General features: G+C 69.7%; 109 protein-coding genes, 4 tRNA genes and 2 pseudogenes (1 of these 115 cut by a window edge). 23 read left to right on the top strand and 92 right to left on the bottom strand.

Annotation, left to right across the window (positions count from 1 at the left end; all coding sequences use genetic code 11):
* The 38 genes from rplE to AB0B14_RS06680 all read right to left on the bottom strand — a co-directional run.
* Nucleotides 1-447, bottom strand: partial view of a 50S ribosomal protein L5 gene (gene rplE, locus AB0B14_RS06865; protein ID WP_357080811.1) — the 5' portion only. 120 nt of this gene lie to the left of the window's left edge; 447 of the gene's 567 nt are visible here — the first part of the coding sequence; the start codon lies at nt 445-447; its stop codon lies off the left edge, out of view.
* Nucleotides 447-767 (bottom strand): 50S ribosomal protein L24, encoded by a 321-nt coding sequence (gene rplX, locus AB0B14_RS06860; protein WP_172899047.1) that lies wholly within the window; start codon nt 765-767, stop codon nt 447-449. The genes rplE and rplX overlap by 1 nt, the downstream gene beginning before the upstream one ends.
* The gene (gene rplN, locus AB0B14_RS06855) at nt 764-1,132 is read right to left on the bottom strand and encodes a 50S ribosomal protein L14 (protein WP_007465279.1); all 369 of its coding nucleotides are present in this window, start codon (nt 1,130-1,132) and stop codon (nt 764-766) included. Before rplN ends, rplX begins: the two co-directional genes overlap by 4 nt.
* Before the next feature lie 97 nt (nt 1,133-1,229).
* Nucleotides 1,230-1,508, bottom strand: coding sequence for a 30S ribosomal protein S17 (rpsQ, locus tag AB0B14_RS06850; RefSeq protein ID WP_030489590.1), 279 nt, complete (start codon nt 1,506-1,508; stop codon nt 1,230-1,232).
* A complete protein-coding gene (rpmC, locus tag AB0B14_RS06845; RefSeq protein ID WP_007465283.1) occupies nt 1,505-1,741 on the bottom strand; it encodes a 50S ribosomal protein L29 in 237 nt (78 codons plus the stop codon). The genes rpsQ and rpmC overlap by 4 nt, the downstream gene beginning before the upstream one ends.
* Nucleotides 1,741-2,166 carry a 50S ribosomal protein L16 gene (gene rplP / locus AB0B14_RS06840; RefSeq protein ID WP_053653940.1) on the bottom strand — a complete coding sequence of 142 codons (426 nt, stop codon included), beginning with the start codon at nt 2,164-2,166 and terminating at the stop codon, nt 1,741-1,743. Before rplP ends, rpmC begins: the two co-directional genes overlap by 1 nt.
* Before the next feature lie 3 nt (nt 2,167-2,169).
* Nucleotides 2,170-3,039, bottom strand: coding sequence for a 30S ribosomal protein S3 (gene rpsC / locus AB0B14_RS06835; protein ID WP_007465294.1), 870 nt, complete (start codon nt 3,037-3,039; stop codon nt 2,170-2,172).
* Nucleotides 3,039-3,497 (bottom strand): 50S ribosomal protein L22, encoded by a 459-nt coding sequence (gene rplV / locus AB0B14_RS06830; protein WP_007465297.1) that lies wholly within the window; start codon nt 3,495-3,497, stop codon nt 3,039-3,041. The genes rpsC and rplV overlap by 1 nt, the downstream gene beginning before the upstream one ends.
* Before the next feature lie 41 nt (nt 3,498-3,538).
* A complete protein-coding gene (gene rpsS / locus AB0B14_RS06825) occupies nt 3,539-3,820 on the bottom strand; it encodes a 30S ribosomal protein S19 (RefSeq protein WP_007465299.1) in 282 nt (93 codons plus the stop codon).
* Nucleotides 3,821-3,832: 12 nt separating this feature from the next.
* Nucleotides 3,833-4,672, bottom strand: coding sequence for a 50S ribosomal protein L2 (gene rplB / locus AB0B14_RS06820; RefSeq protein ID WP_110563095.1), 840 nt, complete (start codon nt 4,670-4,672; stop codon nt 3,833-3,835).
* A gap of 12 nt (nt 4,673-4,684) precedes the next feature.
* A complete protein-coding gene (rplW, locus tag AB0B14_RS06815; protein ID WP_007465304.1) occupies nt 4,685-4,987 on the bottom strand; it encodes a 50S ribosomal protein L23 in 303 nt (100 codons plus the stop codon).
* Nucleotides 4,984-5,634, bottom strand: coding sequence for a 50S ribosomal protein L4 (gene rplD / locus AB0B14_RS06810; RefSeq protein WP_110563096.1), 651 nt, complete (start codon nt 5,632-5,634; stop codon nt 4,984-4,986). Before rplD ends, rplW begins: the two co-directional genes overlap by 4 nt.
* Nucleotides 5,631-6,296: a 50S ribosomal protein L3 gene (gene rplC / locus AB0B14_RS06805; protein WP_357080820.1), complete on the bottom strand. Its 666-nt coding sequence runs from the start codon at nt 6,294-6,296 to the stop codon at nt 5,631-5,633. Before rplC ends, rplD begins: the two co-directional genes overlap by 4 nt.
* 11 nt (nt 6,297-6,307) lie before the next feature.
* Nucleotides 6,308-6,616, bottom strand: coding sequence for a 30S ribosomal protein S10 (rpsJ, locus tag AB0B14_RS06800; protein WP_007073037.1), 309 nt, complete (start codon nt 6,614-6,616; stop codon nt 6,308-6,310).
* 350 nt (nt 6,617-6,966) lie between these two features.
* On the bottom strand, nt 6,967-8,160 hold the full coding sequence (gene tuf / locus AB0B14_RS06795; protein WP_110563098.1) for an elongation factor Tu: 1,194 nt from the start codon (nt 8,158-8,160) through the stop codon (nt 6,967-6,969).
* Between the two features lie 212 nt (nt 8,161-8,372).
* The gene (gene fusA / locus AB0B14_RS06790; protein WP_357080824.1) at nt 8,373-10,469 is read right to left on the bottom strand and encodes an elongation factor G; all 2,097 of its coding nucleotides are present in this window, start codon (nt 10,467-10,469) and stop codon (nt 8,373-8,375) included.
* A 74-nt stretch (nt 10,470-10,543) separates the two neighbouring features.
* On the bottom strand, nt 10,544-11,014 hold the full coding sequence (gene rpsG / locus AB0B14_RS06785) for a 30S ribosomal protein S7 (protein ID WP_030489583.1): 471 nt from the start codon (nt 11,012-11,014) through the stop codon (nt 10,544-10,546).
* Between the two features lies 1 nt (nt 11,015).
* On the bottom strand, nt 11,016-11,390 hold the full coding sequence (gene rpsL / locus AB0B14_RS06780; protein WP_007465318.1) for a 30S ribosomal protein S12: 375 nt from the start codon (nt 11,388-11,390) through the stop codon (nt 11,016-11,018).
* Nucleotides 11,391-11,887: 497 nt separating this feature from the next.
* Nucleotides 11,888-12,259: a hypothetical protein gene (locus AB0B14_RS06775; protein WP_357080834.1), complete on the bottom strand. Its 372-nt coding sequence runs from the start codon at nt 12,257-12,259 to the stop codon at nt 11,888-11,890.
* A 651-nt stretch (nt 12,260-12,910) separates the two neighbouring features.
* Nucleotides 12,911-13,279, bottom strand: a complete 369-nt coding sequence (locus tag AB0B14_RS06770; protein WP_357080828.1) for a hypothetical protein — start codon at nt 13,277-13,279, stop codon at nt 12,911-12,913.
* Nucleotides 13,280-13,373: 94 nt separating this feature from the next.
* Nucleotides 13,374-17,261, bottom strand: a complete 3,888-nt coding sequence (locus AB0B14_RS06765) for a DNA-directed RNA polymerase subunit beta' (protein ID WP_357080831.1) — start codon at nt 17,259-17,261, stop codon at nt 13,374-13,376.
* Between the two features lie 80 nt (nt 17,262-17,341).
* Nucleotides 17,342-20,773, bottom strand: coding sequence for a DNA-directed RNA polymerase subunit beta (locus tag AB0B14_RS06760; protein ID WP_357079484.1), 3,432 nt, complete (start codon nt 20,771-20,773; stop codon nt 17,342-17,344).
* Nucleotides 20,774-21,343: 570 nt separating this feature from the next.
* The gene (gene rplL / locus AB0B14_RS06755; RefSeq protein ID WP_357079481.1) at nt 21,344-21,730 is read right to left on the bottom strand and encodes a 50S ribosomal protein L7/L12; all 387 of its coding nucleotides are present in this window, start codon (nt 21,728-21,730) and stop codon (nt 21,344-21,346) included.
* A gap of 54 nt (nt 21,731-21,784) precedes the next feature.
* The gene (gene rplJ, locus AB0B14_RS06750) at nt 21,785-22,330 is read right to left on the bottom strand and encodes a 50S ribosomal protein L10 (RefSeq protein WP_357079478.1); all 546 of its coding nucleotides are present in this window, start codon (nt 22,328-22,330) and stop codon (nt 21,785-21,787) included.
* Nucleotides 22,331-22,671: 341 nt separating this feature from the next.
* Complete coding sequence (locus AB0B14_RS06745; RefSeq protein WP_357079475.1) at nt 22,672-23,361, bottom strand: hypothetical protein; 690 nt, start codon at nt 23,359-23,361, stop codon at nt 22,672-22,674.
* Entirely contained in the window at nt 23,358-24,251 is an 894-nt protein-coding gene (locus AB0B14_RS06740; RefSeq protein ID WP_357521748.1) for an ATP-binding cassette domain-containing protein, read from the bottom strand. The genes AB0B14_RS06745 and AB0B14_RS06740 overlap by 4 nt, the downstream gene beginning before the upstream one ends.
* Nucleotides 24,252-24,333: 82 nt before the next feature.
* Nucleotides 24,334-25,050 carry a 50S ribosomal protein L1 gene (gene rplA, locus AB0B14_RS06735; protein ID WP_357079469.1) on the bottom strand — a complete coding sequence of 239 codons (717 nt, stop codon included), beginning with the start codon at nt 25,048-25,050 and terminating at the stop codon, nt 24,334-24,336.
* 78 nt (nt 25,051-25,128) lie between these two features.
* Nucleotides 25,129-25,560, bottom strand: a complete 432-nt coding sequence (rplK, locus tag AB0B14_RS06730) for a 50S ribosomal protein L11 (protein ID WP_357079466.1) — start codon at nt 25,558-25,560, stop codon at nt 25,129-25,131.
* A gap of 309 nt (nt 25,561-25,869) precedes the next feature.
* A complete protein-coding gene (nusG, locus tag AB0B14_RS06725; protein ID WP_184178745.1) occupies nt 25,870-26,592 on the bottom strand; it encodes a transcription termination/antitermination protein NusG in 723 nt (240 codons plus the stop codon).
* A 39-nt stretch (nt 26,593-26,631) separates the two neighbouring features.
* Nucleotides 26,632-27,024, bottom strand: coding sequence for a preprotein translocase subunit SecE (gene secE / locus AB0B14_RS06720; protein WP_357079460.1), 393 nt, complete (start codon nt 27,022-27,024; stop codon nt 26,632-26,634).
* A gap of 214 nt (nt 27,025-27,238) precedes the next feature.
* Nucleotides 27,239-27,311: transfer RNA gene (locus AB0B14_RS06715), tRNA-Trp, on the bottom strand.
* A 129-nt stretch (nt 27,312-27,440) separates the two neighbouring features.
* Nucleotides 27,441-27,833, bottom strand: a complete 393-nt coding sequence (locus tag AB0B14_RS06710) for a MaoC family dehydratase (protein WP_357079457.1) — start codon at nt 27,831-27,833, stop codon at nt 27,441-27,443.
* Nucleotide 27,834: 1 nt separating this feature from the next.
* Nucleotides 27,835-28,281 carry a MaoC family dehydratase N-terminal domain-containing protein gene (locus tag AB0B14_RS06705; protein ID WP_357079454.1) on the bottom strand — a complete coding sequence of 149 codons (447 nt, stop codon included), beginning with the start codon at nt 28,279-28,281 and terminating at the stop codon, nt 27,835-27,837.
* A 125-nt stretch (nt 28,282-28,406) separates the two neighbouring features.
* The gene (rpmG, locus tag AB0B14_RS06700; RefSeq protein WP_007073056.1) at nt 28,407-28,574 is read right to left on the bottom strand and encodes a 50S ribosomal protein L33; all 168 of its coding nucleotides are present in this window, start codon (nt 28,572-28,574) and stop codon (nt 28,407-28,409) included.
* Nucleotides 28,575-28,708: 134 nt separating this feature from the next.
* Nucleotides 28,709-28,781: transfer RNA gene (locus AB0B14_RS06695), tRNA-Met, on the bottom strand.
* A 24-nt stretch (nt 28,782-28,805) separates the two neighbouring features.
* Nucleotides 28,806-28,878, bottom strand: a tRNA-Thr gene (locus AB0B14_RS06690).
* 93 nt (nt 28,879-28,971) lie between these two features.
* On the bottom strand, nt 28,972-31,497 hold the full coding sequence (locus AB0B14_RS06685; RefSeq protein ID WP_357079451.1) for a bifunctional diguanylate cyclase/phosphodiesterase: 2,526 nt from the start codon (nt 31,495-31,497) through the stop codon (nt 28,972-28,974).
* A gap of 639 nt (nt 31,498-32,136) precedes the next feature.
* Complete coding sequence (locus tag AB0B14_RS06680; RefSeq protein WP_357079448.1) at nt 32,137-33,327, bottom strand: epoxide hydrolase; 1,191 nt, start codon at nt 33,325-33,327, stop codon at nt 32,137-32,139.
* Between the two features lie 261 nt (nt 33,328-33,588).
* Here AB0B14_RS06680 and AB0B14_RS06675 point away from each other — a divergent pair, with 261 nt between their 5' ends.
* Nucleotides 33,589-34,149, top strand: a complete 561-nt coding sequence (locus tag AB0B14_RS06675; protein ID WP_357079444.1) for a hypothetical protein — start codon at nt 33,589-33,591, stop codon at nt 34,147-34,149.
* On the opposite strand, the gene AB0B14_RS06670 is transcribed toward AB0B14_RS06675, so the two are convergent.
* From AB0B14_RS06670 to AB0B14_RS06640, 7 genes are all read right to left on the bottom strand, one after another.
* Entirely contained in the window at nt 34,133-35,566 is a 1,434-nt protein-coding gene (locus AB0B14_RS06670; RefSeq protein WP_357521746.1) for a hypothetical protein, read from the bottom strand. The genes AB0B14_RS06675 and AB0B14_RS06670 overlap by 17 nt on opposite strands.
* Nucleotides 35,567-35,722: 156 nt before the next feature.
* Nucleotides 35,723-36,019, bottom strand: coding sequence for a hypothetical protein (locus tag AB0B14_RS06665; protein ID WP_357521744.1), 297 nt, complete (start codon nt 36,017-36,019; stop codon nt 35,723-35,725).
* Between the two features lie 65 nt (nt 36,020-36,084).
* Nucleotides 36,085-36,534, bottom strand: coding sequence for a hypothetical protein (locus tag AB0B14_RS06660; protein ID WP_357079435.1), 450 nt, complete (start codon nt 36,532-36,534; stop codon nt 36,085-36,087).
* 1,003 nt (nt 36,535-37,537) lie between these two features.
* A complete protein-coding gene (locus AB0B14_RS06655; RefSeq protein ID WP_357521743.1) occupies nt 37,538-38,260 on the bottom strand; it encodes a hypothetical protein in 723 nt (240 codons plus the stop codon).
* Nucleotides 38,261-38,340: 80 nt separating this feature from the next.
* Nucleotides 38,341-39,777, bottom strand: a complete 1,437-nt coding sequence (locus AB0B14_RS06650; RefSeq protein ID WP_357521741.1) for a tyrosine-type recombinase/integrase — start codon at nt 39,775-39,777, stop codon at nt 38,341-38,343.
* Complete coding sequence (locus AB0B14_RS06645; RefSeq protein ID WP_030329852.1) at nt 39,774-39,959, bottom strand: helix-turn-helix domain-containing protein; 186 nt, start codon at nt 39,957-39,959, stop codon at nt 39,774-39,776. Before AB0B14_RS06645 ends, AB0B14_RS06650 begins: the two co-directional genes overlap by 4 nt.
* The gene (locus AB0B14_RS06640; RefSeq protein WP_357521739.1) at nt 39,956-41,710 is read right to left on the bottom strand and encodes a replication initiator; all 1,755 of its coding nucleotides are present in this window, start codon (nt 41,708-41,710) and stop codon (nt 39,956-39,958) included. Before AB0B14_RS06640 ends, AB0B14_RS06645 begins: the two co-directional genes overlap by 4 nt.
* Nucleotides 41,711-41,805: 95 nt before the next feature.
* Between AB0B14_RS06640 and AB0B14_RS06635 the strand changes: the two genes are divergently transcribed.
* Nucleotides 41,806-42,159 carry a hypothetical protein gene (locus AB0B14_RS06635; protein WP_357521737.1) on the top strand — a complete coding sequence of 118 codons (354 nt, stop codon included), beginning with the start codon at nt 41,806-41,808 and terminating at the stop codon, nt 42,157-42,159.
* Nucleotides 42,160-42,185: 26 nt separating this feature from the next.
* Here the strand turns inward: AB0B14_RS06635 and AB0B14_RS06630 are convergent, their stop codons facing one another.
* The 5 genes from AB0B14_RS06630 to AB0B14_RS06610 all read right to left on the bottom strand — a co-directional run bounded on the left by AB0B14_RS06630 (nt 42,186) and on the right by AB0B14_RS06610 (nt 45,346).
* Nucleotides 42,186-42,728 (bottom strand): DUF2637 domain-containing protein, encoded by a 543-nt coding sequence (locus AB0B14_RS06630; protein WP_357521736.1) that lies wholly within the window; start codon nt 42,726-42,728, stop codon nt 42,186-42,188.
* Entirely contained in the window at nt 42,725-42,913 is a 189-nt protein-coding gene (locus tag AB0B14_RS06625) for a hypothetical protein (RefSeq protein ID WP_357521734.1), read from the bottom strand. Before AB0B14_RS06625 ends, AB0B14_RS06630 begins: the two co-directional genes overlap by 4 nt.
* A 3-nt stretch (nt 42,914-42,916) precedes the next feature.
* The gene (locus AB0B14_RS06620; protein WP_357521732.1) at nt 42,917-43,183 is read right to left on the bottom strand and encodes a hypothetical protein; all 267 of its coding nucleotides are present in this window, start codon (nt 43,181-43,183) and stop codon (nt 42,917-42,919) included.
* Entirely contained in the window at nt 43,180-44,775 is a 1,596-nt protein-coding gene (locus AB0B14_RS06615) for an FtsK/SpoIIIE domain-containing protein (RefSeq protein WP_357521911.1), read from the bottom strand. Before AB0B14_RS06615 ends, AB0B14_RS06620 begins: the two co-directional genes overlap by 4 nt.
* 175 nt (nt 44,776-44,950) lie before the next feature.
* Nucleotides 44,951-45,346 (bottom strand): transcriptional regulator, encoded by a 396-nt coding sequence (locus tag AB0B14_RS06610; protein ID WP_091402451.1) that lies wholly within the window; start codon nt 45,344-45,346, stop codon nt 44,951-44,953.
* Between the two features lie 259 nt (nt 45,347-45,605).
* On the opposite strand from AB0B14_RS06610, the gene AB0B14_RS06605 reads away from it, so the two are divergent.
* Together AB0B14_RS06605 and AB0B14_RS06600 are read left to right on the top strand one after the other, a co-directional pair.
* On the top strand, nt 45,606-46,271 hold the full coding sequence (locus AB0B14_RS06605) for a hypothetical protein (protein WP_357521730.1): 666 nt from the start codon (nt 45,606-45,608) through the stop codon (nt 46,269-46,271).
* A 1,049-nt stretch (nt 46,272-47,320) separates the two neighbouring features.
* Entirely contained in the window at nt 47,321-47,764 is a 444-nt protein-coding gene (locus AB0B14_RS06600) for a hypothetical protein (RefSeq protein WP_357521728.1), read from the top strand.
* Here the strand turns inward: AB0B14_RS06600 and AB0B14_RS06595 are convergent.
* The 5 genes from AB0B14_RS06595 to AB0B14_RS06575 form a co-directional block, all read right to left on the bottom strand.
* The gene (locus AB0B14_RS06595) at nt 47,754-48,530 is read right to left on the bottom strand and encodes a glycosyltransferase (RefSeq protein WP_357521726.1); all 777 of its coding nucleotides are present in this window, start codon (nt 48,528-48,530) and stop codon (nt 47,754-47,756) included. The two genes, AB0B14_RS06600 and AB0B14_RS06595, sit on opposite strands and share 11 nt — an antisense overlap.
* Complete coding sequence (locus tag AB0B14_RS06590; protein ID WP_357521724.1) at nt 48,518-49,339, bottom strand: GntR family transcriptional regulator; 822 nt, start codon at nt 49,337-49,339, stop codon at nt 48,518-48,520. Before AB0B14_RS06590 ends, AB0B14_RS06595 begins: the two co-directional genes overlap by 13 nt.
* Nucleotides 49,340-49,488: 149 nt before the next feature.
* Nucleotides 49,489-49,734, bottom strand: coding sequence for a precorrin-4 C11-methyltransferase (locus tag AB0B14_RS06585; RefSeq protein ID WP_357521722.1), 246 nt, complete (start codon nt 49,732-49,734; stop codon nt 49,489-49,491).
* A 91-nt stretch (nt 49,735-49,825) separates the two neighbouring features.
* Nucleotides 49,826-50,161, bottom strand: a complete 336-nt coding sequence (locus AB0B14_RS06580) for a hypothetical protein (protein ID WP_357521720.1) — start codon at nt 50,159-50,161, stop codon at nt 49,826-49,828.
* A gap of 75 nt (nt 50,162-50,236) precedes the next feature.
* Nucleotides 50,237-50,362 (bottom strand): hypothetical protein, encoded by a 126-nt coding sequence (locus AB0B14_RS06575; protein ID WP_357521718.1) that lies wholly within the window; start codon nt 50,360-50,362, stop codon nt 50,237-50,239.
* A 351-nt stretch (nt 50,363-50,713) separates the two neighbouring features.
* Between AB0B14_RS06575 and AB0B14_RS06570 the strand changes: the two genes are divergently transcribed.
* From AB0B14_RS06570 to AB0B14_RS06560, 3 genes are all read left to right on the top strand, one after another.
* A complete protein-coding gene (locus AB0B14_RS06570) occupies nt 50,714-51,118 on the top strand; it encodes a GntR family transcriptional regulator (RefSeq protein WP_357521717.1) in 405 nt (134 codons plus the stop codon).
* Nucleotides 51,119-51,329: 211 nt separating this feature from the next.
* Nucleotides 51,330-52,652, top strand: a complete 1,323-nt coding sequence (locus AB0B14_RS06565; protein ID WP_357521715.1) for a serine/threonine-protein kinase — start codon at nt 51,330-51,332, stop codon at nt 52,650-52,652.
* Between the two features lie 83 nt (nt 52,653-52,735).
* Nucleotides 52,736-54,067 carry a DNA methyltransferase gene (locus AB0B14_RS06560; RefSeq protein ID WP_357521713.1) on the top strand — a complete coding sequence of 444 codons (1,332 nt, stop codon included), beginning with the start codon at nt 52,736-52,738 and terminating at the stop codon, nt 54,065-54,067.
* Here the strand turns inward: AB0B14_RS06560 and AB0B14_RS06555 are convergent.
* From AB0B14_RS06555 to AB0B14_RS06540, 4 genes are all read right to left on the bottom strand, one after another.
* Entirely contained in the window at nt 54,064-55,080 is a 1,017-nt protein-coding gene (locus AB0B14_RS06555) for a hypothetical protein (RefSeq protein WP_357521711.1), read from the bottom strand. The genes AB0B14_RS06560 and AB0B14_RS06555 overlap by 4 nt on opposite strands.
* A complete protein-coding gene (locus AB0B14_RS06550) occupies nt 55,077-57,455 on the bottom strand; it encodes a hypothetical protein (RefSeq protein ID WP_357521709.1) in 2,379 nt (792 codons plus the stop codon). The genes AB0B14_RS06555 and AB0B14_RS06550 overlap by 4 nt, the downstream gene beginning before the upstream one ends.
* Entirely contained in the window at nt 57,439-57,672 is a 234-nt protein-coding gene (locus tag AB0B14_RS06545) for a hypothetical protein (RefSeq protein WP_357521707.1), read from the bottom strand. Before AB0B14_RS06545 ends, AB0B14_RS06550 begins: the two co-directional genes overlap by 17 nt.
* A 620-nt stretch (nt 57,673-58,292) precedes the next feature.
* Nucleotides 58,293-58,376 (bottom strand) — tRNA-Tyr (locus tag AB0B14_RS06540).
* A gap of 147 nt (nt 58,377-58,523) precedes the next feature.
* On the opposite strand from AB0B14_RS06540, the gene AB0B14_RS06535 reads away from it, so the two are divergent.
* A complete protein-coding gene (locus AB0B14_RS06535; RefSeq protein ID WP_357079380.1) occupies nt 58,524-59,018 on the top strand; it encodes a YajQ family cyclic di-GMP-binding protein in 495 nt (164 codons plus the stop codon).
* A gap of 180 nt (nt 59,019-59,198) precedes the next feature.
* On the opposite strand, the gene AB0B14_RS06530 is transcribed toward AB0B14_RS06535, so the two are convergent.
* The 8 genes from AB0B14_RS06530 to AB0B14_RS06495 all read right to left on the bottom strand — a co-directional run bounded on the left by AB0B14_RS06530 (nt 59,199) and on the right by AB0B14_RS06495 (nt 68,352).
* A complete protein-coding gene (locus AB0B14_RS06530; RefSeq protein WP_357521705.1) occupies nt 59,199-60,458 on the bottom strand; it encodes an MFS transporter in 1,260 nt (419 codons plus the stop codon).
* A gap of 119 nt (nt 60,459-60,577) precedes the next feature.
* Nucleotides 60,578-61,453, bottom strand: coding sequence for a zinc metalloprotease HtpX (gene htpX / locus AB0B14_RS06525; protein ID WP_357079374.1), 876 nt, complete (start codon nt 61,451-61,453; stop codon nt 60,578-60,580).
* 111 nt (nt 61,454-61,564) lie between these two features.
* Complete coding sequence (locus AB0B14_RS06520; RefSeq protein ID WP_357521703.1) at nt 61,565-63,067, bottom strand: proton-conducting transporter membrane subunit; 1,503 nt, start codon at nt 63,065-63,067, stop codon at nt 61,565-61,567.
* Between the two features lie 55 nt (nt 63,068-63,122).
* Entirely contained in the window at nt 63,123-64,631 is a 1,509-nt protein-coding gene (locus tag AB0B14_RS06515; protein ID WP_357521701.1) for an NADH-quinone oxidoreductase subunit M, read from the bottom strand.
* A 173-nt stretch (nt 64,632-64,804) separates the two neighbouring features.
* Nucleotides 64,805-66,736 carry an NADH-quinone oxidoreductase subunit L gene (locus AB0B14_RS06510; RefSeq protein ID WP_357079365.1) on the bottom strand — a complete coding sequence of 644 codons (1,932 nt, stop codon included), beginning with the start codon at nt 66,734-66,736 and terminating at the stop codon, nt 64,805-64,807.
* A complete protein-coding gene (nuoK, locus tag AB0B14_RS06505) occupies nt 66,733-67,095 on the bottom strand; it encodes an NADH-quinone oxidoreductase subunit NuoK (protein ID WP_357079362.1) in 363 nt (120 codons plus the stop codon). The genes AB0B14_RS06510 and nuoK overlap by 4 nt, the downstream gene beginning before the upstream one ends.
* On the bottom strand, nt 67,092-67,655 hold the full coding sequence (locus AB0B14_RS06500; protein WP_357079359.1) for an NADH-quinone oxidoreductase subunit J: 564 nt from the start codon (nt 67,653-67,655) through the stop codon (nt 67,092-67,094). The genes nuoK and AB0B14_RS06500 overlap by 4 nt, the downstream gene beginning before the upstream one ends.
* A 79-nt stretch (nt 67,656-67,734) precedes the next feature.
* Nucleotides 67,735-68,352 carry an NADH-quinone oxidoreductase subunit I gene (locus AB0B14_RS06495; RefSeq protein ID WP_357079356.1) on the bottom strand — a complete coding sequence of 206 codons (618 nt, stop codon included), beginning with the start codon at nt 68,350-68,352 and terminating at the stop codon, nt 67,735-67,737.
* A gap of 95 nt (nt 68,353-68,447) precedes the next feature.
* Here AB0B14_RS06495 and AB0B14_RS06490 point away from each other — a divergent pair, with 95 nt between their 5' ends.
* Entirely contained in the window at nt 68,448-69,023 is a 576-nt protein-coding gene (locus AB0B14_RS06490; RefSeq protein WP_357079354.1) for a Uma2 family endonuclease, read from the top strand.
* On the opposite strand, the gene AB0B14_RS06485 is transcribed toward AB0B14_RS06490, so the two are convergent.
* On the bottom strand, nt 69,004-69,429 hold the full coding sequence (locus tag AB0B14_RS06485; protein WP_357079350.1) for an ester cyclase: 426 nt from the start codon (nt 69,427-69,429) through the stop codon (nt 69,004-69,006). The genes AB0B14_RS06490 and AB0B14_RS06485 overlap by 20 nt on opposite strands.
* A 79-nt stretch (nt 69,430-69,508) precedes the next feature.
* Between AB0B14_RS06485 and AB0B14_RS06480 the strand changes: the two genes are divergently transcribed.
* Nucleotides 69,509-70,528, top strand: coding sequence for a glutathione S-transferase C-terminal domain-containing protein (locus AB0B14_RS06480; RefSeq protein WP_357079347.1), 1,020 nt, complete (start codon nt 69,509-69,511; stop codon nt 70,526-70,528).
* 145 nt (nt 70,529-70,673) lie between these two features.
* Here the strand turns inward: AB0B14_RS06480 and AB0B14_RS06475 are convergent, their stop codons facing one another.
* Nucleotides 70,674-71,636 (bottom strand): complex I subunit 1 family protein, encoded by a 963-nt coding sequence (locus tag AB0B14_RS06475; RefSeq protein ID WP_357079344.1) that lies wholly within the window; start codon nt 71,634-71,636, stop codon nt 70,674-70,676.
* A 392-nt stretch (nt 71,637-72,028) separates the two neighbouring features.
* Nucleotides 72,029-72,595: pseudogene (locus AB0B14_RS06470) on the bottom strand (NADH-quinone oxidoreductase subunit C); the annotation flags it as partial.
* Between the two features lie 149 nt (nt 72,596-72,744).
* Between AB0B14_RS06470 and AB0B14_RS06465 the strand changes: the two are divergent.
* Nucleotides 72,745-73,791: a glucose 1-dehydrogenase gene (locus tag AB0B14_RS06465; RefSeq protein WP_357079341.1), complete on the top strand. Its 1,047-nt coding sequence runs from the start codon at nt 72,745-72,747 to the stop codon at nt 73,789-73,791.
* A 16-nt stretch (nt 73,792-73,807) separates the two neighbouring features.
* Here AB0B14_RS06465 and AB0B14_RS06460 read toward each other — a convergent pair whose 3' ends face one another.
* Entirely contained in the window at nt 73,808-75,124 is a 1,317-nt protein-coding gene (locus AB0B14_RS06460; RefSeq protein WP_357079339.1) for a DUF2252 domain-containing protein, read from the bottom strand.
* Between the two features lie 314 nt (nt 75,125-75,438).
* Nucleotides 75,439-76,020: an NADH-quinone oxidoreductase subunit B family protein gene (locus AB0B14_RS06455; protein WP_357079336.1), complete on the bottom strand. Its 582-nt coding sequence runs from the start codon at nt 76,018-76,020 to the stop codon at nt 75,439-75,441.
* A gap of 220 nt (nt 76,021-76,240) precedes the next feature.
* On the opposite strand from AB0B14_RS06455, the gene AB0B14_RS06450 reads away from it, so the two are divergent.
* Both AB0B14_RS06450 and AB0B14_RS06445 read left to right on the top strand, forming a co-directional pair.
* A complete protein-coding gene (locus AB0B14_RS06450) occupies nt 76,241-76,777 on the top strand; it encodes a SigE family RNA polymerase sigma factor (protein WP_357521909.1) in 537 nt (178 codons plus the stop codon).
* Nucleotides 76,770-77,978, top strand: a complete 1,209-nt coding sequence (locus tag AB0B14_RS06445) for a hypothetical protein (protein WP_357521699.1) — start codon at nt 76,770-76,772, stop codon at nt 77,976-77,978. Before AB0B14_RS06450 ends, AB0B14_RS06445 begins: the two co-directional genes overlap by 8 nt.
* Before the next feature lie 54 nt (nt 77,979-78,032).
* Here the strand turns inward: AB0B14_RS06445 and AB0B14_RS06440 are convergent, their stop codons facing one another.
* Both AB0B14_RS06440 and AB0B14_RS06435 read right to left on the bottom strand, forming a co-directional pair.
* Nucleotides 78,033-79,505 carry an aminotransferase class V-fold PLP-dependent enzyme gene (locus AB0B14_RS06440; RefSeq protein WP_357521697.1) on the bottom strand — a complete coding sequence of 491 codons (1,473 nt, stop codon included), beginning with the start codon at nt 79,503-79,505 and terminating at the stop codon, nt 78,033-78,035.
* A 27-nt stretch (nt 79,506-79,532) separates the two neighbouring features.
* Nucleotides 79,533-80,924: an MFS transporter gene (locus AB0B14_RS06435; RefSeq protein WP_357521695.1), complete on the bottom strand. Its 1,392-nt coding sequence runs from the start codon at nt 80,922-80,924 to the stop codon at nt 79,533-79,535.
* A gap of 184 nt (nt 80,925-81,108) precedes the next feature.
* Between AB0B14_RS06435 and AB0B14_RS06430 the strand changes: the two genes are divergently transcribed.
* Both AB0B14_RS06430 and AB0B14_RS06425 read left to right on the top strand, forming a co-directional pair.
* Nucleotides 81,109-81,672, top strand: coding sequence for a SigE family RNA polymerase sigma factor (locus AB0B14_RS06430; protein ID WP_357079324.1), 564 nt, complete (start codon nt 81,109-81,111; stop codon nt 81,670-81,672).
* Entirely contained in the window at nt 81,665-82,885 is a 1,221-nt protein-coding gene (locus tag AB0B14_RS06425) for a hypothetical protein (protein WP_357521693.1), read from the top strand. Before AB0B14_RS06430 ends, AB0B14_RS06425 begins: the two co-directional genes overlap by 8 nt.
* Before the next feature lie 123 nt (nt 82,886-83,008).
* On the opposite strand, the gene AB0B14_RS06420 is transcribed toward AB0B14_RS06425, so the two are convergent.
* Entirely contained in the window at nt 83,009-83,323 is a 315-nt protein-coding gene (locus AB0B14_RS06420; RefSeq protein ID WP_357521691.1) for an MGMT family protein, read from the bottom strand.
* A 61-nt stretch (nt 83,324-83,384) separates the two neighbouring features.
* Here AB0B14_RS06420 and proB point away from each other — a divergent pair, with 61 nt between their 5' ends.
* Together proB and AB0B14_RS06410 are read left to right on the top strand one after the other, a co-directional pair.
* Nucleotides 83,385-84,494, top strand: coding sequence for a glutamate 5-kinase (proB, locus tag AB0B14_RS06415; protein ID WP_357079316.1), 1,110 nt, complete (start codon nt 83,385-83,387; stop codon nt 84,492-84,494).
* Between the two features lie 90 nt (nt 84,495-84,584).
* Entirely contained in the window at nt 84,585-85,826 is a 1,242-nt protein-coding gene (locus tag AB0B14_RS06410) for a glutamate-5-semialdehyde dehydrogenase (protein WP_357521689.1), read from the top strand.
* 20 nt (nt 85,827-85,846) lie between these two features.
* On the opposite strand, the gene AB0B14_RS06405 is transcribed toward AB0B14_RS06410, so the two are convergent.
* From AB0B14_RS06405 to AB0B14_RS06380, 6 genes and pseudogenes are all read right to left on the bottom strand, one after another.
* Nucleotides 85,847-86,674 carry a prenyltransferase/squalene oxidase repeat-containing protein gene (locus AB0B14_RS06405; RefSeq protein WP_357521907.1) on the bottom strand — a complete coding sequence of 276 codons (828 nt, stop codon included), beginning with the start codon at nt 86,672-86,674 and terminating at the stop codon, nt 85,847-85,849.
* A 214-nt stretch (nt 86,675-86,888) separates the two neighbouring features.
* A pseudogene (gene moeZ / locus AB0B14_RS06400) lies at nt 86,889-88,137 on the bottom strand (adenylyltransferase/sulfurtransferase MoeZ).
* 55 nt (nt 88,138-88,192) lie between these two features.
* The gene (locus AB0B14_RS06395; RefSeq protein ID WP_357079308.1) at nt 88,193-88,933 is read right to left on the bottom strand and encodes a DUF3152 domain-containing protein; all 741 of its coding nucleotides are present in this window, start codon (nt 88,931-88,933) and stop codon (nt 88,193-88,195) included.
* Nucleotides 88,934-89,109: 176 nt separating this feature from the next.
* On the bottom strand, nt 89,110-89,961 hold the full coding sequence (locus tag AB0B14_RS06390) for a DUF3152 domain-containing protein (RefSeq protein WP_357521687.1): 852 nt from the start codon (nt 89,959-89,961) through the stop codon (nt 89,110-89,112).
* 5 nt (nt 89,962-89,966) lie between these two features.
* Complete coding sequence (locus AB0B14_RS06385; RefSeq protein WP_357079302.1) at nt 89,967-90,941, bottom strand: alpha/beta hydrolase; 975 nt, start codon at nt 90,939-90,941, stop codon at nt 89,967-89,969.
* Between the two features lie 23 nt (nt 90,942-90,964).
* Nucleotides 90,965-94,654 (bottom strand): hypothetical protein, encoded by a 3,690-nt coding sequence (locus AB0B14_RS06380; protein ID WP_357521685.1) that lies wholly within the window; start codon nt 94,652-94,654, stop codon nt 90,965-90,967.
* A gap of 149 nt (nt 94,655-94,803) precedes the next feature.
* Here AB0B14_RS06380 and AB0B14_RS06375 point away from each other — a divergent pair, with 149 nt between their 5' ends.
* The 4 genes from AB0B14_RS06375 (at nt 94,804) to AB0B14_RS06360 (ending at nt 99,064) form a co-directional block, all read left to right on the top strand.
* On the top strand, nt 94,804-95,442 hold the full coding sequence (locus tag AB0B14_RS06375) for a TetR/AcrR family transcriptional regulator (protein WP_030489514.1): 639 nt from the start codon (nt 94,804-94,806) through the stop codon (nt 95,440-95,442).
* 64 nt (nt 95,443-95,506) lie between these two features.
* Nucleotides 95,507-95,734: a DUF3107 domain-containing protein gene (locus AB0B14_RS06370; protein ID WP_357079299.1), complete on the top strand. Its 228-nt coding sequence runs from the start codon at nt 95,507-95,509 to the stop codon at nt 95,732-95,734.
* Between the two features lie 365 nt (nt 95,735-96,099).
* The gene (locus tag AB0B14_RS06365; protein WP_357079296.1) at nt 96,100-97,800 is read left to right on the top strand and encodes a DEAD/DEAH box helicase; all 1,701 of its coding nucleotides are present in this window, start codon (nt 96,100-96,102) and stop codon (nt 97,798-97,800) included.
* An 88-nt stretch (nt 97,801-97,888) separates the two neighbouring features.
* Nucleotides 97,889-99,064, top strand: coding sequence for an SAM-dependent methyltransferase (locus AB0B14_RS06360; RefSeq protein WP_357521682.1), 1,176 nt, complete (start codon nt 97,889-97,891; stop codon nt 99,062-99,064).
* Between the two features lie 8 nt (nt 99,065-99,072).
* Here the strand turns inward: AB0B14_RS06360 and AB0B14_RS06355 are convergent, their stop codons facing one another.
* Nucleotides 99,073-99,525 carry a hypothetical protein gene (locus AB0B14_RS06355; RefSeq protein ID WP_357079290.1) on the bottom strand — a complete coding sequence of 151 codons (453 nt, stop codon included), beginning with the start codon at nt 99,523-99,525 and terminating at the stop codon, nt 99,073-99,075.
* A 250-nt stretch (nt 99,526-99,775) separates the two neighbouring features.
* Here AB0B14_RS06355 and AB0B14_RS06350 point away from each other — a divergent pair, with 250 nt between their 5' ends.
* Nucleotides 99,776-100,192 (top strand): helix-turn-helix domain-containing protein, encoded by a 417-nt coding sequence (locus tag AB0B14_RS06350; protein ID WP_357079287.1) that lies wholly within the window; start codon nt 99,776-99,778, stop codon nt 100,190-100,192.
* Nucleotides 100,193-100,340: 148 nt separating this feature from the next.
* Here AB0B14_RS06350 and AB0B14_RS06345 read toward each other — a convergent pair whose 3' ends face one another.
* The 3 genes from AB0B14_RS06345 to AB0B14_RS06335 all read right to left on the bottom strand — a co-directional run bounded on the left by AB0B14_RS06345 (nt 100,341) and on the right by AB0B14_RS06335 (nt 105,656).
* Complete coding sequence (locus AB0B14_RS06345) at nt 100,341-101,447, bottom strand: hypothetical protein (protein ID WP_357521680.1); 1,107 nt, start codon at nt 101,445-101,447, stop codon at nt 100,341-100,343.
* Between the two features lie 291 nt (nt 101,448-101,738).
* Nucleotides 101,739-103,868, bottom strand: a complete 2,130-nt coding sequence (locus AB0B14_RS06340) for a DEAD/DEAH box helicase (protein ID WP_357521678.1) — start codon at nt 103,866-103,868, stop codon at nt 101,739-101,741.
* Between the two features lie 39 nt (nt 103,869-103,907).
* Nucleotides 103,908-105,656: an AfsR/SARP family transcriptional regulator gene (locus tag AB0B14_RS06335; RefSeq protein WP_357068419.1), complete on the bottom strand. Its 1,749-nt coding sequence runs from the start codon at nt 105,654-105,656 to the stop codon at nt 103,908-103,910.
* Nucleotides 105,657-105,798: 142 nt separating this feature from the next.
* Between AB0B14_RS06335 and AB0B14_RS06330 the strand changes: the two genes are divergently transcribed.
* Complete coding sequence (locus AB0B14_RS06330) at nt 105,799-106,620, top strand: hypothetical protein (RefSeq protein WP_357068417.1); 822 nt, start codon at nt 105,799-105,801, stop codon at nt 106,618-106,620.
* Nucleotides 106,621-106,682: 62 nt separating this feature from the next.
* On the opposite strand, the gene AB0B14_RS06325 is transcribed toward AB0B14_RS06330, so the two are convergent.
* The 7 genes from AB0B14_RS06325 to AB0B14_RS06295 form a co-directional block, all read right to left on the bottom strand.
* Complete coding sequence (locus AB0B14_RS06325; protein ID WP_357521675.1) at nt 106,683-107,429, bottom strand: SDR family oxidoreductase; 747 nt, start codon at nt 107,427-107,429, stop codon at nt 106,683-106,685.
* 121 nt (nt 107,430-107,550) lie between these two features.
* The gene (locus AB0B14_RS06320) at nt 107,551-108,651 is read right to left on the bottom strand and encodes a branched-chain amino acid ABC transporter permease (protein WP_357521673.1); all 1,101 of its coding nucleotides are present in this window, start codon (nt 108,649-108,651) and stop codon (nt 107,551-107,553) included.
* Nucleotides 108,648-109,538 carry a branched-chain amino acid ABC transporter permease gene (locus tag AB0B14_RS06315; RefSeq protein ID WP_357521671.1) on the bottom strand — a complete coding sequence of 297 codons (891 nt, stop codon included), beginning with the start codon at nt 109,536-109,538 and terminating at the stop codon, nt 108,648-108,650. The genes AB0B14_RS06320 and AB0B14_RS06315 overlap by 4 nt, the downstream gene beginning before the upstream one ends.
* Nucleotides 109,538-110,263: an ABC transporter ATP-binding protein gene (locus AB0B14_RS06310; RefSeq protein ID WP_357521669.1), complete on the bottom strand. Its 726-nt coding sequence runs from the start codon at nt 110,261-110,263 to the stop codon at nt 109,538-109,540. Before AB0B14_RS06310 ends, AB0B14_RS06315 begins: the two co-directional genes overlap by 1 nt.
* Nucleotides 110,263-111,006: an ABC transporter ATP-binding protein gene (locus AB0B14_RS06305; RefSeq protein ID WP_357068407.1), complete on the bottom strand. Its 744-nt coding sequence runs from the start codon at nt 111,004-111,006 to the stop codon at nt 110,263-110,265. The genes AB0B14_RS06310 and AB0B14_RS06305 overlap by 1 nt, the downstream gene beginning before the upstream one ends.
* Before the next feature lie 3 nt (nt 111,007-111,009).
* Nucleotides 111,010-112,209: a substrate-binding domain-containing protein gene (locus AB0B14_RS06300; RefSeq protein ID WP_357068405.1), complete on the bottom strand. Its 1,200-nt coding sequence runs from the start codon at nt 112,207-112,209 to the stop codon at nt 111,010-111,012.
* 216 nt (nt 112,210-112,425) lie between these two features.
* On the bottom strand, nt 112,426-112,593 hold the full coding sequence (locus tag AB0B14_RS06295) for a hypothetical protein (protein ID WP_357521667.1): 168 nt from the start codon (nt 112,591-112,593) through the stop codon (nt 112,426-112,428).
* Nucleotides 112,594-112,804: the final 211 nt, after the last annotated feature.

Below are 112,804 nucleotides of genomic sequence, written 5' to 3'. Positions count from 1 at the left end.
GATCTCGTGGAACACCGACTGCTCGGTCAGACCGAACGTGTAGTTGCCGTGCCCGTCCAGCTTGCGCCCGTCCAGACCGCGGAAGTCGCGGATACGCGGCAGCGAGATGGACAGCAGCCGGTCCAGGAACTCCCACATCCGGTCGCCGCGAAGGGTCACCTTCGCACCGATCGGCATGCCCTCGCGGAGCTTGAACTGCGCGATGGACTTGGTCGCCCGCCGCACCTGCGGCTTCTGGCCGGTGATCGTGGCGAGGTCGCGGACCGCGCCGTCGATCAGCTTGGCGTCGCGAGCAGCCTCGCCGACACCCATGTTGACGACGATCTTGACCAGCCGCGGCACCTGCATGGGGTTGCCGTAGCTGCCCTGCTCGCGCAGCTGGGCCACGATCTCGTTGCGGTACCGCTCCTTGAGGCGCGGCAGGGTCTTTTCGGTAGCCGTGGTCATCACAGGTCCTTACCGGTGCTACGCGCGATGCGGACCTTCTGGCCGTTGTCGTCGATCCGGTAACCGACGCGGGTCGGCTTGCCGTCGGAGTCCAGGACCTGCACGTTCGAGACGTGGATCGGGGCCTCCTGAGTGACGATGCCGCCGGTCTTGGCGCCACGCTGGGTGGTGCTGATGCGGGTGTGCTTCTTGACCCGGTTCACGCCCTCGACCAGGACCTTGTCCTGCCGCGGGTAGGCCTGAATGACCTTGCCCTTGGCACCCTTGTCCTTGCCGGCGATGACGACGACCGTGTCGCCCTTCTTGACCTTCACGGTCACAACACCTCCGGCGCGAGGGAAATAATCTTCATGAACCGCTTGTCCCGCAGTTCCCGGCCCACCGGGCCGAAGATACGGGTACCACGCGGGTCCCCACCGTCCTTGATGATGACGGCGGCGTTCTCGTCGAAGCGGATGTACGAGCCGTCCGGCCGACGCCTCTCCTTGGCCGTGCGAACGACGACAGCCTTGACGACGTCGCCCTTCTTCACACCGGCACCCGGGATGGCGTCCTTGACCGTGGCCACGATGACGTCGCCGATGCTCGCGTAGCGCCGACCCGAGCCACCGAGAACCCGGATGCACAGGATCTCCCGGGCACCCGTGTTGTCGGCGACGCGCAGTCGCGACTCCTGCTGAATCACGTCTATCTCCTATGTCTGCCGGTTCTCCGGCCGCCGTAGCGGCCGGAGCCTGGCGGAACCTACGCCCGACGCAACGCCGGGCGAGCTCGAGCCTTCGCTACTTGGCCTTTTCCAGGATCTCCACGATCCGCCAACGCTTGGTGGCGCTCAGCGGCCGGGTCTCCATGATGAGAACCCGGTCACCGGTGCCAGCGGCGTTCTGCTCGTCGTGCACCTTCAGCTTGGCCGTACGGCGCATGATCTTGCCGTACAGCGCGTGCCGAACCCGGTCCTCGACCTCGACGACGACGGTCTTGTCCATCTTGTCGCTGATCACCAGGCCCTCGCGGACCTTGCGGCGCGACCGCGCGGCGGCGGTGGCGGTCTCTTCGGTCATGATGCAGTCACCTCAGTCGGCGCGGCCGAGAGCCCCAGCTCGCGCTCACGCATGATCGTGTAGATCCGGGCGATCTCCCGACGGATGACCTGCAACCGCCGGTTGTTGTCCAGCTGCCCGGTTGCGGCCTGCACGCGGAGGTTGAACAGCTCCGCCTTGGCCTCCCGCAGCTTCGTGACCAGCTCCTCTTCGGAGAGCTCACGCAGCTCGGTCGCCTTAACGCCCGCTGCCATCAGGATTCACCCACTTCGCGCGTAACAATGCGGCACTTCATCGGGAGCTTGTGGATCGCGCGACGCATGGCCTCTCGCGCGGTCTGCTCGTTGGGGAAGGACATCTCGAAGAGAACCCGCCCCGGCTTGACGTTGGCGACCCACCACTCGGGCGAACCCTTACCGGAACCCATCCGGGTCTCGGCAGGCTTCTTGGTGAGGGCCTGGTCCGGGAAGATCGTGATCCAGACCTTGCCACCACGCTTGATGTGGCGAGTCATCGCGATACGTGCCGACTCGATCTGCCGGTTCGTCACGTACGCCGGCTCGAGAGCCTGGATCCCGAACTCGCCGAACACCACCCGGTTACCACCCTTGGACGCGCCACTGCGGTCCGGGTGGTGCGGCTTGCGGAAGCCCTTCGGGGGCTTGCGCGGCATCAGCATCTGTCAGCCCTCCTGCTGCGTTTCTGCCGGAGCAGCCGCGGCCGCGACAGCTGCGCTGTCGACCGGCTCGCCGCTCGGCGTCTCGGCCTGCTGCGCGATGGTGGTCGCAGCAGCCCGTCCGGCCTCGGTGCCACCGGCCGTGGTGCCGGACGAACCCGACCGGCCACGACGCGGACGCTCGGGACGGTCGCCACGCTCACCACGACGCGGGCGGGACGGACCGGCCTCGGCCGGAGCCTCCCGGCCCGGGACGGCGTCGCCCTTGTAGATCCAGACCTTCACACCGATCCGGCCGAACGTGGTACGGGCCTCGAAGAAGCCGTACTCGATGTTGGCCCGCAGCGTGTGCAGCGGAACCCGGCCCTCACGGTAGAACTCGGTCCGGCTCATCTCGGCGCCGCCGAGGCGACCCGAGACCTGAACCCGGATGCCCTTGCAGACCGGGTTCTTCATCGCCGACTGCATGGCCTTGCGCATCGCCCGACGGAAGCTGACCCGGCTGGACAGCTGCTCGGCCACGCCCTGCGCGACGAGCTGAGCGTCCGACTCGGGGTTCTTCACCTCGATGATGTTCAGCTGAACCTGCTTGCCGGTGAGCTTCTCGAGCTCACCGCGGATCCGGTCGGCCTCCGCACCCTTACGGCCGATGACGATGCCCGGCCGGGCGGTGTGGATGTCGACCCGGACCCGGTCGCGGGTGCGCTCGATGTCGACCTTGGAAATCCCGGCACGCTCGAGGCCCTTGGACATCATGCGGCGGATCTTGACATCCTCGCCGATGTAGTCCTTGTAGAGCTTGTCCGCGAACCAGCGGGACTTCCAGTCGGTCGAGATGCCGAGCCGGAACCCAGTGGGGTGAACCTTCTGACCCATTACTCGGCGTCCTCCGTCTTGCTCTGCGCTTCGGCCGGTGCGGCCTCCGTGGCCGGGGCGGCCTTCTTCGCCGCGGCCTTCCTCGGCGCTGCCGGCGCGACCGCTTCGACCGCCACGGTGATGTGGCAGGTGCGCTTGCGGATTCGGTACGCCCGACCCTGCGCCCGCGGCTGGAACCGCTTCATCGTCGGGCCCTCGTCCACGAAGGCCTCGCTGACGAGCAGCGCGTCGGGGTCCAGCCGCTCGTTGTTCTCCGCGTTGGCGATCGCGCTAGCGAGCACCTTGTACACCTGCTCGCTCGCAGCCTGCGGCGCGAACTGCAGCACCGTTAGCGCCTCCTTCGCGGGCAGGCCGCGGACGAGGTTGACCACCCGGCGCGCCTTCATCGGCGAGATGCGCACGTGCCGCGCAACCGCCCGCGCGCCCGGAAGCACCGGAGCGTCGCCCTTTCCTGGCATCGCTGTAACCCCTTGTTCCCTCTATCCGTATGCCCGCGGCGTCAGCGCCGACGGCTCTTCCGGTCGTCCTTCTCGTGACCCTTGAAAGTGCGGGTCAGCGCGAACTCGCCGAGCTTGTGCCCGACCATCGCCTCGGTCACGAACACCGGGACGTGCTTGCGTCCGTCGTGCACGGCGATCGTGTGCCCCAACATCTCGGGGATGATCGTCGAGCGCCGCGACCAGGTCTTGATCACGTTCTTGGAGCCCTTGTCGTTCTGTACTTCCACCTTCTTGAGCAGGTGGTCGTCGACGAACGGGCCCTTCTTCAGGCTGCGAGGCATGTCTTATCTCCCTCAGCCGCGCTTACGCGTGGCGTAGCGACGGCGGACGATCAGCCGGTCACTCGGCTGGCCCTTACGGCGGGTGCGGCCCTCGGGCTTACCCTGCGGGTTGACCGGGTGGCGACCACCGGAGGTCTTACCCTCACCACCACCGTGCGGGTGGTCGACCGGGTTCATGGCGACACCACGGACGGTCGGGCGCTTGCCCTTCCACCGCATCCGGCCGGCCTTGCCCCAGTTGATGTTCGACTGGTCGGCGTTGCCGATCTCGCCGACGCTGGCGCGGCAGCGCACGTCCACCCGCCGGATCTCGCCGGACGGCATACGCAGGGTCGCGTACGCGCCCTCGCGGCCGAGCAGCTGGATGCCGACACCGGCGGAACGGGCCAGCTTGGCCCCGCCACCCGGACGCAGCTCCACGTTGTGGATCGTGGTACCGACCGGGATGTTGCGCAGCGGCAGGTTGTTACCCGGCTTGATGTCGGCGCCCGGACCGGACTCGACGCGGTCGCCCTGCTTCAGGTCCTTCGGCGCGATGATGTACCGCTTCTCGCCGTCGGCGTAGTGCAGCAGCGCGATGCGCGCCGTGCGGTTGGGGTCGTACTCGATGTGAGCGACCTTCGCCGGCACGCCGTCCTTGTCGACCCGCTTGAAGTCGATCAGACGGTACTGGCGCTTGTGACCGCCGCCGTGGTGCCGCGTGGTGATCCGGCCGTGGGCGTTACGCCCGCCCTTCTTCGGCAGCGGAACCAGCAGCGACTTCTCCGGCGTGGACCGGGTGATCTCGGCGAAGTCAGCGACACTCGAGCCACGTCGGCCCGGCGTCGTCGGCTTGTACTTACGGATAGCCATTGTCTACACCCCTCAGCTGACCGGGCCGCCGAAGGCCTCGATGCGGTCACCGTCAGCCAGCTTCACGATCGCCCGCTTGGTCGCCTTGCGCTGACCGAAGCCGGTCTTGGTGCGCTTGCGCTTACCCTGGCGGTTGAGCGTGTTGACCGTCAGGACGCGGACGTTGAAGATCTGCTGGATAGCGATCTTGATCTCGGTCTTGTTCGCGTCCGGGTGCACCAGGAAGGTGTACCAGTTCCGGTTCAGCTCGCTGTAGCTCTTCTCCGAGACGACCGGCGCCACGATGATGTCGCGCGGGTCGGCGATCGTGCTCACTTGCCACCCTCCTCGGTGGTCTCGGCGGGCACGCCCAGGAACTCGTCCAGGGCGTCCTTGGTGAAGACCACGTCGTCGGCCACCAGCACGTCGTACGTGTTCAGCTGGCCGGACTCGATCAGGTGCACGCGCGGCTCGTTGCGCAGCGACACCCAGTTCAGCTCGTCGGTGCTGCTCAGCACGACCAGGACCCGACGGGCCTCGGTGAGCTTGGTCAGCGTGGCCAGGGCCGCCTTGGTCGACGGCTTCTCGCCCGAGACGAACGCCTCGACGACGTGCACCTGCCCGGCGCGGGCCCGGTCGGAGAGGGCACCCCGCAGAGCGGCGGCCTTCATCTTCTTCGGGGTCCGCTGGCTGTAGTCGCGCGGCACGGGACCGTGCACGACGCCACCGCCGGCGAACTGCGGCGCGCGGATCGAGCCCTGCCGGGCGCGACCGGTGCCCTTCTGCTTGTACGGCTTCTTGCCGCCACCAGCGACCTCGGCGCGGGTCTTGGTCTTGTGCGTGCCCTGTCGGGCCGCCGCGAGCTGGGCCACCACGACCTGGTGCATCAGCGCGACGTTGGCCTGCACGTCGAAGATGTCCGCCGGCAGCTCGACGGAGCTGCTGGTGGTGCCTTCGACGGTGCGCACGTCAACGGTGGTCACTTGGCCGCACCGCCCTTCTTCACCTTGATCTTGGCCGCGGTACGGACCAGAACCAGCGCGCCCTTGGGGCCAGGAATGGCACCCCGGACGAGCAGGAGGTTGTTCTCCGTGTCGACCGCCTGGACGGTCAGGTTCTGCACGGTGTAGCGAACGCCACCCATCCGGCCGGCCATCCGGGTGCCCTTGAAGACACGACCGGGAGTGGCGCAGGCGCCGATGGAACCGGGCGAGCGGTGCTTGCGCTCGACACCGTGGCTGCTGCCCAGACCGTGGAAGCCGTGCCGCTTCATGGCGCCGGCGAAGCCCTTGCCCTTGGTCTTGCCGGTCACGTCGATGGTGAGGCCGGCCGGGAACTCCTCGACAGTGACTTCCTGCCCGAGCGAGTATTCCCCCGCGTCCGTGGTGCGCAGCTCGACGATGTGCCGGCGCGGCGCCACGTCCGCCTTGGCGTAGTGCCCGCTGATCGGCTTCTTGACCTTGCGCGGGTCGATGGTGCCGTAGGCCAGCTGGACCGCGGAGTAACCGTCCTTCTCGGCGCTACGAACCTGGCTGATGACGCACGGGCCGGCCTCGACCACGGTCACGGGAACAACCTTGTTGTTGTCCCAGACCTGGGTCATGCCGAGCTTGGCGCCCAGGATCCCCTTGACTTGCCTGTCCATTTGTCCGGTCCCTACAGCTTGATCTCGATGTCGACGCCAGCCGGCAGGTCGAGGCGCATGAGCGAGTCGACCGTCTTCGGGGTCGGGTCGATGATGTCGATCAGCCGCTTGTGCGTGCGCATCTCGAAGTGCTCGCGCGAGTCCTTGTACTTGTGCGGCGAGCGGATAACGCAGAAACGGTTGATCTCCGTGGGCAGCGGCACCGGGCCCGCGACCTGCGCCCCGGTGCGCGTCACCGTCTCGACGATCTTCCGAGCCGAGGAGTCGACGACCTCGTGGTCATAGGCCTTGAGCCGGATGCGGATCTTCTGTCCCGCCATGGTGGCTTCTGTTCCTTCTCTCGATGCCGCTGTGTTGCGGGCGCCTGTACCGGCTGGCACAGGCCCACTTCGCCGACCCCCGCGGTCGGGCGTGTCGCGCCCTCGGGCCGGGCTCCGCCCCGTGGTTCCGGAGTGGTGCTGACCGCGCGGTGGGTCAAGGCGCCGATCGCATTACCGCGACCTGAACGCCGTGCGAGGGTGGTTGGCGACTGGGCCGCCAACCACCCTACGCTCGACTGCCTCGCCACCCGGAGGTTCAGCGAAAGCCGAACACAGGCGACGAACTGTCGTTACGCAACCTGACTAGTATGCCGCACGACCGGCGGCGGGTCTAATCGGGGTTACCTAGTTCACTTGATGATCTTGGTGACGAACCCGGCGCCGACGGTGCGGCCACCCTCGCGGATCGCGAACTTGAGGTTCTCCTCCATGGCGATGGGCTGGATCAGCTTCACCGACATGGTGGTGTTGTCACCCGGCATGACCATCTCGGTGCCCTCGGGGAGGGTGACGACACCGGTGACGTCCGTGGTCCGGAAGTAGAACTGCGGGCGGTAGTTCTGGAAGAACGGGGTGTGCCGGCCGCCCTCCTCCTTGGAGAGGATGTAGACCGTCGCCTCGAACTCCGTGTGCGGGGTGTTCGAGCCCGGCTTCACGACGACCATGCCGCGCTCGACCTCGTCGCGCTTGGTGCCACGCAGCAGCAGGCCGACGTTCTCGCCTGCGCGAGCGTCGTCCAGGGTCTTCCGGAACATCTCGATCGCGGTGACCTTGGTCTTGAAGCTCTTCTCCTTGATACCGACGAGCTCGACATCCTCGTTCGGCAGGAGAACGCCACGCTCCACGCGACCGGTGACGACGGTGCCACGACCGGTGATCGTGAAGACGTCCTCAACCGGCATCAGGAACGGCATGTCGACCTCGCGCTCCGGCTGCGGGATCGAGGTGTCGACAGCGGTCATCAGGTCCAGCAGCTTGCCGGTCCACTCGGGGTCACCCTCGAGGGCCTTCAGCGCCGAAACCCGAACGACCGGCAGGTCGTCACCCGGGTACTCCTGCGAGGAGAGCAGCTCGCGGACCTCGAGCTCGACGAGCTCCAGGAGTTCCTCGTCGTCGACCATGTCGCTCTTGTTGAGCGCCACGACGATGTACGGCACACCGACCTGACGGGCCAGCAGCACGTGCTCGCGGGTCTGCGGCATCGGGCCGTCGGTCGCCGCGACCACCAGGATCGCGCCGTCCATCTGCGCGGCACCGGTGATCATGTTCTTGATGTAGTCCGCGTGGCCGGGGCAGTCGACGTGCGCGTAGTGCCGCGCCTCGGTCTGGTACTCGACGTGCGCGATCGAGATCGTGATGCCGCGGGCCTTCTCCTCCGGCGCCTTGTCGATCTCGTCGAACGGCGTGTAGGGGTTCAGGTCCGGGAACTGGTCGTGCAGGACCTTGGTGATGGCCGCCGTCAGCGTCGTCTTACCGTGGTCGATGTGACCAATGGTGCCGATGTTGACGTGCGGCTTAGTCCGCTCGAACTTAGCCTTCGCCACTGGTGTCCTCCTGTGGACTTCTTGGTTCGTACGCCCGGCGCGCCGGTCGGCGCTTAGGACTCTGTCGACAGCCTTTCCGGCCTGACGGCCGGGAAGCCATTGTGGGTTCTGCGGCGATGAAGCCTACAGGCCCGGTCTCACGCGATCCGATCGTGGTGGCCGCGGGCGGGTTGAACCTCCCGCGACCAACCACGAATCACCTGCTCAGGGCGTTACTCGCCCGTTGCCTTCGCGATGATCTCCTTCGCGACGCTCTGCGGAACCTCGGCGTAGGAGTCGAACTGCATGCTGTAGCTAGCCCGGCCCTGGGTCTTCGACCGCAGGTCGCCGACGTAGCCGAACATCTCCGACAACGGCACCAGAGCCTTCACGATGCGGGCGCCGCTGCGCTCCTCCATCGCCTGGATGATGCCGCGGCGGGAGTTGAGGTCGCCGATGACGTCACCCATGTTCTCCTCAGGAGTGGTGACCTCAACGGCCATCATCGGCTCGAGCAACGCCGGGTCGGCCTTGCGGGCCGCGTCCTTCATCACCATCGAGCCGGCGATCTTGAATGCCATTTCCGACGAGTCGACCTCGTGGTACTGGCCGTCCAGCAGGGTCAGCTTCACACCGACCAGCGGGAAGCCCGCGAGGATGCCGTACTGCAGCGCGTCCTGCGCACCGGCGTCCACCGACGGGATGAACTCCCGGGGGATCCGGCCGCCGCTGACGGCGTTGGCGAACTCGTAGGTCGGCGATTCGTTGTCCAGCGGCAGCGGCTCCACGCTCACGATCACGCGGGCGTACTGGCCGGAACCACCGGTCTGCTTCTTGTGGGTGTACTCGACCTTGTCCACCTTGCGGCGGATGGTTTCGCGGTACGCCACCTGCGGCTTACCGACGTTCGCCTCGACGTTGAACTCGCGGCGCATCCGGTCGACCAGGATGTCCAGGTGCAGCTCACCCATGCCGGAGATGACCGTCTGACCGGTCTCCTCGTCCAGCTGGACGCGGAAGGTCGGGTCCTCCTCGGCCAGGCGCTGAATCGCGGTGCCCAGCTTCTCCTGGTCGGACTTGGTCTTCGGCTCGATCGCCACCGAGATGACCGGCTCCGGGAACGTCATCGACTCCAGGATGACCGGGTTCGCCGGGTCGGAGAGAGTGTCGCCGGTGGTGGTCTGCTTGAGACCCTGCACGGCGATGATGTCACCGGCCTGCGCCGACGGACGCTCTTCCCGCTTGTTGGCGTGCATCTGGTAGATCTTGCCGATCCGCTCCTTGCGGTCCTTGGTGGAGTTGACCACCTGGGAACCGGAGTCGAGCGTGCCGGAGTAGACCCGGACGTAGGTGAGCTTGCCCAGGTGCTTGTCCGTCTGGATCTTGAACGCCAGGCCGGAGAAGGGCTCCGAGTTGGACGGCTTGCGCAGCAGCGGGGTCTCGCCGTCGGTGGCCGTACCCTCGATCGCCGGAACGTCCAGCGGCGACGGCAGGAAGTCGACCACGGCGTCGAGCATGGGCTGGACGCCCTTGTTCTTGAACGCCGAGCCGCACAGCACCGGGTTGGCCTTGCCGGCGATGGTCGCACGCCGGATGGCGGCCTTGATCTCCTCGACGGAGATCTCGTCGCCTTCCAGGTACTTCTCCATCACCGCGTCGTCGACGTCGGCCAGGGTCTCCATCAGCTTCTCGCGCCACTCGGCCGCGGAGTCGGCCAGTTCGGCCGGGATCTCCTCAACCGCGTAGTCCTCACCCTTCTGGGTCTCCCCGCGCCAGGTGAGCGCGCGCATGCCGATCAGGTCGACGACACCGATGTGGTCACCCTCGAGCCCGATCGGGATCTGGAGCACCAGCGGGGTGGCGTTCAACCGGTCGATCATCATCTGCACGCAGCGGAAGAAGTCGGCGCCGGTCCGGTCGAGCTTGTTGACGAAGCACATCCGCGGGACGTTGTACTTGTCGGCCTGCCGCCAGACGTTCTCCGTCTGCGGCTCCACGCCGGCGACACCGTCGTAAACCGCGACCGCACCATCCAGGACCCGCAGCGACCGCTCGACCTCGACCGTGAAGTCGACGTGACCGGGCGTGTCGATGATCTGGATCGTGTGGTCTTTCCACTCACACTTGGTAGCAGCGGAGGTGATGGTGATACCACGCTCCTGCTCCTGCTCCATCCAGTCCATGACGGCAGCGCCCTCGTGAACCTCACCGATCTTGTACGTGATGCCGGTGTAGAACAGGATTCGCTCGGTGGTCGTGGTCTTACCGGCATCGATGTGCGCCATGATGCCGATGTTGCGTACCTTGGCGAGCGCGTCTGCGGCGGCCACTTCAATCCCTACTTATCGTCGTCTCGACTCAACTGGTGGCGGTTCCGGCGCCCGGAGGCGCCGGAACCAGGGTGTTACCAGCGGTAGTGCGCGAAGGCCTTGTTCGACTCGGCCATCTTGTGCGTGTCCTCGCGCCGCTTGACGGCGGCACCGAGGCCGTTGCTCGCGTCCAGCAGCTCGTTCATGAGCCGCTCGACCATGGTCTTCTCGCGCCGGGCGCGAGAGTAGGTGACCAGCCAGCGCAGGCCCAGGGTGGTCGCCCGGGTCGGGCGGACCTCGACCGGCACCTGGTAGGTGGCGCCACCGACACGACGGCTGCGCACCTCGAGGGTCGGCTTGACGTTGTCCATCGCCCGCTTGAGGGTGACGACCGGGTCGGTGCCGGACTTCTCGCGGCAGCCCTCGAGGGCCGCGTACACGATGGTCTCGGCGAGCTGGCGCTTGCCGCGCAGCAGGATCTTGTTCACCAGCTGGGTGACCAGCGGCGAGTTGTACACCGGGTCAGCGACCAGTGGCCGCCGCGGAGCGGGTCCCTTACGCGGCATGTCAGCTCTTCTCCTTCTTCGCGCCGTAACGGCTGCGCGCCTGCTTGCGGTTGCGGACACCCTGGGTGTCCAGCGACCCGCGAACGATCTTGTAACGCACGCCGGGGAGGTCCTTCACCCGGCCGCCGCGAACGAGCACGATCGAGTGCTCCTGCAGGTTGTGACCGACGCCGGGGATGTAGGCGGTCACCTCGATCTGGCTGCTGAGCTTCACACGAGCGACCTTGCGCAGCGCCGAGTTCGGCTTCTTCGGGGTCGTGGTGTACACGCGGGTGCACACGCCGCGCCGCTGGGGAGACCCCTTGAGCGCCGGGGTCTTGGTCTTGGTCGTCTTGGCCTGACGGCCCTTTCGGACCAGCTGCTGAATGGTGGGCACCGGGTTTCTCCGCTCCCTTCGGCCGCATTCGCGGCCGCGCCGTCTGCTCGTTAACCGGCCTGCTGACCGGCTCTCCTACATTCCGACCAGGGCCACCTCACGGAGACCCCGGCACCCGCGGTCGGGCGTGTCGCCCTGCCCACGGTCCCGTTGCGGACGCTTGCGCGTGCGATCGGGTTTGTGTCACCGGCGCGCGGGTCGCCCCGCCCCGGATCCTTGGCTTGCCGTGCCGCCGCCCGGGATTCGGAAACAGCGCACGCACGAGTTGCCCGGGCATGCCCGGGCACAAGGGGAAAGAGTACCTACCACAACCGCCCAGGTCAAAACGGAAGGGCCCGGCGACTGTTGCACACCCGCCGGCCGAATCTCGTCCTGCCCCGTCGCCCGCGATGGGCACCTACGAACACAAGTGTACCGGCTTCCCCGCGGGACCACCCGTCGCCCCCGAGTGGGGCAGCGGCCGGAGGGCGAGAGCCCGGGCCGGACGGCGACCTACCTCAGGTCAGGGCGAGAAGCAACGCCAGGCCCAGACCCAGGATGCTGAGCACGGCTCCCGCCGCGCCACAGCTGATCCCGGCCAGCGCGAGCCCGCGGCCGGTGAACCGGACCGCGGGAGGCGCGGCCGGCCGGCGGATCTGCCGCTGACCGAGCAGGCCGGTGACGACCGCCGCCCCGCCGGCCAGCAACCCGAGTGCGGCGAACGCTCCGGAGGCCCAGGCCCCGCCGTCGTTCGCGAAGGCCACCCCGAAACAGATCACCAACAGCGACACCAGGACCGACGCGACCCCGGCCACCAGCGACCCGATGGCCAGCCCGGACGTGACCGGCGCCACGTCCAGGTGCACGACGCCGAACGGCGTACCGGGCACCGCCTCCACCCGTTTCGGCGGCCGACGCTGGTCGTCGGTGGGCGGCGGCACCGGATGGCCCGGCATTCCCGCCCCGGCAGGTGCGGGACCGGACGAAGCACCCCAACCGGGCGGCACACCAGGCCCAGGGTGCGGCGGACCCCACCCTGGCGGCACACCAGCCCCAGACGGCGGCGCACCCCAACCGGGCGGCACACCACGCCCAGGGTGCGGCGGGCCCCAACCCGGTGCCACACCAGCCCCAGACGACGGCGGCGGCACACCAGCCCCGGACGACGGCGGGCCCCAACCCGGCGGTGTCGGGGTGGGCACCCCGGAGACCGGATCGGGCTGACCGGAGCCGGACGGACTCGTCGTACCCCAGCCGGGATGCGGCCTGCCCCACTCCGGCGTGGACGCGGGGGTATAGGGCTCGCTGCTCGGTTGCGCCCAGTCACTCGGCTCGGCCGGTGCAGCCGGCTGGTCGGCCGGTGCCGGCGCAGCCGGCTGGTCGGCCGGTGCCGGCGCAGCCGGCTGGTCGGCCGGTTCGTCCGCAGGGGGCCGCGCCGGATCCGTCACGAGGTCCTCCTGTCGAAAGGCCGCCACCCCCGCGCGACGGACACCGGCCAGGCTACCGCCGAGAGCGCCGGCGCCCGTGCCGGGCGCGGTGGCTCAGTCCATGTTCGCCGGGTAGTCGTGGCCGAACGGCGAGCCGGCCAACCGCACCACGCCGATCACCACCATGGCCACCACGCTGACCGCGACCAGGACCAGACCGGCCCACGCCATCCGCTCGCCGCGCCGCAGCCAGACGCCGCCGGTCAGGAAACCCCCCGAGGAGTACGCCTCACGGCGCGCCTGCCGGGCCAGTTGCAGTGCCACCGTCGCCGGCACCACCCCGCCGATGAACAACCCGGTCAGCAGGCCGAGCAGCCCGAGAGCGAAAACCGCCCGAGCCTTCGTGGCACGGGCCGGATCCGGATCCAACGGGTGGCGCAGCCCCTGCTGCGCGACGGACACCTGCCCGGGTGCGGTCGTCATCCCCCCATCATGCCGAACTCGGACCAGGGCTGGGTGGGTCCGGACACGACGAGGCCCCCGGCGGATGCCGGGGGCCTCGTCGTGCGCCTGGTGCTTAGCGGTACGACCCGAAGTCGAAGTCGTCCAGCGGCACAGCCTGCCCGCTGGCCGGCCCAAAGCCGTAGTCGGTCTCCGGGTACCCGGTCATCGAGTAGACCTTGGCCTTGGCCTCCTCGGTCGGCTCGACCCGGACGTTGCGGTACTTGCTGATGCCCGTACCGGCCGGGATGAGCTTTCCGATGATCACGTTCTCCTTGAGGCCGACCAGCGAGTCGCTGCGCGAGTTGATCGCAGCGTCGGTCAGCACCCGGGTGGTCTCCTGGAAGGAGGCCGCCGAGAGCCAGGAGTCGGTGGCCAGCGAGGCCTTGGTGATACCCATCAGCACCGGACGACCGGCGGCGGGCTCGCCGCCCTCCGACACGAGCCGGCGGTTCTCCGACTCGAACAGCGCCCGGTCGACGAGCACGCCCGGCAGGAACTCGGTCGAGCCGGAGTCGATGACCGTCACCCGCTTGAGCATCTGGCGGATGATGATCTCGATGTGCTTGTCGTGGATGAGCACACCCTGCGAGCGGTAGACCTCCTGGACCTCACTGGTCAGGTGGACCTGGACCGCCCGCGGACCCATGATCCGCAGCAGCTCGTGCGGGTCGATGGTGCCCTCGGTCAGCTTCTCGCCGACCGCGACGTGACCGCCGTCGTGGGTACGGAGCTTGACCCGCTTCGAGATCTTGTCGTAGACGATCTCTTCGCTGCCGTCGTCCGGCACCACGATGATCTTGCGCGAGCGCTCGCCGTCCTCGATCCGGATCCGACCCGGGGTGTCGGCGATGGGCGCCTTACCCTTCGGGACCCGAGCCTCGAAGATCTCCTGCACACGCGGCAGACCCTGGGTGATGTCCTCACCCGCGACACCACCGGTGTGGAAGGTACGCATCGTCAGCTGCGTACCGGGCTCACCGATGGACTGGGCGGCGATGATGCCGACCGCCTCGCCGATGTCGACCGACTTGCCGGTCGGCAGCGACCGGCCGTAGCAGGCCGCGCAGACGCCCAGCTTCGACTCACAGGTGAGCACGCTGCGCACACGGACCGTCTCCACCCCGGCAGCGACGATCTTGTCGACCCCGATGGAGTTGATGTCCTGACCCCGCTCGGCCACCACGGTGCCGTCCGGCCCCTTGATGTCGTCGGCCAGGGTCCGGGCGTGCACGCTGGTCTCGGCGTGGGTGTGGACGACGAGCTTGCCGTCGAGCTTCTCGCCGATCTGCATCGGGATCGCCCGGTCGGTGCCGCAGTCCTCCTCGCGGATGATGACGTCCTGCGAGACGTCCACCAGACGACGGGTCAGGTAACCCGAGTCGGCGGTCCGCAGCGCGGTGTCGGCGAGACCCTTACGGGCACCGTGCGTGGAGATGAAGTACTCCAGCACGGACAGACCCTCCCGGTAGCTGGCCTTGATCGGCCGCGGGATGATCTCGCCCTTCGGGTTGGCCACCAGACCACGGATCGCGGCGATCTGGCGGAGCTGGAGCAGGTTACCGCGGGCACCCGAGTTGATCATCTTCCACAGTGGGTTCTCCTGTGGCAGCGCGGTGTCCATCTCCTTGGCGACCTCGTTGGTCGCCCTGGTCCAGATCGTGATGAGCTCGCCGCGACGCTCCTCGGCGGTCATCAGACCACGCTGGTACTGCTTGTCGATCTGGTCGGCTTCCTTCTCGTACCGCGCCAGGATCTCCGCCTTGCGCGGCGGCGCGATGACGTCCTCCATGCCGATCGTCACGCCGGACCAGGTGGCCCAGTGGAAACCGGCCTCCTTGAGCCCGTCCAGGGTGGCGGCCAGCGCCACCTTGGGGAAGCGCTCGGCGAGGTCGTTGACGATCGCGGAGAGCTGACCCTTGCGGATCTCGTAGTTCACGAAGCGGTAGCCCTGCGGCAGCGTCTCGTTGAACAGCACCCGACCCAGGGTGGTCTCCACGGTCAGCGGGTCACCCTCGACCCAGCCCTCCGGGGCGGTCCACGTCTCGGCGCCGGCGCCGTTGTCGACACCGACCACGGCACGCAGGCGAATCTTCACCGGCGCCTGCAGGTGCAGCTCGCCGTTGTCGAAGGCCATCCGCGCCTCGGCGTCCGAGCTGAACGCCCGGCCCTCGCCCTTCTCACCGGCGGTGAGGTGGGTGAGGTGGTAGAGACCGATGACCATGTCCTGGGTGGGCATGGTGACCGGCTTGCCGTCGGCCGGCTTGAGGATGTTGTTCGACGACAGCATCAGGATCCGTGCCTCGGCCTGAGCCTCAGCGGACAGCGGCACGTGCACCGCCATCTGGTCACCGTCGAAGTCGGCGTTGAACGCGGTGCAGACCAGCGGGTGGATCTGGATCGCCTTGCCCTCGACCAGCTGCGGCTCGAAGGCCTGGATGCCCAGGCGGTGCAGGGTCGGCGCCCGGTTGAGCAGCACCGGGTGCTCGCCGATGACCTCTTCCAGCACGTCCCACACGACCGGGCGCTGACGCTCGACCATCCGCTTGGCGGACTTGATGTTCTGTGCGTGGTTGAGGTCGACCAGCCGCTTCATCACGAACGGCTTGAACAGCTCCAGCGCCATCTGCTTGGGCAGACCGCACTGGTGCAGCTTGAGCTTCGGGCCGACCACGATGACCGAACGGCCGGAGTAGTCGACGCGCTTGCCCAGCAGGTTCTGGCGGAACCGGCCCTGCTTGCCCTTGAGCATGTCGGACAGCGACTTGAGCGGGCGGTTACCCGGACCGGTGACCGGCCGGCCGCGACGGCCGTTGTCGAACAGCGCGTCGACGGCCTCCTGGAGCATCCGCTTCTCGTTGTTGACGATGATCTCGGGCGCGCCGAGGTCGATCAGCCGCTTGAGGCGGTTGTTCCGGTTGATCACGCGACGGTACAGGTCGTTCAGGTCCGAGGTCGCGAAGCGGCCACCGTCGAGCTGCACCATCGGGCGCAGGTCCGGCGGGATGACCGGGACGCAGTCCAGCACCATGCCGAGCGGCGAGTTGCGGGTGTTCAGGAACGCCGCGACAACCTTGAGCCGCTTGAGCGCCCGGATCTTCCGCTGGCCCTTGCCGGAGCGGATGGTCTCCCGCAGGCTCTCGGCCTCGGCGTCGAGGTCCATGTTCTGGACCAGCGCCTTGATCGCCTCCGCGCCCATCGAACCGGTGAAGTACTCACCGAACCGGTCGCGCAGCTCGCGGTAGAGCAGCTCGTCGGTGACCAGCTGCTTCGGCTCCAGCTTGCGGAAGGTGTCCAGCACCTCGTCCAGGCGGTCGATCTCGCGCTGGGCCCGGTCGCGGATCTGGCGCATCTCGCGCTCTCCGCCCTCCTTGACCTTGCGCCGGACGTCCGCCTTGGCACCCTCGGCCTCCAGCTCGGCCAGGTCGGCCTCGAGCTTGGCGGCCCGCTTCTCGATCTCCGAGTCGCGGCTGTTCTCGGACTGCCGCTTCTCGGCCAGGATCTCGTTCTCGATCGTCGAGAGGTCACGGTGACGCGACTCCGCGTCCACGCTCGTCACGACGTACGAGGCGAAGTAGATGATCTTTTCGAGGTCCTTGGGGGCGAGGTCCAGCAGGTAGCCCAGCCGGCTCGGCACGCCCTTGAAATACCAGATGTGGGTCACCGGAGCGGCGAGCTCGATGTGCCCCATCCGCTCACGACGGACCTTGGAGCGAGTCACCTCGACGCCGCAGCGCTCACAGATGATGCCCTTGAACCGGACGCGCTTGTACTTACCGCAGTAGCACTCCCAGTCCCGCTGCGGACCGAAGATCTTCTCGCAGAAGAGCCCGTCCTTTTCCGGCTTCAGGGTGCGGTAGTTGATCGTCTCAGGCTTCTTGACCTCGCCGTGCGACCACTGACGGATGTCGTCGGCGGTGGCGAGACCAATGCGCAGCTCGTCGAAGAAGTTGACGTCGAGCACTATGTCCCCTATGTCGTCGTCTGTACTGCTAATTCTCGGGTGGGGTCGGGGGCCGGCGAGCCGGCCCCCGACCGCTCACCTCAGACCTCTTCGACCGAGCTCGGCTCGCGCCGGGACAGGTCGATGCCCAGCTCCTCAGCGGCCCGGAACACCTCGTCGTCGGTCTCGCGCATTTCCAGGGCCACACCGTCGCTGGAGAGCACCTCAACGTTGAGGCACAGCGACTGCAGCTCCTTGAGCAGCACCTTGAACGACTCCGGGATGCCCGGCTCCGGGATGTTCTCGCCCTTGACGATGGCCTCGTAGACCTTCACCCGGCCGAGCACGTCGTCGGACTTGATCGTGAGCAGCTCCTGCAGGGCGTACGCGGCGCCGTACGCCTGCATCGCCCAGCACTCCATCTCACCGAAACGCTGACCACCGAACTGCGCCTTACCACCCAGCGGCTGCTGCGTGATCATCGAGTACGGACCGGTCGAACGAGCGTGGATCTTGTCGTCGACCAGGTGGTTGAGCTTCAGGATGTAGACGTAGCCGACCGCGATCGGGTCGGGCAGCGGCTCGCCGGAACGCCCGTCAAACAGCTGCGCCTTACCGGTGCGGCCGATCAGCTGCTTGCCGTCCCGGTTGGGCAGGGTCGACTCGAGCAGACCGGAGATCTCCTCCTCGCGGGCACCGTCGAAGACCGGGGTGGCCACGTTGGTGTCCCCCTCGGACTCGTGCGCGTCGATCGAGCGGAGCTGGCGCTTCCAGTCGGCGTCGTCGCCCTCGACCTTCCAACCGGTCTTGGCGACCCAACCGAGGTGGGTCTCCAGGACCTGGCCGATGTTCATCCGGCTCGGCACACCGAGCGGGTTGAGCACGATGTCGACCGGGGTGCCGTCCTCCAGGAACGGCATGTCCTCGATCGGCAGGATCTTCGAGATGACACCCTTGTTGCCGTGCCGGCCGGCGAGCTTGTCGCCGTCCTGGATCTTGCGCTTCTGGGCGACGTAGACCCGGACCAACTCGTTGACACCCGGCGGCAGCTCGTCGCCGTCCTCGCGGGAGAACGTGCGCACACCGATGACCGTGCCGGTCTCGCCGTGCGGCACCTTCAGCGAGGTGTCCCGAACCTCACGCGCCTTCTCACCGAAGATCGCGCGGAGCAGGCGCTCCTCCGGGGTCAGCTCGGTCTCGCCCTTGGGCGTGACCTTGCCGACCAGGATGTCGCCGGGGACGACCTCGGCACCGATCCGGATGATGCCGCGCTCGTCGAGGTCGGCGAGCATTTCCTCGCTGACGTTCGGGATGTCGCGGGTGATCTCCTCCGGGCCGAGCTTGGTGTCCCGAGCGTCGACCTCGTGCTCCTCGATGTGGATCGAGGTGAGCACGTCCTGCTGCACGAGGCGCTGCGACAGGATGATCGCGTCCTCGTAGTTGTGACCCTCCCAGCACATGAACGCCACCAGCAGGTTGCGTCCGAGCGCCATCTCGCCCTCGTCGGTGCACGGCCCGTCGGCGATGACCTGACCGGCCTCGACGCGGTCGCCCTCGAAGACCACCGGCTTCTGGTTGACGCAGGAGCCGGCGTTGGAGCGGCGGAACTTGTGCAGCAGGTACGTCCGGCGGTGGCCGTCATCCTGGTGGATGGTGACGTAGTCGGCGCAGAGATCCTCGATCACACCGCCGACCTCGGCGACCACCACGTCGCCAGCGTCGACCGCGGCCCGGTATTCCATGCCCGTGCCCACCAGCGGCGCCTCGGCCTTGACCAGCGGCACCGCCTGGCGCTGCATGTTCGCGCCCATCAGTGCCCGGTTGGCGTCGTCGTGCTCGAGGAACGGGATCATGGCGGTCGCGACCGAGGTCATCTGCCGGGGCGAGACGTCCATGTAGTCGACGGCACCGGGGAGGACGTCCTCGGTCTCGCCGCCCTTACGACGGCAGAGCACCCGCTCCTCGGCGAACGTGCCGTCCGCCTTCAGGCGCGCGTTGGCCTGCGCCTTGACGAACCGGTCCTCCTCGTCCGCGGTCAGGTAGTCGATCTGGTCGGTGACCCGACCCTCGACGACCTTCCGGTACGGCGTCTCGATGAAGCCGAACGGGTTGACCCGGGCGAAGGTGGACAGCGCGCCGATCAGGCCGATGTTCGGGCCTTCCGGCGTCTCGATCGGGCACATCCGGCCGTAGTGGGACGGGTGCACGTCGCGGACCTCGAAGCCGGCCCGCTCCCGGGACAGACCACCCGGGCCGAGCGCGCTCAGCCGGCGCCGGTGGGTGAGACCCGCCAGCGGGTTGGTCTGGTCCATGAACTGGGACAGCTGCGACGTCCCGAAGAACTCCTTGATCGCCGCCACCACCGGGCGGATGTTGATCAGGGTCTGCGGGGTGATCGCCTCGACGTCCTGCGTGGTCATCCGCTCGCGGACGACCCGCTCCATCCGGGACAGGCCGACCCGGACCTGGTTCTGGATCAGCTCACCCACGGTACGCAGGCGCCGGTTGCCGAAGTGGTCGATGTCGTCGGCCTCGTAGCCGTCCTCACCGGCGTGCAGCCGGCACAGGTATTCCACGGTGGCGACGATGTCGTCCTCGGTCAGCGTGCCGGTGGTGATCGGCACGGCGACTTCGAGCTTCTTGTTGAACTTGTAGCGCCCGACCTTGGCGACGTCGTACCTCTTCGGGTTGAAGAAGAGGTTGTCGAGCAGGGTCTGGGCGTTCTCGCGCGTCGGCGGCTCGCCAGGGCGCAGCTTGCGGTAGATGTCTAGCAGGGCCTCGTCCTGGCCGGCGATGTGGTCCTTCTCGAGCGTGGTCATCAGCAGCTCGGACCAGCCGAACCGCTCACGGATCCGCTCGGCCGACCAGCCGATGGCCTTGAGCAGGACCGTGACGGCCTGCCGACGCTTGCGGTCGATGCGTACGCCGACCGTGTCGCGCTTGTCGATGTCGAACTCCAGCCAGGCACCCCGACTCGGGATGACCTTGACGCTGGAGAGGTCGCGGTCGGAGGTCTTGTCCGGCTGCTTGTCGAAGTACACGCCCGGAGACCGGACGAGCTGGCTGACCACGACGCGCTCGGTGCCGTTGATGACGAAGGTGCCCTTGGGCGTCATCATCGGGAAGTCACCCATGAACACCGTCTGGCTCTTGATCTCGCCAGTGGTGTTGTTGGTGAACTCCGCGGTCACGAAGAGCGGAGCGCAGTAGGTCAGGTCCTTCTCCTTGCACTCCTCGATCGAGGCCTTGACCTCGTCGAAGCGCGGCGCAGAGAAGGAGAGTGACATGGTGCCGGAGAAGTCCTCAATGGGACTGATCTCTTCAAGGATCTCCGCGAGACCCGAGCGTGCGTGCGGGTCGTCCGCCGACCGGCCCTGCCAAGCCTCGTTGCCGACGAGCCAGTCGAAGGACTCGTTTTGAATGGCAAGGAGGTTGGGGACCTCGAGGTGTTCGGTGATCCTGCCGAATGAAACTCGGCGGGGAGCGAATGCGCTCGACGTACGACTGGTCTTCGCAGGGCGGGAAGCTGCCAAGATGCGTCCTTCCGAGGACCGGTGCTGCAGAACGGCTGGTACGCGTGCACTCCAATGACCCCACCAGAAATATCCGCAAACGGACATTTCCGAGCAGGGGTCAAGTCGGAAGGCAGCGCAAACTAGCAGTGTAGCCGAGAGGCTAACCGCTGTCCAGCCCACCCCGCAGGTCGTTTGCGGAACGTGCCTCGGCCCCCGTAAACCGGGGTCTGCCGGGCCGCTCAGAACGCAACGTCCCCACTGGGCCGCTCAGGTCGACGCGGCCGATGGTGCCGCCGCTGTCATACCCACGTCGTGGCCGTCGCAAGCGCGGTGTCTTGCTGGTGTCAGCGTGCCTGGCAGCCCGGGGCCGCGTCAAGGGCCGGTATCCGGGTCGGCAGTTCTTTCCCACTGGAGGGCGACCCGCCACGCTCGATCGGATCGCCAGGCACAGCCGTCCGAGGCCAGCTCAGAGCGGGTCGGGGCTGGGCCCACAGACACGGCGGGCGGTGATCCGTGTCGGATCACCGCCCGCCGCGACGCGATAGTGTCCCGGCTCACGAGCCAGGTACGCGCTTGTAGAACGTCAGGTCACTTGAGGGTGACCTTGGCGCCCTCACCCTCGAGCTTGGCCTTCGCCTTGTCGGCGGTCTCCTTGTTGACCTTCTCCAGGATGGCCTTCGGCGCGGCCTCGACCGCGTCCTTGGCCTCCTTGAGGCCCAGGCCGGTCAGCTCGCGCACGACCTTGATGACCTGGATCTTCTTGCCGCCGTCAGCCTCGAGGATGACGTCGAACTCGTCCTGCTCCGGCTCGGCCTCGGCAGTAGCGGCACCGCCGCCACCGCCCTGGGCGATCGCGACCGGAGCGGCAGCGGTGACCTCGAAGGTCGTCTCGAACTGCTTCACGAACTCAGAGAGCTCGATCAGCGTCATCTCCTTGAACGCGTCGAGCAGCTCGTCGGTGCTGAGCTTCGCCATATCTGGCGTCCTTTCCTGATTCTGTTAAGTAAAGAACTGGTGCGCCGTGGGGCCTCAGGCCGCCTCGGCGCCCTCCTTCTCGCGCTTGTCCTGCAGGGCAGCCGCCAGACGGGCGGTCTTCGACAGCGGGGCCTGGAACAGGGCCGCGGCCTTGCTCAGGTTGCCCTTCATCGCGCCGGCCAGCTTGGCCAGCAGCACCTCGCGGGACTCCAGGTCGGCGAGCTTCGTGACCTCGGCCGCGGAAATGGCCTTGCCCTCGAAGACACCGCCCTTGATGACGAGCTTCGGGTTGGCCTTCGCGAAGTCGCGAAGCCCCTTCGCCGCCTCGACGACGTCGCCCGAAACGAAAGTCAGCGCGGTAGGACCGGTGAACAGCTCGTCGAGGCCGGTGATGCCCGCGTCCGTCGCTGCGCGCTTCGCCAGCGTGTTCTTCGCGACCGTGTAGCTGGTCTCGGCGCCGAGCGTGCGCCGAAGCTGGGTGAGCTGGGAAACCGTCAGACCGCGGTACTCGGTCAGCACGGTGGCGCCTGCGCTGCGGAAGTTCTCAGTCAGCTCAGCGACGGCCGTGGCCTTGTCGGCCCGGATTGGCTTGTCCGCCATGTCCCTCCTCTCTCGTTACTCGAGGCTGGTCCCCGTCACGGCCGAAGCCGGAACGGGAGCGGAGGCAGCACGACAACGAAAAAGCCCCGGCGCAGGGCGCACGGGGCGAGGGCCGGCAGATCGACACAGTCGGCGGACCATGTGCACTGCCGAGTTACGCTTGCCGCCCTACGCGGGTCGCCCGTCGTCGCGGGACCTTCGACCGTGCCGAAGCACGGTGACCAGCGGTCTTTGGGTGGTTCCTCATCCATGAGAGCACGGATGACTCGTTGAAGACTACGCGCCCCGGCCACCAGCACCAAATCGCACCCGGTGAGCCACGTCACCCACGCCGGCACCGCTCAGCCCTGGGCCCGCCGCCGCCACAGGTAGCCGCCGACGACCGCGGTGCTCCAGGCCAGCGCCCACGCGGTCAGCCCCAGCAGGGTGAGCGCGGCCGCGTCGCCGGCGGTGGCGCGGGCGGCGGCCATGATCGGCGGTGCCAGCCAGGGCGCCACCGAATCGCTCAGGCCGAGCACCACCGCGCCGACAGCGCCGAGGGTGAGCACCGCGACGCCGTACGCGGCACCGCCCACCGACGCGCGGCTGGCCAACGCACCGAGGGCGACAGCGGCGGCTACGGCGAGCAGGTGCGCCCACAGCCCCAGCGCGACCCCGACCGGGATCGACCGGTCCCCCGGCTCGACCGGGCCGGTGACCCCGCCGACCAGCCACGGAAAGAGCAGCGCGACGGCCACCGTCGCCAGCGCCGCCACCCCGGCGGCGAGGAGCCCGGCAAGCCGCTCGCGGGCCACCCCGACGGTCACCTGGGCCAGGCGACGCTGCACGTCCGGCTCGACGTCCAACAGGATCTTGGTCTGCCAGGCGAGCACCGGGAAGAGCACCACGGCCGAGACGCCGTACGCCTCCGCTGGCTGGGCTCGGCTGCCGCCGTAGAGCGTGCCGAGCACGACGAGGCCGGCGAGCAGCGGCGCCAACGCCCGCCCGGTCCGCAGGAGGCCGGCCAGCCGCATCCGCACCAGTGCGATCACCGGGTCTCCCCCGCTGCCCGCTCGACCACCGCATCGGTGGTGGCGTCCGGCTGCTCGGCTGTCGGCTGCCCGGCCACCGTCGGCGGCGGCTCGGCGGGTCGGGCAGCGCCGGCCACCCCCGGCGGCTCGGCGGGTCGGGCCCGCGGTGCGGTGGTGGAGTCGTCGGCGCGTACCCGAAGAATGTGGTGGCCCTCAGCCCGCAGGCGGGCGACGGTGCCGGCGACCCGCGCGGTCGGCACCGCGACCTCGACCACCGCGAACGTCTCGGCCGCCGACGACGTCTCCTCGGTCAGCGACCCGTCGGCCACCGACCAGCGGCGCGCGGCCGGCAGCCGGACCGTCTCGCCACGGTGGTCGCTGACCAACACGGCACCATCGGCGGCGAGCACCTCGGAGATCAGCTCGGGAACCAGCTCGCGGGTGGCGGCGTCCAGCCCCTCCCACGGCTCGTCGAGCACCAGCAGGCCCGGCGGGCACAGCATCGCCTGGGCGAGGCCCACCTTCTGGGCGGTGCCCTTGGACAGCTCCGGCAACCGGACCGAGCGGAAGGCGGACAACCCGAGCCGGTCGGTCCAGGAGGCCACCGCCTCGTCGGCCGCCGCCGCGCCCAGCCCCGCCACGCGGGCCATGCCGGTCAGATAGCGGGTCACGGTGAACGGCTGGTCGGCGGGGAAACGCTCCGGCACCCAGCCCACCCGTGCCGGACGGTCGGTGACCCGGCCCCGGCCCGGCCGCAGCACCCCCGCGGCCACCTGGAGCAGTGTCGACTTGCCCACCCCGTTGCGACCCAGAACGACCGCCACCTCGCCCGGACCGATCCGCACGTCGACGCCGCGCAGCACCCACGGCCCACGCCGGTGGTACCGCAACCAGACGTTCTCCAGCCGCATAGGGATAGAGGGTGCCACATCGCGGACGCAGCGGGGCGCCGCCATGGTCGTGGCGGCGCCCCGCTGGAGCGAACGTGTCGGCTCAGGCCTCGGCGGCGTCTCCGGTGAGGTTCTTCACCAGGTTCGGGTCGACCGGAACACCCGGGCCCATCGTGGAGGTCACGATGACCTTGCGGAGGTACTTGCCCTTGGCCGCGGACGGCTTGGCACGCAGCACCTCGTCGAGCACCGCAGCGTAGTTCTCCACGAGCTGGCTCTCCGTGAAGGAGGCCTTGCCGATGATCAGGTGCAGGTTGGAGTGCTTGTCCACCCGGAAGGTGATCTTGCCGCCCTTGATGTCCTGCACCGCCTTGGTGACGTCCATGGTCACCGTACCGGTCTTCGGGTTCGGCATGAGACCGCGCGGGCCCAGGATCCGCGCGATCCGGCCGATCTTGGCCATCTGGTCCGGCGTGGCGATCGCCGCGTCGAAGTCCAGCCAACCACCCTGGATCCGGGCGACCAGCTCGTCGGTGCCCACCTCGTCGGCACCCGCGGCAACGGCCTCTTCGGCCTTCGCGCCGCTGGCGAACACGATCACGCGGGCGGTCTTACCGGTGCCGTGCGGCAGGTTGACCGTGCCGCGGACCATCTGGTCCGCCTTGCGGGGGTCGACGCCGAGGCGCATCGCGACCTCGACCGTGGCGTCGAACTTGACGTTGGTGGTCTCCTTGGCCAGCTTCACGGCCTCGGCGGGGGTGTAGAGCTTGGACCGGTCGATGACATCGGCGGCCTTGCGGTAGCTCTTGCTGCGCTGCATTGCTGATTACTCCTGTGGTCTCTGGCGGGCCGCTCGGCGCGGGCCCTCCCACGGTCGGGTCGACGGCCTGGGCCGACGTCAGTCGTTGACGGTGATGCCCATCGACCGGGCGGTGCCGGCGATGATCTTCTCGGCCTGGGCGATGTCGTTGGCGTTGAGGTCGGCCATCTTCTTCTCGGCGATCTCACGCAGCTGGGCGCGGCTGACCGAGCCGACCTTCTCGCTCTGCGGAACGCCCGAACCCTTCTGCACACCGGCGGCCTTGATCAGCAGCCGGGCGGCGGGCGGGGTCTTCAGCACGAAGGTGAACGACCGGTCCTCGTACACGCTGATCTCGGCGGGGACGATGTCGCCCCGCTGGGACTCGGTCTGCGAGTTGTAGGACTTGCAGAACTCCATGATGTTGACGCCGTGCTGGCCGAGCGCGGGGCCGACCGGCGGCGCCGGCGTGGCCTGGCCCGCCGGCAGCTGAAGCGTGAACGTCTTGACGAGCTTCTTCTTCGGAGGCATGTCACTTCCTGGGGCTTGGAGCTGGGAAAATGCGGCTGTCGCCGCCCTCGGAGCGCGCACGGTCAGCGCGGTGCGACAGCGGCGACATTCAAGAGTAGCGCAGGCCGCAGCCCACTCGTCCGCCGAGGTCGAGCGGGAGGGCATACGCCGACGTCGGGGGGGGGGGGGGGGCCCCCGCGCCCGCCCCCACCGAAGTTGGGGGGAGGGGTGTGTTTTATGTCGTCCGCGCCGCCCAGGGGGCGCAGGACGAGCATGTCGGGCGCGCTCTCCGGCAGTACGACCCGGGCCGGGCCCGCCGCCGACGACCAGTCAGATCTTGGCGACCTGGTTGAAGTTGAGCTCCACCGGGGTCTCGCGACCGAAGATCGACACCAGCACCTTGAGCTTCTGCTGGTCCGCGTTGATCTCGCTGATCGTGGCCGGCAGCGACGCGAAGGCGCCGTCGGTGACGGTGACCGAGTCGCCCACCTCGAAGTCGAGGACCTTGATCTCCGGCTTCGACTTCTTCTGCTCGGTCTCGACGGCCGGTGCCAGCCACTTCAGCACCTCGTCGAGGGAGAGCGGGGCGGGCCGGTCGGCCCGGTCGGTCGCGCCGACGAAGCCGGTCACGCCCGGGGTGTTACGCACACACGAGTAGGACTCGGCGGTCAGCTCCATCCGAACCAGGATGTAGCCCGGGAAGACCTTGGCCTGGATCTGCGAACGCTTACCGTTCTTGACCTCGACCTCTTCCCGGGTCGGCACCTCGACCTGGTAGATGAAGTCCTCCATGTCGAGGCTCGTGATCCGGGTCTCAAGGTTGGTCTTGACCTTGTTCTCGTAGCCAGCGTACGAGTGCACCACATACCAGTCACCCGGCGCGTAGCGCAGCTTCTGCCTCAGCTCGGCGACCGGGTCGTACTCCTCGTCCGGCGCGGGCTCAGTCGTTGGGAACTCCGGCTCGCTGGCGGCCTCAACCGACTCGTCACCAGCCGCCGTCGCGACCGTGGACTGCTCGTCCACGGGTCCGGCGGTCTCGTCGTACTCAGGCACGCTCGCTCACTTCCGTCACTATCGGCTGGAGGCAGCCGGTCAGTCCGAGTTGCCGAAGACAAACAGCACGACCTTGGCGAAGCCGAGGTCGAGCAGGCCAACGATCGTCAGCATCACCGCGACGAACGTCACCACCACGGCGGTGTAGGTCAGCAACTCCTTACGCGTCGGCCAGATGACCTTACGCAGTTCGGCTACGACCTCGCGGAAAAACCGGGCGATGCGGCCGAACACGCCCACCCGACCGGTCTCCGACCGGGTGGTGGGCCGGCTGTCCGCCGACTCCGCCCGGGCGCGGGACCGCGTGGCGGTGCCCCCCCGGGAGACCAGCTCGTCCGCGCTGGAGGCGTCGTCGTCGGCAACCTCGTCGACGACCTCGTCGTCCAGACGATCGTCGCCGGCGTCCTCGCCGTGCCGCTTGTTGTCGGCCACTTCGCCCTCCGTCGCGGAATCTCGGGTCGCACGCCGAGTGGCGTACGCGGCGCTGGTCACGCCGGCCGGGCCCAACCGTCCCGCGACGGGCCGCGGCCGGTGGATCATCCGGAGGGCCCCGATTGCCTCGGAACCACCCCGCCGATGCCACCACCACGGGCCGGACGCCGCCAAGCTGGCGGCGCGACCCACGGGAACGGTCAGGCCTGAGGCGCAGGGGTGACAGGACTTGAACCTGCAGCCTGCGGTTTTGGAGACCGCTGCTCTGCCAATTGAGCTACACCCCTGTGCGGCAACACTCGCCCCACGCGGTCACAGACGACCGAGCAGGGGTCACTTGCCCCACGGCGGACCAGTGTACGGGTAGCCGCCCTACTTTCCCAACCGGTCTCTCCGCCTCGCGTGGCGGGCCTGCCTCAGCGCGTCGTCCGGATGGTCGCGCGGGCCTGCGAGAGCACCTTCTCGCCCCCACAGGTCGCCGTCACGTCGAGTCGGGTGAGCCCGTCCTCGGTCACCTCACGGACCCGCGCGGTGACCTCGATCTCGGCCCCCTGGTCGTCGTCCGGGACGACCACCGGCCGGGTGAACCGCACGCCGTACTCGACCACCGCGTCCGGCGACCCGGCCCACTCGGTGACCGCCCGGCCGACCAGCGCCATGGTGAACATGCCGTGGGCGATCACCCCGGGCAGACCCACGCCGGTGGCGAACCTGTCGCTCCAGTGGATCGGGTTGAAGTCACCCGACGCGCCGGCGTAGCGGACCAGGTCCGCGCGGGTCACCTGGAACGTCTTGGCGGACAACTCCATCTCAGGCCTCCCCGCGTACGACGATCTTCGACCAAACGGCGACCACCGGTTCCCCGGCGACGGTGTGCACGTCGGTGCGCGTGGTCAGGAAGCCGTGCCCACCCCGGTTGCTGACGTCCTCGATGGTGTTGACGCAGACCAGCTCGTCGCCGGCGACCACCGGCCGGGTGTACGCGAACCGCTGGTCACCGTGCACCACGCGGCTGTAGTCCATACCCAGGGCCGGGTCCTCGATGATCTGGCGGCTCGCGGCCATCGTGACGACCACCGGGAAGGTCGGCGGAGCCACCACGTCCGGGTGGCCGAGCGCCTGCGCGGCCTGCGGGTCGTGGTGGGCCGGGTCGGTGGCGCCGATGGCGGTGGCGAACTCGCGGATCTTTTCTCGGCCCACCTGGTAGGGGGCGGTCGGCGGATAGGTCCGGCCGACGAAGGAAGGGTCCAGGGACATGCCGCGAACCTACACGGAACGCACAATCGCCGACCTGGTCGGCAGGCTGCGGCGGGGCCGCACCAAACCGGTCAGATCGGCGATTGGAAAGCTGGGACAGCGGCCGGCCCGAAGCCGGCCACGGGTCAGCGGGTCTCGCGGTGGACCGTGTGCCGACCGTCGCGCGGGCAGAACTTCTTCAGCTCGATGCGGTCGGGGTCGTTGCGCCGGTTCTTGCGCGTGATGTAGTTGCGCTCCTTGCACTCCACACACGCCAAAGTGATCTTCGGCCGGACATCGGTAGCCTTCGCCACGGCGGAGTGCCTTCCTCGCTAACGGAAACAACTACGACGCGCCAGCCTAGACGCTGACAGCGCGGACATGCAAAGTGGGCGCCAGAAGCGCCCATTTTCCTACGACCACCGGCAACGAGCCCGGAAGACGAGAGTAGCGGTGGCCGGACTTGAACCGGCGACACAGCGATTATGAGCCGCTTGCTCTACCATCTGAGCTACACCGCTGCGATGGGTCCAGCTGAACCCTCGAGCCCCCTTACGGAATCGAACCGTAGACCTTCTCCTTACCATGGAGACGCTCTGCCGACTGAGCTAAGGGGGCCTGCGCGATCTCCCCGTGGGGCGCGCAGAAGTAAGAGTACACGGCCCGGCTCGACAGGTGAAATCGGATCCCCGGTGATCGTCTACGCCCTGCTCAGGGCACGACGCGAAGGCGCGGCAGCTCTCCGTTGGAGATCGATTCCGGCTCGACCTGGGCACCGAACCACGCCGCCAGCCGCTCGTACGGCAGCGGCCGGCTGAACAGGAAGCCCTGCCCGATCTCACAGCCGATGTCCTGGAGAAGCTCCAGGGTCAGCTCACTCTCCACGCCCTCGGCCACCACCGCCAGGCCGAACTGCTGGGACAGGGTCACCACGGCGTTGACGATGGCCAGGTCCCCCGGGTCGGTCGCCATGCCCTGCACGAAGGAACGGTCGACCTTCACCTCGTGCACCGGCAGCCGACGCAGATGCGCCAGCGACGAGTCGCCCGTGCCGAAGTCGTCCACCGACAGCCGGACACCCAGGTCACGCAGCCGGCGCAGAGTCGGAATGGGCCGGTCGGTGCCGTCCAGCACCCCCGCCTCGGTGATCTCCAGGGTCAGTCGCTGCGCCGGCACCCCGTACTCGGTCAACAACTCCTGGACCCGATCCGGAAAGTGCTGGTCGGTGAGCGTGCGGGCCGAGATGTTGACCGCGATGGGCAACGGCTGATCGGCCAGCGCCCAGTCCCGGCTGCGACGGAGCCCCTCGCGGAGCACCACCTCGGTGAGCCGGCTCAGCTGGCCGGTGTGCTCGGCCACCGCCACGAAGTCCTCGGGAGCGACAGTGCCGTGCGTCGGATCCTCCCACCGGGCCAGGCACTCGACACCGACCAGGCGCCGGTCCCGCAGAGTCACCTTGGGCTGGAAGTAGACCTCCAACTCGCCCTGGTCCAGGGCGTGGCGCAGATCGCCAGCCAGACCCAGCCGGCGCAACGACCGGGACTCCAGGGCGGGATTGAACAGCTGCACGCTGCCCGGCACCGACTTGGCCGCCGTGGCGGCGAGGTCGACCCTGAGCAGCAGGGTCGCCGCGTCACTGCCGTGGTCGGGGTGCACGGCCACCCCGACGGCAGTGTTCACGTCGAGGGTGAGCGCGTCGAAGACCATCTCGTCACGGATCTGGTCGCGTAGTTGGGCGGCCAACTCGAGCGCCGCCTCCGCGCTCTCCAACCGCAACGTCACCAGGAACTCGTCCCCACCGGCACGGCCCACCAGGGCCGACGACGGCGCGCTGGCCCGCAGCCGGCTGGCGACCTCGGCGAGGACCTTGTCCCCGGCCGCGTGACCGAGGGACTCGTTGACCTGACGCAACCCGTCGACGTCGAAGAGCAGCAGTGCCACCACCTCGCCGGGGGCCGCGATCGTGAAGGACTCGGCGAGCGCGCCGGTGATCCGTCGACGGTTGGGCAACCGGGTCAGCGCGTCGTGGTAGGCGTCGTGCCGAAGCCGGTCGACCAACCGCGAATTTTCCAGGGCGACGGCGGCGTGCGCCGCCACGGTCTCGAAGATGGGGAGGTCCGCCGGGGCAAAGTGGCCCACGTCGCTGAGCCGGTTGGCCACCTCCAACGTGCCGATCACCGCCTGCCCCGAACGCAGGGGCACCGCGATGACGTCCTTGACCTTGGAGTCAGCGAGCGCGGACCGCAGCGTCGGGTCACCGCCGAAGGCCCGACCGAGCGCGACCGTCCGACCCGACTCACGGGTCTTCTCCCGAATCACCGCCGGGGTCGGGGCGACGTCGAGCAGGCCCCGGTCGTCCAGGCGTGCGGTCAGCAGGACCTCCGGGTGCCGACCCTGGGCGGGAAGCCACAGCGTGGCGTATTCCGCCTGCATGAGGGAACGGAGCCGGCCGAGCAGCGCGTCCGTCAGGTTGCCGTCCTGACCCGCCTCGCTCATCGCCCGGGTCAGCTCGTACATGTCGCCCAGGGTGCGGTGCTGCCGAATAAACTGCGAGTAGGAGCGGTAGAGCAGGACGCCGGCCACCGCCAGGGCCAGCAGAAGAAGGATCGACCAGAGCGTCGTCGCCAGGGCGATGAGGATGATCATCCCGACCGCGACGTTCAGTGCTGTGGTCAGCAGAACCTGGATGGCCGTGCTCGTCGTCTCCCGAGTGCCCTGCCAGCCCTGCAGGAGAGTGATCACGCCAACCACGGCCACCAGGCTGATCAGCGCGTTGGCGGCGACAGCGGCGAAGACCGCGCTCCACGTGGCCGGGCCCACCCCCTCGTGCGGAGGCATGGCCGCCAACACCAGCCCGGCGACGGAGAATCCGGCTGCCGCCCGGGCGACGTTGAACCAGAACTTCGGCGGCGCGTAACCGCGGTGAATCTGGGTGAAGAGCTCGGCTGCCGTGGCGACGACGACCATGAGCAGCGGCGACAGCCAAAACAGGGCGAGTACGAGTGGAATCTCAAGGAGGGTCACCACCACCGCTTGACGGCGGACGACGAAGCTGAGCGTTGGTATCCCGGCAGCAGCCATCACCACCAGCAACGCAACAGCTGTCGGCCAATCCTCGAAACGGATCGGCACCGTTAACGCGAGAACCAGCGTTCCCACCAGGGCGATCCCGGCGAGGGGCGCCGTGATCAGCCAGGCGTGCTCGGTCGTACGACGTCGGACAGCCTTAGGTGACACCGCACCGCCCTGTCATCGGACACGTCGCCGCCGCACCGGGGTCACCGAGCGACGCTTGACGCTCCACTCGAAACCGAAACGCTGTGGCCGGCGGGGGCACCCCACTCGATCTTGGTGGACTGGAAATCACTGCCGAGCTGAGCGCCTAGGACACCAACGGCCAGCGCGGCGAGGACAATCGACGCCGTGCGCAGCCGGCCAAACTTTCGACCAGACATTTGGAACTCCTGTCGGCAGGGGGCGGTGCGGGGATGGAGATTCCACGATGGTGCCACAGCGACGTCCGCCAGGAAAGTTCCCCGCCCGCGATCAGGCCAACCGACCTGCGAGCCAACCCGCTCGGCCGGGCAGGCACAACGTCCGGCCAGACCATCTGCTGATCAACCCACGGTGGCATGCCCAAGAAACGACCTAGCAGGGGAAAGCACGCCTACTAGACGTAACAGTTGATTTGAACTCCGCCCCTCCGTCCCGGGTACGCACACTACTCGCCGCTACCTCACGGCAACAGGTCACTGTCATCTATCTGGTGACCGACCGCCAGGGGTGGGCGTGGCGCTGGTCCGCGCCGGTCTCGCGAGAGCCCGAAGTCCGGCCGGAGGATCAACGCCACACCGTCGACCCGGTGCCGACCCAGGATTACCGCAGCGGCCGGAACACCGCCCGCACCTCCGCGGAGAACAACTCCGGCTCCTCCCACGCGGCGAAGTGGCCGCCGCGGTCGGCCTCGTTGAAGTACGCGAGGCCGGGGTAGACCGTCTCGACCCAACTGCGCGGGGCAGCCCAGATCTCGCCGGGGAACGTCGTGAAGCCGACCGGAACCGAGACCGGCGGAGGAGTCTGGCCGGCCGCGGCGGCCGCGGCCAGGAACCGTTGGAACTCCCAGTACCACCGCGCGGACGAGGCGCCGGTGCCGGTCAACCAGTACAACGTGACGTTGTCGACGATCGAGTCCCGGGTCAGCCCGCCCACGGGCTCGCCGTCGACGAGCGCCCGGGAGATCTTGTAGTAACTGTCGGTGTCGTGGTCGAACATCCAGGCCGCCAGCCCGACAGGTGAGTCCAGCAGGGAGTAGCCGATCGTCTGTGGCCGGGTGGACTGCTCCAGGAAGTAGCCGAAGCCATCCATCGTGAACAGGTCGAGCGCGTCGCGCGCGGCGCGTTCCTGCGCAGAGTCCGCCGGTAGCTGGTCCTTGATACCGATCGCACCGGCCAGCAGGTTGAGGTGGATGCCGAGCAGCCCCGGGGGTGCCTGGCGGCCCATGGCGTCCGTGACGGCGGCACCTACGTCGCCTCCCTGGGCGACGTAGCGCGGGTAGCCGAGGCGATGCATCAGCTCCACCCATGCTCGTGCGATCCGGCCGTTCTCCCAGCCGAGCTCTGCCGGTTCGCCCGAGAAGCCGTAGCCGGGTAGTGACGGCAGGACAAGATGGAAGGCGTCCTCCGCCCGTCCGCCGTGCGCGGTCGGGTCGGTGAGCGGGCCGATGACCCCGAGCAACTCCACCACCGAGCCTGGCCAGCCATGCGTCATGATCAGCGGCAGGGCGTCCTCGTGCCGCGACCGTACGTGGATGAAGTGGATCTCGACGCCGTCGAGGTAGGTGGTGTACTGCGGCAGGGCGTTCAGCTTCGTTTCGCAGGCGCGCCAGTCGTAATCCGTCGCCCAGTAGCGGGCCAACGCCTGGACCGTCGCCAGCTGCACACCCTGGGACCGATCGCTGGCCAATTCCCGGGTCGGCCAGCGGGTGGCCGCGATCCGGCGACGCAGGTCGTCGATCGCTTCTTCGGGCGTGTCGAGCTGGAAGGGACGAATCTCGTTGTCGTTGGACATGTTCTCCACCTACCGGGTCGGGACGACCGGTGCCGGGGCGCCGGCGAGACTGGCACGCACCCAGTCTCACAACGGTCCGACGGCGAGGGGTCGAAACGAGAATTCAGACCGTGCTGAACAGCCCTGGAAGGGTGACACGCCATTCACGGCTACTGACGCCTCAACCTGCGGTCTGCGCGGTCTTGCTCTCCTGGAACGGGCCGGTTCGCAGGTGCTCACCTCTGCGATCATGTCCGGGTGTTCGAGCCAGGATCGCGTTCCATGAACGTGGTGACTTTCCTGCTGCCCGCCGACGTCACCGCATTCAGCGAAGCCGTTGCGCAGCCGATCGCGGGTCTTGCGACGTGGGAGACGCACGATCGGACCGAAGGCATCGTGCTGCACGACTCGTTGCAGGTGGCGATGAACCACGATGGTGTGCAAGCGTTCCTGCGTCTCCTCGGCCGCGACGGCGGGACGGTAGGACCCCTCATCCAGTACCTGCACACCCGTGCCTGGACCAGGGACGACGTGGTGCTGGCAGCGACCGGAGGCCGGTGGCGGCCAGTCGATGGCCAGCCCGAGAGGCTGGAGCCGGGACGCCTGTCCTTCACCTGGTTCCCGGATGACCAGGCCGATTGCGTGCGTCGTGATTTCGCCACGTTGGCCGAGGTGGCGCGGAAGGCGTTGCAGAAGGTGACGTCGCCACACGTCACGACGGCGGACGGAAAGCCGATGCGCCGGTATCGGGTCGGGCCGGCAGCGAAGGCATGGGCGTTGCACAGTCCCGAACGGGTTCTCCGAGACGGCGGGCTGCTCCTCAAGGTCAAGGACGGTCACTGAACTCTCGCGGCAGGATCAGACCGTCCGGAGGGTGCCCGAGGAGCCCGTCTTCGAATGTGGGCGGGACGTGGAACCTCGCCGTGCGAAAAGACACGTGGCCACCATTGAAGATCACGTAGTTGAAGAACACCCTCGCCCCGCTGAACGTCGCCCGGTCGAAGGACACCTTCCCGCCAAGGAACGTCGCCCCGTCAAAGGACACATCCCCGCCACTGAATGTCGCTCCCGCGAAGAACACCTCCCCATCCCTGAAGGCCGCGTTCTCGAACGACACCCACCCGCCATCGAACTTCGCCAGGTAGAGAACCCTTGCGCCACTGAACGTCGTCCTGTCGAAGAACACCCGCCCACCACTGAACGTCACCCCGCCGAAAAACACCTCCCCACCGCTGAACGTCGCATCATCGAAAAACACCTCCCCGCCACTGAACGTCGCCCCACCGAAGGTCACGTCTCCGCCACCGAACGTCACTCCGTCGAAGAACACCCGCCCACCAGTGAACGTCGCATCCCCAAAGGACACGTGCCCACCACTGAACGTCGCCCTGCCGAAGGAGACAGTCCCGCCGCTGAACGCCGCCCCACCGAAGGACACGTCTCCACCGTTGAAAGTTGCTCCCTCGAAGGAGACGTCCCCACCGCTGAACCTCGCTCCCGAAAGGTCCCCGCCGTCAAAGACAGCACCGGTGAAGTCGAAGTCGTAGCCGCACCAGGAGGCCGCGTCGTCCTCGGCAATACGTAGGTGCCTGCCGACGAGGCGGATAACGGTATGACGTACCTCCCGCTCCTCGCGGGCGGCCCGGGCCCTGTCCGCAGCCCCGAGCGCCGCGTGGTCCTCATCCTGAGTCGGCGTCTCGCCCGCGACGTCCGGCGGCGTGTACGGCATACGGACGTAGGCGCAGAGAACATCGATGCACGTCTGCCGCCCATGTCGCCAATCGTCAGCAAGACCGGCCATGGCATAGACGCCGGCTAGCCGTACGGCTGCTTTCTCCGAGCCGAGCTGCTCGGATGCTTTGGCGAAGCGTTCGTTGAACAGCCGGACGCCGTTGCGGTCAGTCTCAGTTTTCGCTCGTTCGTCGGCCGCCTCAGCGAGGGCCTTGGTGACTTCGGCGCGAAGATCAGCGGCGTGCGCCAGTTGGTGAGCGAATTCCGCCAGCGCGTTGGTGTGCTCCGCCACCCGCTGCCGACGGTAGGCGACCACCAGGGCGGCGACACCGCCGATGCCCGCCACCACGGCGAATACGAGCTTCAACAGGTCGAACAACGTGGCCGCTGTGACGGTGGCACCCCGCTCAAGGCCGGGCCACTCCGCGTACCAGAGTGCCGCCGCGATCAGGACCCCTACCAGGAGCAGTGCGGCCCCAACAGCCGACGTGATCGACCGACGGATCCCCCAGAGCCGCAGCTCCGGCACACGAGTTTCCGCGGCTGGAGTCGAACCAACCGTGACACGGACCTCGGAGGGGGTTGAGTCCTGCGACGCGGGCAAATCCACCCCCTCCTTCTAGCGCACCTCATCAACATCAGCGCTCAGCAGGACGTCCGTGAACAGCACCAGATCGGCAGCACGTCACCCGAGCGCGTCGCCAATCTTGTCGTTCATCGTGTCGTCGCCGCCGTCGCCGCAGCCGGCGTAGACCCGGAGCAGGACGGCGACGCCGTGGCCCAGGCGCCGGGCGACTTCGGTCGGAGGTACGCCGGCATTGAGCCGGAGCGAGGCCGCCGCGTGCCGCAAGCCGTAGGGCCGCCGAACGAGCGGCGAGGCGACCTGCGATTCGGTCTGCGACTTCTCCCGGGTGAGCTTCCACCACCGGTCGTAGGCCGACTCGGAGAGCCGCCCGCCGTGCAGGCCCGGAAGCTCCCGCATTTGCCTCAAGAACCAGGCGGCGCCAGCCCGGCTCCGGCCGGCATCGACTGGGCCGGCCGGACCTGCTACGTCGCGTCGGGATCTTCCAGGTGCGACGTGTCATCAAGGTCGACCACCATGTCTCCCAGGAAGTGCGCCCCGCAGCTATCGCAGAAGGCCCCCTCGGCTGCGCCGTCAACCACCAGTTGGCCGTCCGTACCTGGGTAGCCGAGGTACCACTGGCCACGCAGCTTGACCATCAGCTTCGGCCACCGCGGCTCACAGGAGCACACGGTGTTCTGGGGCTCATGCGCCCACTCGAACGGGGGTGGCGTGCCTGGCTCGATGATGAAGTTGCCGGGGTAGGTCGCGGAGCACTCGGCGCACCGGGCTGACAGCTCGAATAGCCTGGTCATCGGACTGCCGTGCTCGGATGGTTGGCACGGCATGACATGACCATTCATCTCCGTGACCAGAGCCGGCCACTGGGGCCGACAGCGGCACGCGGGCTTCTTGGCCATGAAAAGCTTGATCACGTACGCTCCCGCACTCTCATATTGAGGCGAGGATCCTAGCGGGCGGTTCGCCCTTCGGGGCTCCGCCCCAGTTGACGGTGCTATGACCCGTGCGGCACGTCGGCGCTCAAGCCGTTCTGCGGCGGCACCCATAAGGCGATCAACTTCCGGGGCCGGCACCACCCGCGAGGGCTGACCCCACGTCGCCGTGTCCCCCACCTCGCCGCGCCGCGCGGCGAGAGCACGCGGACGGACCGCACCACAGGCACGGCCCCTTTGCTCTGCACCCGCCCACGCGCCAGTTACGGAGCGTGCGTGGTGCGCGGGCGGGTGCAGAGCAAAGGGTGGACCGGGCGCGGCACGCCCACCCAACCGCCGGCGCTCAACCGCCGGCGGTCTGCCCCACCGACCCCGCCCCACCTGGGCGTGATCCGTCGGCTTCCCGAGGCGACAAACCCCTCGGCGCAGACACCGTCACTCGGCAATCGTCCTCGGGATCTGGCGCCTCCCCGCACGGCAACGATCACGACGACCCGGCTCTCGTCGTCCGCGCCAGACTCGAAGATGGCGATCTTGAAGCGCCAGCCTGCCCAGCCGAGCCGAGCGCACCTCAGCGATCCGCTTTTCGTTCCACGCTTAGGTACACCAGTCGAGTCCAAGGTGCCGGGCGATCATGAGCACCAACTGACCAGACTCGGTTGTAACGTCAGTCCCCTCGCGTGCCCGATCCGTACCGATCGGTCAGTCGATCAGGAGCAACCGCGGCCAAGAATGACAGGAAACGACGAAGGCCCCTGACTCGCGTTTCCGCAGGTCAAGGGCCTTTTCGTTGCCTGGTGGCGGGTAGAGGATTCGAACCTCTGAAGCTTTCGCGACGGATTTACAGGGCGTCCGTGATCTTGCCGCGTACAGCTGGCCTGAGCTGCGATTTCTCCCCGATGGCCAACCCTGTTGCGCTCGACCGCCCACCATCTGCCCACGCCCAAAGTGGGCCGCGTTTGGAGCGTATTTGAGAAAGGCACGCCTACGCGTCCGGGCAGTCGTAGGTGCCTTCCGAGACTGGATGCCAGGCGCCGTGGTCCTCGCGCGCGCTCAACCGGTCCGCCTCACGGGCGGCGTGCACCAGTTGATCGGTGGTGCGGGGGACGGCGGCCAGGAATAGCGCGCCGACGTGGTGACAGAACATCGGACCATATTCGAGGGGCCGCAGCGGCTCGCCCGCCAGGGTGGCCAGGTCCTCCGTGCTCCAGCCCAGCGGCCCGGCCACGGCCTGCAGCTGGGAGAGACGGTGCCATGACCCGGCACCCACAGCTCCAGAATGGTCTTTCCGCCTGCCTCCCAGCATGCCTCTGATGGTGCTGATCGACAGACCGACGAACGGAAACTCCCGCACCCCGAAGCCGCGGTTACGCATAAGACCGTGCAGGACGGCCGGGAACGGGTCTGGGTCGGCCGGATCGCGAGCCGGCCGAGGCTCGGGTGCCGCGCCTTCATCCGGCATGGCGAGCAGGAACGCACGCAGGGCCGCCAGCTTAGGGTGGTTGCAGTAGGTCACACGGTAGGCGAACGCCCGCATGACGGTCTTATCGCGGTCAGGCGGCAGCAGATCCCCCGGTACCGGGTGGCCCGCGACCACGAGTACGTCAGCCACGGGTAGGCCGAGTTCCGCGGCGATCGCCTCCAGCCGTGGAATGTCGCAGTCCCGGCCGTTGTCCAGCAGATCACGCAGAGCCACGGTCCGCGTCATGTCGATCACCGTACGGCACGGCGAGGTCGTCGAGGGTCCGGGCGTGCTGACGGCGAAGATGGTGGCACTGAGTTGCAACATCACCCGAGCGCGTCGCCGATCTTGTCGTTCATGGTGTCGTCTCCGCCGTCGATGCAGTTGGCGTAGACGCGGAGCAGGACGGCGACGCCGTGGCCCAGGCGCCGGGCGACCTCGGTCGGCGGGACGCCGGCATTCAGCCAGAGCGAGGCCGCCGCGTGCCGCAGGTCGTAGGGCCGGCGGACGAGCGGCGAGGCGACCTGCGATTCGGTCAGCGCCTTCTCGCGGGCGAGCTTCCACCACCGGTCGTAGACCGACTCCGACAGCGGCCCACCGTGCAGGCCCCGGAAAAACCGACCGTCCGGGCCGACGCCGTGACTCTCGACGTGCGCGCACAGCAGCTCGACCAGCCGGGGCGGGATCGGGACCGTCCGAGTCTCAGCCCTCCCCCGGTGCTTGAGTCCGCGTCGCTCGTGGGAGCCGCCGTCATCGGTCCAGTGCGACCCGGCGCGCGGCGAGGTGCCGGCGAGCACCAGGCGGCACCAGCGATATTCGAGCTTCTCGTGCTCGCAGGACCGGGAAGGCTTGACCGCCGCCAGGTCGTCGAGGTCCGTGCCGCAGTCGGCGCACCGGCCGGCAAGGTCGCAGTCCTCCCGCCGAAGGTCCGCGGCTTCCGAGGGACGCATGCCTGCGTAGTAGAGGCAACCGAAGAACGCGGTGACCTTGTCGGCCCGTTTGCCGAGAGATTTCACCGCCTCCAGCAGCGTGGCGACCTGGGCTGGGTTCGCCACCACCCGCCGGTCGATGGATTGCGCCACCTCGGGGGCGGTCCACTGGACCCGGTCGACCGGGTTGGAGGCGATCAGCTCCAGCTCGACGGCGTACCCGAGGACGTTGTAGAAGGTGGCCCGCTTCCGCTGGACGGTGGAGGCAGCCGCGGGCTTGCCGTCGAGGCGTACGCAGAGGCTGTCGAGGACGCGGCGGACCATCGCGGGCGAGTCCAGCTCGACGACAGGGAGTGACGCGGTTTCCAGCCAGGCGAGCGCTACCGCGTGGTCGGCGGGGATCTCGTCGGACCAGCGGCGCGGGTTGAGGCCATAGAGGTACAGCGCCTCACGGAGCAGGGCGTCAGTCGGTCGGCCCCGCTTGGCCGGGCGGGTCAGGGTCACCGTTATCGAGGTCAGCGCTTCGACGATCGAGCGCCGGGTCTTGGCCGCCGCCCTGGGCCACTTCATCTCGACGTACGCGCGGCTGTGCGCGTACCAGGTGGTGGGGTTCTTGGCTCTGGCCTCGGAGACCGGGCGGCCGGTGGCCTGGTCGAACGGCTCCCCCGCGTTGGCCGCCTGGACCAGCTCGGCGCGGAACGAGTGCGCCAGGGCCTTGGTACGGAACATGTCCTCGAAGCGCTGGCCGCTCACCGCCCAACGGACCCGCCACGGCCGAGCCTTCCGGTCGGCGCGCTTGGCGATCTCCCAGATCTGGACCTCGTAGCTCTTCATGCGGCGTCCTGCTCCAGGTCGCCGAGCCACCGACCGAGCGCCGACCGGCGGACCCGCAGCTGCCCGTTCGGGAGCTTGATCACCCGTGGTCCCTTGCCGGTCTGCCGCCAGTAGAACCAAGTCGAGCGCGGTACGCGCAGCTCGGCGAGCACTTCCGGCACGGTCAACAACTCCTCGTTCACTGCGTTTCCTCCCCGTCGTGCTGTGCGCTGTGCTGAGTTGCCGAGAGATCTGGAGGCTCCTGCGCGGCCCGGGCCTTCGCGGCGAGCAGTTCGGAGCGCCAGCGGGCGCGCTCGCTGATCGATCGCATGAGCCGGTGGGTCATCGGGCCGACGTCCGGGTCATCGGGTCGGGCCAACTCCCAGGCGTGCCGGACCCGTTCGGCGGTGTCGCCCTGGTCGTCGACGAGCTGCGTGCCGTCGGTGGTGACGCCGAGCAGTGCCCGGACCCAGGCCCGCGCGTCGTGCTTGTGGTCGGCGAGGGTCTTGCCGGACCAGTCGCGGGAGATGAGGATGCGCCGGCCGCCGATGCCGAGGGTGTCGCGCTGGTGGACCTTGCTCTTGCAGCGGCCCGGCTTGAGCTTGGCGTGCGCCTTCTTGGGCTGGACGCCGTACAGCAGCCAGTTGGCGCACCGGTCGGTGCAGGGGGTGACCTGGAGTTGCTGCCAGAGCCGGTCGAGGTGCTTGCGTTGCCGGTCGGTGGTGCCCTTGTGGCAGTCCCCGGCGTGCTTGGTGATGTATTTCGTGACGTACCGGATGGTCCGTTCGGCGTCCTCGGTGCCGGGCATGACGCCGCGGGCGTCGACCTGGGCGCCGAAGCGGACGACGTGCACCGGCTCCGCGTCCGGGTCGTCGTCGATGGTGTCGAGGGCTTCCGTCCAGGTGGCCAGCGGCTCACGGGTGTCCGGGTCGACCCATGCCGCTACCTGCTCGTCCCAGACCGGGAGTCGGTCGAGGGTGTAGCGCTGGACATCGACCGAGGGCCACCACACCTGGTGGTAGGTCGCCGCCGCCACGGTGCGGAGCACGTCCCGGGGGACGGTGCCCCGGATGGCGAAGTGGGCGTGCGGGGCGAGACGGCGTTGCGGCTCGACGCAGCCGGCGTACTGGACGTTCCAGCCCTCACACCGTCGAAGGTTCTGCCAGAACCGGTCGAGAAGCCGGGGGAAGTGCACGGCGTCCCAGGCTGCGCGGCGGTAGTCGTACCTGGCCGGGTTGACGGGGGTGCCGTCGGGGCGGACCGGGCCGTACGAGTCGAGGGTGAGCGTCAACCACATCGACGGTTGGTAGGTGGAGCCGTCCGGGGCGGTGTAGGTCTTGCCAACGGTGCGCCGCTCGACCTTGCGCCGGGGCAGTTCGGGGGCATCCTGGCGCCGCTTGGTGGAGCGCTTGCGCCGTGGGCCGGGCTCGTCGTCCTGGTCCTCGTCGTCGCTGGTATGGGGCGGTCCGACGCGCCCGCGCAGGCCCTCAGCGGCGATGGCCTCCTCTACCTCGCGGATTGCCTCGTCGAGGTCGGTCACCTGGTCCCACTGGGCGGCGCGTACGGCCTCGTCGCGGGAGAACTCCAGGTGTGCGCGGAACAGGATCAGCGCCTTCTGCGCCTCGGTCGCGGGTTCCGGGCCGGGTAGCGGTTCGTTATTGCGGTGCCAGCCCTCGCGGATCTGGGCTTGGCGTAGCCGGCGGTTCTTCTTGGCGCACGGCGGGCATTTGTCCTCGCGGGTCGCGCCGCAGGGCAGGTCGATTACCTCGGTCAGGCCGGTGTCGAGGTCGGTGCGGCGCATGGCGAGCGGGCGGACGCAGACGCCGTACTCGATGGCGATGTCCTTGAGGACGTCGATCGAGCGGGGTAGCGCCATGCGGGCCGCCCGCGACCCCGGCCGAGGAGCAACCGGGGGCGGGGAGGGTTCGAGGCCCGGCAGGGTCGGAGCCGTCATCGGCCCACCCCCACCGTGAGTCGAATGCGGTGGTCTCGGGTGCAGGCCCGCCGGTACTGTCCGGGCTCACCAAGAATCCGAGCGGCGAGGTCGACATGAACAGCGATGACGGTACGACGGTGCTGTGGCGCCCCACCGGGCCGAACGAGCTGGCTCTCGTCCGCGAGTCCGGATGGCGGGCGTGGCCGCCGCGCCTGCCGGATCAGCCGATCTTCTACCCGGTTCTGAACGAGGACTACGCGGTGATGATCGCCCGGGACTGGAACGTGCCCGCGTCCGGTGTCGGCTACGTGACCCGCTTCCGGGTGGAGTCGGAGTTCCTGAGTCGGTACCCGGTCCGCCAGGCAGGTGGAAAGACCATTCTGGAGCTGTGGGTGCCGGCCGAGGAGCTGGACGAGTTCAACGCTCACATCGTTGGACTGATCGAGGTCGTGCAGGAGTTCCGGTAGCCGCCGGCCGGCGGCGGGGGTGGCCGTCATCGGATGATCCCGACGACCTGGGGCCGGTTGGGGTGGACGACGCCGGCCGGAGGCAGCACCGCGGCTGATGCCGGCGGCATCACCGGGGCCGGCGGCGCGAGTTCGACCGGCTGCGGTTCGTCGTACCAATCGGCTTGCGGCTGATCAGGCTCCGATGCCGGCGGGGTGGCGGGTTCGCTGGACAGGACGACCTTCACCAGGGCGAGGAAGGCCAGCGACGGCACCGCCGCGACGATCCAGCCCCAAACGGAGGGTTCGGCTTCGGCGACCTGGGCGGCGAGGGAGAGCAGCGCGAACGCGATCAGGAGGACGCCGACCAGGCCGACGGGTCGACCATCACGGCGGCGGGCGCGGATTTCCAGGCCGAGGTAGATGGCCATCAGCTCGACCGCCACGGCGTTGGCCCAGCCGATCCAGTCGGGTTGGCCGTGGGCAACGGTCAGGTCGTGGACGTGGGTGAAGGCGGCGGCGCCGGCCATGGTGCCGACGACGAGCAGGATCAGCACCCGGATGCCGGATTCAGCGCGTTCGCGAATCATCGGCCGCTGCCGTTGTCGCGGACGGTCAGGATGATGCTGATCTGTTGGCCGTTGAGGTCGCGGCGGCGGTTGACCATGTGCGCCAGGCCGTGCAGGGCACCGGCGAGTCGGTCCGGGGAGCCGTTGAGTTCGATGTGCAGCGGCTTGAGGCGGTGGGTGCCGAGGAAGAAGCTCTTGAGGGACATCGGTTACCTCCGGGCCGGGGCGACGCGGGTGCGGATGTGCTCGGGTGGCTCGCCGAGGGAGGCCACCGCTTCGGAGAGGCAGCGCCACAGCGCCCACGCCTCGTCGGGAGTCAGGTACATGCGGCGCCGACCACCGCCGACCGCGAGATAGACCGGGTACGGGTCGGGTCGGGCGGGGTCGACGCGGACGGACACGGCGGTGCTGGTGGTGCCATCGGTGCCGGGGGCGCGGAGCCGGTAGAAAGTGCGACCGTCGGTCGGAGCGGTCACCGCGGTTCACCCCCGTCGGTGTCCCGGTCGAGGATGTTGAGCAGCGAGTCGGGCAACAGTGGTCCGCGACGCTGCCGGGGCAGGGGCGGTCGGGTCGGTTCGGTGTCGGTTTCCCGGCCAACCTGGGCGAGGATGTCCGCCGCGTCGGCCGGAGCCGGGTACTCCGCGGCCAGCTCCCGAATGTGGTCGTCCGAGATGTACGAGAAGCGCACCCGCGCCGGCTCGGGAATGCCGTCGAGGATCACGTAGCCGACGCCCTTGGCCCATCGGGGCATCTGGTCGGCGAGGGCACCCCGGTTGCGGGCACCGTCACCCAACACGAGGTCGACCTGAGCGGCCTCGGTCAGGCCAAGCGCGATTCGGGTCGGGAACAGGTCCCGGAACGGCAGCACCTCCTTACGGGGGTCCTGCAACGCCGCCACCACCAGCACGCCAACACCGGCACCCTGCGACAGCAGCAGCCCAAGCGACCCGGCGATGCGCTTGCGCAGGTCGACGTCCTGGAGGTACGCGGTCAGCGCCGCCATCTCGTCGATGACGACCACGACCAGGGGGTCAGCCAGGGTCGGCGTGTGCACCCGCACCGCTCCGGCAAGGCGGGTCTGCCGTTCCCGCATCACGGTGACGGCCTCGTCGAGCAGGTCGGCCATGGCCTCGAACGACTTGCAGGCGAACCGGGCGAACAACGGCCGGCCCATCGCGAACTCCATGCCGCCCTTGGGATCGATCACCCACAGCCGGACCAGCCCGGAGGAGATCCCACCGGCCAGGACGCGGACCAGCGACCACAGGACCGAGCCCTTCCCGGAGCGAGTGGCGCCGCCGATGAGGACGTGCGTGGCGAGCAGGTGCAGGCACCAGTGCCGCAGGTCTTCCCGCCGCGCCAGAGGTAGAGCGGTGAAGTCGGGCACCGACGGGACCTCGAACGGGTCGACCAGGGTGCGCAGCGCGTCCGTGCGGACCACCACCAGGTAGACCACCGACGGTCGGTCCCGGAACCGCAGCCGGTCCACCGCGCCCAGGACCAGCGCCCAGTAGCCCGACCGGATCGGCGGGTCATCGGGGCGCTCGGAGTAGACCCGTGCGTGCCGCCGACCGAAGGCGTACGCGAGGTTGGCCGTTGCCTTTTGGAACTCCTCCGGTGTCTGGCCGCGGACCATGCGGATGGTCAGCACGTCAAGCGCCTGGTCCGAGCGGACCCGCAGCAGCTCTGGCAAGACTGTGCGATGGTCGTACACCTTGGCCAGACCGCACAGGGTCATGGCTTCACGCCAGGCCCGGCGGTAGACGAAGAGCTGACGGAACCGGCCGAGGATCGGACCGGCGCACCAGGTCCACCAGGACGACTCGCGCCGCCACCGCCACAGCGCCGACACGGCAGCGGCCAGGACCACGGGCACGATCACGCCGGCCCGGCCGAACTCGCGGTAGAGGCTCACCCCGGCCACGACCAGGGCGACGGCGACCGGGTGGCGAAGGCACCACCACAGGCCCCGCCACAGCCACCGCAGCACCAGGCCGAGCGCGATCAGCCAGACCGGCAGCTCCAGGCGGCGCGGGCGGATCACCATCAGGTCACCGGCGGTGGTCATCACGACCTCGCCCCGCGGCCGGCGGATCATCGGGCACCCGCCGTTGTGGGCCGCCGCAGGACGGTGGGCATACGCTTGGACATGTCACTACCTCTCTCGACAGAGCAGGGGAAAGAGACAGAGGGCGGGGCTGCCGTCCGCCAAGACCTGACAGCCCCGCCCCCACCAGATGCGGCTACTGCGCCGCCTTCGTGGCCACGCCCGCCGGGGCACGCATCCCGGTCGCCCGCAGCGAATACGCCATCCGACCGTTGTTGCCGACGTACGGCGTGACGGTCATGCCGTCGAACTCCACCGCCTCGAACAGGCCACCCGTCGGCGGCACCGGCTGGTAGTCCGCCGAGATCTTCACCGTCGTCTCCCGCGACCGTTTCCCCAGCTCCGGATCCAGGTCCATCACCCGGACCTGCCACACCCGCTGGCCGGTCAGCTTGTCTTTCGCCGGGCTACGCCGGCCGGTCTTCTCGTCGTAGTCCTCGACCTCGCCCAGAGACTCGGGCACCAACGCGCACCCCGCCGGGAACACGTCCTCACACCGCACCGCGAACCTCGTGCCGCCTCGCAGAGCCATCGCTCAACCTCCTACTTGTTAACTTGTCTGCCAAGTTGTAGTCCAAGGTAGACGGCACTTGGCAGACAAGTCAACAAGCTGAGCTCGGTCGACACTGAGCGGCCCGCCAACATCGACGCGCAGACGCCCGGACAAAAGTTGGCAAAGAATCTTGGTACGGACATCGAAAATTGTGCGCTCGCCACCGTGTTATGGGCAGCGGGCGCGCTGCCCTCAGCTCCAGCCGCTGGAGCTGGAGCGCAACCGAAGGAGAGAGCACTTGGGTGCTCTGGACCATCCGGGGGGCCGCTATCAGCCCTCTCGGGGCCGGCGGAAGCCGGACTCTGACGAATCTTTGGTCGATGCTGTGGGCCGCATCCCGGAGCAGCGGCGTGCCAACGACAAGTTGGCGCACAGGTGGGAGGGCCTTGACGCTCGGCTGCGTCTTGCTCTCTATGACGAGTTCAAGCAGTGGTATCACGAGAGTGGACAGTCTTCACTCATGCGGGCCGGACACAGCATCTGCGGGCGGCAGGGCGAGAAGATCGCCTGCGAGGCTGCTGTCAAGATCTGGGCACGCTGGCCGGACAAGCGAATGCGGGATTTGTTTACAACAAGCCCTCGCTACATCTACCAGCTGGTCCGCAACCTGTTCCTGGATGACCTTCGGCTGAGTCACAGCCAACACGAGCAGGCTGCCGGACTCCCATGGAGCGGTGAAGACGGGATCTGGGAGGGCAAGGCTGGGGCGGACCCCGGCTGGGAAGTGAGGCACGCCATCAATCTCCTTGAGCAGGAGAAGGCCGAGCTGATCTTCCTCATGTACTGGCTGCGGATGAGGTTGAGCGAGGCGTCCAGGCATATGGGCGTGACTCGCGGTAAGGCCGAGAGGCTGCATGATTCCGCGATCACCGAACTGAAATACCTGCTGAAAGAGGAGGCATGAGGTGAGCGTTGAGCAGCGCTTGCTAAGCCTGAGTGCCTCCTTCGCGGATCAGGTTTCCAAGGAGGACGAGGACCGGTTTACAGCGCAGGTGTTCGGCCGCATTGGGCTGGCTGCGTCTTGGATCAACGGGACTCGGCGTAACACCGAAGGGGCCGGCCCTGCAAGGGTCGGCCCCTCCGGGGGCAACTCCGCGAAGGGGGAGCAGGAGTGAATAAAAGAAAACAGTAGTCACAAAAAATAAAAAATATTTACTTTCTTAAAGTCCCACCTTCCTCTCTTTCGGGTTCCTTAGGTAACAGTGCAGCCTAAGCGGTAGTGCCGCTGCGGACGTTGATAGCGGTCGGCAGGAACACAGATTGACTTCGGCACCTCGTCCAGCGGGAGGGGCCGAAACGGGAAGGCTCAGTCCAGGTTGCTAAGGAAGAAAGGAACGAGGTGAAGTTCGAAGATCGACGTCGAAGGCTGACTGTCGTCGTATGGCAAGTGTCCCGACGATGGGCTGCCGCTAGCTTGCTGCGTGTTGTAGTAGCTGTTGCCGCGGCAGCCGGAGGCCGGCGATTCGGGGTGCCGGGCTCCTGCAGCACAGCACCAACGCTTACTCTTACCAGCTGATAGGTGCTAGTCGAGGAGGCCCCCCGGCAGAGTAACCGGGGGGCCTCCTCCGCAAGTGGAAACATATGCACTTCAACCAGCAATGTATATTACATCTCACCTAATCCACACTTTCCGGTCTTCTGTCGGCCGGCGATCGAAGGAGTCAGGGAGCGACTTTGATGCGAGATAGGGTCTACTTTTTCTTCCTTGTCGCGCTTGCCGCACTCACAATCTCTCCCATCGTTGGACTCCTTGGCGTCTCGGTCGCCTATTTAGCAGGGATGCGGGGCGAAGCTCTAATCATCTTGTTCGGCGGCGCTACAGCCGGAGTATTCGGTTCGTTGATGATGCTGTCCGGCCTGGCGGCCACCCTATTCTTTGGCTCTAGATGATGAAGCAAGCAGGTTCCTGCCTGGCGCGTGGTGAAGCGCAAGTTTTCTGGGTATAGGTCCGATATGGGAAACCCGCATCGCATCGATCCAATCCACGAGGACCACGCTCGGCCAACTGGGGTCGATGACAAGACGATCCAGGCGCTAGGTGAGCTGGGAAAAGCCCTAGAGACTGTCCACCGAGTGCGTGGCCACCTCTACTCAGCGCATCAATTAATTGGCGGCGCGGATCTAACCCTTGATCGGGTTGTGAAGCTACTCCGCGAGGCCGGGCACGACGAAATGGCTGACCGGGTCGAGCGCGAGCTGTTGGGGCGCAACGTGCTACCCGGCCGGTGGACGTTCCAGATCGTGGAGGAGTTCGACGACGGCTACTACGCCGTGTTCCAGGAGATCGAGCGGGAAGCGCGGGAGAAGCTGGCCGGCGGTCGGCGGCACATCTTTGAGGCGGAGATGAAGGAGCGGCGGCGTACCCACGGGATGCCAGGGCACGAGGCTACGCCGTAGCGCTGCTGCCGAAGCCGTTCGGGATCATCGAGGCCAGGGCATTGGCTCGGGCCTCGATGATCCTCATCCGTGCCTGATACTCGGCCGGTTCCCGGTGTGCGGCCTGGCTGGTGACCTGGCCGGGCCACTTGCGGTAGAGCAGGCCGTACTCCCGGGTGAAGTAGCCCGCGGTGACCGCGTTGGCGGCGAGTAGGAGGCCGGTGTCCTCGGAGGCGGGCAGAGCCATCCAGCCGCCCAGGGCGAAGACGAGATCTCGCCGCAGGCACAGGGTCGCCGGATGCACCGAGGCCCGGTAGTCATTGGCCTGCCAGAACGTCAGGACCGAACCGCGGTCGATGACCCCGCCGGCCGGGTCCTTGTCCCATCCGGCGGTCGATCCGTCGGGCAGCAGGTCGAGTACCCGCGAGGTGGTCCAACCGATCTGCGGGTGCGCGTCGAACGCGGCGATGTCCCGAGCGAGTGCGCCGGGGGTCAACTGGTCGTCGGCGTCCAGGACCTTGATGAGTTGCCCGGAGACCCGGGAGAGGGCGAGGGTACGGGCAACGCCAGGCCCACCGGGACGGCCGGTGCCGAGACTGATCCGGGGATCATCGGGCAGCGCGTCGACCAGGGCACCGGTCTGTCCGTCCTCCTGGACGAGCCATTCCCAGTCCCAGCCGTCAGGCATCTCCTGCTTGGCCAACGACTCGTAGGCGCCAGGCAGGTGCTCGATGCTGGGCGCGTGAACCGGGGTGATGACCGAGACGAGCTGCGTCAAGTTTTCCACCGCTGGAGTTTGTGGGAGTAGACAAGCTCGGTGCGGTCGCCCGGCATCACCACGTCGGCGACCTCAACGACGCGACCCGTGGTGTCGATCGAGGTCTTCCGCACGGTGAGCACGGAGACCCCCGGGTCGATGTCCAGCAACTCGGCCTCATCGGGCGACGGCGGGCGGGCGCGGATCTCGTCGTCGATCCGGTCCAGTTCGACGCCCAGCGTGTAGAGCTGATGCTGCGTGCCGCCCGGCCACGGCTCCTTGCCCGCGTCGAGCAGGTCCGGGTTCGCGGCCACCAGGTCATACGGCAGGTAGGAGTACGACACCGTCAGCGGCGCGTTCTCGTGCCGCGACGACGTCCAGTAGACCCGCCGCAGCAGCGGCGTACCCGGCTCGACCTGCAAGGCCGCCGCCATCTCCGCATCCGCCTCCACCCGCGAATACTCGGCATGGAATTTCAGGTCATCGACGGTCAGGCCGGTGTCGTGCTCGGTGGCGCCGGTCTTCAGCCGCTCGCCCTCGTCGAGCAGGACGCGATCCTTCTCCCACTGGTACCGCTCGGTGTTCCGACGGCGTACCCGCTGGCGAGGTGCCCGCACGTAGGTGCCGCGCCCCTGCTCAGCGCGGACCAGGCCCCACTCGCGGAGCTGCCGGATGGCGTTGCGGACGCTCGTGCGCGACAGGCCCGAGGTGTCGGCCAACTCGGTCTCGCTGGGCATCAGGGTGCCGGGGGCCAGTTCGCCGCTCACGATCTTCGCCCGCAACTCTTCCGCGAGTTGCAGGTAGCGAGGGCGCCAGTCCCGGCCTTGCACACCGGTCACCGTACCCCCTAGACGTTCCAACGTCTGCCAGGTGGTCCCGCCGGCGGGCCGCTCGGGAACCGGCGGTACGGCTACCGCTGCTCGCGGCGACCGCCCAGGACGCGGGCCAGCAGTACGAGGAACGGCTACGCCCCGACGTCTGTTGGCGTTCACCGTCTCCCTCCCGCTCGCTTATCCCCATCAGCGGCAGTCAGCATCTCCAGGCGCGCATGCGTCAACTCATCGATGAGCCGATCCACCTGCGTCGGCGACAGGAGTACTGTCTGCGTCGCCCCGTACCGGGTCGCGTCGAGCTTCACCGCCAGGTCGCGGCGGGCGAACCGGTCAACGAGCAGTTGGACGGTCACCCAACCGGTCCGCTCCCGCCCGATCGTGGCGAGGAAGCCGCGGTGCATCGGGTCGTTCGCTCCGCAGCCCCGACACCAGACCGGGCACACGACTGGCGGAGCCGATGACATCGGCTGGCCCTCCGTGATCGGAACGCCCTCACTCATCGCCGGCCCGCGGCTGCGCGAGCACCTGCTTCACCAGGCCGCTCAGTTGCTCGGCCAGATCGACCGCCTGCGACAACGACAGCTCAGCCCAGGCGTTCCCGCCCCGGCACGTCACGTGAACACCGACCATGGCACCACCCAGAGCCTCAGCACTGATGAGGTACGAGGCGACGAGCCCAGCGGCCCGACTCTCGCCGACCCTTTGCATCGAGCTGCGATGGCGGCGGGCCATGTGCGACATCACCGGCGGCACCAGGTAGCCGCAGCGATCCGGGGCACACCAGTCCGGGTGGCTCGTCACGGCGGCCGGCTTGTTCGTACGACTCATCGCGGCCACCGCCCGTCGTTGCCTCGGTAAAGCTGAGCCCGCGTCATCAGGGGTACGGAGCGGAGCGCAGGCAGTTCACGGGTGGCGCCCGTCGACCACCGCGGCGAGGAGGTTGCAGAAGCCGCGCGAGGACTCGGCGCAACGTTGCTGGTAACACTCCGGGCAGATGGGCGTCTCGGAGACCACCAGGACGAGAACCACCGGTACCGACGATGAGAGCCGGACATCGCACCTCCACAGGTAGACGGGGGCCGGTGGCCAGCCGCGGGGGAATGCGGCCGGCCACCGGCCCGGATGAAGGCACGGCACACCGTCCGACGCCGGACGGGGTCGGGTATCGCCGAGCCAACTTGTACGCGCGGCTACCGCAACCGGTCCGACAGGACGCCGCGCATCAAGTGCGGCCAGGGCCGGCGCGAGGCCACCCCTGACACGAGCCGTCACCCCAGCCGCACACCAGGAAACGTATCTACAAGTGGACGAGTTGTCTAGACGTCGAAACAGGTCACTTGGTTGGCACTTGGTAAGACAAGTGCCAGGTACGGTGAGCGGGTGCCCACCCCGCACTACGGACAGCCCCGCTACCGCGCCATCGCCGGTGAGTTAAGAGGTCTCATCGAGACCGGCGTCTTTTCACCTGGCTCGCTGCTACCCGCCGAAAGCGCTCTGGCAACAGAACTCCAGGCAAGCCGAGGCACCATCCGCCAGGCAATTGCGGTACTTCGGCAAGAAGGCCTGGTAGCCACCGAGCACGGCAGGGGCACCTGCGTTACTGCCGGCATCAACGCACAGAGAGAGCAGGACGCACAGGAACGGGAAGTCCGCGCCGACCGACATCTAGCCGAGTTGTTCGGCATCGAGGTCGGAACGGTGCTGATCGAGCGGGAGACCGTCCTGCATAGTTCTAGTCAGGTTAAAAAGGTTATACGGACTTATCGCCTGCGACCCGCGCCGTGAGAGTTTCCGTTTAGATCTCTCCTGCCGGCCAGAAGAGCAGGCCTCCTATAGCACCAAAACTGAGACGCGCTCACGGACACTCGGAGGTGCAGTGGACTTCCCACCCCAGGCACCCGGCGACGCATCCCCTCCCACCCATATGCCCGTTTAACCTCTATTGCCCAGATAACAGGGTCTAGTTCCGGTGCCATCCCACTTCTAAGCTGATGCCATGGCGGCAGACGAGGCGAGTGTGGAACCGAACAAGCACTACCGCCTCGACCCTCGGCCCCGCGGACGCGGAAGCTTCTCCGAAGTGGTCCGGGCTGTGCATAGGTCAGAAGGGACCGAAGTGGCTCTCAAGCGGGCCAAGGCGATCCCAGAAGCAAGAAATCGCATCAAGAGAGAAATCGACGCACAAAAGGAGCTGGCACACCCCAACATCATGCCCATCCTGGATCACGATCCGGGCTACCGTTGGTACGCTATGCCGTTAGCGGAGAAAACACTCTATGAAGCTAGAGAAGAATTAGAGGAGGAAGACTTCGCTTCCATCCTGTCAGATCTGGCAGATGCCCTTGACGTCGCACATCGCCAGAAGTTGATCCACCGAGATATCTCACCTAGCAATATTCTCGGGCTGCCCGGCGGCAGTTCTGGACGCCTCCGATGGGTGGTCGCTGATTGGGGGATGGTTAGAGTCTCACCTGATTTGGCGTCCCGAGCGCTGACACGACCAGGCCAGCGTATGGGGACCCCTGGTTTCGACGCCCCCGAGCTAGACGTAGACCCTAGTCAGGCAACGGAGGCAGTAGACGTCTACAGTCTGGGCCGAGTAGCGGCCTGGTTCCTGACTGGCCACGATCCACGGAGCGGTGTCCGTCTTCTACCCGATGGAGAGCTGCTTCATTGGCGGCCTTTCGTAAGGGCGTGCACCGAGCAGGACCTCGACCAAAGAGTTCCTAACATGCCGGCCTTACGGGGGCTACTCAAGCAAGTGTTCGACCACCGGGACGATCCAGTGCCAGAACGAGCATCCCGGCTACTTGAAGGGCTATTGCTTGGGGACGATGAGAGCTTAGCGGGACTAATATCGCTGGCTCAAAGCTTCCGAGAGGACGCCACGATCTTCTTGGATTGCCTTGCCCAAATTCCAAGCACCAGAGTCCGGTCCTGGGCCTCGGCCGAGCCAGACCAGGCCGCGTCCTTGGCTCTCGCGATGGCTACACACCTTCTTCGGAGCCCTTGGGAGGATCGCGACATCTCGTATGCGGCAACGCCGCTCACGTTCACTCTCACCATCCTGCGGTCGCTGGTTGAAGCGCGGCATTTGGGGCTAGCTCAGGACGTAGTGGGCCCGTACTGCGACGCAGACACGCACTGGGCTCAGGGATCTCAGCGGTCGCGCACCCTTGAGTGGCTTGCCGATCTGGACGAGACTGCTGCTGCAAGCATCTACCCCGAGCTGGCTCGACGCCCAGCTGCCCTGGAGTACTACAGCGAGCCCGGCTGGCGGCCCAGGAGCGCAGCACTACGCAGCCTGCTTGGCTCATGAACTGGACGGCCGCCCCGCCGTGGCGCTGGAGGCCAACACCGTGGTGGAATGTTCCGGTGCCAACTCAGGATGCCCTACCCACTATGACCGATATGTCCTCTCTGCATGCCAAGGAGCCGATCGTCGGCGCAGGGTTGCCGATGGAACCCGGATCGGGCAGGGGGCGAAGTCATGGAACGAGCAGCAACGAGGCATTCGACCGCTGGTTTCGATACCCGGCCGGGTTCGCCTCCGACTACGTATCGCTGCTCTTGACGGAACTCAACATCGACAAGGGAAACTTAGTCGTCGACCCATTCGCCGGATCTGGAGTTACGGGGACGTCCGCTCGGAGGATGAACTACTCCTTCTTCGGCATCGAGGCCCACCCCGCCATCGCTGAGCTCGCTGCACTGAAGCTCCAAGCATCACCCGGCGACACCTCAAAGCTCATTCGCGCCGCGGAACATCTCGTGGGCCTCGCCGAAAGCACCGCTGGTTCTGCGGCCAGCCTTCTTGACAACGAGGCGGAGCTAACGCTGAAGTGCTTTAAACCCGACGTGCTAGCCCGCCTAGTGGCCCTCCGCGACCTAATCTCCAACGGCGAGGCGGAAAGCTGGAAGAGCTACGCAAAGTGGGCCCTTCTAGGCACGCTTAGAGATGTAGCAGCCGTACGCGTTGGCTGGCCGTATCAGAACCCGACAAAGGCCAAGAAGGCCAGGTTTACCGATCCCCTCACACGGTTTCGCCAACGCATCGAGTGGATGGCGGCTGATCTGCGTAGCGTGGGTTCCCAGTCAAGCAGTTCCACTCTGCATGTAGTCCACGGAGATTCGACTGACAGTGGCTCTTGGGCTAGCTTGGGGCAGGGTGCCGCACATGGGTGCGTCTCGTCGCCGCCCTATCTTAATAATTTTGACTACGCCGATGCCACTCGCTTGGAGATGTATTTTTGGGGTGAGATTGGGAGCTGGGCTGAAATGTGCAGAACTGTTCGTTCCAGCATGCTCACGGCAACCACGCAACAGAGCAGCGTAGGAGCCGCCGCCTCCGCGAGTAGGACCCTTCAGGAATACGGCGACGTCGCAAAGAGGATCAATGAACTGCGCGACGAGCTTCAGGAGGAACGAACTCAGCGGAAACGGGGAAAGGAATACGACCGCGTTCTTCCAGATTACTTTGCGGCCATTGGCAAAGTACTCCGGAACCTTTCCAATGCATTAGCGCCAGGAGCACCGGTAGTTTGGCTCGTTGGCGATAGCGCCCCCTATGGCGTCTATGTAGACACCCCAGGCATTATCGCCGACCTCGCCGCCTCCGTTGGCCTTAAGCTGGAAGACGATCGCCCGCTGCGCCGGAGGGGACAGCGCTGGGCAAAAAACGCGACGCGTCACCAGGTGGAGCTTTCTGAACGCCTTCTCCTGCTCCGCCGCTAGGTCTCCAGCTCAGTCGATGTACCGTCTCCAATTTGGCTCCGTCGAAAGCTTGTCAGTAAGCTCGCCCGGAGATCCCGGGTGTCGGCTGGACGCTCAAATACCATCGACTGGTGCGCGAGGTGATCCGAGCTAGCCCGGAATGAGATTACCAGTTGATCAAAGGCGATGGCCAGTTTCTTCTCTGTCAGCGCTGGTCTACGACTAAGATCGCGGGCAATGAATTCGATAACATCCATTCGAAAGCTTGCTGGGATGTACAGCAACACCTCTCGGCCAACCTTCGTTGCAGCCAATTTAGGCGCGAGGCGACGCTTAGCTTCGCTCAGACCATAACCACCCTTCAAGCGCTGCTCATTCAATGAGCGGCGCCGACTTCCGGTGACCGTCTCTGCGAAACGCTCGGCTCCTGCAAACACGGCGGAGTTCACAGGTGAGTTCGGCTCTGGTTGTATCACCGCTCGCTCCGTCGAATCGGAGCGATTAACCAACAAGGCTAGGACCACACCTACCGCAATTGCTTGCATCACCTCCTTGCCTCGGCCCGTCCGCAGGTCGATTACCTGATTGAGCTTCGCCAACGTCCATGAGCGGTAAACCTCTAACGCTCTGTGCTCTGCTTCTGCAACCCTGGAAGGAGAAATCACAACGAAAGAGTCCGAATTGACCTCATTGTCAAGGATGTCAATCAGCAGCCGACCTTCGACTCCGATAAGAAGATTGCCCTCACCGCTATCGACCACGGCAGGAGACCCGAGCTTGCCAAGCCTTCGCTTGGTATTGGCTGGTGTCGGCGGCAATTGCGCAAGCCGCTCGCGAAGCGACTGCCCTCTAGTTAAGGGGTCAAAGAACTTCTTACAGCTGGCAAGGTCAGCGGCGAGGTCCCCGACGTTAACCCCATAGGTCATCCGCCACAAGTTTCGCAACTCGCCCAGCAGAGTTTTCGCTTCTGTCTCGGATAGCACAGTCGTAACGCCGAAGACTCGACGCGAGGTCTCGAGGTTAGAATTTGTCATGCCGTGAAGACTTCCGCGATGTAGCCACGCTGTCTGAGCTCTTTGACCTGTGCCTGTACCGCCGCGTCTCCGCCACTAGTAGGAGGCAGCGTTTCCAAGGGCAGAATCACGACGACCTGATCGTAAATCTGACGCTGACCACGCTCTTCCAGATACACGGCAAGGTCGTACATCTTACTTGCATCCAAGTATGCACTGAACTCGTCCAATGCGATTAGACGGTTCGCAGCGCGCTGCTCTTCGCGTTCCAATTGCGCTAGCTGCGCGTGCGTGTACGCGAACGCCTGCTGGCCGCTCGAAAATCCGGATAGCGGTCGACTTTCTTCGTCGCCGTCCGCGATCCAATGGACTCTCATGTCACGCCAGTCAAGCCACAAATTTCCTGCTCCAGGGAACAGGGACGTTCGAATCACCGGATCGTTAAACCAGCTCCCAACCTCGCCCGCCAACCAGAGGCGTGCTGCCCTGTCCCAAGGAGTCGGGCTCTCGATTTCCGCCTGCGGACGCCCTAAGTCGCTGTGCAGCCGGTTCAAGGCAGCACCGACTCCTTGTACGGCGGTGAACTGATCGCGCAGCCTGTTGCGTGCCTTCTCCAAAAGCGAGGTCAATCTCTCCAAATCCCTAGCCTGTTCGAGGACTCCTCGAGAATTAATACTCTGTACTTCGGGAATCGATTCCCGAAGCCACCGGCAGCCGTCGCTATTACTGATCGCATCGACCACTTCGGAGACTTGGCGGCTGCGTTCGTGGAGAACCCGTCTCGTTCGGTCAACACTCTGAAGCGCTTGGGCGTGCCGGCGTGTAAGTTCATCGAGTTCAGAACGGGCCCGCTCTCGTCGTCCGCGGATACGAGCGGCATCGACTCCTGCCTGCTTACACAGCCGTAGAAGCTCTGCCGCCAGCGCTTCCTCGGTCATGCCACCGCCTAGGAGCTCCCGCGCGTGTTGGTGCCGTGCATAGGCAGCCTGGACTGTCCGGCTTTGCTGATCGAGCTCCTTTCGGGTTCGAATCAGGTCTTCAACGGTCCGAGCCGCCTGAGCGGGTAGGGCCTCTGACGTTTCGCGAAGGCGCTTCTCGGCTCGCAAGAAGCTGGCGTTAGCTTGCTGCACCTCGGCTAACTTTTGCGATGCTTGGAATACCGCATCTAGACGCGCGCGCACCTGCTCGATCTCCGCCGCCAACGCCAATGCGTCACCTGACGGAGTTCTCTCTTGCAGCTTCTCTGCCTGCTTACGGCATGCCGCGCGCAGTGCCGATACCGACCAACCCTCTCGCCCCTCACCTCCGTCTAGCAGAGTGGTCTGGCCGAGCTCATGTTGCTCTGCGTCGGCCAGCCGGTCTGCTAGATCCACTAGAAGCGCAACGAGCATCGGTGTGGCATGAATTTGAGGCATTTGCTCAAGCAGTTCGTTGAGCCTTCCTCCCAATTCCTTCTGCTTCTCAGCGATTATTTTCTCGTCAGGTTCAACGTCCGCGGCTGCCGTTAGCCTCTCCAGTTCGGCAGTCACCTCGCGAAGTGCTTTATCCTGCCGAACGAGATTATTTCTTGCGAGCTCAAACTTGTGCTCGGCCTGTTCATTGAGGTGCTGACGGCTGCTTGCCTGCGTAATCTGCTCATCGAGCCGCTGGGACCGGAGCTCCAAATCCTCAAGCTCCACCTTAAGCCGGTTTAGCTTCTCATCCATCTCGGAACCCTGCCCACGCACCTGCTCAAGTCGATCCAGAACGCCGGATGCCTGATCAAGGAGGTCGGTCTTTCTACGCAGATCGCCAAGCCGTTTATCGATATCTTCGGTGAGCTTCGACGCCTCCTCTGCGGCCGTCGCTTCCGTCTGAAGTTGAGACGGCACGCACTGCATGATGAGTTTCTGCACCCCGTCGATTGCAAAGTCGACTTCTTGTTGGCGTTTGGCGCCAGGCTGGTTCAGCCAGTCCGCGAGGTTGTGCCTTGCTTTATCGACTCGTTTGGCGAGGACGGTCAATGGCGTCTCTGCTGCATTGATGTGATGAACGCTTAACAGCGCGCGGATGTCTGATTGATTGGCGGTGCGGCCGTTGACCCGGACCTGGCCTATGAGGTCCCCGAGAGGTTCAGGACGGTCTGGCCACTGACCCGGCTCTAGACTCCACTCAATCGACCGTGCGTCGTGGAGTTCGGTGACCGATACTCGCGCCCCACTAAGTTGCTCTCGAAAGCTTCGCCAGTCCTGGTTATTTCCCTCGAAGGGTTGCCCGCCTGCACAGAGGCTTAACAGCTTGATTGCGGTTGTCTTACCGATGCCGTTGTAACCTTCAATCTTGCACAACGGTATATCGGGGATCTCGTCGATAATTCGTAGACCCCGGCGAGACTCAGCCTCAATCCTGATCAGCACTGTGAACCAGCCTTTCGGTTACGGCGCGGAGGTCGAACGGCTCCTCGGCGAGGTCTCGAAGAAGGCCAAGATCGATGGCCACCTTGGCCACAAGTGGATCCTGAATTGTGTCATTCTCTGACCCGAGTGCTCCAACGATTTCGCTTACGACTTCCAGCATCTGCTTGCCGCGGTCAACCACCAAGACGCTCCCGTCGAAGAAGACCGAACTTCTCATTCTTATCCAGGACCCCGTCGGCGATCAAGACAGCGTCCCCTTTGTGACCGATGAAGGCGATTCACGCAACCTCTGCACGAAGCCTCTGCCGGTGTGGGTGACGGGTACATACTGCCGATTCCGTCTGTTCTTGATCAAGGCGCCACGCTCCGCGCGTCGCGGGCGGTGAGCCGGCCGGCGGCAAGCCGCCCCGGCCGCCTTCGGCGCCGGGGCGGAGAGCCACCGACTACCGCCGGACCGCCGCCCCGAACTCCACTGATCCAGACACAGGACGACCACGGCCAGGCGGCACGGAAGCCAACAGGTCGGACTGATCGAGGGCCAGGGCTTCCGACTGCCGCGCCAGTCCAACCCCAGGACTGGCTTGCCCCGGGCTACCTCCAAGGCCGGGTAAGCCCCATGGCAGCCTCAGCCGGTCGCTCCAGGTGCAGTCGCGCCGGGTCGACAACTCCCCGGAGCGCGGGCGTTCGCAGCCCAGAGGAGCCTTCAGAGAGCAAGATCGACCTGCCCACCATCTGCCCACAACCAGCCGTCACAGGCTGGACTCAGCCAGACTCGGCTAGATCAACGACAACGGCCCCCGATCAGCATCTCTGCTGGTCAGGGGCCGTGTCTGCACCTGGTGGCGGGTAGAGGATTCGAACCTCTGAAGCTTTCGCGACGGATTTACAGTCCGCTCCCATTGGCCGCTCGGGCAACCCGCCAGGGCACCCCACCGCGTCGCAACGCGGCAGCGGAAGCAAGGATAGCGGCTCCCCCCGGTGCCGGCGCAACCGGGTACGGTCAGGGGGTCGTGCCGCTGGTCGGCGGCCGACGGCAGGCCCAGACCGCCGGACAGCAGGAGCAGAAACATGGCAGCGAACCCGTCGTTCGACATCGTGAGCAAGGTTGACCGTCAAGAGGTCGACAACGCCCTCCGGCAGGCGGTTAAGGAGCTCGCGACTCGGTTCGACTTCCGCGGCACCGGAGCGGAGATCTCCTGGTCCGGCGAGGAGGCGATCGGCCTTCAGGCGGAGACCGAGGAGCGCGTGCGCGCCGCACTGGACGTGTTCAAGGAGAAGCTCGTCAAGCGGAACATCTCGCTGAAGGCGCTGGACGCTGGCGAGCCGCGCCCGTCCGGCAAGATTTTCAAGATTGACTGCAAGGTTGTCCAGGGCATCGAGCCCGACAAGGCCAAGGCCATCAGCAAGAAGATCCGCGACGAGGGCCCCAAGGGCGTGCAGGCGCAGATCCAGGGCGAGCAGCTGCGGGTCACCGGCAAGAAGAGGGACGACCTTCAGGCGGTCATCTCGCTGCTCAAGGGCGAGGACTTCGGCGTCGCCCTGCAGTTCGACAACTACCGGTAGAGGCTCCGGCCGCCGCGCACAGAGTGTGATCCACTCGGGTTCCTTGATATCGGGGCATCTTCGCGCCCGCGACAGCCCGACTTCAAGAAACCCGAGTGGATCAAGCGCAACCGGACCAGGCCCGACCCCGCTTGGCAAGCCCGACCGGAGGCCAGGCCAACCGCAGGCCAGGCCGACGGGTCAGGCGGGGACGAGGTCTTCGGCGCGTACCGCTGTGGTTTCGGCGCGGGCGATGGGCCCGGCGGGTAGGGCCGCGACCCCGGCCCCGACGGCGATGGCCGCCCCGGCGAACAGGAACGCCCACCGGACGCCGCCGGCGTGGTCCACGATCAGGCCGGCCACCGCGCCGCCGGCGGCGCTCGCCGCTACCGCGACGGTGACCACCCAGGTGTATGCCTCGTTCAGCATGCCGGTGGGGGCGATCCGGCCGACCAGGGTGTTCTCCAGGGTCAGCGCGGGCGCGATGGTGGCTCCACCGAAGATCAGGGCGACGCCCAGCGCCAGCGGGGTGGGCATCACCGCGAACACGGCGAAGGTGCCGGCGAGCGCGCCGAGCAGGAGGGCGAACTGTCGGGTCATGTTCGTGGCCGGCTTGCGGACGCCGAACCAGAACCCGCCGATGGCGCTGCCGATGCCCCAGACTGCCAGGAGGAGGCCGGCGAGGCTTTCCGGGTCGTCGGTGGTGTGGCCGCTCGCGAACGCCGGGACGGTCACCCCGGCGGCGCCGAAGGCGATGCCCAGGCCGGCCACGCAGATCAGCAGGGCCGGGAAGCCGGCGACCCGCAGTGGGCCGAGACCTCGGGCGTGGTGTTCGCGCGGGTGTGGACGCCAGCCGCGCATCACCCGGCCGAGGGCGACCGCGGTGGTGCCGACCAGGGTGACCACCGCCGCACCGATCAGCGCGGCTGCCGCGTCGGCGACCAGCATGAACCCGGCGACGAGCAGTGGGCCGAGCACGAAGACGATTTCGAACAGCGAGGTCTCGGCGGCGAGCGCGGTGTTGCGCAGTGCGTACCGGCCGGAGGCGGGGTCGGTCAGTTCGTTCCAGGCGCCACGGATGGCGGCGGTGAGCGGCGGGTACGTGGCGCCGGCCACGCCCGCGGTGAGGTAGATGACGGGGAGCGCGTCGTCGCCCGAACGGCTGGCCAGCAGCAGGCCGATGAGCGCCAGCGGGTGAGCCACGGCGGTGACCAGCAGGACGGGGCTCGGGCCGACCCGGTCGGCGATCCGCCCGGCCACCGGGCTGAGGGCGGCGCCGGCGACGGCGTAGATGCCGCCGGCGATGGCTGCCAGCGCGTAGCGCCCGGTCACCTGCTCGACCACCAGGAGCAGCGCCAGCGGGGTCATGCCGATGCCGAGCCGCCCGATGATGCCGGTGATCAGCAGCATGGGCGCGCCGGGGATCCGCCAGACACCCAGGTACTGACGCAGCGCGGTCACCGTGAACCTCCCGAGGGTGTAATGAGCGTGAGCCGTTACGACCCTAACGCCACCGTCCAGTCGGTATACAAAGCTCCGCCCGTACCGCGCGGGTACGGGCGGAGCGGTGGATCAGTGGATCAGCGTTGGAACTGCACCGGCCCCGAGTTGCGGGCCATCTGCTCCAGCCGGGCGACGCGGTCCTCCATCTTCGGGTGGGTGGAGAAGAGCGCGGCCATGCCGCCGCCCCGGAACGGGTTGGCGATCATGAGGTGGGCGGTGCTGGTGAGCTGGCCCTGAGCCGGCAACGGCCGACGGCTGGCCACCGCGTCGATCTTGCGGAGCGCGCTCGCCAGGGCCAGCGGGTCACGGCTCAACTCGGCCCCCGAGGCGTCCGCCTGGAACTCGCGGCTCCGGCTGATCGCCAACTGGATCACCGTGGCCGCGATCGGGCCCAGGATCAGGGTGAGCAGCAGCACTGCCGGGTTCGGTCGGTCCTCGTCGTCCCCGCCGCCCAGCGGGATGAAGAACGCGAGGTTCGCCAGCAGGGTGATGATGCTGGCCAGACCGGCCGCCACGCTGGAGATCAGGATGTCCCGGTTGTAGACGTGCGACAGCTCGTGCCCGATCACCCCGCGCAGCTCGCGGTAGTCGAGGATCTCGGTGATGCCCTGGGTGACGCAGACCGCCGCGTGCTGCGGGTTACGGCCCGTGGCGAACGCGTTGGGCTGCGCGGTCGGGCTCACGTAGAGCCGCGGCATCGGCTGCCGGGCGTCGGTCGCCAACTCCCGCACCATCCGGTACAACTCGGGGAACTGTGCCTCGGTGACCGGTTGCGCACCCATCGAGCGCAGTGCGAGCTTGTCGGAGTAGAAGTAGGTGACGCCGTTCATGACAAGTGAGATGAGGACGGCGATGACCAGGCCGCCACTGCCACCGAACCCGTAGCCCACCGCGAGAATCAGCGCGGAGAGCAGGCCGAGCAGTGCGGCGGTCTTCAGACGGTTGTGGTGCACGATCTCTCCTTCGGTGCACGGATCGCCGGGATCCGCTGACCGGTGCAACAACCCGGTACCCGCCAACCATCCGTCTCAACGCTGAGAGTTCACTGAGACTGGATTCGCAGGTCAGCGCCCGGCCAGGTCGAGCACCAACTGCGGGGCGAGGCCCAGGACCACGGCGGCCACCGTCGCCACCGCCAGCACCACGGCCACCACACCCACCAGGGGTACGGCAGCCGCACCGTCACCGGCTGACGCCGCGGCCGGGCCCGGCGTCGTCGTCACCGGTGCCCAGAGCGCGGCGGTCACCCACAGGTAGTACGCCAGCCCGATCACCGCGTTCAGCGCCACCACCAGCGCCAGCCAGGCCGCCCCGCCGTCCAGCAACGCCCGCACCACCGTCACCTTGGCGAACAGGCCGGCCAGCCCTGGCGGCAGACCGGCCAGACCCACCAATGCGAGACCGAGCGCGGCGGCCCGCCACGGGTGCCGGCGGGCCGCCCCGCGCAGGTCGTCGAGCGTGCCGCCGTCCGCACCGGCCGGGCGTAGCGCGGTCACCCCGGCGAACGCGGCCAACTCCAACACCACGAAGAAGACGGCGTACGCCACGGCGGCGGCGTACGCGGCGGCGCGTGCCTCGTCGGTGCGGCCGGCGGCCAGCGCCAACGCGCCCAGCGGGGCGAGGATGTAGCCGGCCTGCGCGACGGACGACCAGGCCAGCAGCCGGACGGTCCGCCGCTGGCGCAGCGCGACCAGGTTGCCGACGGTCATGGTGAGCACCGCGAGCAGGGCGAGCACCGGGCCGGTCTGCTCGGCCGGCAGCGCCCGCTGCACCACGGCGAGCAGCGCGATCAGGCCACCCAGTTTCGACGCCGTGGACAGGTACGCGGCCACCGGCAGCGGCGCCCCGTCGTAGGTGGCCGGCGCCCAGGCGTGGAACGGCACCGCCGCCACCTTGAAGGCCAACCCGACAAGCAGCAGCGCGACCGCGGCGGTGGTCAGCGGCAGGTCCCGCAACTCCGACCGTTCGGCGAGCAGTGCACCGAGCCGATCCAGGTGCAACCCGCCGGTCACCGCGTACAGCAGCGCCGCGCCGAGCAGCGTGACGGTGGTCGCGACCACGCTGACCACGAAGAAGGTGAGTGCCGCCTCGGCGCTGGCGAGGCTGCCGCGACGCAGGCCGACGAGCACGTACAGCGGCAGGGTCAGCGTCTCCAGGGCGACGATCAGCGTGATCAGGTCGCCGGCCGCGCCGAGCACCACGCCACCGGTCATCGAGCAGGCCAACAGGAAGCAGTACTCCCCCACCGGCGACCGCCCCGCCCGCAGCGCCGGCCCGGACAGCCCGAGCACACCCAGGGTGAGCAGCGCCACCACCGCGCCGACGAGCGCGGCCCGGCCGCCGAAGATCCAGGAGCAGTCGGCGCCGACACAGAACGTCCGCCGCTCCCCGGCCGCGCCGACCAGGACGGCACCGACGGCGGTGCCGAACGCGCCCAGCGCGGCCACCGCGATGGTGGCCCGAGGCCGGGCCACCAGCAGATCGGTGATGAGCACGAGTACGGCGGTGCCGGCGGCCAGGTAGGCCGGCAGCAGCGCGACGCTGTCCACGCTCTGCACGACGTTCATCTGAGCCCGCCTTCGTTCGCGACTGCGGGACTCCGCTTCGCTGCACTCCTCGCGCTCACCGGGAAACCACCCCGATCAGGGCGTCGACGGGGGCCTCGGCGACGCCGAGGACCAGCGCCGGTGCCAGCCCGATGGCCAACGCGAGCAGCACCAGCGGCACCCACGCGGTCAGCTCCGCACCGGCCAGGCCAGGGCCGACCCGACTGACGGCGGCACTCGGCCGATGGTGGGTGACCTGGCGCAGCAGGCGCAGGAAGTACGCGGCGGTGAGCGCGCCGCCGACCGCCGCCAGCACCCCGAGGGTGGTCCAGAGCGGGCCGCCCACCTGCACGGCGGCGATCACCGCGAACGCCTCACCCCAGAAGCCGGCCAGCCCGGGCAGACCGAGCGACGCGACCGCCGCGAACGCCAGCAGACCCGCCAACCGGGGCGCGGTCTCCCGCAGGCCGGACAACTCGGCGAGGGTGCCGGTGCCGGTACGGTCCTTCACCGCACCGGCCAGGAAGAACAGCAGAGCGGTGATCACCCCGTGCGCGATGTTGCCGATCAACGCCGCCTGGATGCCCACGGTGGTCAGCGTGGCGACGCCCAGCAGCACGAAGCCCATGTGCCCCACGCTGGAGTACGCGATCAGCCTCTTCACGTCGCCCTGCGCCAGACAGACGAGCGCACCGACCAGGATCGCGGCGACGGCCAGCACGCCGAGCACCGGCGCCGCCCACCGGGCGCCGTCCGGTGCCACCCCCACCGCCACCCGGATCAGCCCGTACGTGCCCATCTTCAGCAGCACCCCGGCCAGCATCACACTGCCCACCGTGGGGGCCTGGGTGTGCGCGTCGGGCAGCCAGGAGTGCAACGGCCACAGCGGGCTCTTCACCGCGAAGGCCAACGCGAGCAGGGTGAACGCGGTCAACTGGGTGCCCCGGGACATCCCCGCGCCGCCGGTCAACGCCACCACGTCGGCGGTGCCGGTGGCCGCGACCACCACATACACGCCGACCAGCAGCAACACCGAGCCGAACAGGGTGTAGAGCGCGAACTTGCGGGCCGCCCGACGCCGGTCCGCACCGCCCCAGCCGGCGATGATCGCGTACATCGGCAGCAGGACGACCTCGAAGAAGAGGAAGAACAGCACCAGGTCCAGGGCGAGGAAGGTGCCCAGGATGCCCACCTCGACCACCAACAGCAGCGCCACCAACGCCCGGCCGCTGCCGCCGTCGGGCACCCGCCACATCGTGTACCCGCAACAGAGCAACGTGAGCAGCGCGGTCAACACCACGAGCGGCCAGGAGATGCCATCGACGCCGAGATGGAAGCGCAACTCCAGACCGGGCACCCAAGGCAGGTCCAGTTGGTGCCACGGACGCACCGCCGGGGCGTCCGCCGACCAGGCGAACCAGCCCCGCCGATCGAACACCAACGGCACCGCGGCCAGCAGGGTCAGTGCCGCCGCCACGGTGCCGACCAGCCGGGCCGCCCGGTCCCGCGGTGTCGCCGCCACCGCGACCGCACCCAGCGCCGGCACCGCCAGCACGGCAACCAGCAACACCTGCCCAACGCTCACCGGGCCACCTTCGATCGCGACTGCGGGGCTCGCAAACCCGGCTCACTCCTCGCGCTCACAGAGCCACCTTCGATCGCGACTGCGGGGCTCGCAAACCCGGCTCACTCCTCGCGCTCACAGAGCCACCTTCGATCGCGACTGCGGGGCTCGCAAACCCGGCTCACTCCTCGCGCTCACTGGACCACTCCGATCACGGCGGCGGCCAGCCCGATCAGCAGGGCACCGGCCAACACGCCGGCGGCGGCCCGGGGCAGCGCCGCCCGGTGCAGCGCGGCCAGCCCGGCACCCAGGCCGGTCGCGGCCCGTCCGCTGCCCTCGACGGCACCGTCCACCACCACCTCGTCACCGGCGCGCACGACGCGGGCCAGCGCGCGGACGGGGCGTACCACAAGGGTGTGCTGGACGTCGTCGAGCCGGAACGCGCGGGCGAAGACCGGCCGCAACGGACCCAGCGCGACCGCCGGGTCGGCAGTCGGGTCCCGACGCCAGCCCAGCGTGACCAGCCCCGCGCCGACCAGCAGCAACGCCAGCGGCAGCAGCACGGCCGGCCCCACGTGGACCAGGCCGTCCTCGGAACCGGCCACCGGGACTGTCGGAAACCGCAGCCGGTCGGCGAACGCCCCGACGAACCCGACCAGACCGAGCAACGCGGCCGGCACGGTCAGCAGCAGCACCGGCCAGCGCAGCACCGCGGGCGGGTCGTGCGGCCGGACCAGCGGCAGGCGTGGAGCACCGAAGAAGGCGCGCAGGAGCAGCCGGCCGGCGTACCAGGCGGTGATCGCCACGCCGACCAACCCGGCGACCCAGACGATCCAGCCCACCCACGACGGTGCCGGGCCGGTGCCCTCCAACGCGGCGGCCTCGGCCACCGTGAGGACGCCGTCCTTGCTCCAGAATCCGGCGAGCGGCGGCACCCCGGCCAGCGCACCCAGGCCCACCACGGTGCACCAGAACGTCACAGGCATGCTGCGGCGCAGCCCGCCCATCTCCGACATCAGGGTGGTGCCCACGGCGTGGATCACCGCGCCGGCGGCGAGGAACAGCAACGCCTTGAACGCGGCGTGGGTGAGCAGGTGGAACAACGCGGCCGACGGTGAGCCGACCGCCAGCGCGCCGGTCATGTAGCCCAACTGGGACACCGTCGACCAGGCCAGCACCCGTTTGATGTCGTCCTGAGCGGTGGCGGCGAGCGCGCCGAGCAGCAGCGTGATCGCGCCGAGCACCCCGAGCACGGTCAGCGTCACCGGCGCGGCCGTGAACAGCGGGTAGAGGCGGGCCACCGCGTACACCCCGGCGGCGACCATCGTCGCCGCGTGGATCAGCGCGGAGATCGGCGTCGGGCCGGCCATCGCGTCCGGCAGCCAGGTGTGCAGCGGGAACTGCGCGCTCTTACCGGCCACCCCGGCGAGCAACAGCAGGCCGGCGGCGGTCAACGTCGCGGTGGAGTGGTCGTGGGCGAGCACGTCGGCGATCCGGAAACTGCCCGTCGACACGCCCAGCAGCGCGATGCCGAGCAGGAACCCGACGTCACCGACCCGGGTCACCAGGAACGCCTTCATCGCGGCGGCCGGCGCACCGGGCAGTCGGCGGTCGTGGGCGATGAGCAGGTACGAGCAGAGGCCCATCACCTCCCAGCCGACCAACAGCATGAGCAGGTCACCGGCGACCACCACCAGCAGCATGGCACCGGTGAAGAGGCTGATCTGCGCGGCGTACGGCGGATAGCGGTGGTCGACGTCGACCTCGTCGTGCGGACCGCGCCGCAGGTAGCCGATCGAGTAGACCTGCACGGCCAGGGCGACAGCCGTGACCGCCACCGCGACAAGCGCGGCGGCACCGTCCAGCCGGACGCCGAGCGTCACCGCCAACCCGCCGACGTCGACCCAGGTGCTCGACGTCTCGGTGGACCCGTCGACGGTGAGCAGCAGCGCGACGGCCAACGCCAGCGCGCCGGCCGCACCGGTGACACCGAGCGTCGTGGCGATCGTCCGGGCCCGGTCGCCGCCGGTCGCGCCGGTGCGCCGAGGCGCCGGCGGCAGCAGCAGGCCGGCCAGGCCGGCGACCAACGGTACGGCGGGCAGTAGCGCCCCGAGCAGCCCGGTCACCGGCCAGCCTCCGTGTTCTGGACGGTCGGCTCGCGCCCGCCGACGGGGTGCGCCGGCTCGGTCAGCGGCACGTCGTCCACCGCGACGGTGGCCCGCAGCCGGTAGAGCTGCAGGACGATCGCCAGCCCCACCCCGATCTCGGCGGCGGCGAGGACGATCACGAACAGCGCGAAGACCTGCCCCGAGTGCGGCAGCACGGCGCGGGCGGTGGTGTCCGCGGTGACCAGGATCAGATTGACCGCGTTGAGCATCAGCTCGACGGACATCAGCACCAGCACGGCGTTGCGCCGGCGCAGCACGCCGTACACGCCGAGGCCGAACAGCAGCGCGGCGGTGACGTACGGGATGACCGGCCTCACCGGCGGCCCCCGGTGCTGACGTCGACCCCGGGCCGATCGGCGGTGGGAGCCGCGCCGGGGCCAGCACGGCCGATGTCCGGCCGGGACAGCACGATCGCGCCCACCAGGGCGGACAGCAGCAGCACCGAGAGCACCTCGAACGGCAGCACCCAGGACTGGAAGATCTGCTCACCCAGCCGCTCGGCGGTGCCCGCGTCCGGCAGCGCGACGGTGCTCCAGCGGTACGCGTCGACGAGCAGGACGGTCAGCCCCAGCCCGGCACCGCCACCGATCAGGGCGGCCGGCCAGCCCGGCCGGTCCAGGTCGTCGGAGGCACCGATCGGGGCCCGGGTCAGCATCACCGCGAACAGCAGCAGGACCACCACCGCGCCCACGTAGATCAGCACCTGCACCCAGGCCACCAACTCGGCACTGAGCACCAGGAAGTCACCGGCCAGCGCGCCCAGGCACACCACCAGGTAGAGACCCGCCCGGACCAGGTGCTTCGTGGTCACCACCAGCACGCCAGCACCGACCGCCACCGCGCCGAGGGCGAGCAGCAACACGTCCGCGCCGGTCACCGGGCGGCCTCTCCGACCCGGGTCGCTTCTCCGGCTCGGGTCGCTTCTCCGGCTCGGGTCGCTTCTCCGGCTCGGGCGGTCACGACGCGGGGTCCTGGTCGGCGTCGGGGCGTACCGATGGAGGAGCCGGACGCGCGGCGGCGGCCTTGCGGGCGGCGGCGGTCTCCTCCTTGGCCGGCTCCCCGTTCGGGTCGTGCGCCGGTGGCGCCGGGACGGTGGCCATCCACTGGCCGAGGTGCTCCTTGTCGTGCAGCAGGTCCTTGATGTCGTACTCGGCGTACTCGAACTCGGGAGACCAGTAGAGCGCGTCGAACGGGCAGACCTCGATGCAGATGCCGCAGTACATGCAGAGCGAGAAGTCGATGTCGAACTTGTCGAGCACGTTGCGCTGCCGGGGACGGGCGGCGCCGGGCACCACCACCTCCTCCTTGTGCGAGTCGATGTAGATGCACCAGTCCGGACACTCCCGGGCACAGAGCATGCAGACCGTGCAGTTCTCCTCCGACAGCGCGATCACGCCACGCGAGCGGGGCGGCAGGTCGGGGGCCACGTCCGGGTACTGCTGGGTGGTGGAGCGGCTGGTCATCGTCTTGAGGGTGACCGCCAGCCCCTTTACCAGGCCCGCACCGGGCAGGCCGCGCGCGCTGGTGGCGCCGGGCGGGTCGCCGTGCTCGCTGGGGTCGGTCATGTCGACCATCCTGCCCTGTGGCCCCGGCGCGCGCGACCACCACCCACAGGTCCAGGGCGGTACCGTGGTCGTGGGGAGAACGAAAGCACCTGGAAGGACCTGCCATGACCGCCGCGCTGCAGAGCGACTACCCGCCCGAGAGCGAGTGGACGACTGACGACCTGGATGCGCTGCCCGAGGATGGTCGCCGCCGGGAACTGCTCGATGGAGTGCTGCTGATGTCCCCCTCCTCCACCCGTACCCACCAGACCATCGCTGGCCACCTGATGGCCGCGCTCGACGAGGACTGCCCCGACGGCTACGACGTGACCCAGGGCGTCGAGGTGCGGATCAACCGCACCCGGTCCTTCATCCCCGACGTGCTGATCACCACGGCCACCGCAGCGGCTCGCGAGCCGTCGAAGTACGAGCCGCACGAGGTGGTCCTTGCCATCGAGATCGTCTCACCCAACACCCGCTCCATCGACCGGGTGTTGAAGCCGGCGCTGTACGCCCAGGCCGGCATCCCCTTCTACTGGCGGATCGAGACCGAGGGTGGCGCGTTGGAGGTCGTGACCTACCGGATCGACGCGGTGAACGAGGTCTACGCCGAGACCGGGCGGTGGACGAAGTTCGTCGACACCGGCGAGCCCTTTCCGATCAACCTGCCGATCAGCCGGATCACGCCCCGCGTCCGCTGACGGCCGGTGGGAGCATCTCGACGCCGAGCTGTTGCAGCAACTGGAACAGCTCGGTGCAGCTCCACACCTCGACGATCCGACCCGTCGGGTCGAAGCGCAGGAACGACGCACCGGAGTAGCTGACCACCTGCCCGGTCGGCGGTACCGGCCCGAACTGCCCGGCGTGCGTGCCGGCGGCCCGCCAGTGCACGGCCACCCGCTCCCCGGCCGCCACCACGTCCACGATCTTGTAGCGCAGGTCCGGGAAGGCCGCCCGTCGCTCCCGGTGCCAGGCCAGCGTCGCCTCCGGGCCGGTGCCGCCCAGCCCCGGGCACTCCGCGGCGATCAACTCGTACGCGGACTCCTCCCGGCGGGCGTTCCACACGTCGGTGACGAACCGCCGCGCCGCCGCCTCCACATCCGTCATGCCGGCAGGGTATCCGGCGTCGCTGAGCAGTAGATCCGTAAGGATGGGGTAGAGACACTGACCGGACCGGGAGGGTGACGTGGGCGAGGAACCAGGCGGTAAGTACGTCGAGCCGGGCGGCGAGTTCACCCGCGACCAGCGGTACATCGCCACCCGGATCACCGAGGACGGGCGCGACGGCTACCCGGTGGAGCCGGGCCGGTACCGGCTGGCGGTCAGCCGCGCCTGCCCGTGGGCCAACCGCCTGATCATCGTGCGCCGACTGCTCGGCCTGGAGGACGCCATCTCGATGGCGATCGCCGGGCCGACCCACGACGCCCGGAGCTGGACCTTCGACCTCGACCCGGACGGCCGGGACCCGGTGCTCGGCATCGAGCGCATCCAGGAGGCGTACTTCAAGCGCTTCCCCGGCTACGAGCGCGGCATCACCGTCCCGGCGATCGTCGACGTGCCGACCGGGCAGGTGGTGACCAACGACTACGCGCAGATGAGTCTGGACCTGTCCACGCAGTGGCGGGCATACCACCGCGAGGGCGCCCCGCAGCTCTACCCCGAGCACCTGCGGGAGCAGATCGACGAGGTCAACGACGTGGTCTTCCGGGACGTCAACAACGGCGTCTACCGGTGCGGGTTCGCCGGCAACCAGGAGGCGTACGACAAGGCGTACCACCGGCTCTTCGACCGGCTGGACTGGTTGACCGAGCGGCTGACCGACCAGCGTTACCTGGTCGGCGACACCATCACCGAGGCCGACGTGCGGCTGTTCACCACGCTGGTCCGCTTCGACCCGGTCTACCACGGCCACTTCAAGTGCAACCGGCAGAAGCTCAGTGAGATGCCGGTGCTGTGGGCGTACGCCCGGGACCTGTTCCAGACTCCCGGCTTCGGCGACACCATCGACTTCGATCACATCAAGCGGCACTACTACGAGGTGCACCGCGACATCAACCCGACCGGGATCGTGCCGCTCGGCCCCGACCTGTCCAACTGGGTCACCCCACACGGCAGGGAAGCGCTGGGTGGCCGCCCCTTCGGCGAAGGCACCCCACCCCCACCCCCACCCGAGCCGGTAAACCCGGCCCACACCCCGCTGCGCTGACCGGGCCGCCCTCGCCCAGCCCGTCGATCATGGAGTTGTGGTGGGTGACAAGTCGGTGTTTTCTGCTACATTCCGGGCACCACAACTCCATGATCGACGCGAAGCAGGCGGGGCGAGGGCGGGCGGGGCGGGCGGGGCGGGGCTGTTACAGGGCGATGCGGACTGCTGCGGTGAGGACCAGCTGTGCCAGGGAGGCCGGCACCAGCACCAGCCAGCAGAGGCGCTGGAGCTGGTCCTCGCGGAGTCGGGGATAGGACACCCGCAGCCAGATGATCACGAAGGACACCGCGAAGATCTTGAGCAGCGTCCAGAGCCAGCCCAACTGATCGTCGGCGAACGGGCCCTGCCACCCACCGAGGAACAGCACGGTGGTCAGCGCGGCGATCACCACGATGCCGACGTACTCGGCCAACAGGAAGAACGCGAAGCGCAGACCCGTGTATTCGGTCATGTAGCCGAAGACCAGCTCCGAGTCGGCCACCGGCATGTCGAACGGCGGCCGCCGGATCTCAGCCAGCCCGGCGACGAAGAAGACGATCATCGCGGGTGCCTGCCAGAGCAGCCACCACGGCTGCCACGCCTCGACGATCCCGGAGAGGCTGAGCGTGCCCGCCGCCATCGCCACCGACGCGGCGGCCAGCACCAGCGGCAGCTCGTAACCGAGCAACTGGGCGGCACCCCGCAGCCCACCGAGCAGGCTGTACTTGTTGGCCGACGCCCACGCCGACATCAGCACCGCCACCACACCGACACCGACCACGGCCAGCACGAAGAACAGGCCGATGTCCAACGGTTGCCCGACCAGGTCGTTCGGGCCGAGCGGGATGACCAGCAGCACCAGCAGGTAGGGCACCAGGGCCACCACCGGGGCCAGCCGGAACACCGCACGGTCGGCCTCGCGCGGGGTCACGTCCTCCTTCTGCACGAACTTGACCCCGTCCGCGACCAACTGGGCCCAGCCGTGGAATCCGCCCGCGTACATCGGGCCGAGCCGGCCCTGCATGTGCGCCATCACCTTGTGCTCGGCCTGGCCGACAAGCAACGGCAGGGTGAGGAACGCGACAAGCACGCCACCCACCCGCAGCACCAGCTCCACCCAGAGCGGCATCAGGCCGTACCCCCGTCGTCGTCGGTGCGGCCGTCCCGGGCCGACGGGTCCGCGACCGGACCCGACCCCGCCCGGTCCGCCGAGCCGCCCCCGTCAGCAGGCACGGCCGGGCCGTCGACGGGCGCAGCCGGACCGTCGACGGGCGCAGCCGGACCGTCAGCGGGCGCGGGCCGCGCCGGTGCGGCCGGGCCGTCAGCAGGCGCAGCCGGACCGTCAGCGGGCGCGGGCCGCGCCGGTGCGGCCGGACCGTTGTCACCCGCGGCAGACCGGGGAGTACGCGCCGGACGGGTCCCCGGGGCGGGCCGCGCCGGACGGTCACCGGCCGGTCGGGCCGGGGTGCCGCCGCGCGGGCCCTCCCCCACGCCGCCGGCGCCGGCCGGGGTGGGTGTGGTCCCCCACTCGCCCGGAGCGGGAACGCCCGGCGGGCGGATCGGTCGGCGTCCGCCACCGGCCTCGGACTCGCCCGGCTCCTTCGCGCCCGGCCAGGGCTTCGCCACCCGGGAGGCGAGCACGAACTCCTTGCGCAGCGGATGGCCCTCGAACTCCGGTGGCAGCAACAGCGGCAGCAACTCCCCGTGGCCGGCGAAGTCGATGCCGAACATCTCGTGTGTCTCCCGCTCGTGCCAGGCGGCACCCGGATAGATGTCGATCACCGAGGCGACGGTGGGCGCGCCGCGCGGCAGCCTGGTGCGCAGCAGTACACCGTGCCGCAGTCGCGTCGACCAGAGGTGCGCCACCACGTCGAAGCCGTCGGTCAACTCGTCGACAGCGGAGAGCCAGTCGAAGAAGTCGCAGGCCAGCTCGGTGTCGTCGCGGGCGGCGCGGACGGCGGTCAGCCAGCTCTCCGGCGGCACGTCGACGGTGGCGCGGGCGAACCGTTGCCCGCCGGAGACCGACGGGGTCACCGCGACCGGCGCGAGCAGCGCGACCAGCCGAGCGCCGACCTCTTCGGGAGTCATGCCGCTGATCTTAGGGCCTGTTTCACAAGAACTGGCCGGCCTGCGGTGGGCCCGGGCGACGACCGGCGGTGCCGCCGACACCGAGGCAGACGCCAGATGATCTGCCGGCTTTGGGCGCGGCGCAGCCCCTGGAGGGGAAAGATGAGGGCGTGCGCGCTGTGACTGTGAAACCCGGGGTCGCCAACTCGCTGAGCCTCGTCGAGGATCGGCCGGAGCCACCTGCCGAGGAGGGCTCAGTCCTGGTCGAGGCGTTGGCCGTCGGCATCTGCGGCACGGATCACGAGATCATCGCCGGGGCGTACGGCGAGGCGCCGCCGGGTGCGGACCGCCTGGTCATCGGGCACGAGTCGCTGGGCCGGGTGATCGAGGATGCCAGCGGCACCCTGCAACCCGGTGACCTGGTGGCCGGGATCGTCCGGCATCCCGACCCGGTCCCCTGCCCCAACTGTGCGGTCGGCGAGTGGGACATGTGTCGCAACGGTCGGTACACCGAGCACGGCATCAAGGCGCTACCCGGGTTCGCCCGGGACCGCTGGCGGATCGAGCCCCAGTTCGCGGTCAAACTCGACCCGGCGCTGGCCCAGGTCGGCGTGCTGTTGGAGCCGACGAGCGTGGTGGCGAAGGCCTGGGACCACATCGAGCGGATCGGGCACCGGGCCGAGTGGCAGCCGCGGACCGTCCTGGTGACCGGGGCCGGGCCGATCGGGCTGCTGGCCGCGTTGCTCGGCACCCAGCGCGGGCTCACCGTGCACGTGCTGGACCGGGCCACCGACGGGCCGAAGCCGGAGCTGGTCGCCGGGCTCGGTGCCACCTACCACGCGGTGCCGGTCAACGACCTGCCCTTCGAGCCGGACGTGGTGATCGAGTGCACGGGTGCGCCCACGGTGGTCCTCGACGTCATGTGCAAGGCGGCCCCGACCGGGATCGTGTGCCTGGCCGGGGTGTCCAGCGGGGGCCGGAGCATCGACTTCGACGCCGGTGCGCTCAACCGGGCGCTGGTGTTGGAGAACAACGTGGTGTTCGGCTCGGTGAACGCCAACCGGCGGCACTGGAACATGGCCGCGCAGGCGCTCGCCCGCGCGGACCAGGTCTGGCTCGAGTCGCTGATCACCCGGCGGGTGCCGGTGAACCGGTACGCCGACGCGTACACCCCCGGGCCGGACGACATCAAGGTGGTGCTGGAGTTCGCGTCCTGAGTGGCGCCCCGCCCGCTCAGATGCCGGGCAGCCGGCCGTTGCGGAACAGGTCGACGAAGAGCTGGTGGTCCTGCCGGGCGCGCACCCCGTACGCATGGGCGAAGTCCACCAGGTGGGCGACGAAGCCGGGCTCGTCGTTGTCCACCGCGGCCACGATCGCCTCCTCGGTGGAGTAGTCCACCAGGTCGTGACTGGACTCGTCGTCGGCGACCGAGTGCATCCGGGCCACCGCCCGGCCCAGGTCGACGAGCACTCCGGACAACTCGTCCGGCTCGTTCACGTCCGACCAGTCCAGGTCCGCCGCGTACGGGGACACCTCGGCGACGAGCTGCCCTGCCCCGTCCAGCTCGGTGAAACCCAGCCACGGGTCGGCGTGCGCCTGCAACGCCCGCTGCGACTCGGCGGTCCGGTGCCCCTGGTGCTGGAAGTAACCGCGGACCGACTCGTCGGTGACGTACCGCGCCACGGCCGGCACCTGCGCCTGCTTCATGTAGATGACGACGTCGTTCTCCAGGGCCTGGGTGTGCCCCTCCAGCAACAGGTTGTACGACGGCAGCCCGGCCGAGCCGATGCCCACGCCCTTGCGCAACACGACGTCCTTGATCCGCGCCGCCACCGGCCGGAGCTGCGTCGAGGCGGCCGGCAGGGTGCCCAGGTAGTCCTGGAAGGCGGCGCGTACCCGGTCCCGGGTGGCGTCGTCGATCTCGAAGACCCCGTCACCGACGGAGAACCGCCGCTCGTAGTTGTCGATGGTGGTCTGCGCGGCCAGCAGGTCGACGCGGGTGTTGAGCCGGGCCTGCTGGAGCACCCGGCGCAGGACGCCGTCGGCGTTCTCCAGGGTGATCGAGCCGATCGCGTCGTCGCCGCCGGCGGCGATGGCCCGCAGCTCGGTCAGGTACGACCGGGCGAAGCCGGCGACCAGGTCCCCGATCGCCGTGTCGGAGAGGGCCTTGCCGTAGCCGAGCAACGCCACGCTGGCCGCGAGCCGGCGCAGGTCCCAGGTGAACGGCCCGACGTACGCCTCGTCGAAGTCGTTGACGTTGAACACGAGTTGCCCGGACGCGTTCATGTAGGTGCCGAAGTTCTCCGCGTGCAGGTCACCGTGGATCCACACCCGGCTGGTCCGCTCGTCGAGGAACCGGTCGTCGGCGAAGTCGCCGAGTTGGTCGGCGTAGAACAGGGCGGCGCTGCCCCGGTAGAAGGCGAACGGCGAGGCCGCCATCTTGCGGAACTTCCGGCGGAAGGCGGCCGGGTCGATCGCCATGGACGCACCGAACTCCTCGGTGAGCACGTCGACGATGTGGGCGGACCGCTGATCCACTGAGCTGCTCATGATGCGCAGGCTAGCCCTGCCCGGCCACCCCGTACGTCGGACGACCGCTTTGCCTCCGCGGCCGACGGGTTGACCCGAGCGGCGACGGGGTATCGCATCGCGGGTTTTGGATCAAGGCGAATTGACTGTCACGCAAGGGCAACCAAACCGTGGGTTCGCTCACGTCTATCTGGTAGCCGGCGCGTTCCGCACCGACTGCCGTCACGGGAGGACAAGACTTGGGTTCGGACAGATCACACTTGTCGCGCGACCAACAGGTAGCGAGCGCACGGCCGACCTCCGCCCGGATTCTCCCGGGTGGCGGTGGGTCGCCGTCAGGTCGCGGTGGGTGGGCGTACCGGTGCGGCGGTGAGGGAGTCGACGGAGCGCGGGGCGGCGGCCTCGCGAGGTGGGGCGTCCAGCGGGGCGGCCAGCAGATCCCGTTGCGGCACACCGCCAAGGCCGGACTGCTCGGCGGCGATCTTCTCCTGCAGACGCAGGATGCCGTGCAGCAGGGCCTCCGGCCGGGGTGGGCAGCCGGGCACGTAGACGTCGACCGGGATGAGCTGGTCGACGCCCTTGGTCACCGAGTACGAGTCCCAGTAGGGGCCGCCGCAGTTGGAGCAGGCGCCGAACGAGATGACGTACTTCGGCTCGGGCATCTGGTCGTAGAGCCGCTTGATCGCCGGAGCCATCTTGTCGGTCACCGTGCCGGACACCACCATCAGGTCGGCCTGGCGGGGGCCGTGGGCGAACGGGATCACGCCGAGCCGGATGAAGTCGTGCCGGCCCATGCTGGTGGCGATGAACTCGATCGCGCAGCAGGCCAGACCGAAGTTGAACACCCAGAGCGAGTAGCGGCGGCCCCAGTTCAGCACGAACCGGATCGGCTCACCGAGCACTCCCGGTAGCTGCACGAGCGCCCCCTCTCCTCATCGACAGTGAATCACAGGCGACGTCCTCGCGGTCCGGCGGTGACCAGCCCGAGCGCGCGGCCCAGTGTCCCGGACCAGACAACGAATCGACGCCAACCGACGTGCAACCCGCCGTCACACCCACAGGTGTGACTGGTGCTGGCGAACGCACCGCTGGTGGCCACCACGGGGAGGACGAGTGCTTGTGACGAGAGACGTGCGGGTGGGTGGACGCCCACCGGACCCAGCGGAAAGCACCACCTCCACGTCGGCAGAGCTGGTCTTCGACGACTTCTACCACGCCCACTTCCGGGGACTCGTGGTGCAGCTGACCGCGTACACGGGTGACCGTGGGCAGGCGCAGGACCTGGTTCAGGAGGCGTTCTGCCGGGCGTACGCTCGCTGGGACCGGATCGTCGGATACGAGGACCCCCTGGCCTGGGTACGCAAGGTCGCCTGGAATCTCGGGCACAACCGCTGGCGGCGACTGCGCACCGCCCAGACGTGGCTGCTGCGACAGCGGGAGACCCATGTCCCGGAGCCCAGCCCGGACCGGGTGGCTCTCGAATCCGCGTTGGCGACGTTGCCACCGAAGCAGCGGCGAGCAGTCGTTCTGCACTACCTCGCCGATCTGACGGTCGCGGAGATCGCCGCCCAGGAACAGGTCGCCGAGGGAACGGTCAAGTCCTGGCTACACCGGGGCCGGGCCGCACTCGCCAGCCAGCTACGCGACACCAACGAGGAGGTGCGGGATGTCTGAGCAGGAGGCCCTTGGCCTGGCCGAAGAGTTCGCCCGCTACCGCCGTACCGTGCTGGAGGAGGTCGAGGTGCCCGGGCCCGCCGCCGTCCGGCGGACGGTGCGCGGCCGCGGCCGTCGCCGGTGGGTGGCCACCACCGGGACGGCGCTCGCGCTGTTCGGCGGGTCGGCCCTCGGGTACGCGGCGATGAACGGGCCCGACCACCGGCCGGGTCCGGTCGAGCCGACGCCGACCAACTCGCCGGCACCCACACCGAGTGGCCCGCAGAGCCCGACCCTCAGCCCTTCCGCGCCAAGCGGCAGCCCCACCCCCGGCGCGCCCGATGGGCGATTCAGCAGGTCACAGTTGCTCGGCGCGTCGGTGACGCTGCCCGCGTGGCGGGCCGGGCGCGGCTGCCCGACGTCGGGGGTACGGATCTCCGGCGAGAACCGCGAGGGCGTCAACTGGCTCGTGGCACTCGACCACGGCGACGTCGACGGGGACGGGGCGGTGGAGACGGTGGCGCTCGTGCAGTGCGCGCTCGGCACCGGTGGCCCGATGCAGGTGGTCGCCTTCGACCGGGACGAAGCGGGAAAGGTCGTGACGCTCGGCCGCGTGGTCGCGACCACCATCGACAAGCCGCAGTGGCTGTTCGCACTCGACGTCGTGGACGACGGCACGGTCCGGGTGCAGGTCGGCGACATCGCTCCCGGGGGTGGCTGGAACGCCAAGTGGTCACAACGGCAGTGGCGCGGCTACCGCTGGAAGGATGGTGCTTTCACCCAGGTCTCCGGGCCGACGAGCTTCGGTCCGAACCCGAATCTGGCGGATGTCTCGGTCACCACCGGCGACCTCGTGCTGAGAGTTGCGGACGACGGTTCCCGGACGGGTACGGCCACGGTGCGGATCCGCAACCGGGGCACGGGCCCGGTCGCCAACCTGGCGCTGCGGTTGGGCGTGCCCGCGGTGGTGCGCGCGGACGTCGACGGGTGGGAAAGGTGCTCGGGTGTCCCCGAGACCATCGACCCGATCGTCTGCGGTCTGGGTCAGCTCGCCGCCGGGGCGGAGATACGGCTGGACCTGGACTTCCATGTGTTCAAGGGGGACACGGTGAGCACGGACAAGGCGGACGTGGAGGTCCAGCCGATGGACGGCGAACGTGACGTTCTGCCGGACGTCAGCAGAGCCGACAACCTGGTGCAGATGAAGATCGTCTACGGCTGACGGTCGCCGGCCGCGTCGTACGCCACGGGGCGTACGACGCGGCCGGGCTCCGGGTCACCAGGCGGGACGTTGCAGCAGCCCGACGAACTCGACCAGCAGCCGTTCCCGCAGCGCCGGCGCAGCGGCGTCCAGCAGCGTGTTCACCAGCGCCATCCGGTCCGGCGTCGGCGCGTCCCCACCACCGAGTCCGAGCCCACCGGCGAGCCCGGCGACCAGGTCCGGCGTGAGCGCGTCCGGCGTCAGCGACGTCGCCAACGCCACCAGCTCGGGCGGGAGGGCCACCGGACCGGCCGCGCGCGCGGCGGTCACCGCGGCGGCCAGGTCCGGCCCGAACTCGGCCACCCGGGGCGCGACCGAGGCGGTCACCGTGAGGTGCACGCTGGCCGGCAGCCCGGCGTACGACAGTTGGGGTTGGGTGTGCCAGCCACGCGCGGTCAGCTCGTCGACGAGCACGAACAGGTCGGGGCCGCCCTCGGTGGCGGTGAAGCAGACCACCGTGGACTCGGGCTCGGCCATCAGCCGCAGCCCGTCGACCGCCCGGACCGCGTCGGCCAGGCCGGCGACCGCTTCCCGGGTACGGGTGGCCAGCCGCAGGTAGCCGTCGTCGCCGAGGTGTCGCACTGTCGCGTACGCGGCGGCGATCGGCCCGCCCGACCGGGTGGACGCGATCACCGGGTTGATCATCGTGTAGCCGGGCCAGTCCGCGAACGCGAAGTACTGCGGGGCGCGCAGTCGGGCGTCACGGTGCAGCAGCACCGACACCCCCTTCGGCGCGTACGCGTACTTGTGCAGGTCCACCGAGATGGACGTGACCCCAGCGACGGCGAAGTCGAACGCCGGCACCGGCTCGCCGAGGCGGCGCAGGTAGGGCAGGGTCCAGCCGCCGAAGCAGGCGTCCACGTGGCAGCGCACCCCGGCGGCGGCCGCCGCGGCGGCGATCTCGGCGACCGGGTCCACCACGCCGTGCGCGTACGACGGCGCGGAGCACGCGACAAGCACCGTCTCCGGGCGGATCGCGGCGGCCATCGCGGCCGGGTCGGGGCGCAGCGTGTCCGGGGACACCGGCACGACGTCCAGCGCCACCCGCAGGTAGTGCGCCGCCTTGGCGAACGCGGCGTGGGCGGTCGACGGCACCACTATCCGGGGTGCGGTGATCTCCGGGTGCGCGTCCCGGGCCGTCTTGACGGCGAGGATCAGCGACTCGGTGCCGCCGCTGGTGACGCTGCCGACGACGTCCGGGGCGGTGGTGCCCGGGCCGGCGCCGAGCACGCGGCCGGCGGCGGCGACGAGCGCGTTCTCCATGGCCAGCAGTGAGGGGAAGGCGGTCGGGTCCAGCCCGTTGACGTGCGCGCTCTCCCGGTGGGCGGCGGCAGTCAGCTCGTCCAGCCCCGACACCGCCGAGTCGTAGACGTACGCGAACAGTTGCCCCCCGTGGGTCGGCCGGTCCCCGGCGCGCAACTGCCGAATCTCGGAGAGCGCGACGTCAGCGGCAATCCCGGGAGGCAAGACCCTGCTCTCGTCGATCATGGAGTTATGGTGCCCTTCTCGTGACTGTCAACGGCTTTCGTCCCCCACCACAACTCCATGATCGACCCCACTGTGGCGGGGGGTGGCGGCCAGGACGGCGGGGGTCAGGGTGTAGCGGCGCAGGAGGAGGACGGGTGGGGCCACCAGCAGGGCTGGGATCAGCGTGAAGCCGAGGAGGACACCAAGTCTCGCCGTGTCGGACTGGGCGGCTGCCGAGCCGGTGTCGGAGGAGACGTAGCCGCCGAGCTGCAGCACCAGCCCGTAGATGCCCGGCCCGAGCGCCAGGCCGAGGGTCTCCCCGGCGGTCCACAGGCCGGTGAAGACACCCGCCTGCCGTCGACCGGTGCGCGCCGTGTCGTACGCGATGCAGTCCGGCAGCATCGCCAGCGCGAAGACCTGCTGTCCGGCATACCCGACGCCGATCACCGCCACCACCAGGTAGACCGCGACCGGGGGCAGCACCGGCGCGGCGACCAGGGCCAGCGCCCCGGCGGCGAGGAGCAGCGAGCCGATCACCAGCGCGGCGCGCTTGCCCAGCCGGGCACCGACCCGCGTCCAGAGCGGCATCACCAGCAGCGCCGGCCCGACGAAGCAGACGAAGAGCAGGGTCGGCCCGCTCTGCTCGTCGCGCAGGATCTGCGCCGCGAAGTAGTTGACCCCGGCCAGGATCGTCGCCACCCCGGCGGACTGCACCACGAAGCAGATCAGCAGCGCCCGGAACGGGCGGTTGGCGCCGGCCACGGCGAGTTGGGCGCGCAGGGTCGGCTCGCTGTCGCCCGCCGTACCGGTGGGCGCGGCCCGGGTGCCGAGGAACGCGCCGAGGGCACCGAGGGCGATCAGCACCGCCACGAACAGCCCCATCCACCGGTGCCCGGCCACGCCGTCGCCACCGGCGGTCACCACCAGCGGAGCGATCGCGCCGGAGACCAGGATGGCCAGCGCCAGCACCGCGATCCGCCAGGTCATCAACCGGGTGCGCTCGGCGTAGTCGTCGGTCAGCTCGGCCGGCATCGCCACGTACGGCACCTGGAAGAAGGCGAACGCGGTGGCGGTGAGCAGGAAGGCGAACGCCACGTACGCGGCGGCGGCCGGCCCGTTGCCGAACGGCGCCGCGAAGATCGACGCGAACAGGACGGCGAGCGCGAGGCCGCCGACGAGCAGGTACGGCCGACGGGCACCCCAGGGCGAGCGGGTGCGGTCGGAGATCCGCCCGGCGACCGGGTTGACCAGCACGTCCCACGCCTTGGGGAGCAGCACCAGCAGGGCGGCCAGCCCGGCTGCCACACCGAGCGTGTCGGTCAGGTAGGGCAGCAGCAGCAGACCGGGCACGGTGCCGAACGCGCCGGTGGCCAGGGAGCCGAGCGCATAGCCGGCGTGCACCCGTCGAGGCAGCGAGCCGGCGCCCGGCGGCGTTTTCATGGGGCCGAATATTACTCACGTTGCGGTGTCGGTCACATCCCCTCCTGTGGTGATCAACCTGCCGACCCGTCGCGGACATCCGAACAGTCAGGTTGCCGGCAGCGGGGCCCGCAACCGCCTCCGCAGTCTCGGAGTGTTACCAGCGCCGAGGGCAGACCAGCCTGGCGGTGACGGGGGAGGGGCAGTGACGTCAACGATGGGAGCCCGCGCCAATGAGCCACCGGCGGTACGGACGGCCGGTTCGGCGGTCGAGAAGACGATCACCTTCGACGACTTCTACCACGCGCACTTCGGCAGCGTGACCGCCCAACTGTCGGCGTACACGGGAGATCTGGGCCACGCCCAGGACCTGGCCCAGGAGGCGTTCTACCGAGCACTGGCCCGCTGGGACCGCCTGGTCCGCTACGACGACCCGGTGGCCTGGGTCCGCAAGGTCGCCTGGAACCTGGCGAACAGCCGCTGGCGACGCCTGCGTACCGCCCGGAACCACCTGCTGCGACAACGGCGCACCGAGGCCGAGGTGGCCGGGCCGACACCCGACCGGGTCGCCATCGACGCGGCGCTGGCGCAACTGCCGCCCAACCATCGCCGCGCGGTCATCCTGCACTACCTGGCCGACCTGTCGGTCAGCCAGATCGCCGTGCAGGAGGGGGTGGCCGAGGGCACCGTCAAGTCGTGGTTGCACCGCGGCCGGACCGCCCTGGCCGCGCTGCTCGACGAGAACACCGAGGGGGTACGCGATGTCTGACCTCGATCCGCTGCTGCGCGAGCGGCTCGGCGCGTACCGCAATGACGTGATCAGCCAGGTCGCCGGTCCCGGTCCCGACAAGGCCCGGCAGCTCCTGCGCCGACGCCGACGGATGACGGCGGCGGCCGTCGCGGCGGCTGTCGTCCTGGCGGTGACCCCCGTCGTCATCAACGCCGCGCTGCACCCCGACCGGACCCCGCCGGTGCCGGTGGAGTCCATCCCACCGACGGCCCCGTCCACGCCGGCACCGCCGACGCCCACGCCGCCCGGGTCTCCGTCGCAGTCGCCGACGCCCAGCGCCACCGCCCCGACCGGCCCGGACGGGCGAATCAGTCGGGCGCAACTGCTCGCCACACCTGTCGACCTGCCGAGTTGGCCGGCGGGCATGGCAGAGGGCGGCTGCACCACCTCGAACGTCCGGCTGAAGACCAACACCAAGCAGACCTACGTGTCGGAGCTGGCCGACGACGAGTTCGAGTACGGCGACGTCGACGGCGACGGCGCCGACGAGACCATCGCCGTCGTCGCCTGCCGGTACGGGGAAGCGTCGGCGAAGCAGGTGGTGGCCTTCGAGCGGAACTCCGACGACCGGATCGTCACGGTGGGCAGGGTGGTCCGGACCGACGACGACTTCACCGACGTCCTCGCCGCGGAAATCACCCCGACCGGTTCGGTGCGGGTGACGGTGGCCGACATCGTGCCGTGTTGCGAGGTCCCCAGTTATCTCCGGCGGGAACAGGTACGGACGTACCGATGGGACGGGCAGCGGTTCGAGCAGACCGACGGCCCGACGAAGTTCGGCCCGGATCCCCGACTGACCAACCTGAGCCTCAGCATGACCCACGAGCTGGTCGACGTCCCCGGTACGGACGCCCGACGCAAACTCACCACGGTCTTCACGGTCACCAACGCCGGCCCGGTAGACGCGCCGCAGGTGGCGTTCCACAATATCGAGCACGGTGAACGGACGGGCGGAGACTGGGCCCGGTGCAAACCGGGACGGCTGTCGGACACGACCGAACCAGGGTGTCTGCTACCCGGCGTGCCGGCTGGTGAGTCGCGCCGCTACACGTTCGTCCAACTGGTACCCGGCCAGCCGGGTGCCGACGCCTCCACCCGGAGTTTCCGCGTCGTGCACGGCGACGCCCAGGACCGCTCGTGGCCCGACCTCAAACCAGACGACAACGTGGTGGCGTCCCCCATCCGGCTCTGAACACCATCGAGGTGCCCCGTCCCGGGCCGGGGCGGGGCACCCGTCCTGCCCTGGGGACGGGCCGCAGGTCGACGAGCCGAGCGGTGTCGCTCGGCGGCACCGCGTGCCCGACCACGCTGGTGGTCACGGCCGCTCCTGCGGCGACCAACCGGCCGCCGCGATGTCCACGCCCTCGCCGCGCAGCGGCGCCCCCTCGGCGCGCAGTCGGGCCCGCGCCTCCCGCTCGTGCCCCGGCGGCAGCCGACCGGCGGAGGTCACCACCCGGTGCCAGGGCACCGACCCGCCATGGCGGGCCATGATGTTGCCCACCAACCGCGCGGAGGTGCGACCCGAGCGCTCGGCGAGCGCGTCGGCCACCGCGCCGTAGGACATCACCCGACCCTCCGGGATCCGCTCGACCAGGTCGAGCACCGCCTCGACGTACTCGTCAGGAGTCACAATCCGCCACCATATGGGAAGGCCGCCGGGCGGTGCGGCCGTGACCACGCAGAATGGGCGGGTGCGCGACGCAGTCACGACGGCCCGGCGGGTCGTCGTCAAGATCGGATCCTCCTCGTTGACCACCGCCACCGGCGGGCTGGCGGACGAGCGCGTCGACACGCTCGTCGACACCCTCGGCCGGTTGGCAAGCGAGGGACGCGAGGTGGTGTTGGTCTCCTCCGGCGCGATCGCCGCCGGCCTCGCCCCACTCGGGCTGCCCCGACGTCCGCGCGACCTGGCCACCCAGCAGGCCGCCGCCAGCGTCGGGCAGGGCCTCCTGATCGGCCGGTACGCGGCCAGCTTCGCCCGGCACGGCCGCACCGTCGGGCAGGTGCTGCTCACCGTCGACGACGTGACCCGACGGGCGCACTACCGCAACGCGTACCGGACGCTGCGCAAGCTGCTCGACCTGGGTGCGGTGCCGATCGTCAACGAGAACGACACGGTCGCCACCCAGGAGATCCGGTTCGGCGACAACGACCGGCTGGCCGCCCTGGTGGCCGCGCTGGTGCACGCCGACCTGCTGGTGCTCCTCTCCGACGTGGACGCCCTCTGGACCGGCGACCCGGCCAACCCACACTCGACCCGGATCACCGAGGTCCGCGACGACGCGGACCTCACCGGGATCACCATCGGCGGGGCCGGCCGCTCCGGCGTCGGCACCGGCGGCATGGTGACCAAGGTCGAGGCCGCCCGGATCGCCACCGGCTTCGGCATCCCGGTGGTGCTCACCGCCGCCGACCTGGCCACCCGGGCGCTGGCCGGCGACCCGGTCGGCACCCTGTTCCATCCGCAGCGGCAACGCCCGACCGCCCGGCTGTTCTGGCTGGCGCACGCCACCTCGCCCCGGGGGCGGCTGCACCTCGACCCGGGCGCGGTGGCCGCCGTCGTCGGGCGGCGCAAGTCGCTGCTGCCGGCCGGCATCACCGCCGTCGACGGCACCTTCACGGCGGGCGACCCGGTGGACCTGGTCGACAACGCCGGTGCGTCGGTCGCCCGCGGGCTTGTCAACTACGACGCGGTGGAGTTGCCGGGGCTGCTCGGCCGGTCCACCTCCGAACTCGCCGCCGCCCTGGGCCCGGCGTACGAACGAGAGGTCGTCCACCGCGACGACCTCGTCCTGCTGTGAGGAGCGATCCATGAGTGAGCGCCAGCGAGCGAACCATCAACTCGGGGCAGCGGTGCCCGCGGGCGGCCCGGGGCGCAGCGGAGTGCCGGCATGAGCGTGAGCGAGCAGGCCCGACGGGCCCGGGACGCCGCCGCCGACCTGGCCACCGCCACCCGCACGGCGAAGGACGCCGCGCTGGCGGCGATGGCCGATGCGCTGGTGACGCGTACCCCGGAGATCCTGGCCGCGAACGAGACGGACCTGGCGGGCGGCCGGGAGGCCGGGCTGAGCGCGGCCGTGCTGGACCGGCTCGCCCTCGACGCGGCTCGGGTGGCCGGCATCGCCGACGCGCTGCGGCAGATGGCCGCGCTGCCCGACCCGGTCGGCGAGGTGGTCCGCGGCTCCACCCTGCCCAACGGGCTGGAGTTGCGCCAGATCCGGGTGCCGTTCGGGGTGGTCGGCATCATCTACGAGGCGCGGCCGAACGTGACGGTGGACGCCGCCGGGATCTGCCTGAAGTCCGGCAACGCGGCGCTGCTGCGCGGGTCGTCCTCGGCCGCGCACTCCAACGCGGCGCTGGTCGCGGTGCTGCGCGACGCGATCGCCGACGCCGGGCTCCCCGCCGACGCGGTGCAACTGCTCGACGCCAGCTCCCGCGACTCGGTCAAGGAGCTGATGCGCGCCCGCGGGCTCGTCGACGTGCTCATCCCGCGCGGCGGCGCGTCCCTGATCCGCACCGTGGTCGAGGAGTCGACAGTCCCGGTGATCGAGACCGGGGTGGGCAACTGCCACGTCTACGTGGACGCCGCCGCGGATGTGGCGAAGGCCCTCGCGGTGACGCTGAACGCCAAGACCCAGCGCCTGTCCACCTGCAACACCGCCGAGTCGCTGCTGGTGCACGCGGGCGTCGCCGACGCGTTCCTGCCGCCGATGCTCGCCGCGTTCGCCGAGGCCGGGGTGACCGTGCACGGCTCCCCCGAGGTCGCCGCGTACTCCACCGCCGTGGTCCCGGCCACCGAGGAGGACTACGCCACCGAATACCTGTCCGCCGACATCTCGGTCGCGGTGGTCGACTCGCTGGACGCGGCAGTCGCGCACATCCGCCGCTTCGGCACCGGACACACCGAGGCCATCCTCACCGACTCCGCGAGCGCGGCCCGCGAATTCGTCGCGCGGGTGGACTCGGCCGCGGTGATGGTGAACGCCTCGACCCGCTTCACCGACGGGGGCGAGTTCGGGTTCGGCGCGGAGATCGGCATCTCCACCCAGAAACTGCACGCCCGAGGCCCGATGGGCCTACCCGAGCTGACCAGCACCAAGTACGTCGTAACCGGAGAGGGCCACCTACGCTGAACCCGCCCCGCGGGGGTTGGTCAGGCTTGTGGGGTGGGGCGGGCGGCGCGGATCACGGACAGCGTGGCGTGTACGTCGAACTGGTGGCCGTCGTCGCTCTCCCAGCCGCCGTCGGTGCGTTGCGTCTCGGTCAGCCGGCGTAACGCCCGCACCAGGATCCAGTCCTGTGCGTCGATGCCGGCGCGGCGCAGAGTGGCCGCCAGCCACGCCACGTTGCCCGGGGACATCTTCGGCATCCGTTCGGCGAGCACCACCTGGATCCGCGCCGACTCCTGGAACATGTCCTGCCGGTGCAGCACCGCCGCGCTCAGCCAGCCGGCGGCCAGGAACGACGGCCAACTACCGTCCGGCCGCAGCCGCACGACGAGCGAGTGGGCCGCCGCCTGCACCACCCCGGCGTACGCCCCGCCGACCCGATGGTCGAGGGGACCCGAGGCGCGGGCGTCCAGACCGGCGACGGTGAGCCAGAAACCGGCGTTGGCCGACTGGAGGAAGCCAGCCTCCGGATCGCCGGGCCGAGCCCACTCCGGAGCCGAGTGGGCAAGCGACGCGTCCTCGTCCCAGCCACCGTCGGCCTGCTGCCGGGACGCCAACCAGTCCAGTGCGCGGCGAGCGGCCGGACGACCGAGCGCGCCCAGGTCGTCCAGCTCGGCGAGCCGGAAGCAGGTGGCATCGATCGAGGCGACTTCGCCGCCCCAGGTGGCCGGCCAGCCGCCGTCGGGTGACTGGCCGACCTCGGCGATCTCCAGCAGCTCGACGGGCACGGCCGTGCCGTTGCGGAGCCAGGAGAGGCGGGCGCGCTCCACCGCGTCTCCGTGCGCCACGACGAACCCGATCGCGGCTTCCATGTCGACCACGACGGAGACGCTACCTGCGCAGACGCGATGCCGCCTCGGAGAATCGGCCAGCCCGGAGTGACTGCGTCGCTCCGGTCAGCGGGCTACTCGGCCTCACCCGCGTCGATTCGCCGGCTGCCCGGGGAGGGGCGCGGGCCCGGCCGAGCCGGCGCGGCACGCCGGTCCGCCGAGGCGGCGCGGTGTGCGCCGCCCCGGCGGACGTCGGTCAGTACGCGGGCAGCGACGGGTCGATCTGCTTGATCCAGGAGAGCACGCCGCCCTGTACGTGCACGGCATCCTTGAAGCCGGCCGCCTTGAGGGCGGCGAGCGCCTCCGCCGAGCGGACGCCGGACTTGCAGTGCAGCACGATCTGCCTGTCCTGCGGCAGCTTCGCCAGCGCCTCGCCGGAGATGATGTCGCCCTTGGGGATCAGCGTGGAACCGGGGATGCGGACGATCTCGTACTCGGCCGGCTCCCGGACGTCGACCAGGAAGATGCCCTTGCCGGCGTCCTGCCATTCCTTGAGCTCCAGTGCGGTGATGGTCGAGTCGAGCGTCGCCTCCTGGGCCTCCTCGGAGACCGCGCCGCAGAAGTCCTCGTAGTCTTCCAGCAGGTCGGTGACCGTCGGGTTGTCGCCGCAGAGCGCGCAGTTCGGGTCCTTCCGGACCTTGATCTTGCGGTATTCCATCTCCAGGGCGTCGTAGACCATCAGCCGGCCGACCAGCGGCTCACCGATGCCGGTCAGCAGTTTGATCGCCTCGTTCACCTGGATGGAGCCGATCGAGGCGCAGAGCACGCCGAGCACGCCGCCCTCGGCGCAGGACGGGACCATGCCGGGCGGCGGCGGCTCCGGGTAGAGGCAGCGGTAGCAGGGGCCGTGCTCGGCCCAGAACACCGACGCCTGGCCGTCGAAACGGTAGATCGAGCCCCAGACGTACGGCTTGCCGAGCAGCACCGCCGCGTCGTTGACCATGTAGCGGGTGGCGAAGTTGTCGGTGCCGTCGACGATCAGGTCGTACTGGGCGAAGATCTCCTTGACGTTCTCGCGGTCGAGTGCGGTGTTGTGGATCTCCACCTGGACCAGGGGGTTGATCTCGCGGATCGACGCGGCGGCGGACTCGGCCTTGGACCGGCCGATGTCGGACACGCCGTGGATGATCTGACGCTGGAGGTTGGACTCGTCGACGGTGTCGAAGTCGATGATGCCGAGCGTGCCGACACCGGCCGCGGCAAGATACATGAGGGCGGGCGAGCCGAGGCCACCAGCGCCGACGCAGAGCACCCGGGCGTTTTTCAGCCGCTTCTGCCCGGTCACCCCGACATCCGGGATGATCAGGTGGCGTGAGTAGCGGCGGATCTCGTCAACTGTCAGCTCGGCGGCGGGCTCGACGAGCGGGGGCAACGACACGGTGGACTCCCCGGGATCGGCGGTGTGAACCGCGCCATTGTTGCTCGGGGGAGCCCCGCTCGGCCATGAGGGACGACACTGGTCCGCGATGCGGGAGCGGGAATAACCGACGACCCCGCCGATCAGGGGACGATGTCACCCGCGTAGCGACGTCCGTCGACGTACGGCCAGGCGTTGGCGACGCAGCCGTGCAGGCCGTACGTCTGCTGTTGCATCACCGGGGCGGGCTCCCCCGGGCCGGGGCAGGCCTCGTGTTCCTCGCCGAACTCGTGGCCCACCTCGTGGTTGATCACGTAGGTGCGGTAGGTGTCCAGCGGGGCACCGTAGTCGGGGACCGCCTCCATCCAGCGGGCCAGGTTGATGATGACCCGGCCGGGCAGGCGGCAGGAGGTGTAGCGCTCGGTGGTCAACCCGCCCTCGGCGCACATCCGCTCGGACGTGACCGGGGTGGCGAGGTAGATGGTGAAGTCCGCCGCCCCGGCGTCGGCCACCCGTTGCACCCGCAGTTCGTCGGAGGCGATCCAACTGCGCTTGTCGGTCAGCACCTCGTCCACCTTGGCGGCGAACGCGTCGGCGTCCTGGCCGGCGCCACGCTCGACCACCACCCGGTAGCGACGCAGCGGCCCGTCCGTACCCCGCACGGTCGTCTCACCGTCGGCCACCGTGAAGCGTCCCGCTCCGACGGAGGGGTAGCTGCTGGGCGTGGGGTGCGCGAGCCCTCCACCGCCGTGGCCCATCTCGCCCTGGGTGATGGCGACGGGAGGCTCGGCTGACGGGTCACCGCCCCGGTTCAGTGTCACGCCGATGCCGACGGCGAGCACGAGCAGGCCGAGCAGCAGGGTGCGGCGACGTCGCCGGTGCATCCGGACGAGCGTGGGACGCGCACCCTCGTACGCCGGCCGGTCGGGCGGCGGCAAGGGCGGGCCGTAAGGGGACGACGGCGTCATGATGTCGAGCCTGCCAGATTATTCGGGCATATCTCCGTTTTTGCCGCTATTCACGCAAGACGCCTGATGGTGTACGTCGGCCGGCCGCTCGCTCAGAGGGCCGGACCGGCGTAGCGGCGCCCGTCCAGGTACGGCCAGGGGTTGACCCGGCACCCGTTGAGGAAGAGCGTCTGCTGCATCATCACCGGCGCTGGCCGGCCCGCACCCGGGCAGCGCTCGTGCCGGTGCCCGAGTTGGTGACCCACCTCGTGGTTGACCACGTACGTCCGGTAGACCTCCAGCGGCACGCGGGCCGAGACGAGGTGCGGCACGGACAGCCGCCACCGATCCAGGTTGATGATCACCTGACCGGGCGCGCGGCAGGACGTGTACGGCCGACCGTCGACCCGGATGTCCACGCCGCCCCTGGCGCACATCTGACCCGCCGTGCGGGCGGTGGCCAGGTAGACGGTGAAGTCGCGCGGCGCGCCCCCCGGCACCTGTTGCAGCCGCAGGCTGCCGCTGTCCACCCAACTGCCCGGCCCGGCGAGCGCCACCTGGACCGCCTGCGCGAAGTCCGCGACGACCTCGTTGCTGCCCGACTCCACCGCGACCCGGTAACGCCGCAGCTCACCCGCGCGACCCAGCACCGGGCCGGAACGGGCGTCGTAGCCGAATGTGCCGGCACCGGCGCTCGGCACCGGCCCGGGCGCCCGCAGCACCGGGGACGGGGACGGGGACGCGGCGGAGGGCGACGGGCCGCCCGACGGCGGCAGCGGCGCGGCGACCAGCGGTGCCGGCGTGGCGACCTCGTCGGCGGCCAACCAGTCGGCAGCGGGCTTCCCACCCGGCCCCTCGGCGATCACGGTCACCGCCGCGCCGATCGCCACCACCACCGCCACCAGTTGGGCGAGCAGCGCGAACCGTCGCCGACGGCGTGCGGAGGAGCGGGCTGAGCTGGGCATCCACCTCAGCCTGCCAGATCGGGCCGTCCGGTGGTGTCCCCCGTTTCGGCGAGCAGACCGACCACCGCCCGGGCAACCAGGCGGGGGACCTCCAACTGCGCCACATGCCCGACGCCGTCGAGCATCATCAACCGGCTGTCCGGGATGACCCGGGCGGTCTGCGGCGCGACCCGCACGTCGACAAGACGATCCTGCCGGCCGCCCACCACCAGGGTCGGTGCGCGTACCGCCTCGGCGAGTCGCCACAGCGACCCCGGCCCCGGCAGGTACGCCCGCAGGAAGCTGGAGACCAGTCCACGGAACGTCCGGACGTACGCGGCGGCGTAGTGCTCCGCCTCGTACCGCACCCGGATCTCCTCCAGTGCCTCAGCCCGGCGCTGGTCGCAGATCCGGCTCAGATCCGCGACGCAGGCCTCCAGCACCTGCTGGGCCATCACCTCGGGAGCGAGTTGGGTGAGGTGCCGGGCGACCAGCCGCTCGCCGCGCGGAATGGCGAGCACCGGCAGCATCCGCCCCTGCAACGAGCGGCGGAAGTCGAGAAACGGCAGGGCCGGCGAGATCAGGGTGAGGGTACGGACCAGGTCCGGCCGGAGCCCGGCGACCTGGACCGCGACCGCGCCGCCCAGCGAGTTGCCGAACAGGTGCACCGGGCCCCGGCCGGTGTGCTCGATCCAGCGGACGACCAGATCCGCGAAGGCCGGAATGGTGTAACGGGGACCCGGCTCGCTACGACCGAAGCCGGGCAGGTCGATGGCCTGACCGTCCAGCCGGTCGGCGAGCAGCCCGGCCAGGTCGGTCCAGTTCTGGGACGACCCGCCCAAACCGTGCACATACAACGCCGGTTCCGCACCCGCGGCGGTGGCCGGGGTGTCCCGCACGTACGTGACCAGGCCGTCGAGGCGGACCTCCCGGCCCGGCCACGGCGGCGGGACCTGGTGGTCGGGGAGCAGGTGGTCCGGCCAGAGGGTGGCGCTTCTCATCGTTCCAGTCTGCCCCGTTCCACTCAGGACAGCAGGGCCTCCAGCCGACGGTTCACCGCCGCCAGCGTCGCCCGGACCACCGCCTGCCGTGGATCACCGGCGACCAGAGCCGAGCCGGCGAGCTGCTCGACCCAGCCGGCGCAGACGAGCAGCACCACCACGGTGGCCACCTCGCAGTTGCCGAAGGGCACCACCGCGGCGTGCTCGACGAAACAGCGCCCGCGTTCGGCGTTGTCGGCGTCGCGCAGCAACTCGTCCACCGCGGCGGCCGCCGCCACCGCGCAGAGCCGCAGCACGTAGCCGTCCACCGCCGGCCCGGTCGCGTACCCGGAGGCACTGTCGCCGTCGGCCAGCAGCCGGACCTCCACGTTCGCGTCCAGGCCGAAGGTGCTCACCTGCACGTGGTCGATCACCACCCGCGGCCCCGGCGTGCCGCCGGTGTCCAGCGGTCGGGACGGCGCCGACTCCGTCGTGGTCACCTGACCACCGGAGTACGACGTACCGAGCGTCGCCGGGCTGCCGGTCGCGGCACCGGCCGGTGCGGCCGAGACCGATCCCGGTTCCTCGACCGTGGCGCGACCCCGGTGTGGCGCGTTCGGTCGGCGGCGGCGTGTGGTGTCCGTGCCGGTCGACTGCTCCGAGCCGGCCGGTGTGGCCTCCACCGGGGCACCCGCCGGATGGGCGGGTGCCGTCGGCTCGGTTGCCCGGACGTCGGCGGCGCGTGGATCCGGACCGGCGTCGCGGAGGGCTGCGCCCAGGGGCTCCGCCGTACGCCGCTCGGCGGGTCGGGGCTCGGCCAGGCGTCGGCGAACCGGCGGGGGTGGCGTGGTGGGCAGGCCGGGCACGTTCTGCGGGGCGGCGGCCAACCCCATCCGCTCCTGGAGCAGCCGGGCCACCTGTCGGCTCACCTCGGCCGGGTCGGCGCCGTCGGCCAGGTCCAGTCGCAGACTGTGTGCCCCTGCCGGGGTGCGGCGGAGCGCCGCGTCGCGGACACCGGCGACCTCCCGAACGGCGTCCAGGATGGCGTTGACGTCGAACCCCTCGGGGCGCTCCCGCAGCGGGGCTGGTTCGTCGTCACGGCGCAGGTGGGTGGCGATACGGGCGAGTTCCGGGGTTTCGGCGGGTGGCTCCACGGCTGGCGGCTCCGGCACGACGGGCACGTCCGGTTCCGCGGGGACGCGCTGCGGCAGCACCGCCGCCCTCGGGTCTGGTTGTCGGCCGTCGTCGGCCGGCTCGGTCGACGACGTCGGGTCGGGGGCGGATCGGCGAGCCGCGTAGGGCGAGGTGGAAGCGCCTGCGGGCCGATCCCGACGCCCGGACCCACTCAAGGCGGAGGGCGGGACCGCCGCGGTGGGGGACGACGCGGCGTCGGCGGATGATGGCGCGGTCGAGCGGGGTGGTGCGAGGGGAGGTTCGGGTGTCGCCGGTCGGAGCCGGAACGGTGCGGCCGGCCGGATCTCGGGCCGGGGCAGCCCGGACGGCTCGCCCGCGGCGCCGCCGCCAGTGCCGCTGGACTGGCTGGCCGGCCAGGAGGGGCGCTCGGCGGGCGCGGGCGGGATCCGGCCCTCGGACCAGTCCGGCCGCTCGGCCCGTGGGCCGCTCGCCGTCGGCGAACCGCCGGCCCAGGAGGGGCGCTCCGCTACCAGGGGCGGGGGGCCCGCCGGGGCCGGGGGCGCGTCAGACAGCGTGGGAGTCGACCCGGCCGGTGCCGGGGGTGGCGGGTCGGTCGGGGCGGCGCCGGAGACCCAGGAGGGCCGCGTCGGCGGTGCGCTCGTCGGTGTCGGGTCGGGCCCGCCGGCCCAGGTCGGCAGCACCGGAGGGACGATCGTCGGCGTCGGATCGGACCCGACAGCCCAGGACGACCGCGCCGGCGGCGCGCCGGCGGGCTCGGCGTCGGACCCACCGGCCCAGGACGACCGCGCTGGCGGCGCTGCGCTGGACTCGGGGTCGGACCCACTACCCCAGGACGAGCGCGCTGGCGGCGCACTGGTGGGCTCGGGGTCGGACCCGCCAGCCCACGATGGTCGTACCGACGGAGTGTTGGTCGCCGCCTCGGACCCGCCGGCCCAGGACGGTCGTGCCGGCGGGACGCTCGTCGGCGTCGGATCGGACCCGCCGGCCCAGGACGGCCGCGCTGGCGGCGCGCTGGCGGGCTCGGGGTCGGACCCGCCAGCCCACGACGGCCGTACCGACGGAATGTTGGTCGCCGCCTCGGACCCGGCGGCCCACGACGGTCGTGCCGGCGCGTTGGCCGGGTCGGATTCCCCGGCCCAGGACGGCCGCACCGGAGGGACGCTCGTGGGCCCGGGGTCGGACCCGCCGGCCCAGGACGGGCGGTCGGCTCGGGGTGCCCCGGTTGCCTCGGACCCGGCCCAGGAGGGGCGGTCAGCCGGCGGGCCGCTGGTCGGCGTGGGGCCGCTGGCCCAGGAGGGGCGCTCGGCGACCGGCGGTGTCATGCCTGCCGAGGACACCGGCGGCCCGCTGGTAGGGGACGGGTCGGCGGGCGGAACGGCGGCCGGCGCGACCCAGGACGGGCGATCGGACGGCGGCGAGCTGATCGGATTGGTGGGGCGCACCGGCGTGGCATCGGACCCGGACCCACCCCGGACCGGGTCGTACCCGCGGGGCCGATCGGCACGCACCGGCTCGTACGGGCGAGGCGACTCGGCGCGCACCGGCTCGTACGGCCGGTGGGGCTCGGCGACCCAATCCGGCGTGGACTCGTCCCGGGCAGCGGGGGCAGCCGGCTCGTCGTCCTGGCGGGACCAGGGCGGAGCCCACCCGCCACCTGAGCTCGGGCGGTTCCAGTTCGGCCCCGACCAGTCCGGCTCGATGGTCGACGATTCCCCGGCGCGCTGCGTTTCCGCTGGCCGGGAGCTGTCCCCGGCGCGGCCTGGATCGGTCGCGTCGGCGTGCCCGGCCGGCCCGGACGTGCGGCCCGGTGCTGGCGCCTGCTCCGGTGGGAGCGGGTCCCGCCAGTCGCGTGGCGCGACCGGGTCGTCGGCGGCCAGCCGCTCGGTGGTGGGTGCGCGGAAGCCGGGCGGCACCTCGAAACCCGACGCGGCGGTGCCGACGGGCGGCACCTGGACGGCCGGCGGCGCCGAGGTGGGCAGGCCGGGCTCGGCCCAGCGGGCACGGTGGGTGGCCGGATCCACGGTGGAGCGGGTGGCGGGGCCCGTGTCGAGCTCGCCGGCCCCCTGCTCCAGCGCGGGCGCGGGGCGTTGGGCGGGCACCACCAGCCGATCCTCGGGCACCCCGGGCCGACCCTCCGCGGGCAGCCCGGGCGGGGCGCTCACCGGCGTGGGGTGCCCTGCGGATGGTTCGAGGCCGGGATGGCGGACGCCGTTGGCGTCGTCCGGGTGGCGCACGCCGTTGGCGTCGTCCGGGTGGCGCACGCCGTTGGCGTCGTCCGGGTGATGCACGCCGTTGGCGTGGTGGCCGTTGGCGCGGGCCGGCGGAGCGAGGTCACCCGGCTGCCCGACCAGGGGCGACGGCAGGTCGCCGTGTCGACTGGAGGAGGTGCGCCAACCGGACGTGGGGTCGGGTTGCCAGCGCGGCGCCTCGTCTCGGGCATCCTCGCGATCGGCGGCTCGGGGCCACCCACCCGCCGGGGGCGCCCACCCGCTGACGGGACGGCCCGGGTCGTCGTGCTGACCCGCTCCGTCACCGTGCTCTCCCGGGGTGGCGGCTCCGGGTTGCCCTGTTTCACTCACCGCGCGCTCCTTGGTCGCCCCCGCTGAGGCTACCGTGTGCCGAGAGTGGCGATAAGTTACAGCGGCGGAGCATTTCCACGACGGGGGTCACGGGCCTCGCCCGGTCTGGGGGGAAAATGCCGGCTCGTACGGAGAACTCGGAGGATCCCATGACCGCTGCGGGGAACGGTGCACAGACCGCCGGCCGGCCCACCCGCCTGCCCCGCTCCGCGCGCCGTAAGCAGCTTCTCGCTGCGGCGCAGGAGGTGTTCGTCGCGCAGGGCTACCACGCCGCCGCGATGGACGACATCGCCGAGCGGGCCGGGGTTTCCAAGCCGGTGCTCTACCAACACTTTCCCGGAAAGATGGATCTCTACCTGGCGTTGCTCGACACGCACTGTGACGCCATCGTCGCTCAGGTGCAGGATGCGATGCGCGGCACCAGCGACAACAAGGAGCGGGTCAGCGCGTCGGTGCGCGCGTACTTCGACTTCGTCGACCACGAGAGCGAGGCCTTCCGCCTCGTCTTCGAGTCGGACCTGCGCAACGACCCGGCGGTGCGGCAGCGGGTGGAGCGGGTCGAGCAGGGTTGCATCGCGGCGATCACCGACACCATCATCTCGGACACCGGCGTGAGCCGGGCCCACGCCGAGCTGCTCGCCTCCGGGCTCGTCGGCGCGGCGGAGACGGCCGCGCAGTTCTGGCTGGCCGGTGGCCGTCAGGTGCCGAAGGCCGAGGCCGAGGCGTTGGTGGCCGCGTTGTCCTGGCGGGGCATCGCGAGCTTCCCGCTGCAAGGTGAGTCAGCCTGACCGCCGACCCCGTGATCGGATAGCCTTCGCAGGGCGGTTCTTTCGCCCCAGTTGAGGAGGCACAGTGGAGGTCAAGATCGGCGTGCAGTACGCGCCGCGTGAGCTGGTACTGGACAGCGCGCAGTCGCCGGCCGAGATCGAGCAGATCGTGACCGACGCCTTCGCCGGTAACGGCGGCACGCTCTCCCTGACCGACGAGAAGGGCCGACGGGTCATCGTGCCGATCGAGAAGATCGCCTACGTCGAGATCGCCGAGGCGTCGTCCCGCTCGGTCGGCTTCACCGTCCGCTGACCGGTCCGGCCATCGCGGCAGGTCGGCGTTGGCCACCTGCCGCGGGCCGGCCCCGGCCTGGTGCGCCGCTCAGCGGGCCGCCGGTGACCCGCACGGGGTACGCCCCACCCCTCTTCCCTGTGACACAAGTCACGATCGTGGCCCCCGCGTGGCGTCTGGCCGGCGGGGAATCGGGACGAAGCCATGCCTGTTCAGGTAGCATGGAGCAGTTGCCGTGGGCGCCGATCTGATCGAAGCTCAGCCCGCGGCGCGCGTGCGGCCCGGTCCGGCTCGGCAATCTGCCGCCGACCGTGTGGCCCGCGTCATACCGATCGCGCCCTGAGGACATGACGGGCGCACCCACGAGAGGGCACCCCCACATCCACATGAGCGAGCTGACTCAAGATTTGCTGGACGGCCAGGAACTGGCCCCCACCGCCCCGGTTCGACCGGAGGCCCCCACGTTCGCCGCACTCGGCGCCCGCGCCGAGACCGTCGAGGCCCTGGCCTCGGCCGGCATCACCCGCGCGTTCGCCATCCAGGAGTACGCGATCCCGATCGCGCTGCGCGGCGTCGACCTGATCGGTCAGGCGCCCACCGGCACCGGCAAGACCCTCGGCTTCGGCGTGCCACTACTGGACCGGGTCTTCGCGCCGGGCGAGGGCAGCGACGGCGTCCCCCAGGCGCTGGTCGTGGTCCCCACCCGTGAGCTGGGCATCCAGGTCGCCAAGGACCTGGCCGCCGCTGGCCGGACGCGCGGCGTCCGGGTGCTGCCGATCTACGGCGGCGTGGCGTACGAGCCGCAGATCGACGCGCTGCGCAAGGGCGTCGAGATCCTGGTCGGCACCCCGGGCCGTCTGATGGACCTGCAGAAGCAGAAGCACCTCCGTCTGGACCGGGTGCACGCACTCGTCCTCGACGAGGCCGACCGGATGCTCGACCTGGGCTTCCTCGACGACGTCGAGAAGATCCTGGCGATGCTCCCGGAAGACCGCCAGACGATGCTCTTCTCGGCCACCATGCCGGACCCGATCGTCACCCTGTCCCGGCGCTTCCTGCGCCAGCCGATGACGATCCACGCCGGGCACACCGCCGAGACCGGCCCGTCGCCGCAGACCCAGCAGCTGGTCTACCGCACCCACTCGATGAACAAGGTCGAGGTGGTGGCGCGCATCCTCCAGGCGGAGGGGCGTGGGCTGACCATGATCTTCACCCGGACCAAGCGGGCCGCCGACCGGGTCGCCGAGGACCTCGACTTCCGCGGGTTCGCGGTCGCCGCGGTGCACGGTGACCTCGGCCAGGGTGCCCGCGAGCGGGCGCTGCGGGCCTTCCGGGCCGGCAAGATCGACATTCTGGTCGCCACCGACGTGGCGGCCCGCGGGCTGGACGTCACAGGCGTCACCCACGTGATCAATTACGACTGCCCGGAAGACCAGGACACCTACACCCACCGGATCGGTCGCACCGGCCGGGCCGGCGCCACGGGCGTCGCGGTGACCTTCGTCGACTGGGACGACATGCCGCGCTGGCGGATCATCGACAAGACCCTCGGTCTGGAGATGCCGGAGCCGCCGGAGACGTACCACACGTCCCCGCACCTCTACACCGACCTGCACATCTCCACCGAGGTCAGCGGCACGCTGCCCACCGGCGAGCGCACCCGGGCCGGGCTGTCCGCCGAGATCGAAGAGGATCTGGGTGGCACGACCCGCTCCCGCCGGGGCGACAGCGGTGGTCGGGGTCCCCGACGCGGTGAGAGCCGTGGCGAAGGGCGGGGCGAGGGCCGCGGTGAGCGCCGCGGTCGGGGTGACGGTCGCCGGGACCGTTCCGACTCCGGCACGCCGGCCGTCGCCGAGGCGCCCATTGCCGACGCTGCCGAGGAAGGCACCCGTACCCCCCGCCGCCGGCGTCGCCGCCGGGCCGGCGAGGCGGTCGGGAGCGAGCCGACCGCGGTGATCTCCGCGGACGCCGGCCCCGCCGAGCCGGTCACCGCGTCCGACGGCGAGCCGTCGAAGCCGCGCCGCCGTCGCCGCCGTCGTGGTGGCGGTTCCGATTCGGGTACGCCGGCCGAGGCGACCGCCGACTGACCACCAGCCACACCTGACATCCCCCGCACCGCCTCGCGCGGTACGGGGGATGTTCCCTTCTCCCACCCCACCTGCCGAAGATGGAACGATGCCGCAACCACTGGACGCCGCCCTGACCGAGGTTCGGGCGCTGCTGCTCGACCCCGCGCTGACCCGGGCGGTCGCCGCCGGACGTCGACGCGGCCGCCGCCCCACCGTTGAGCGGGCCGAACTGCGGCCGGTGCGGCTCAAGGCCGGCCCCCGGATGCAGATCACCACGTCCGACGGTGCCCGCCCGTACACTCGCAACCTCGCCTCCGGCCCCGAGGCCGCCGCGGCGATCGACGAACTGCTCGCCGAGCCGTTCGGCAACTGGCACGTCGAGACAGCCGACGCGACCCTCCAACTGCGGGTGACCAAGTCCGGCGAGGCACAGGTGCACCGAGCCGCGACGTCCCGGCCGGCGGCGACGCCCACCGGAAACGACCGGACGAAGGAATACCTGCTCGACCCGGGTGACCCGATCTTCGCGGAGATCGGCGGGTCGGCGGCCAAGCGCCGCCAGGTGGACGCGTTCCTCCGTGCCCTCGCCGCGACCCTGCCCGACGAGCTGACCGGGCCGCTGCGGGTGGTCGACCTGGGCTGCGGCAACGCCTACCTGACGTTCGCCGCGTACCGCTACCTGTCCGGCCGAGGGCTCGACGTCCAGCTGATCGGCGTGGACGTCCGGGAGGACCAGCGGCGGCGCAACACCGAGTTGGCGCAGCGACTGGGCTGGGCCGACCGGATCAGCTTCGTGGCCGGCACGATCGCCGACGCCGTCGTCGACCCCGCCCCCGATCTGGTGCTGGCGCTGCACGCCTGCGACACCGCCACCGACGAGGCGCTCGCCCGAGCGGTGCGCTGGGAGGCCCGCTGGGTGCTGGCCGCGCCGTGCTGCCACCACGACCTGGCCAAGCAGCTCCGCGCCCACCCCGCCCCGACCCCGTACGACCTGCTGACCCGGCAGGGCATCCTCCGCGAACGCTTCGCCGACGTGCTCACCGACGCGTTGCGCGCCAGCTTGCTGCGGGTGCACGGGTACCGGGCCGAGGTGGTGGAGTTCGTGGACTCCCAACACACGCCGCGCAACCTGCTGATCCGCGCCCGCCACACCGGCGTCGAGGCGACCGAACCGCAGCGCGCGGAATACCGCGAGCTGGTGGAGCAGTGGCAGGTCACGCCCCGGCTGGCGACGCTGCTGGCCACCGACGGTGAACCGACCACCCCGCAGCCCGCGATCTAGTCGGCACCTTAGCGACGCCGTTCGCCGTCGCCGCGACGATCCCGATCGCTGGTGCGCTCGCCACGGTCGAGGATCGTCACCCGCTCGCCACCGCCACGCTGGCCGGCCCGCCCGCGGTCGGCCGGTACGGTGGGGAACGGCACCACCTTGCCCGCGCTCTCGGCGTTGCCGGCGGCGGCGAAGGCGTTCCAGGAGATGTCGACGAGCAGCCTCTTCACCTCCGCGTGCCGGATGGCGGCGTTGTGTTGCAACGCCATCCGGGCGCCCAGCACCACGCCGACAAGCGTGCTGGTGATCGCACCGGTGGCCGCCAGCACCTGTTGGCCGGTCGCGGAGTCGGCGCGGAGCACCATCACCAGCAACCAGATCCAGAACGCGGCGGCGAAGACGCCGGCCTTGGCGACGAAGAAGAGGCTCACCGCACCGGGCTGGTACGGCTGGGGGCGGCTCGAGTCGGCCATGGTGCTCCTCGGCGGTGGTCCGGTCGAACACGGCGGGCGGTCAGACGCCAGGTCGGGGCGGGCACCGAGCCTAGTAGAACAGTGATGATGATCGCTCGGTGTGAGTTGCGGTCGGTACACATCCTGGCGGAGAAAAAGTCTCACCCACGGGACAGTTTGTGCGCTCAGTCAATGGTTTCGGCCCTCGGGCGTACTACCCTCGGAAGGCGCATCGTCCCGGTGCTCCGGCAGGGGGGAAAGTCACACAGGGATGGGATCAGCCGACGCAACACCGCAGATGGCCTTCGCCCGCTTCGTCCGGCGCGCCATCGACGACGCTCGCGACGAACGTGGCTGGACCGTGACCGATCTTGCCGCACACACGGGCGTGGGCCGCTCCACCGTGTTTCGTTGGCTCGCCGGTGACTGGCAGGACTACCCCGAGCTCGCCAAAGTCCGCGGCTTCTGCGCCGCACTGGACCTGCCGGTCGCTGCCGCGTTCCGCGCGCTCGGCCTGCCCGACGCCGGCCCCACGCCCCGCCGACGTCAGGACGACGGCCCCGTCGAGGCCGACGTCCGGGCCATCCTCGATCGACTGGCCGACCCAACGGTCCCCGCCGAGGAGAAGCACCACATCCGCGACCTGCTCCGCTACCTAGCCCGCCGCCCCATCCGCCGAGCCGGCTAACCCCACCCACCCCCACCCACCCCCACCCACCCCCACCCCCACCCCTCACGCGTTGATCATGAGGTTATTGCCGCGACACGCCGACGCGATTGGCAATAACCTCATGATCAACGGGCCGGGCGCGGGCCGGGCGCGGGCCGGGCGCGGGTTAGGGGACTGTGGTGGTGAACTCGGCGGTGTGGACCTTGGTGCCTACTCGGAAGTCCAGGTAGAGGCGGTAGCGGCCGGGGCCGGGGGTGGCCAGCCAGAACTTGATCTGACCGTTTACCAGCTCGGTCTCCGGGTGCACGTGCAGGTAGCCGAGGTCGCCCTCGCGTAGCGCCACCAGGTGCCCGTACGCCCCGAGGTAACGCTCCAACGGCGCCGCACCGTCTGCACTGTCGACTCGGAAGGTCAGCGGCACGCTCGCCCCGACCTGCGGAGTGCCCTGGAAGCCGACGGTGAACCCGTCCACCGTCGTCGAGGTGGCCGGTGCGGGCAGCGGCCGAGGCTGGTAGCCGCCGGGCACGACCAGGTCCGTGCCGAGGGTCACCGCGGTCTGCGCGCCGTTGTCGGCGACCACGGTGAAGTCGGCGTACGCGCGCCAGACACCGGGCTGCGCGAGGGTCAACGGCACCGACCAGGTGCCGTCCGCCGCCATGGTCGGGTGCAGGTGCTGGTAGCCGGTCAGGTCGCGGCGGACGACGATCAGGTGCATCGGCTTGTCGTGGACGACCGCGAAGCGGGTCACCGGCCTGCGCTGCGTGTCGCGCACCTGGAAGCGGAGCTGACCTGGGCGACCGGCCGCGAACTCGGTGCCCAGCGGGGCGAGGGTGAGCCCGGCCGAACTGACCGCCAGCCCGCCCGGCTCGATGGCCGCGCCCTGGTCGGTGCTCGTGGCGGTGCCGTGGCTGTGTGGGCCGATGCCCGGGGGGTCGGTGTGCTCGGCAGCCAGGGATGACGGGCTGCCGGTGGTGGTCCCGGTGGCGTTCAGCCGGCCGAGGCCGAAGCCGAGCAGCACCGCCAGCACCAGCCCGCCGACCACAAGTGCCAGCCGGAGTGTGCTCCGGTCCGGCGCGGCGGAGACCGACTCGGAGACCACCGCCGCGTCGGGAGCCTGGTCGGACGCCGCCGCAGCGGAGACCGGAGCAGACGCCACCGGCACCTCGGGGGCCCGGTCGGACACCGCCACGTCGGAGACCGGAGCAGTTGCCACCGGCGCGTGGGGGGCCTGGTCAGGCACCACCGGCACGGCAGCGGGGTGCTGGTCGGTCATGCCGCCCACCGTACCGCCGTGGCCAGCCACCCCAGGCCGCCGCCCGGACGGCGTGGCGACCGTCGCATTCGCCGCCGCCCGGGAACTTTCCTCCACCAACCCGCACGAACCGGCCCAGCCCGCCGCGGGCGGCGTGGGCCAGCCGGAACCGATGCGGGCGAACGTGGCTCAGCCAGCCACGGCAAGGGGAGCGTGGATCAGCCGGAACCGGTGCGGGCGAGCCAGCGTGGATCAGCCGGCCACAGCAAGGGCCAGCGTGGCTCAGCCGGCCACGGCAAGGGCCAGCGTGGCTCAGCCAGCCACGGCGAGGGCGAGCGGGAGCACGTCGGGTGCGCCGGCCCGGCGCAGTGCCCGGGCCACCAGCGTCATTGTCCAGCCGGAGTCGACCAGGTCGTCGACGAGCAGCACCGGACCGTCCAGCCCGGCCAGGGTGTCGGCCAGGTCGGCCGGCACGGTGAACGTGTCGTGCAACGCGCGTACCCGTTGGGCGCTGTTGCCGCGCGGCCCCGCCGGGCCGCCCGGACCGGCCGGGGTGACCTCGCCGAGCAGCGGCAGCCGGCCCACGGCGGCGATCCGCTCGGCCAACGAGCCGACCAGCCGGGGCCGCCGTCGGGAACCGACCGCGACCACACCTACCGGCCGGCGCGGCCACGGGTCGTCGCCGTGCGCCCACGCCTTCAGCACCTCCACGACCGCGCCGGCGACGTCGTCGGGCACCGGCGCGTCCGGTGCCTCCGGGCCGACGAGATCACGCAGCCGCCCACCCCAGCCCAGGTCGGAGAGGCGCCCGACGGCCCGGCCGGCCAGCGCCTGCTCCGCGGCGGCGATCCGGCCCTTCAGGGGTACGCCCACCGCGTCCAGCCCGGTCGGCCAGAGCTTCTTCGGGGCGATCTCCACGCCGGGTCGGCCCAGGAACGTCTGTGCGGCGGCGAGCGCTGCCGTCGACACGTCGGCGACGAAGAGCGGGTCGGCGCACCTGTCGCACCGCCCGCAGTCGGTCGCCCCGGTGTCGTCCAGGCACTCCCGTAGATACCGCATTCGGCAGTCGGGCGTGGCCGCGTACTCCCGCATGGCCTGTTGCTCGACGGTGCGTGCCTCGGCGACGCGCCGCAACCGGGCCTCGTCGTAGACCCACGGCTCGCCGGTGGCGAGCCACCCACCGCGCACCCGGCGGACCGCGCCGTCCACGTCGAGGACCTTGAGCATCAGCTCCAACCGGGCCCGGCGCAGGTCGACGAGGGGTTCGAGGGCCTGGGTGCTGAGCGGGCGGTCGGTGTGCAGGGCGGCCAGCACGGCGCGCACCTGCTGCTCCGGAGGGAACGCCAGTGAGGCGAAGTAACGCCAGATCGCGGCGTCCTCGACGCCGGGCAGCAGCAGCACCTCCGCGTGCTCCACGGCGCGGCCGGCGCGGCCGACCTGCTGGTAGTACGCGATCGGCGAGGGCGGCGCGCCCAGGTGCACGACGAAGCCCAGGTCGGGCTTGTCGAAGCCCATGCCGAGCGCGCTGGTGGCGACCAACGCCTTGATCTTGTTGTCGAGCAGGTCCTGCTCGGCGGCCCGCCGGTCGGCGTCCTCGACCTGACCGGTGTACGAGGAGACCGGGTAGCCACGGGAGCGCAGGAACTCGGCCGTCTCCCCCGCTGCCGCCACGGTCAGCGTGTAGACGATGCCGGAACCGGGCAGCTGGTCCAGGTGGTCGGCGAGCCAGGCCAGCCGGTGCGCCGGGCTGGGCAGGTCGAGCACGCCGAGGCGCAGCGACTCGCGGTCCAGGGTGCCGCGCAGGACGAGGGCGTCACCCAACTGCTCCGCCACGTCCTGGGTGACCCGGGTGTTGGCGGTGGCGGTGGTCGCCAGCACCGGAGTGCGCTCCGGCAGCTCGGCGAGGAACGTACGCAGTCGCCGGTAGTCGGGCCGAAAGTCGTGCCCCCAGTCGGAGACACAGTGCGCCTCGTCGACCACCAGCAGCCCGGTGGTCGCGGCCAGCTTCGGCAGCACGCCGTCGCGGAAGTCGGGGTTGTTGAGCCGCTCCGGGCTGATCAGCAGCACGTCCACCGCACCGGTCTGGATCTCGGCGGTGATCTCGTCCCACTCGTCGAGGTTCGCCGAGTTGATCGTGCGAGCCCGGATGCCGGCCCGGGCGGCCGCCTCGACCTGGTTACGCATCAACGCCAGCAGCGGCGACACGATGACGGTCGGGCCGGCCTGGTGGCCCTGCTCGCGATCCCGGAGCAGGGCGGTGGCCACGAAGTAGACAGCCGACTTGCCCCAACCGGTGCGCTGCACGCAGAGCACCCGCCGCCGGTCGACGACAAGTGCCTCGATGGCCCGCCACTGGTCCTCGCGCAGCCGGGCGTGGTCGCCGGCCAGCCGACGCAGCACCGCCTCGGCCCGTTCCCGTACCGCCGCCCGCTCGTCGCCCATCCGGCATTTCTACCAGCCCACGCCCGAGAAACCCCACGATCAGCGGGGCACAGTGGGCCCCGCCTCCACCTCCGACGGCGCGTCCGTCGGCGGGACGGGCAGCGGTAGGAAGAGCAGGACGCCGCGGAGCCCGTCGACAACCCCGAGGGGCAGCGGGCAGCGCGCGGCCAGCTCTTCCATCGACGCGTACGGGCCGCGTACCCACCGGTCCATCGCCACCTGCCGGCGTTGCGCGTCGGTGAGCCCGGGCAGTGTGGCGAGCACGTGGTCGGGTACGGCGTTGATGTCCACCAGCCCGCCGTCGTCGAAGGCGCGGGGCAGGTCGGGGCGGCCGATCGCGAACTCCAGACGCGCCGAGGGATAGCGGTGCAGTAGGTTGCGCGCCTGTTCGCGGCGCAGCCGGCGCTCCTCGTCGCGTGCCTGGGCCAGCTGCGGCCGGCCGGTGATCCGCCCCCAGACCCACCGGTTGAGCAGGACCACGTGCAGGGCGCCCACCAGCCAGCAGAGGCCGATCACGCCGAGCCCGAGGAACGCCTCGGCCGCCGAGTCCTCCTTCTCCAGGTCATCGGTGGCGATCATGAAGACCAGCAACACCGCGGTGAGGAGATAGCCGACGGCCGCGAGGCCGAGCCGTCGACTGCGGCGCCGCACCGCGTACGCCAGAATCACCAGCCAGGTCCCGGTGCCGAACGAGAGCAGTGGCAGAAGGGTGCCGGCGACGGTGGCCGTGGTGCTCACCCACGTCGGCAGCGGGTGCCGCTCCCGGCGCGGCTGGTCGACCGCGAACGGGGACGGCGGCCCGGCGGACAGTGCGGGATACAACGGTGACGGCAGATCCGCGTACGGCGGGACGGCCGCCTGGGGCGGTGGGATCGACGCCCGCGCCGGGACGGCCTGGGCGGGCGGTGATGCGGAGGGCGGTGCGGTCGGGGCGGCGGACGGTTGCGCCGGCACCGCGTTCTCTGTCTGCCGGGCGGCGGAAGCCGGAGCGGGCCACCCTGTTTCCGGGACGCCTGCGATGAGGGTCGGGTCGGAGCAGAGGATGCGTTGGTGCAGTGCCTGAAGTGCCTCGCCCGGCCCGATGCCGTACTCCTCCCGGAGCAGGTCACCGAACTCCCGGTAGGCCGCGAGCGCCTCCGCCTGCCGCCCGCTGCGATAGAGCGCGAGCAGGAGCTGGTGCCGCAGTCGTTCCCGGACCGGGAACTCGGCCACCAACTCCACAAGCTCCCCGACCATCTCGCGGTGCCGGCCGAGGTCCAGCATCAGGTCGGCCCGGGTTTCCAACGCGACAGCCCGCAGCTCGACCAGGCGTTGCCGGGCCGCCTCCAGGAACGGCCCGGTGAAGCCGGTGAACGGTTCTCCCTGCCAGAGCGCCAGGGCGGTGGCCACCTCGGTCAGCGCCTCGGCGGCACGACCCTCGGCGCGTCGCTGCCGGGCGCGGTGGATTCCCCGTTGGAAACGGACCGCGTCGAGCGCGTCCGGATCGACGCGGAGCAGATAGCCGGCATCGGTCAGGCTCAACACCTGCCCCGGCGTACGCGGTGACCGGTCCGGTTCCAGCACCCGACGCAACCCGGCGACGTACTTCTGCACCACGTTGGGGCCGTTCGCGGGCGGATCGTCCGGCCAGACCGCCTCGACGATCTGCCCGGTGGGCACCGGACGACCCGCGGACAGCAGCAGAACTGTCAGCACGGCACGCTGTTTGCCGGGACCGAGGTCGATCTCGCGGTCGGCGTACCAGGCCCGCTGAGGCCCGAGGATCTCGAAACGCAGCGTTGCTGACATGCGAATTTCCGCTCCTGACACCTCCGGCAGCGCCGGACGGCAGTGCCCGGCAGCCGGACGGCAGCATATCGGCAGCCGAACCGCCGTGCCCGCCCGCAAGATGGTCACCGGCACAGGCCACGCAGCGAGAAAGAGAAATGTGATGACACAGGCAACGGGCAGCGCGAGCACCACCCGACGCACGGTTGGCGTGATCGCCGCCATGCTGGCCACAACCACCCTGCTCGGGGGGTGTGGGCCCAAGAGCGAACCAGCCTCGGCACCGCAGAGCAGCCCGAGCGCCAGCCCGACCGCCGACCCGAAGGAGACGCTCCTCGGCGCCGTTCCGGACGGCACCGAGGGAACGTTCCGGTTCAGCGGCAAGGACGCGACGAGCACCATCAGCGGGCGAGTCGACCCGGACGCGAAGGGCGTCGAACTGAACACCACGATTCCGCCCGGCGCCGATGGCATCTCCGTCAAGATGTCGGTGCTGATCATCGCCGAGGAAGCCTGGATGAAGATGAAGTTGACCGGCCAGGCGGGCCTGCCGAAGTTCCCGGACAAGTGGATGAAGCTGGACCGCACGAAGCTCACCGACAGCGACACCATCCCGGCCTACGACGGTGCCGACCAGGGCAACGCGGGCCCGCTCATCCAGGCGGCCACCTCGGTGCAGGAGCAGAGCCCCGGGCAGTACGCCGGTGTCATCGACGTCAGTGCCGGTAACGCCGCGAAGGTGCTGGAGGAGGGTGAGGCGGCGGCGCTGGGCGCAGCCGCCAAGACGGTGCCGTTCACCGCGGTGGTCGGCGCGGACAAGCAACTGTCCTCGCTGACGCTGAAGATCCCGGCCGCCGGCAAGGCGAAGGCCTACGACTACGTGATCAACTACGCCGACTACGGCACCGCGCCGAAGATCAGCGTACCGACCGGCGCCGCCGCGACGAACGCGCCGAAGATGGCGTACGAGATCTTGAACAACTGACCCATGACGCACGAAGGGCGGCGGCCACACGGGGGTCCGCCGCCCTTCGGCGTACGTGTGCGTCAGCGGCCGAGGACCGACCCCCCGTTGACGCCGAGGACCTGGCCGGTGACGTAGCCGGCGGCGGGGCTGGCGAGATAGCGGACGGCCTCGGCGATGTCGTCCGGCACCCCGGCTCGCCCGACCAGGGTCGCCGCCACCCGCTTCGCGTGCCCCTCGGCGGTCATCCGGTCACCGAAGAAATCGGTCTCGGCGACATAGCCCGGGCTCACCACGTTGACCGTGATCTGGTCCGGGCCGAGCTGCGCCGCCAGGTCGTACGCCCAGCCGTGCAGGGCGGCCTTCCCCGCCGAGTAGGGCCCGCCGCCGCCCCGCTGCGCGGAGATCGAGCTGACCAGGATCACCCGCCCGCCGGGCCGGCGCAGGACCGGCCGCAGCGCCTCGGTCAGCAGTACGGCGGTGAGGACGTTGGCGTCCAGGTTGGCCCGCCAGTGGGCGGCGATCCCGGCCAGTGTGCCGGTGTCCCCGGCCAGATAGCTGCCAGCGTTGTTGACCACCACGTCGACCGGCCGACCGCCAACCGCCGTGAGCACCCGGTCGACCTGCTCCGGGTCGGTCAGGTCCGCGGTCACGGCGGTGACGGCCTCCGGCCGCCCACACTCGGAAGAGATCCGTCCGGCGGCAGCCGTCACCACGTCCGTCCGCCGCCCAACGATCAGCACGTCGTACCCGTCCCCCGCAAGCGAACCCGCAACGGCCGCCCCAATCCCAGTCCCGCCCCCACTAACAACAGCAATCCGCGACCCCATCCCCAACCTCCCCATCCACAGAACCCCGTCGATCATGACGTTATCGCCATCCACCACGGCGTGTCGTAGCTATAGCCCCATGATCGACGGGGTCGACGTGGTCGACGGGGTCGACGGGGGGTCAGCGTGGGGGGCGGCGGAGGGTGCGGGTTAGGGGGGACAGGCGGGGGGCCAGGCTTGTTAGGCCTCCGGGGAAGAAGTAGACGGCCAGGATGAAGACCGTGCCCAGGACGAAGAGGGGCTGGCTCAGCGGGCGGCTCAGGACGGCCGGCAGGTTGTCCACCGCGTCGCTGGTGCCGAAGGCCGTGAGCCGGTGGTCCAGGTACATGTAGAGGACCCCGCCGAGCACCGGCCCCCACCGGGTGCCCGGGCCGCCGAGCACCACCATGACCAGCAGCGACAGGGTCAGCTCGGAGGACGTGATGTGCGGTGACGCGCCCCCGACGATCAGGACGTAGACCACCCCGCCCGCCGACGCCAGCCCGCCGGCCAGGGTGAACGCCACAAGCTTGTAGCGGTACGGGTCCAGCCCGAGCACACCGATCCGCCGCTCGTCGTCGCGCAGCCCGGCGAGCACCCGCCCGGTCGGCGACCCGCTCACCCGGTGCACCACGAAGACCACGAGCGTCAGGTACGCGAGTGCCAACCAGTACAGGTTGACCGTGTTGGTCACCCCCACCAGCCCGGCGGGCAGCCCGGACACGTCCAGCGGCAGGCCCTCCTCGCCACCGGTGAGGCCGCCGAAGTCCCGCGCGACCAGGATCGCGCCGACCTGGGCGAACGCCAGCGTGACCATGGCGAACGCGATGCCCACGGTCCGCAGCGCCACCGCGCCGAGCAGCGCCGCGAGGATGGTGCCGCCGGTGATGGTCAGCAGCGCCGCCTGCCACAACGGCAGGCCGGCCCGGGTGACGAGGATGTCGGTGCCGTACACACCGGCGGCGAAGTACAGCGCGTGTCCGAAGGAGAGCATGCCGGTCCGGCCGAAGAGCAGGTCGTACCCGGCGGCCAGCCCGCCGAAGATCAGGCAGATGGCGAGCAGTTGCAGGGTCCCGGGCGAGTTGAGCGGCCCCTCGAAGATCCCCGGCAGGGAGATCGTCGAGTACGGCAGGATCGCCAGCACGACCACCGCGACCAACGGCAGGAACGGACGCACGCGGTGCACCCGGCCCGGTCGCGGCGAGGTGGGGGCCGGTGCCGGTGTTGCCTCGATGAGCGTCATGCCGTTGCCACCTTTCCGGCGATGCCCTGCGGACGCAGCAGCAGCACCACGGCCAGCAGCCCGACCACGCAGATGTCGCCGAGCCCGGACGTGCCGTAGTAGTTGACGAACTGCTGCACCAGCCCGACGACGACCGCCGCGTACGCGGAGCCGACCACCGAGCCCATCCCACCGATCACCACCACGATGAACGCGAAGATCAGCAGCGAGCTGCCCTGCCCGGGCGAGACGGTGCCGAAGTAGACCCCGCCGAGCGCCCCGGCGAGCGCGGCGGCCGCCCCACCGATCGCGAAGACGAGCGTGAACGCCTTGCGCACGTCGATGCCGAGCGCGGTCACCATCTCCCGGTTCTCCACACCGGCCCGGATCACCAGGCCGTACCGGGTCCAGCGCAGGAACGCCAGGATCGCGCCGAGCACCAGCACCGCCGCGATGATCAGCAGCAGGCCCCCGTTGGGCACCTGCGCGCCGAGGATGCCGGTCACCTGCCGGGTCCAGTCCGGGCGCGGGAAGGTGCGGGCGTCCGCACCCCAGGTGGCCTGCAACAACGCCACCCCGGCCAGCGACAGGCCGACGGTGACCAGCACCTGTTCGATGGTGCGGGAGTAGAGCGGGCGGATCAGCACCAACTCGACCAGGATCGCCACGAGCGTGCCGGCGGCCACCCCGAACGCGACCGCGAGCACGAAGCCGAACCCGTCGGAGCCCGCGCCCGGCAGGTTGCCCGCCGCCCACCAGGTGCCGTACGCGCCGACGCCGAGGAACAGCCCGTGCGCGAAGTTGAGCACGTCGGCCAGACCGAAGACCAGGGACAGGCCGGAGGCGACCAGGAAGTACAGCGCCGCCAGGCCCAGCCCGGTCAACGTCAACAGGATCACGGTGTCCATCAGTGACTCACCTCCGCCGAGCCCACACCCAGCAGCGACTTGGTCAACGCCGTCTCCAGCAGCAACTCGCGGGCGTCGCCAGTCCAGGCGACCCTGCCGGCGGCCAGCACCACCGCGTCGCGGGCCAGCCGGCGTACCACCGCCAGGTTCTGCTCGACGAGCAGCACCGGCACCGACTCCGCGACCCGTTCCAGCACCTCGGCGACCTCGGTCACCACCTTCGGCGCCAACCCCTTGGTCGGCTCGTCGACAAGCAGCAGCCGGTTGTCGTTGAGCAGCACCCGCCCGATCGCGAGCATCTGCTGCTGCCCGCCAGACAGCGAACCGGCCCGTTGCCATCCGCGCCGGTCCAGCTCCGGAAAGAGCGCGAAGACCTTGTCGTACGCCGGGGTGGTGCCGCGCCGCTCGGCGAGCCGCAGGTTCTCGGCGACGGTGAGGCCGGCGAACACGCACCGGTCTTCGGGCACGTAGCCGAGCCCACCGCGGACCAGCCGGTGGGTCGGGCGGGCCAGCAGGCTCTGCGCGCCCATCCGGATCGTGCCGCGGACCTCCCCGGCGGGCGGGGTGAGGCCGACGATCGCGCGCAGCGTGGTGGTCTTGCCGACACCGTTGCGGCCGAGCAGGACCGTCACGCCGGTCGGGGCGACAGCGAAGGACACCCCCTGAAGGATGTGCAGCCCGGAGATCCGGACCGACAGATCCTGCACCGTGAGAACTGGTTCCATCAGAGCGACTCCCCCAGGTAGGCCTCTTGCACCGTGGGGTTGGCCATCACCGTCTCCGGGGTGTCGCAGGCCAGCAGCGCGCCGTGGTGCATGACGGCGATCCGGTCGGCCAGCTCCAGGATCACGTCCATGTGGTGTTCGACCATCAGCACCGCCCGGCCGCTGTCGCCGGTCAACGACTTGATGACTGCCACCAGCTCGGGCACGTCCTCGGCGCTGACCCCGGCCATCGGCTCGTCCAGCAGCATCACCCGCGGTTCGCCCGCGAGCAGCAGCGCGATCTCCAACTTGCGCTTCTCGCCGTGGGCCAGGGTGCCGGCGAGTGCCGTACCCCGGTGGGCAAGGCCGACCCGGTCGAGCGCCGCGTCGGCGGCGGCGACGACCTCCCGGTCGGCCGCCGCCCGCCGCCACAGTGCCATCGAGCCCCCGCGGTGCGCCTGCACGGCGAGCCGGACGTTCTCCCGCACGCTGAGCGAGCCGAAGACCGAGGACGCCTGGAAGGTACGGCCCAACCCGAGGCGGGCCCGCCGGTGCGGCGGCAACTCCCCGATGTCCTGCCCGTCCAGAACGATCCGGCCCTCCGTGGCCCGGCGCAGGCCGGTGATCAGGTTGAACAGTGAGGTCTTGCCGGCGCCGTTCGGCCCGATCACGCCCAGGAACTCCCCGGGCGCGAGGTCGAGGTAGACGCTGTCGACGATGGCGACCTCACCGATCCGCCAGGTCAGACCGCGGGTGGCGAGCATGGCTCAGCCCTTCATCGCCACGGCCGGCGGCGCGGTCTCGTCACCGGTGAGGCTCTTCTGCGCGGTGGCCGTGAACGCGGTGCCGCTGCCGGTCAGCTTGGCCTGGAACATCGGCTGGAGCAGCGCGTGGTCGGCGGCGCGGATGGTCATCTTGCCCTTGACCCCGTCGAAGCTCCAGCCCTCCAGGGCGGTGACCATCTTGTCGACGTCGTCCCCACCCTCCTGCACCGCACGGACCACCATCTGGGCGGCGGCGAAGCCGTCCGGGTGGAACAGGTCGATGGTGCTGACCTTGGCCTTGAGCGCCTTGCTGGCCTCGGTGTCGCTGGCGCCGTCGAAGTAGTGCGACAGGAAGGAGATCTTCGTGCCGGCCGCGCCGAAGGTGGGCCAGGACGAGCGGATGTCCAGGCCGGTGACGACGGTGGTGGACGAGAGCACGCCCTGCTGGTCGAGGCTCTGCCACATCGCCGGGGCGGTGGTGCCGGCCCAGGCCACGAAGAGCAGGTCCGGCTTGGCCGCCTTGATCTGGCTGGCGAACGGGGTGAACTCGGTGGCGCTGGCCGGCGCCCGGACGCTGCTCACGGTGGCACCCGCGGCACCGATGACGGCCTTGACGGCAGCCTCGTTGGCGTCACCGAACGCGCCGTCCTGGGCGAAGACCACCACCTTCTTGCCGGTCGGGTCGCCGATGAACGACTTGGCGGTCACCACGTCCTGGTAGGACTGCCGCCCCGAGCGGAACGTGTACTTGTTCGCGCCGGTCACCGCGTCGGTGGCGGCCGGGCCGGAGATGAACAGCACCTTGTTCTGTGCCGCGATCGGCGCGACCTGCAACGCCACGCCGGAGGCGGTGGAGCCGGCGATGATCTTCGTACCCTTGCCGATCAGGTCCTTCGCCGCGGAGACCGCCTTGGCCGGGTCACCCGCGTCGTCGACCTCGGTCAGCTCGATCTTCCGGTCGCCGACCTTGCCGGTGCCCTGGGTGGCGAAGTCCAACCCCGCCTTGAACCCCTCGATGTACTGCTTGCCGTAGCTGGCCAGGGCTCCCGACTGGGAGTACACCAGGCCAACCTTGACCGGTGCGGCGTTGTCGCCGCCGCCGGTGGCGGTGTCCTGCGGGCTGCCGCAGGCCGTGGCGGCCAGCGCCGCGGCCATCATCGTGGCGGCGGAGAGGAACGCCCGCCGCGTGTGCCGGACCGTCATCGCGACTCCAGGTGAGGACAGGATGCTGTGTTGTCGGCTCACGCTAGAAGTGACGTCACCCACGGGCTATGTGGCGGAAACACACAAGTAACGGGAATGAGGTGGCCGGGGGTTACAACGGGCCGCACCGCCACCGCGCGACCGGTTCCCCCGATGGCCCGAACCCCCACCGGCCACCCGGCGGATGTGTCGCCTCGCGCCATTCGCCCCGTTCGGTCAGCCGCACGGCCCGTCGTGCTCGGCCGGGCGCGGGCAGCGCCGACGACCGTCGAGCAGGCAGTCACAGCAAACCCGGTGTCGTACGCACTGCGCGTCCTCCTCGGACACCGTCGTCTCGGCCCGGTCCACGTCGGCGAGGAAACCCAGCGCCCGCGTGATCGCCAACCGTGCGTCACCGAGGCACGCAGCCGCTGGACGTAGCCCACCCTCCCAAGATCGCGCCCGGTCGTTGATGTCAACGCCGTTGCGCTAGACGGAATGACTGTTCGTCAACGGGCCCCGGCTCGCCGATCATGGAGTTGTGGTGGGTAACAGAACGCCCGTAAAACCCCCAAAGTCGGCACCACAACTCCATGATCGCCAAGCCGGGGCCAAC

Origin of the sequence: Micromonospora sp. NPDC049171, from assembly GCF_040648275.1 — a bacterium.
In the GTDB taxonomy this organism is placed as follows: Bacteria; Actinomycetota; Actinomycetes; order Mycobacteriales; family Micromonosporaceae; genus Micromonospora.
Note: the sequence above shows the minus strand (reverse complement) of the source record. Positions and strands in the feature narration are given on the sequence as shown.

What these genes read in the sequence shown, in the direction of transcription:
- rpsQ (WP_030489590.1), bottom strand. Translation starts at nt 1,508, where the DNA reads ATGACCGAAGAGACCGCCACCGCCGCCGCGCGGTCGCGCCGCAAGGTC.
- rpmC (WP_007465283.1), bottom strand. Translation starts at nt 1,741, where the DNA reads ATGGCAGCGGGCGTTAAGGCGACCGAGCTGCGTGAGCTCTCCGAAGAG.
- rplP (WP_053653940.1), bottom strand. Translation starts at nt 2,166, where the DNA reads ATGCTGATGCCGCGCAAGCCCCCGAAGGGCTTCCGCAAGCCGCACCAC.
- rpsC (WP_007465294.1), bottom strand. Translation starts at nt 3,039, where the DNA reads ATGGGTCAGAAGGTTCACCCCACTGGGTTCCGGCTCGGCATCTCGACC.
- rplV (WP_007465297.1), bottom strand. Translation starts at nt 3,497, where the DNA reads ATGCCAGGAAAGGGCGACGCTCCGGTGCTTCCGGGCGCGCGGGCGGTT.
- rpsS (WP_007465299.1), bottom strand. Translation starts at nt 3,820, where the DNA reads ATGCCTCGCAGCCTGAAGAAGGGCCCGTTCGTCGACGACCACCTGCTC.
- rplB (WP_110563095.1), bottom strand. Translation starts at nt 4,672, where the DNA reads ATGGCTATCCGTAAGTACAAGCCGACGACGCCGGGCCGACGTGGCTCG.
- rplC (WP_357080820.1), bottom strand. Translation starts at nt 6,296, where the DNA reads ATGGACAGGCAAGTCAAGGGGATCCTGGGCGCCAAGCTCGGCATGACC.
- rpsJ (WP_007073037.1), bottom strand. Translation starts at nt 6,616, where the DNA reads ATGGCGGGACAGAAGATCCGCATCCGGCTCAAGGCCTATGACCACGAG.
- rpsG (WP_030489583.1), bottom strand. Translation starts at nt 11,014, where the DNA reads ATGCCGCGTAAGGGACCCGCTCCGCGGCGGCCACTGGTCGCTGACCCG.
- AB0B14_RS06770 (WP_357080828.1), bottom strand. Translation starts at nt 13,279, where the DNA reads ATGACGACCGCACCCGGGCAGGTGTCCGTCGCGCAGCAGGGGCTGCGC.
- rplL (WP_357079481.1), bottom strand. Translation starts at nt 21,730, where the DNA reads ATGGCGAAGCTCAGCACCGACGAGCTGCTCGACGCGTTCAAGGAGATG.
- rplJ (WP_357079478.1), bottom strand. Translation starts at nt 22,330, where the DNA reads ATGGCGGACAAGCCAATCCGGGCCGACAAGGCCACGGCCGTCGCTGAG.
- AB0B14_RS06740 (WP_357521748.1), bottom strand. Translation starts at nt 24,251, where the DNA reads ATGCGGCTGGAGAACGTCTGGTTGCGGTACCACCGGCGTGGGCCGTGG.
- rplA (WP_357079469.1), bottom strand. Translation starts at nt 25,050, where the DNA reads ATGCAGCGCAGCAAGAGCTACCGCAAGGCCGCCGATGTCATCGACCGG.
- rplK (WP_357079466.1), bottom strand. Translation starts at nt 25,560, where the DNA reads ATGCCTCCGAAGAAGAAGCTCGTCAAGACGTTCACGCTTCAGCTGCCG.
- AB0B14_RS06710 (WP_357079457.1), bottom strand. Translation starts at nt 27,833, where the DNA reads ATGGAGTTGTCCGCCAAGACGTTCCAGGTGACCCGCGCGGACCTGGTC.
- AB0B14_RS06705 (WP_357079454.1), bottom strand. Translation starts at nt 28,281, where the DNA reads ATGTCCCTGGACCCTTCCTTCGTCGGCCGGACCTATCCGCCGACCGCC.
- AB0B14_RS06680 (WP_357079448.1), bottom strand. Translation starts at nt 33,327, where the DNA reads ATGTCCAACGACAACGAGATTCGTCCCTTCCAGCTCGACACGCCCGAA.
- AB0B14_RS06675 (WP_357079444.1), top strand. Translation starts at nt 33,589, where the DNA reads ATGAACGTGGTGACTTTCCTGCTGCCCGCCGACGTCACCGCATTCAGC.
- AB0B14_RS06665 (WP_357521744.1), bottom strand. Translation starts at nt 36,019, where the DNA reads ATGCGGGAGCTTCCGGGCCTGCACGGCGGGCGGCTCTCCGAGTCGGCC.
- AB0B14_RS06655 (WP_357521743.1), bottom strand. Translation starts at nt 38,260, where the DNA reads ATGACGCGGACCGTGGCTCTGCGTGATCTGCTGGACAACGGCCGGGAC.
- AB0B14_RS06650 (WP_357521741.1), bottom strand. Translation starts at nt 39,777, where the DNA reads ATGAAGAGCTACGAGGTCCAGATCTGGGAGATCGCCAAGCGCGCCGAC.
- AB0B14_RS06640 (WP_357521739.1), bottom strand. Translation starts at nt 41,710, where the DNA reads ATGACGGCTCCGACCCTGCCGGGCCTCGAACCCTCCCCGCCCCCGGTT.
- AB0B14_RS06635 (WP_357521737.1), top strand. Translation starts at nt 41,806, where the DNA reads ATGAACAGCGATGACGGTACGACGGTGCTGTGGCGCCCCACCGGGCCG.
- AB0B14_RS06630 (WP_357521736.1), bottom strand. Translation starts at nt 42,728, where the DNA reads ATGATTCGCGAACGCGCTGAATCCGGCATCCGGGTGCTGATCCTGCTC.
- AB0B14_RS06625 (WP_357521734.1), bottom strand. Translation starts at nt 42,913, where the DNA reads ATGTCCCTCAAGAGCTTCTTCCTCGGCACCCACCGCCTCAAGCCGCTG.
- AB0B14_RS06615 (WP_357521911.1), bottom strand. Translation starts at nt 44,775, where the DNA reads ATGACCACCGCCGGTGACCTGATGGTGATCCGCCCGCGCCGCCTGGAG.
- AB0B14_RS06610 (WP_091402451.1), bottom strand. Translation starts at nt 45,346, where the DNA reads ATGGCTCTGCGAGGCGGCACGAGGTTCGCGGTGCGGTGTGAGGACGTG.
- AB0B14_RS06600 (WP_357521728.1), top strand. Translation starts at nt 47,321, where the DNA reads ATGGGAAACCCGCATCGCATCGATCCAATCCACGAGGACCACGCTCGG.
- AB0B14_RS06585 (WP_357521722.1), bottom strand. Translation starts at nt 49,734, where the DNA reads ATGCACCGCGGCTTCCTCGCCACGATCGGGCGGGAGCGGACCGGTTGG.
- AB0B14_RS06580 (WP_357521720.1), bottom strand. Translation starts at nt 50,161, where the DNA reads ATGAGTCGTACGAACAAGCCGGCCGCCGTGACGAGCCACCCGGACTGG.
- AB0B14_RS06565 (WP_357521715.1), top strand. Translation starts at nt 51,330, where the DNA reads ATGGCGGCAGACGAGGCGAGTGTGGAACCGAACAAGCACTACCGCCTC.
- AB0B14_RS06560 (WP_357521713.1), top strand. Translation starts at nt 52,736, where the DNA reads ATGACCGATATGTCCTCTCTGCATGCCAAGGAGCCGATCGTCGGCGCA.
- AB0B14_RS06555 (WP_357521711.1), bottom strand. Translation starts at nt 55,080, where the DNA reads ATGACAAATTCTAACCTCGAGACCTCGCGTCGAGTCTTCGGCGTTACG.
- AB0B14_RS06545 (WP_357521707.1), bottom strand. Translation starts at nt 57,672, where the DNA reads ATGAGAAGTTCGGTCTTCTTCGACGGGAGCGTCTTGGTGGTTGACCGC.
- AB0B14_RS06535 (WP_357079380.1), top strand. Translation starts at nt 58,524, where the DNA reads ATGGCAGCGAACCCGTCGTTCGACATCGTGAGCAAGGTTGACCGTCAA.
- AB0B14_RS06520 (WP_357521703.1), bottom strand. Translation starts at nt 63,067, where the DNA reads ATGAACGTCGTGCAGAGCGTGGACAGCGTCGCGCTGCTGCCGGCCTAC.
- AB0B14_RS06495 (WP_357079356.1), bottom strand. Translation starts at nt 68,352, where the DNA reads ATGGTCGACATGACCGACCCCAGCGAGCACGGCGACCCGCCCGGCGCC.
- AB0B14_RS06490 (WP_357079354.1), top strand. Translation starts at nt 68,448, where the DNA reads ATGACCGCCGCGCTGCAGAGCGACTACCCGCCCGAGAGCGAGTGGACG.
- AB0B14_RS06485 (WP_357079350.1), bottom strand. Translation starts at nt 69,429, where the DNA reads ATGACGGATGTGGAGGCGGCGGCGCGGCGGTTCGTCACCGACGTGTGG.
- AB0B14_RS06475 (WP_357079344.1), bottom strand. Translation starts at nt 71,636, where the DNA reads ATGCCGCTCTGGGTGGAGCTGGTGCTGCGGGTGGGTGGCGTGCTTGTC.
- AB0B14_RS06460 (WP_357079339.1), bottom strand. Translation starts at nt 75,124, where the DNA reads ATGAGCAGCTCAGTGGATCAGCGGTCCGCCCACATCGTCGACGTGCTC.
- AB0B14_RS06445 (WP_357521699.1), top strand. Translation starts at nt 76,770, where the DNA reads ATGTCTGAGCAGGAGGCCCTTGGCCTGGCCGAAGAGTTCGCCCGCTAC.
- AB0B14_RS06440 (WP_357521697.1), bottom strand. Translation starts at nt 79,505, where the DNA reads ATGATCGACGAGAGCAGGGTCTTGCCTCCCGGGATTGCCGCTGACGTC.
- AB0B14_RS06435 (WP_357521695.1), bottom strand. Translation starts at nt 80,924, where the DNA reads ATGAAAACGCCGCCGGGCGCCGGCTCGCTGCCTCGACGGGTGCACGCC.
- AB0B14_RS06425 (WP_357521693.1), top strand. Translation starts at nt 81,665, where the DNA reads ATGTCTGACCTCGATCCGCTGCTGCGCGAGCGGCTCGGCGCGTACCGC.
- AB0B14_RS06410 (WP_357521689.1), top strand. Translation starts at nt 84,585, where the DNA reads ATGAGCGTGAGCGAGCAGGCCCGACGGGCCCGGGACGCCGCCGCCGAC.
- AB0B14_RS06405 (WP_357521907.1), bottom strand. Translation starts at nt 86,674, where the DNA reads ATGGAAGCCGCGATCGGGTTCGTCGTGGCGCACGGAGACGCGGTGGAG.
- AB0B14_RS06395 (WP_357079308.1), bottom strand. Translation starts at nt 88,933, where the DNA reads ATGCACCGGCGACGTCGCCGCACCCTGCTGCTCGGCCTGCTCGTGCTC.
- AB0B14_RS06390 (WP_357521687.1), bottom strand. Translation starts at nt 89,961, where the DNA reads ATGCCCAGCTCAGCCCGCTCCTCCGCACGCCGTCGGCGACGGTTCGCG.
- AB0B14_RS06385 (WP_357079302.1), bottom strand. Translation starts at nt 90,941, where the DNA reads ATGAGAAGCGCCACCCTCTGGCCGGACCACCTGCTCCCCGACCACCAG.
- AB0B14_RS06375 (WP_030489514.1), top strand. Translation starts at nt 94,804, where the DNA reads ATGACCGCTGCGGGGAACGGTGCACAGACCGCCGGCCGGCCCACCCGC.
- AB0B14_RS06365 (WP_357079296.1), top strand. Translation starts at nt 96,100, where the DNA reads ATGAGCGAGCTGACTCAAGATTTGCTGGACGGCCAGGAACTGGCCCCC.
- AB0B14_RS06360 (WP_357521682.1), top strand. Translation starts at nt 97,889, where the DNA reads ATGCCGCAACCACTGGACGCCGCCCTGACCGAGGTTCGGGCGCTGCTG.
- AB0B14_RS06355 (WP_357079290.1), bottom strand. Translation starts at nt 99,525, where the DNA reads ATGGCCGACTCGAGCCGCCCCCAGCCGTACCAGCCCGGTGCGGTGAGC.
- AB0B14_RS06350 (WP_357079287.1), top strand. Translation starts at nt 99,776, where the DNA reads ATGGGATCAGCCGACGCAACACCGCAGATGGCCTTCGCCCGCTTCGTC.
- AB0B14_RS06345 (WP_357521680.1), bottom strand. Translation starts at nt 101,447, where the DNA reads ATGACCGACCAGCACCCCGCTGCCGTGCCGGTGGTGCCTGACCAGGCC.
- AB0B14_RS06340 (WP_357521678.1), bottom strand. Translation starts at nt 103,868, where the DNA reads ATGGGCGACGAGCGGGCGGCGGTACGGGAACGGGCCGAGGCGGTGCTG.
- AB0B14_RS06335 (WP_357068419.1), bottom strand. Translation starts at nt 105,656, where the DNA reads ATGTCAGCAACGCTGCGTTTCGAGATCCTCGGGCCTCAGCGGGCCTGG.
- AB0B14_RS06330 (WP_357068417.1), top strand. Translation starts at nt 105,799, where the DNA reads ATGACACAGGCAACGGGCAGCGCGAGCACCACCCGACGCACGGTTGGC.
- AB0B14_RS06325 (WP_357521675.1), bottom strand. Translation starts at nt 107,429, where the DNA reads ATGGGGTCGCGGATTGCTGTTGTTAGTGGGGGCGGGACTGGGATTGGG.
- AB0B14_RS06320 (WP_357521673.1), bottom strand. Translation starts at nt 108,651, where the DNA reads ATGACGCTCATCGAGGCAACACCGGCACCGGCCCCCACCTCGCCGCGA.
- AB0B14_RS06315 (WP_357521671.1), bottom strand. Translation starts at nt 109,538, where the DNA reads ATGGACACCGTGATCCTGTTGACGTTGACCGGGCTGGGCCTGGCGGCG.
- AB0B14_RS06310 (WP_357521669.1), bottom strand. Translation starts at nt 110,263, where the DNA reads ATGGAACCAGTTCTCACGGTGCAGGATCTGTCGGTCCGGATCTCCGGG.
- AB0B14_RS06305 (WP_357068407.1), bottom strand. Translation starts at nt 111,006, where the DNA reads ATGCTCGCCACCCGCGGTCTGACCTGGCGGATCGGTGAGGTCGCCATC.
- AB0B14_RS06300 (WP_357068405.1), bottom strand. Translation starts at nt 112,209, where the DNA reads ATGACGGTCCGGCACACGCGGCGGGCGTTCCTCTCCGCCGCCACGATG.